The sequence below is a fragment of the Kushneria konosiri genome (assembly GCF_002155145.1).
Taxonomy (GTDB): Bacteria; Pseudomonadota; Gammaproteobacteria; order Pseudomonadales; family Halomonadaceae; genus Kushneria; species Kushneria konosiri.
In genome coordinates, this window is sequence record NZ_CP021323.1 from 3,163,520 (window position 1) to 3,278,035 (window position 114,516).

Genomic DNA, 114,516 nt, shown 5'->3' on the forward strand with positions numbered 1-114,516 from the left:
GGTGGGGGATGATATCGACTGGCATGGTATTCACTGGGTCGTGCAGGATGTCGAGGGCAATAACGTCACACGAGTCGGTTTGAGGCTGCACGGCTAATTCCTGCCGCCGGACATAAAAACGCCCGCTCAGTCGCGGGCGTTTTTATATTCAAGGCATATCTCAATTCATGACACGCCACTTGTTATTTTTCTGCGAAGTCGGGGGCAACGGCTCATCGTCGTGATCAAGCTGGATGCGCGTTGATTCGTCAAGCAGATCTCCCTGTGGGGTGCACTCCTGGAATTCACCAGCATGGCCCGGGCGATCACCGGCATCGTAAACCCCTGTGGGGTTATCCCCCTGATGCTCGCCTTCCCGCTCCATGTTGCCCTTGGTAAAACCGCGTCCACTATTGGCCATCAGAACTTCTCCGTGTCATTTGATCATCCTGAAATGAGCCTAGGCAAGGCTGCATCACTCTGCAACCGGAACGGCCCTGTCAGACGCTGCCGGTATCGCTCAGCCTCTGAAACGCCCGCACCGCGCTGTCCTCGATACCCTGCTGACGATAATGGGCTTCGAGATTGATGAAGACCTCCAGCATGTCCGGGTCGAGGAAGAGCTCATCCATTTTTTGGCCCTGCTGCCAGAGCTCCAGACACATCGCTCCGGAATCACGAAATTGTTGAATGACCTCACCTGGAAAGGGCTTGGAAGCAGCATTACAAGCTTGCTGTAGACTCACGGGTATCAAAGCCATTGCCTCGGTATGCATATTGATGAGGCAACAGTAAGTGCAGGTGTTCAGATTGTAAATTTTTGAAGGGTAAAAGTTGCTCGGTATGGTGTCTTGAAGAGGGGGGTGAGGCAAACCATGCCTGTAATTCAGATCATCAAGGCCAGTCAGGACAGAGCCAAAGGGAGAAAAGGCATCAAAAACGAAAAGGGCCTGCCAATCAATGATTGGCAGGCCCTTTGAATAGTGGCGGAGGGACAGGGATTCGAACCCTGGAAGGGCGTTAACCCTTGCCGGTTTTCAAGACCGGTGCATTCAACCGCTCTGCCATCCCTCCGGCTTACGGCGATGCATCTTAACAGCCTGCCAGCAAAGGTCAAGGAGCTTAATTCAATCAAAAGGGTCATCGCTTGCAGAGAAGGCGTTTGAAGCTCATTCTTGGTTAAAATTCCACCATAACCATGCACGATGCAGGGAGTGATCCATGGTCGATAGAACCTATGGGGTCTCGCAGAGCGGGGCCAGAAGTGTCGAAGCGCACAAGGTATTGCGCAATACCTACATGCTGCTGGCCATGACGCTGCTGTTCTCGGCTGTCACTGCCGGGGTTGCAATGTCGATGGGCATCCAGCGCATGAACATTTTTGTCTTTTTCATTGGCGCTTACGGGCTGATGTTTCTGGTCCACAAGACCGCCAACTCGGCCGCAGGGCTGCTGGCGACCTTCGCGTTTACGGGCTTTATGGGGTTCACCCTCGGCCCGATTCTCAGCGCCTATCTGACGCTGTCCAACGGACCGCAGCTGATCATGACCGCACTGGGCATGACAGCAGTGACCTTTGCCGGTCTGTCGGCCGTGGCGCTGATTACCCGAAAGGACTTCAGCTTTCTGAGCAATTTCATCATGGCCGGCGCCATCGTGCTGATTCTGGCCATGGTGGTAGCAATGATCTTCAATATCTCCGGTCTGGCCCTGGCCGTATCGGCGGGTTTTGTGCTTTTTGCCTCGGCCGTGATCCTTTATGAAACCAGTCAGGTGATCCATGGCGGACAGGACAACTACATTCTGGCCACCATCAGCCTGTATGTGGCCATCTACAATCTGTTTATCAGCCTGCTGTCGATTCTGGGCCTGAGTTCCAGCGACTGACCCCTCACGGCGTCATGATCTGTTAACATGAGACCCTGCCTTCCGGCAGGGTTCTTTTGTTTCAAGAAGCTTGTTTCTGGAGAAATATCTGGTGTCTCAAGGACTGACCTACGCCCTGATGGTCCAAGGCGCACCCTATAGCCAGCAGGCCTCTCATAGTGCGCTGCGTTTTGCTGAAGCCTTGCCGGCGCAGGGGCATCGTGTGGCCACGGTCTTTTTCTATCATGACGGCATCTACAATGCCGCCAGCATGATGACACCGCCGCGGGATGAGCCCCATCTTCTCGAGCGCTGGCGTGCGCTGCATCAGACCCAGCAATGCGAGCTTCTGGTCTGTGTGGCCTCGGCCGTTCGTCGTGGTCTGCTGGATGAGGGAGAGGCACGCCGTCATGGGCATTCACATCCCACTCTTGAGGCGCCGTTTGAGCTGACGGGACTGGGACAGCTCATGCAGGCCGCGCTTGAGCATGATCGACTGATCACCTTTGCCCCCTGAGGCGAGTATTACGGACAAGGCAACAACATCATGGAATCCAAAAGCATACTGGTGGTCGTGCGACATCCACCGCATGGCTCGAGCTGGGTTCGTGAAGGGCTCGAAACGGCATTGGTCGGCGCAGCGCTGGGCCAGCCGCCGAATCTGCTGTTTAGCGGCGACGGGATTCTGGCGCTGCTGGCTCATCAGCAACGGGGCGCACTGGGACAGAAGGGCAGTGCGGCCATGCTGGAAGGCCTGTCACTCTATGACATCGAGCCCCTCTGGTATGACCGGCACTCGCTTGAAGCGCGCGGGCTTGACGCCAGTCAGTTGATACCGGGGTGTCAGCAGGCCAGCACGGCGGACATGATCGCCCGACATGACGTGGTCATGAGTTTTTGATGCATCATTTCTTTCAACAGGGATCACCATGAACACGCTTCACCTGGTCAATCGCTCTCCCTTTGCTACTCGTATTCTGGATGAGCTTGCTGCCGCCGTCTGTGAAGGCGATCATGTTCTTCTGATCGAAGACGGCGTCTACGCAGCCTGTGGCACTGCGCTGAGCGACTTTCCGAAAGGCATCAAGCTCTGGGCACTGGAAGAGGACTGCGTATCGCGAGGCATCGTTCCCTCGGAATTCCCCAAAAGAGTGGACATGGCAGGTTTTGTCGACCTGACTGCCAGGGCACATCGCTGCGTCAGCTGGTTCTGATCGCCGATCAGGTATACGACCCCAAATTACATAACACCGGAACTCATGACATCGGATACCGACACTCTAACACTTGCTGATGGCACGACTGTCGCGCTTGATAGCGACGGCCACCTGCTGGATCCTGAATGCTGGTCGCCTGAAATAGCCGAGAAAATGGCCGAGCGCGAGGCTCGCGTACTGACCCCCGAGCACTGGGAAATCATCGAGCTGCAGCGTGACTTTTATACACGCTTTGAGATGGCCCCGGCCATGCGAGCACTGGTCAAGGCTACTCGACAGCAACTGGGTGAAGAAAAGGGCAGCTCGCTTTATCTGATGTCGCTTTTCCCCGAGAGTCCTGCGCGCGTGTCAGCACGTCTTGCAGGACTGCCACGCCCCACCAACTGCCTGTAGGTCAGCGCGTGAACTTTCTTGCTCATGCCCGACTGGCACGCCATGGCAACGATCTTTTCATGCTGGGCAATCTGGTGGCTGATGGCATCAAGGGGCCAGTGCCGACAACCGCTCCTTGCGAACTGGCCCGGGGCATACGGTTTCACCGCAGGATGGATGCCCTGATCGACCAGCACGATACGACTCTGGCGCTCAAGCGGCAGGCGCCGGCTCCACAACGGCGTGTCTGCGGCATCGCACTTGATATTGTGTGGGATCACTTTCTGGCCAGGTTGTACCACGACGAAGTGCTCAACCAGCGCGTCTATCACGTGCTTTCTTGCCATTCGGACATGGTGCCAGAGCGACAGGTGCGTCTTTTCGAACACCTTCGTCGTGATAACTGGCTCAAGGCCTACGCAAGCTTTGATTTCACCTGCCGGGCCATCGCAGGGGTGGGTACTCGCCTGTCAGGCCCCAACCGGCTGGCCGAACTAACGCCATGGCTTGAGCGAGAATATGCCTTGCTTGAAGAGAGTTTTCACGAGATCTGGCCATGGATGCAGCAGGCGGCATGCGAGCATGCCGCCGCATCAACTGGTCAGTAGAAGACACCTGACGCGCTCGCCCGGCATGATTTTCGAATTTGCCCTGATGACTGCCAGCGCATTGGCACTCACGCATGAACGCAAAATAGAGGAGTCCTGATCCTCAAACGCTTGCGCGCGATAGCCATCGCCGTCCCACTGAAGGGTCACGCGCATATAATGATCGCGCCCGGCAGTTTCGGTTTGGAACTCCGCTTGAGCTGTCACTTCCGGCAGGGCTCTCATGTCGTCGCATCCCTGCATGCCCCCCAAAAGCGGACGCAAAAAGAGCCACGCACCAACAAAGCTCGACACCGGATTTCCGGCAAGCCCAACGAAGCGGCAAGGACCGATATGCCCCAGCGCCAGCGGTTTGCCGGGGCGGATCGACAGGCGCCAGAGATCCAGCCTGCCCAGTGACTCCAGTGCACGACGGACATAATCAGCATCGCCGACCGAGACTCCGCCAGTCGTGACAATGACATCCACCAGATGCGAGGCGTGCTCAAGAGCCTGTGTCATGGCCTCGAGCGTATCCGGCACCTGTTCCACCAGCGTCAGCTCGGCACCAAAGCGCACCAGAAGGTCCATCAGCATGAACCGGTTGCCGTTATAAATCTGCCCGGGCGCCAGAGATTCGCCCGGCAGTTTCAGCTCATCGCCAGTGAACAAAAGAGCCACTCTGGGCTTTCGGTAAACCGGTACCTGATCAAACCCCTGGCCTGCCAGAAATCCCAGTGCAGCGCTATTGAGCCGAGTCCCCCGGGAGACCAGCACTTCACCGATTCTGATTTCACGTCCCTTCAGGCGAACGCTGTTACCCGTCTCAAGGCCGGCCGGAATGAACACGCCCTCATCACGGACGTCGACTTCCTCCTGCATGATGACGCTATCGGCGCCCTCGGGCAGGGGCGCACCGGTAAAGATGCGGGCACAGGTCCCTTCTTCCAGCGCAGTGCCACTCTGGCCGGCCATGATGCGCTGGCTGACAGGCAGTACCCTGCCACTGTCCCCAGCGCGCAGAGCATAGCCATCCATGGCGCTGTTATTGAAAGGAGGTGTGTCGTGTCGGGCGTACAGCGTTTGCGCCAGCACTCGATCTCCTGCCGTCTCGAGCCTTACCCACTCACAGGGCAGCGGTGCAAGATCGGCTGACAGCGCCTTGAGTGCCTCCTGCGGCGTATGCAATCGATCGTTACCCACCATGCTGGCCCCGCCCGGGAATCACCAGATTGGCAAAATTGCAGGGCTTGTGCCGACTATCCAGCTGTTCAAGAAGGATGCCTTCCCAGCCAGTACGGCAGGCACCGGTTGAGCCCGGCAGGCAGAATACGGCCGTATGGTTGGCAAAGCCTGCCAGCGCCCGACTCTGTATGGTCGAGCTGCCGACATCATCCTGTGAGAGTCGACGAAACATTTCGCCAAATCCTTCGATATGACTATCGAACAAGACGCCGACCGCTTCGGGTGTGGAGTCCCGACCGGTAAAGCCGGTACCGCCCGTCGTGATCACGATCTGTATCTTCGGATTGGCGATCAGGCAGGCGACTTCCGCGCGAATCTGATAGAGCTCGTCACGAATAATCTGACGAAAAGCGCAGCGATGACCGGCACGCTCAAGCGATTCGATCAGCAGGGCACCGGACCGGTCACTGCTTTCATCACGCGTGTCAGAGATGGTCAAAACGGCAATGTCGAGCGGTATGAAATCATCGTTCACGAAGAGGTATTCCCCTTTGCCTTTTGACGAGCCTCGAGCGCCTTGAGCTGTTCTTCGGTGGCCGGAGGCTGGTTCGCCTTCCATTCACTGTAGGGCATGCCATAGACATGCTCGCGAGCGCTTTCCAGGTCAAGCTCTACATGACGCTCTTCGGCTGCCGTCACCAGCCACTTGGAAAGACAGTTACGGCAGAAATCAGCCAGAATCATCAAATCAATGTTTTGCACATCGCGATTGTCATCGAGATGCTTGAGAAGGCGGCGAAAGGCAGCCGCCTCGAGCTCGGTTCGGGTCTGCTTGTCCAGTTGGTCCATGCTTGGCTCCTGTAAACGCCCTGAATCCAGAAAATCCGGTGATCAGGGGTAACCTCATTGTAGGTCGTCATTGTCTACCGCAATAGTGACAACGCTGGCCCATGATCAGGCACGCTCGCCCGGTGCGCATACCGATAGAACGAGAGCATCGGCGTCGCTGATGGATACCTTGGCGTGACCCATATCGCTGTCGAAATAAAGGCTGTCACCGGCTTCAAGCTGAAGAGGCTCATAAAACTCGCTGTACAGCAGAATAGAGCCCTCCAGTACCAGTAGAAACTCTTCGCCGCCATGACGTACCCAATCAGGAAACGCTTCAATGCTGCGCGCGCGAACGATCGTCTTGAAAGGGGTCATGAGCTTTTGCGCCATCTGCGCCGATAAAAGCTCATGTTCGTAGGTCGGCGTAGGGTGCAGCTCTCCCTCACCGCACCGTGTCAGATCGCGGCGTCCGGCATTCCGGGGGGCGCCATGCGGGCTTTTCAAAAGCTGTGGCATATCCAGCTTGAGCCCGATCATCAATTTCTGCACCACCAGAAAACTGGGCGATATCAGATCGTTTTCAATCTTTGAAAGCGTTGATCGCGCCACCCCGGTACGACGGCTGACTTCTTCAAGTGTCAATTTCTGAGCGCGGCGAATTTCACGCAGGCGCTCGCCGAGCCGCAGCGGCTCGACAAAGGGCTTTTGGCTGCGAGCAATCTTCATGCCTGCCGCTGCCTTTGTATCACGATCTGTCATTTTTCCAGGCGTGCCCCCGGGCCGTCGAGCACACGATGATCAGGGCGCCAGCCGGCTTTTCAGCCAGTGATTTTCGGCGGCCCGCCAGCGATAGCGGATTCGGTCATGCAGACGGCTCGGCTGGCCTTGCCAGAATTCGACCATGATCGGCACTACCCGGTAACCGCCCCAGTGTGGCGGACGATCAATCTCGTTGTCCTGATAGGCTCGCTCAAAGCGATGAGTACGCTCATCAAGCCATTGCCTGCCCGGAATCTCGACGCTTTGCTGGGAAATCCAGGCGCCCAGCTGGCTCGCTCTGGGCCGTGAATGGAAATAGGCATCCGAGGTTTCTTCCGGGACCTGCTCCACATGACCTTCAACGCGCACCTGACGCTGCAGGGTGGGCCACCAGAAGACCAGCGCTGCATGAGGACAGGTGCCCAGCTCGCTGCCCTTGTGGCTCTGGTAGCTGGTGTAAAATACCAGGCCGTTCTCATCAAACCCCTTCAACAACACGATGCGCGCGTGTGGAAGCCCTTCATTGTCGGCCGTGGCCAGCGTCATGACGTTGGCGTCATCACGCTCGCTTTCCATCGCCGCATTGAGCCACTCGGAAAAAAGAGGCCAGGGGGTTTCGGGTGTATTGTCGTGATCGAGGGCGTCCCCGGTATAGTCACGACGCAGGTCAGAAATGGTGCTCATGAACGGTTTCCTTCAAGCTTCGAGAGGCATCATCCAATCTGCCTCGCAGTATTGTTCGGGGTCTGGCGCACACTCTTGAAAGCGCTTCACTCGGTGCCCGGCGTCCTGTCATTGCGCTGCCAGCAATGGATGTACAACGCATAGCTGCCGGCACTCAACAGCAGGGTCAGGGCAGAAAGCACCTCAACCAGTCCCAGCCACCATAGTCCCGGCAACTGCAGCATGACGGCCCCCTGAATGATATAAAGCACGCTGACAAATGCCAGCCAGCCATAACCACGGCGGCGCTCGGTGCGAAGTACTACACCGAGAAGCAGCAGTGGGGCGAGACGTACCAGTACCGGCAGCAGCGATTCAGCCCCACCTTGCTGGGCCAGCATCAGCCCGGTCATCAGCGTCACCGCTACAAGAATAATCCAGCTGACCGTTACGACACGGCGTGCCTTTTGACGTGCGCCGATGGCCCCATATCGCTGTTCAAAGGTGCGAAACAGCACGGTTACTGTCCTCGCATGGTTTCAAGTGCCAGCGCCAGTTGTGCCAGACGCTTTCCCTGAGCCATTGCCAATGCACGCTCATGCTCATCGATGCTGCGGTCGCTGTCAGGCCCGGCGAAATGACTGGCGCCATAAGGCGTCCCGCCAGTTCGGGTGGTGAACATTTCATCGACGCTGTAAGGGATACCCGCAAGTACCATGCCATGGTGCAAAAGGGGATTCATCATCGTCAGCAGGGTACTTTCCTGTCCCCCGTGAATACTGGAGGTCGAGGTAAATACCGTCGCCGGCTTGTTGACCAGCGCCCCGTTGAGCCAGAGCGTGCTGGTCCCGTCCAGAAAGTATTTGAGCGGTGCGGCCATGTTGCCAAAACGAGTTGGACTGCCCATTGCAAGGCCCGCACAGTCACGCAGGTCATCATGACTGGCATAGACCGGGCCATCATCAGGGATATCACTGGCCACTGCCTCACATTCAGGAGAGACCGATGGCACCGTTCGAAGACGCGCATCGATACCACCCACGGATTCGACCCCGGCCGCAATATGGCGAGCAAGATCTCGTGTCGCGCCCTGTCGGGAATAGTAGAGCACCAGTACATAGGGTCGGGTCATGACGTATCCTTTTAGGAACAATAAAGACCAATTCTGGCAGGAGTGCGCCCATTGTGCCCATTGAGCCGAAGGATGTCAGGCCGGACCATCTTCAGATTCGATTGGTCAGAGCCTGCAGCGGTCGCTATGTTTCAGGAAGACAGTCAGCATTGATGGTCAGGAGCAGGACAAGGTGAGACGTTTTTCCATACCCCAACCCCTGTGGTGCCTGTTGGCGCCGTTCAGGGCAATCATCAAACTCGTCAAACGCTTCAATGCTCATGACGGCCTGCAGACAGCCGCGTCACTGACCTATACCACACTGTTTGCGGTAGTGCCCTTTACTACCGTGGTGTATGCCCTGTTTGCCGCCATCCCGGATTTTCAGGATGCCGGAGATCATATTCAGCAGTTCGTGTTTCAGCAGTTCGTCCCCGAGACCGGCCAGACCATACTGGATACGCTGCGCGGATTTACCCAGCAGGCACGCGGGCTGACCATGGTGGGTGGCGTCTTTTTGCTGGTCACCTCGATTCTGATGATGATGACCGTGGAGAATGCACTCAATCGGATCTGGGGCGTTCGCCATAATCGCCATGGCCTGATGGGCTTTCTTGTCTACTGGGCCGTATTGACGCTGGGCCCCATTCTGATCGGCAGCGGCTTTTTACTGTCGTCCTATCTGGCCTCCATCAGCGTTCTGAATTCTGCCGCCTCCTGGCTGGGAGGCAGTGATTTCATCCTTCACTTTCTGCCTCCGATCCTGAGCTTTCTGGCCTTCTGGTTTATCTATGTCACTGTGCCCAACGCTCGCGTGCGCATCAAGCATGCGGCTGCTGGGGCGCTATTGGTATCAATCTCGCTGGAGCTTGCCAAGTGGGGCTTTTCGATTTACGTCTCCAACTTTCCTTCCTATCAGATCCTTTATGGTGCCTTTGCTGCGGTGCCGCTTTTTCTGCTCTGGATCTTTCTAAGCTGGTTCATCATTTTGATGGGCGCAGAATTGGCGGCCTGGCTTGGGGAAACCCAGCATGCCGACTGGCGTCGCTGGCCACCTTTCTGGCAGGCCATGGGCATGCTGACGCTGTTGCATGAGAGACATGCCTGCGGCGAGGGAGCATTAAGGGCTTCCAATGTGAGGAAGCGATTGGGTGGGCACTATCACAAGCTCCTGAACGTGCTGTCAGAGCAGGGCTGGGTTGTCATCAGCGACGAAGATGAGTGGGTACTGGCCAGATCACTTGATACCCTGACGCTGAGTGAAGTCGTGGCTGGACTGCCCTGGCCCATGCCCGAACAATATCGCCCTCCGGAAGGCTATAGTAAAATGGCTGATATCATGCGTAATGCCCAGCAGCGCTATCATGAAGCGCTGAATGTTTCGCTGGCATCCGCCCTGAATCAGAAATCCAGTGATAAAACGCCCATCACCCCATGACGGCTCCGGCCGGGAGGTTCGGCACTTCATACTTATTCCCGACGCGACGCTCTGACATTGATGCCGCCGAATCTGCGGCCCCCCTGTTTGAACGACAAGCCTATTGGTGACCCGGCCAATACGCGAGGAGTAGCCCGATGAATGCCAATCAACGCGATGAGCAGCTTTTCTCCCATGAAATGGCTGACGTCATTCCGCTGAACAAGGGACGCAACCGCGCCGATGCCGGCAATGGCGGGGCACGCCCACCCAGCGAGGCGCAGCTGGCCAGGCGTGCCAGTGCCCAGGACGGTGAGCAGGAAAGCAATTTCCTTTCCGACGAATTTGTCGATCTATTGCCATTCACCGATCCGATCGAGTTCCGTCGTGACGGCATTCAGACCGGCGTGATCGAAAAATTGCGACACGGAGGGTATCAGGTCGACTCCCAATTGAACCTGTTGAAGCGTCCGGTAGCCGAGTGTCGTCGTGAGGTTTTCAGATTTATCCGTGAAGCGCACCAGCATGAACTGCGCTGTGTGGTGATCGTGCATGGTCGAGGCAAAAGCGACGAAAGCCACGCCAACGTGGTGCGTTCCTATGTGAGCAAATGGCTCGAGCAGTTTGACGAGGTACAGGCCTACGCCACGGCCCAGCCTCGCCACGGGGGGCTCGGCGCCACCTATGTCATGTTGAGAAAATCCCATCGCGCCCGCCAGCGCAACCGTGAACTGCATCAGCGACGTCGTGCGCCATAGAATGACTGTCAGTCAAAAGGGCCTCTCATCGAGAGGCCCTTTTTTATCACAGCGCATTTATCGCCATTGAAAGCTCAAAAGCCTGCCCTGGCAGGGCATTCGGCCTATTCGTCGGGATTGTAGGACAAAATCGGCGACAGCCAGCGCTCCATGGTGTCACGTGACATGTCCTTGCGCGTGGCAAGGGCATCAACCTGATCGCGACTGATACGCCCGGTCGAGAAGTAGCGCGACTCCGGGTGCGAGAAGTACCAGCCCGACACCGCGGCGGCCGGCCACATGGCAAAGCTTTCGGTCAGCGTCAGTCCCGTATTGTTGGTGGCATCAAGCATTTCGAAAAGGGTGGCCTTTTCCGTGTGATCCGGACAGGCCGGATAGCCGGGCGCCGGCCGAATGCCGCGATACTTTTCGTTGATCAGATCATCGTTGTCCAGCGCTTCATCCGGGACATAGCCCCAGTGTTCGCGACGCACCCGCTCGTGCATGTGCTCGGCCAGCGCCTCGGCCAGACGATCCGCCAGCGCCTTGACCATGATGGCGTTGTAGTCATCACCGTTTTGCTCGTAGTGTCTGGCCAGCTCATCGGCGCCGTGCCCGGTGGTGACCGCAAAGCCGCCAATCCAGTCGGCACGCTCGCTTTCCCTTGGCGCCACGAAGTCGGCCAGACTGTAGCAGAGGCCGTCGCGATTCTTGGTAGTCTGCTGGCGAATGTGATGAAGCTGATGAATGACATCACTGCGCGACTCATCCGAATAGACCTCGATCACATCATGATCGACCGTGTTGGCCGGCCAGAAACCGATGACGCCACGCGCCTGTAGATGGCGCTCGTCGATCAGCTTGTCGAGCATCGCGCGCGCATCCTTGTACAGGTTGCGCGCCGCGTCACCGACTACGTGATCTTCCAGAATTTTGGGGAATTTGCCCGCCAGCTGCCAGCTCATGAAAAAGGGCGTCCAGTCGATGTAGTCGACCAGCGACCTTAAATCGATGTCGTCGAAGACGCGAACCCCGGTAAAGGTCGGTTGCGGCGGGACATAGTCAGTCCAGCCGCCATCGAAGTGTCGCTCACAGGCCTGGGCGTAATTGAGATCGGCCGATTTGGGACGACGCTTGCTGTTCCGTTCGCGCACCTTTTCATACTCGGCGCGAATCTCCCCGACATAGGCTTCCTTGAGGCCGGGAGAGAGCAGACGACTGGCAACGCCCACGGCTCGAGAAGCATCCGTGACATACACCACCGGATGGCTATAGGCCGGCTCGATCTTGACCGCTGTATGGGCCTTGGAGGTCGTGGCACCACCAATCAGCAGGGGAATGTCAAAGCCCTGACGCTCCATCTCCTTTGCAACATGAACCATTTCATCCAGCGACGGCGTAATCAGTCCGGAAAGACCGATGATCTGGGCATTGTGTTCCCGCGCTGCGGCAAAGATCTTCTCGGCCGGCACCATCACGCCCAGATCGATCACCTCGTAGTTATTGCACTGCAGCACCACGCCCACGATATTCTTGCCGATATCGTGCACGTCGCCCTTGACCGTGGCCATGATGATGCGGCCCTTGCTGTGATCTTCGTCACTCTTCTCGGCCTCGATATGAGGAATGAGGTAGGCGACGGCCTGCTTCATGACGCGTGCTGACTTCACCACCTGAGGCAGAAACATCTTGCCGGCGCCGAACAGATCGCCCACTACGTTCATGCCATCCATGAGCGGGCCTTCGATCACCTCGATGGGACGCTCGGCCCGCTGACGTGCCAGCTCGGTGTCTTCCTCGATATAGCTGGTAATGCCCTTGACCAGCGCATGCTCGATGCGTTTTTCGACTTCCCAGCTGCGCCACTCCAGATCTTCCTTCTTCTGGGCGCCACTGCCGTCATCCTTGTAGCGCTCGGCAATGTCCAGCAGTCGTTCGGTGGCATCCTCGCGGCGGTTGAGCACCACGTCTTCCACGGCATTGCGCAGCTCTTCAGGCAGATCGTCATACACCGCCAGCTGACCGGCATTGACAATCCCCATGGTCAGGCCGGCATGAATGGCGTGGTAGAGAAAGACCGAATGAATGGCCTCGCGAACCGTGTTGTTGCCACGAAAGGAGAACGAGACGTTGGAGACGCCGCCGGAAATCATGGCATGCGGTAGATGCTGCTTGATCCAGCGCGTGGCTCCGATGAAATCGACGGCGTAATTGTTGTGCTCTTCGATACCGGTGGCGATGGCAAAGATGTTGGGATCGAAGATGATGTCTTCGGCCGGGAAATCGATCTCATCGACCAGAATGCGATAGGCACGCTCACAGATCTCGGTCTTGCGCGCCATGGTGTCGGCCTGACCCTGTTCGTCGAAAGCCATGACCACGATGGCCGCACCAAACCGGCGACACTGTCGAGCCTGATAACGAAAGCTGTCTTCGCCTTCCTTCATCGAGATAGAGTTGACGACCGCCTTGCCCTGAACGCATTTCAGCCCGGCCTCGATGATCTCCCATTTGGAGGAGTCGATCATGATGGGCACGCGCGAGATATCCGGCTCCGAGGCAACGAGCTTGAGAAAATGCTCCATTGCGCCCTTCGAGTCGAGCATCCCCTCGTCCATGTTGATATCAATGACCTGAGCGCCGTTTTCGACCTGTTCAAGCGCCACTTCAAGCGCAGTATTGAAATCTTCTTCCTTGATCAGGCGCTTGAAGCGGGCAGAGCCGGTTACATTGGTGCGCTCACCAACGTTGACGAACAGTGATCTTGCGTTGATGTTGAACGGCTCAAGCCCCGAGAGGCGACAGGCCGGCGCCACATCGGGCACCTTGCGTGGTGGTAGATCGGTCATGACCCGCTTGATGGCCGCAATATGCTCGGGCGTGGTCCCACAGCAGCCGCCCATGATGTTCACCAGCTGCTGCTCGCCAAAGGTACGTACGATCTCGGCCATCTCATCGGCTTCCTGATCGTATTCGCCAAACTCGTTGGGTAACCCGGCATTGGGATGCACCGACACATAGGTATTGGCGCGGCGTGAAAGCTCCTCGAGATACGGTCGTAGATCTTCAGCACCCAAAGCGCAGTTGAGTCCCACACTGATCGGGCGGGCATGACGGACCGAGTTCCAGAACGCTTCGGTCGTCTGGCCTGAAAGCGTTCGCCCGGAAGCATCCGTGATGGTGCCCGAAATCATGATGGGTACCTGATACCCAAGCTCTTCGAACAGGACATCGAGTGCGTAGATGGCCGCCTTGGCGTTGAGCGTATCGAAAATGGTTTCGATCAGAATCAGATCGCTGCCGCCCCCGATCAGCGCGCGCGCGGCTTCGACGTAGTTGTCGACCAGTTCATCAAAGGTAACGTTGCGCTTTGATGGATCATTCACATCCGGCGAAATTGATGCGGTTCGGCTGGTAGGGCCCAGTACACCAGCCACAAAGCGGGGCAGGCCGGTCTCTGAGGCTACTTCGTCGCAGACAGCGCGGGCCAGACGTGCGGCTTCGTAGTTGAGCTCCACAACCAGTTCTTCAGCGTGATAATCGGCCTGAGACAGCCGGGTGCTGTTGAACGTATTGGTTTCGATGATATCGGCACCGGCTTCCAGATACTCGCGGTGCAGACGGGTAATCACCTCTGGCTGGCTGAGCACCAGCAGGTCATTGTTGCCCTTGAGATCACTCTCCCAGTGCGTGAAACGGTCGCCGCGGAAGTCCTGTTCGGTCAACCGCTCATTCTGGATCATGGTTCCCATACCGCCATCAAGGATCAGTATGCGATCCGACATCAGACGGGTCAGCGTCTCCAGAACCGGCGCATTGGCAGCTTGGGTCATGAAAGGTGATCTCCGGGTAAACAGTGGGGCAGTCACAAAAGAGGGCGTATTCTAGCAAACCCCTGTGACGCAGACAGGTTTACAGCCTGAAAGACATTCACGACAGGCGTGAGTCAGGGTCATATTGAAGGTACAAGACCCGGATAGCCGCCATAAAAGCGCTGAGCTTATTTACCCGAGTAATGCACTCGGATTTGTCGCGAGCGGCTGGCTGGCATAAAATATCGACAGATTTCTTTATCGCGATTGCGTACGAGGCCGTCAATGAGTCAGAGCATCGAAATTACCGAAAGCGCACAGGATTATCTCGCCGATCTGCTTTCGCGTCAGGACGTCGAAGGCATCGGTGTGCGTGTCTTTATCACTCAGCCGGGTACGCCCTATGCGGAAACCTGTCTGGCCTATTGCAGGCCCGGTGAGGAAGAAGAGAGCGATGAGCGCATTCCGCTTGAAAAATTCAATCTCTTTCTTGAAAAGCATAGCGTGGCTTTCCTGGAAGACGCCGTCGTTGATTTCAACGCCGATCGCATGGGCGGTCAGCTGACGATCAAGGCCCCCAATGCCAAGATGCCGCAGGTCAGCGAGGATAGCCCGCTGGAAGACCGCGTCAATTATATCCTCTACAGTGAGATCAACCCGGGGCTGGCTGCCCACGGCGGTGAGATTCGCCTGATTCAGCTGACCGAAGACAATGTCGCCGTCCTCCAGTTTGGCGGCGGCTGTCAGGGGTGCGCTGCCGTGGACATTACGCTCAAGCAGGGCGTTGAAAAGACGCTGACCGAGCGTATTCCCGAACTGACAGCGATTCGCGATGTGACAGACCACACCGACACCACCAACGCCTACTATTGATCCAGCGTCAGGTTCGCCTGACAGACTTCAGTATCAAGCGTAAAAAAACCCCGGCTTGCCGGGGTTTTTTATGGTCGCCGGCCCTTTTAATACACGAAAGGCGGCATGGGTGCCCTGGAAAGGCGCTCCTGTAACACTCTGAGTTCGGTTCTCAAGCGCGCCAGCTCCTGATCCCGCTCTGCCAGCAAACCCGAAAGATGGTCCTCTCGCCCCCGGCTTTCCTGAAGCTGCTGCTCATGGTGACGAGCGTGCTGAGTCAGGTCGCGCATCTTGCGCTCTTCTTCCTGCAGGGTACGACGCTGCTGCTCCATCTGAGCCGTGATCTTTTCGATCCGCTCCTCAAGCTGCTCGTGTCGGCGACGCGCCTGTTTCTCAAGCTCCTGTTTTTCATGACGAGCGCTATCCAGCAACTGCATCAGGCGGTTTTCAGCACTTTCATGACGTGACTCTTCCTGTGCCAGACGCCGCTTGTGCGTCTGATCGAGCTGCTCGAGGCTTTCATGGTGCTCGCGCTCAAGGCGGTCACGCTCTTCGCTGAGCGTATTGATCTGGCGATCACGCATGGCCAGACGCTGATCGCGCTCTTCGACCTGACCACGCAGATGGGCGGCTTCACTTTCCAGTCGGGCAAGACTGGTCGCCTTTTCTTCCAGCCGCGCGGCCGTGCTGTCCAGACGCTCGCCAAGGGCAGACAGACGCTGCTCGGTGTCTTCGACACGTCGCTGGGCCTGTCGTGTTTCCTCGCGCGCCTGCTCGACCTGTTCATCGGACTGCTGACGATAAAAGGACAGAGCTTCGCCGGCTTCCTCCTGCGCCTGCTGCCAGAGCCCGGCCAGCGCATCGTGAAGACGTTCCGGAATGGCCTGCGGCAGGGGAACGTCGCGATTTTCCTCTCGTCTTGCCCGCCACTCCCGCAGGTGATCACTGATGGTGGTAAAGCTGCCGGTGCCCAATACCTCGCGTATGCGCTGAACGCTTGGGACATCACCGCGCTGGATGAGGGTTTCTATCGCCCTTTGTACATCTTCGAATTGCACGCCACTTCGTGCCATGACGGCCTCCTGAGTTCCCTGTAATGCCCATTGATTGGTGTTGTTAGAGACAGGCTGCGTTTTCACAACACTATAGCGTTTTATTGTGACAAAAACACTATTACGTAAATACGTATTACGTAATGATATTTATCAAATAATCCAGAAATTCATGATTACGCGTCTTATCATGATTTTATTGGCTATAGTCGCTACAATGACGCCTCAAGGTATCGATGAAAGCAGGGCAAGGATGTGATGAAAAAGCCATTGGGCGTAGAGCCTGCGGGCGATTCGATGCAGGAGGCGGCTCTGGTCGAGAGGGCGCCACCTGATGCTCGCAGTCAATTGGTTGAAGCTGGAAGCGATCGTGAAGTTGTGGCGGCCTGGCTCATGGAGTATCGCACCAGCCCTCAGACCTTCAGGCAGTACCGCAAGGAAGCCGAACGGCTGTTGTTATGGCTGGAAAGCAAGGGCAAACGCCTTTCACACATTGATCGCCGCGCCCTGGATGAATTCGAGGCATTCCTTGCCAGGCCCACGCCGGTCACTGAATGGGTTGGCCCCCCAAGACCCCGACAAAGCGACGAGTGGCGACCGTTTCGCAAGGGACTTTCGGCCGCCAGCCGTCGTCAGGCCCTGGTCATTTTGCAGACCCTGTTTGGCTGGCTGATCGAGGCGGGATGGTTACACCAGAACCCGTTCAGGTTGATGCGCGACAAGCGCCGACGGCTCGATAACACCTCAGACAGTATTGAGCGCTATCTGGAGCGACCGCTGTGGCGATGGTGCTGGCAGCAACTCAATATGGGGCCGCCTGCTGATGCCACTCCTCGAATACATTATGAGCTTGAGCGTCGGCGCTTTGTTTTCGCCTTTGCCTATCTATTGGCGCCTCGTGTGAGCGAAATGAGTCAGGCACGCATGAATGATTTTCGGATGCGCGAAGGTCAGTGGTGGTGGCAGGTCATCGGGAAGGGCGGCAAACGAGCCAGCATCCCCGTCCCGGATGCCATGATGACGGCGCTGATACAATGGCGCGGCATGCTTGGACTGCCGGCCATGCCATCACCGGAAGAGGAGACACCGGTAATACGCGCACTGGATGGCCGTCGAGGGGTCGGCGACAACCAGCTCTATCGCATGATCAAGGCCACCTTTGAGAGACTGGCACAGACAAGAGAGCACGAAGGCGAATCAACGTCACATGACGCACAGCGCCTGCGACAGGCCACTCCACACTGGCTGCGCCATACCGCCATTACGCATCAGGCCCAGCAGGGCGTTGAGCTACGATATCTCTCTCGAACGGCGCGTCATTCAAGGCTCGAAACCACCGCACGTTACCTCCACGCTGAAACGCAGGAGTGGCATGGACAGATCAATCGTCACACGCTTGATCTATCGGACGAACATCAGGATGACACGCTATAATGCGACACCTTTCCCTATACCAGCACATGGAGCCGGCATGAGTCCGCAAGAGGCCCAGCAGGAATTGATCGACGAATTCGACATGTTTGATAACTGGATGGACCGTTATCAATACATTATCGATCTGGGCAAGCTGCTGCCCGATTTTCCTGATGAATGGAAAAATGACGACACGCGCCTTGATGGTTGCCAGTCCAACGTTTGGGTGCATGGCGAACGCCAAGACGATACGCTGCATTTTTATGCCATATCCGATGCCGCCATCGTGTCAGGCCTGATCGCTATTTTGTTGCGCATCTACAACGACCGGACGCCGCAGGAAATTCTCGACACGCCGCCCGATTTTTTGACTGCACTGGATCTGGACAAGCATCTGTCACCCACGCGCAGCAACGGGTTGCATGCCATGCTTGAGCGCATCAAGACAACAGCGCATGCCCATGCCTGATAAAAATGCCGTCGTGGCCTCGGCCATTTCTGAAACAGTGGTGGGGCGGTGATGAAAACGTTCGAGATTTATCAGCACACCGACGGCCAACTTGAGGCCGTCAAGCAGGGCTGGAACTGGCCGGCCTTCTTTTTTGGTGCGTTCTGGGCGCTGAGCTGTCGACTATGGACCATCGCCATATTAACGTTCGTGGTGGTTTTTGCAGTGTCGATGGCAGGGGCATTTGATGACAGCGGGATGATCGACGTAATGGCCAACATTGCGTGTCTGGGCCTGTATGTCGCTTTTGGCCTTAATGGCAATCAGTGGAAGCGGCGTCACCTGATCGCCCGCAGATATCAGCTTGTGAGCACTGTTGAGTCCCGAGGCGTCAAACAGGCGATCACGGCGTACCGGGAAAAGCGACAGCCCCAAACCTCCAGTGTGCGCACGCACACCTTTCAGGCCTGATCCTTTTTCTGAACGATGGCTCGTCCAGAATCCGCGTGGCCTTCACAGCCCTTGCAGGGCGTCTCGGTGGGTGGCACCGGGTCTACGCCGCCGGCACAGAAGGGGTGGCAGCGCAGAAGCCGCTTGAGTGCCAGCCAGCTACCGCGAAGGGGGCCATGCAACTCGATGGCCTCGATCGCATAGTTGGAGCAGGTGGGCCAGAATCGACAGCGCGGTCCAATCAGGGGGCTGATGCCATATTGATACACCAGCACCAGCCCGATCAGTCCCTTTCGAAGCACTATCTGCAATATCCGCCCTAACTGACGCAACGCATCAGCTGCTGCCATACAATGCCTCAGTTGACATCAGAGGCGCGGCATCCACGCGCGCTCCGTTCGCATCCAGCGCCAGGTAAAAGCAGGTACGCCGTCCCGTATGACAGGCAGGACCGGTCTGATCCACCTTGAGCAGCAGGGTGTCTCCATCACAGTCCAGCCATGCCTGATGCAGCATCTGTACCTGGCCGGAGGATTCTCCCTTGCGCCACGGTCTTTGCCGCGAACGTGACCAGTAGCAGACACGCCCTGTCTGGAGCGTCTCTTCAAGCGTTTGTCGGTTCATCCAGGCCATCATCAGCACCTCACCACTGTCAAACTGCTGAGCAATGGCAGGGATCAGGCCGTCATCGTTCCAGCCGGCAGCGCTGAGAAGTGCTTCGAGCCCGGTCTCGTGACCGGGCGACGCCTGTTCGAGCGCCTTGTAGGTAGGGGAGGATGCACTCATGTTCCCAAAGACTCCTTGATTTAGCGACGGCGATAGGTCACGCGCTCACCAGCCGGTGCGCTGGCGAGGTTTTCGCCATCCCAGGCAATGACGCCATTCACGATGGTGGTCTCGACATGACCTCGCAGCGGTGTTTCTTCAAACGGGCTCCAGCCACACTTGTAAAGCAATGCATCACGCGTGACGGTAAAGCGTTTTTCAAGATCCACCAGCACAAGATCCGCCATGTAGCCTTCACGAATGAAGCCGCGATCTTCCAGTTCAAAACGCCGGGCCACGTTATGGCTGGTTTTCTCGACGATGGTGGTCAATTCGAAATGACCGGCATTGACCTGATCGAGCAAAGAGGAGAGAGCATGCTGTACCAGCGGCATGCCGGAAGGCGCGCTAAAATAGCTGTTGTTCTTTTCCTCCAGCGTATGCGGCGCATGATCGGTGGCCACAATATCAATCCGGCCGTCGTTGACGGCATCTCGTATGGCCTGGCGGTCGGCGGCAGTCTTGATGGCCGGGTTGCACTTGATCCAAGAACCCAGACGCTCATAGTCCTCGTCACAGAACCACAGGTGATGAACACAGGCCTCAGCCGTGATCAGCTTGCCATCCACCGGGCCGGGCTCAAAAAGCGCCATCTCTTCGGCCGTGGTCAGATGCAGCACGTGCAGGCGCGTACCGTGCTTGCGCGCCAGATCAATTGCCATGCTGGAACTCTTGTAGCAGGCCTCACGAGAGCGGATTTCGCCGTGCAGGGAGAAGGGCACCTGTTCCCCGAAACGCTCACGCGCCTGGCGCTCGCTTTCCTGAATCATGGGGGTGTCTTCACAGTGCGTGATGACCGGAATTTTCGCGCTGGCGAAAATATCTTCCAGCGTTTGCGGGGCATCGACCAGCATATTGCCGGTTGAAGCCCCCATGAAAATCTTGATGCCACAGGTGGTGGCCGGGTCGAGCGCCTTGATGGCTTCCAGATTATCGTTGCTGGCACCATGGTAAAAGGCATAGTTGGCATGCGACCGGCCGCGCGCCAGCGCGTACTTGTCTTCCAGTGCCTGACTGTCCAGCGTGGGCGGCTTGACGTTGGGCATTTCCATGTAAGTCGTAATGCCGCCGGCGACAGCCGCTGCGGACTCAGTGGCCATATCCGCCTTTTGTGTCAGACCCGGCTCACGAAAATGCACCTGATCATCAATCATGCCGGGAAGCAAATGGCGTCCACGGGCATCAATGACCTTTTTGGCATCACGAGACAGGGAAGGCGCAATGGCGTTGATGCGGCCATCAAGAATGCCGACATCCAGTTCTCGAATGGTACCTTCATTGACGACGCGGGCATTAACGATCAGCAGATCGAACATGGCATGGGACCTGTATGATTGAGTAAAACGAAAGTCACGATAAAAATCGGACCACCCTCGATCAGCGTGACGACTGACACTTTTGACAAACGCCAGAGAGTTCAATGGTCTGGCGCTCGATGAGAAACCCATGACCGGCAGCCGTCGCCTCCAGACGATGCATGGTGTCATGGTCATGCATTTCTTCGACAAGACCGCAGTGCCGGCAGATCATTAGCTGAAAGCCACGGGCATGATCAGGGCACGGACAGGCGACGTAGGCATTGAGCGATTCGATACGATGTACCAGCCCCTGTTCCAGAAGAAAGTCCAGTGCACGATATACGGTCGGTGGGCGCGCCGAGGCATGTTCGCTGGAAAGCAGATCAAGAAGTTCATAGGCCTTGAGGCCACTGGAGTGCGTGCTGATGATCTCAAAGACACGACGGCGAATGGGCGTGAACCGCACGTCGTTGTCATGACATCGCTCTTCGGCCATGCGCAGCAGGCTGGATACATCAGGCATTGAATGTTCTCATCATTGAAAGCGCAGGACAGCATGGGAAATATAGGTCTATGGTAACGTCATCGAGCAGGGCTCGCATCTTGCCAGCCAAAATTGGCTGATCGTGACTTCATGATCCGGCCTCCAGATCTCAAATCACCATATTTAACATAATATATATTATGCGAACTTATTGTGCACCGTCAGTGCATCCGGATATGGCCGGCGCCATAATGGGTTATATTCATGGCATCGAATAATGGTGCTTATCGTTTTCAGGAGATCCCGCATGAAGTACTCACGCCCGCTGGCAGGCTGTTCGACATTTGCCCTGACCCTGGCAACGCTCTGCCTGCCCACGCTTGCCTTTGGCGCCTGTCAGGATGTTCGCGATCAGATCGCTCAAAAAATCGAAGCCAACGGTGTCGAGCCAATGGGCTATTCGCTTCAGGTTATTCCAACCGCCGATGCCGATCAGGCCGAAGGACAGATTGTTGGGCATTGCGATAATAATCAATACCAGATTGTCTATCAGCGCCACTATCGCAGCAGCACTGCCGAAACCATGGAAGACACGTCTGCTGATGAAGATGAAATTGATGGCGCTTCGCAGACTGCACCTGTAACGAACAGCGACCTCCCTGAGACTTCAGAAACGCCGTCTGTATCTGAATCAACGGACACTACCGCAGCGCCTGCTTCAAACCAGCCTGACAACAGTGAGCCTTCATCAGGTCAACGGCGCGTCGAGACCTCCGATATGCCGGTCAGCCCCAAAAACTCGGACTCGGTCAACTAATTGGCGCTGAAAAGAATTTGCCTGGCGCCTTGTTCATCAGACCTGAAAAAAGCCTGCTCAGTTGAGCAGGCTTTTTACTTGCATTTGACGCATGCAGGACTTCAGTCCTCCGCTGGCGCGTAGGAGCCATCCTCGCGGTGTATTTCCCGGCCGGTCAGCGCAGGACTGAACACGCAGGCTACCGTCATGCCTTTTTCCTTGCCACGCAACCAGTGCTCGTCGTGCTGGTCCAACAGATACATGTCACCGGCCTTGATGGTGTGCTTTTTGCCATCGGCGATGGTTTCCACCTCGCCTTCGCCTTCATAGCAAAAGACGGCCTCAATGTGGTTTTTGTAATGAATATGGGTTTCCGTCCCCGGATAAATACGGGTGATATTAAAGGAAAAACCACAGTTATCATCGGCCAGCATCAGGCGCGTGCTGTCCCAGTTGCCATTTTCGGCTTCAACAAAACGGTCGGTCTTACGGCACTCTTCAAGGTTACGAACGATCATCTGTCTGGCTGCCTTCTATGGTCACAATGAAAAAATCATTATCGATGCGGGCGCACTTGGCGCCCGCCAGAGCCAATGCCCCAGAGTTACTCAATGAGGCTTCGGATGCTTCTTTCAAGGATGGTCAGACCCTGTTCGAGCTCATCATCCGTAATGGTCAGCGGACAAAGGCATTTGACGACCTCACCGGCCTGCCCGCTGGTTTCGATCACAAGCCCGCGCTGGAAAGCGCCATGAGTAATCTCGTCAGCCAGCTCACCGGTGCCGACATCGATACCGCGCATCATCCCGCGTCCACGCTCATGAGCTGGATGGCCGGCATCGCTGAGAAGTTTGGCCAGCATTTCAAAACGTTCGCGAATGACCTCACCCTTGCGCTGGACTTCCTTTTCAAAGGTGTCGTCCTTCCAGTAATGACGCAGCGTTTCAGTCGCCGTTACCATGGCCAGCGTATGACCGCGGAAAGTGCCGTTGTACTGCCCCGGCATCCATTTATCGAGGTCCCGGTGCATCATCAGCATGGCAAAGGGCAAGCCATAGCCGGAGAGTGACTTGGAATTGGTCACCATGTCGGGTTTGATACCCGCGTGTTCAAAGCTGAAAAATTTGCCCGTACGGCCACAGCCTGCCTGAATATCATCCACGATCAGTAAAATATCGCGCTGCTTGCAGATATCGGCCAATCGCTTGATCCATTCGATGGATGCCGCGTTAATACCACCCTCACCCTGCACCAGCTCGACGATAGCGGCCGCTGGACGGTCAAGGCCGCTGGACTTGTCATCCAGTGCCTTCTCGACGTAATCGAGCGTATCCACGCCCTCGCCCATATAGCCATCGTAAGGCATGAACTGTGCGCCGATGGCCGGCACACCCAACGCATCACGGAACTTGGCGTTGCCAGTGGTCGCAAGCGCTCCCATGGTGACACCATGAAAACCATTGGTGAACGTCAGGATGTTGGAACGGCCCGTAATACGACGCGCCAGGCGTATAGCCGCTTCAACCGCATTGGTACCGGTTGGCCCGGGAAGTTGAATCTTGTAGTCCAGACCACGGGGTTTGAGGATCAGCTCTTCAAGTGTCTGATAAAAATCCTGCTTGCCCTGGGTCCAGAAATCGAGCCCATGCACGATACCGTCGCGCTCGATGTAATCCATCAATGCCTTTTTAAGTACCGGGTTATTGTGCCCGTAATTCAGCGTCCCGGCACCGGCGAGAAAATCAATATATTGCGTGCCGTCAGTGCTCCAAAGATGAGCACCACGAGCGCGATCAAAGATGATCGGAAAAGAGCGGGAATAAGTGCGAACCTCGGATTCCATTTGTTCGAAATACTGCGTGTCCATTAATAACACTCCCCCGTAACAGTTGTGATTGGTTCAGGAATTCAGATGATCATGATTGGATCTGCTGCGGATCAAAGGGCCCTATCCGCACCAGGTTTTCCGGGTCGTGCTCTCCACCAAGTTGTTCTTCGGAAAAATATTCGCGACTGTTCAATGGCGCCTGCCAGCGCTGCGCCAGACGTCTGAAAAGACCCCACGACGCTTCATTGTCCGGCGTAATGGTGGTTTCAAGATGTCGCACATTGGCCTGATGCTCTCGTGCAAGGACGGTCTCTACCAGTTTGCGGGCAAGCCCTGTGCCTCTTGCCTTCTCACCTACTGCAACCTGCCACAGAAAGAAGGTATCCGGCGCATTGGTTTTGACGTATCCCGAAACAAAACCAACGATCTCACCATCCCCCAGAGTGGCGACCGCACAGCGGTCACGAAACTGCGTTGCAAGTAGCAGGTAGGCGTAAGCGGAATTGACGTCTAGCGGTGGGCAGGCCTTGATGAGCTCATATATGCCCCAGCCGTCATCCGTACCAGGTGGACGGATCAAAATGGGAGGATCCCCTTCAATGATCATTTCTGCCAGATCAGGGTGAGAAATGTCGCTTGCAGCCGTCGTCGTTTGATTGGTTGGTATCATGGATATTTCGCAATTGGCGAATTAGGCCCAAATAATAACAATAACTTATAAAATCATCAAATCGATTCATTATGAGATCAGGACAATTCCATAACCCGACTTTATGTGAGGGCTGGCTACTCCTGTGTCCCGGTATTGAGCCACGATGCTGATCGAGTTAACTATAGACAAGAAAAAGCCGCCTGCGGCGGCTTTCGTAGATACGCATGGTACTCGTCAATGCATTACGTTCTGGTGACACTGCGTAGCGTGACAAACTCCTCAGCACTGGTGGGATGCACGCCGATGGTGGCATCAAAGTCACGCTTCGTGAGTCTGGCCCTTACGGCAATGGCCAGCCCCTGAATCAGTTCACCGGCCTCTTCGCCCACCATATGAGCCCCCAGCACACGATCGGTGCTGTCATCGACCACCAGCTTCATCAGGCAACGCTCATCGCTGCCTGAAAGCGTGTGACGCATGGGTTTAAAGTCGGTGGTGTAAACGCGAATGCTGTCGTGCCTTTCTCTGGCCTGCTCTTCGGTCAGGCCCACCGTGCCCATATTGGGATGACAGAACACGGCCGTGGCCACGCTATCGTAATCGATAGGGTCAGCGCTGCCGCTGCCATAATGAAGCTCGACCAAGCGCATGGCTTCCTCGAGCGCCACGGGTGTCAGCTCCGGTCCTTCGATAATGTCACCAAGGGCCAGAATTGATGGAACGGAGGTCTGATAGCGGTCATCGATTTTTAGCTTGCCATCGAACTCGCGCTCAACATCAACATTTTCAAGCCCCAGTCCTTCAAAGCGCGGACGTCGCCCTGTTGCCCCCAGAATGGCGTCTACTTCCAGCGTTTCACCATTGCTGAGCTCCACGTCATAGACCTCATCGCGCTTTTCGACACGATTGATCGTGGATTCGAAATGCAGGTTCACACCCTTTTTCAGCATCTCGTCACGGATAAAGTCCCGCAACTCATTATCAAACCCGCGAAGAAACAGCGGACCTCGATAAGACAGATGAGTTTCCGCGCCCAATCCATTGAAAATGCTGGCAAATTCGACAGCGATATAACCACCGCCCATGACCAGAAATCGCTTCGGGAATGTGGGCAGGTCAAAAATCTGATCGGACGACAGTACATGCTCACGTCCTTCAAACTCCGGCATCCACGGCGTGCCACCGGTAGCGATCAGAATTTTTTCAGCACTGACACGACGACCGTTGATGGCCACCGTGTGCTCATCGACGATTTCAGCACGCCCCTGAATCAGCTCAACGCCTGAATTGGTCAGAAGCTTTTCGTAGATACCATTGAGACGCGATATTTCGGTCTTCTTGTTATCTCGAAGCCTTGACCATTCAAAGCGCGGTGCGCTGTCGAAATGCCAGCCAAACCCCTGACTGTCTTCAAAGGCATCATGGAAATGGGCCGCATAGGAGTAGAGCTTTTTGGGGACGCAGCCGACGTTGACACAGGTACCACCCAGATATCGATCCTCGGCGATGGCTACCCGGACGCCCTTGCCGGCTGCGGTGCGAGCAGCCCTGACGCCACCTGATCCTGCACCGATGACAAAAAGATCGACATCATATTGCGACACGTTGATTGCTCCAGCTGAAAAATATTTGAAACGAAGGCGCTTCCGTTGGAATCCTGCCCTGGGAATAATGGGTCATGATGCTATCACATGAGTGTGCGCCATGGCCGTTCTGGCGTGTTTACCATTCTCTATGCTGTTCATTGAAAAGGCTGTAAAAAACGATGTGTGATCACAAGAATTGTCAGGATATCTCGCAGCTTCTCGAGCAGAATCGGCTCTGGGCCGATCAAATGGTTGAAAACGACCCTGACTTTTTCAAGCGTCTCTCCGATCAGCAAAACCCTGATTTTCTGTGGATAGGCTGCTCCGACAGTCGGGTGCCTGCCAACCAGATCATCAATCTCCCGCCGGGAGAGGTATTCGTTCACCGTAATGTGGCCAACATACTGCATCACAACGACATGAACGCCCTTTCCGTTATCCAGTTTGCCGTTGATGTCCTAAAGGTGAAGCACATCATGATCGTGGGTCACTATGGGTGTGGCGGCGTCAAGGCTGCCGTCACGGGTGGCGACAACGGCATTGTGGATTACTGGCTTAATACCGTTCGCAACCTGTATCACCAGCATCAGGAAAGCCTGGCGGACCTGTCACTTGATGAGCAGGTCAATCGCATGTGCGAAATCAATGTCAGAGCCCAGGTATCCAACCTCTGCCAGACCAAGATTCTGCAGCGCGCCTGGGAGCGCAATCAGAACGTTTCGGTCCATGGCTGGTGCTACAGCCTTGAAAATGGTCTGGTCAAGGATCTCGAGTGCACAGTGACCACTTCGGATGAGGCAGAAGCTTTCCGGCTATCCTGCTGACGGGTCAGGCGTTTTCAGAATCTGCCTGACTGACGTCACATCAATAAACACAACAATGCTTGACCTGCCTTCCGCTCTCGGTGATAACAGACCTTCACCGCTTTGAAGGCAAAAAGAGTCGACATGTCGGGCATGACTCACAAGGCCGGCTTTCGCGCGCCGCGCGGGCTGGCCAATCCCCATATCCAGACCCTGCTGCCCCTGCTTTTGCCTCGCAGCAAACTGCATGTTGAAACAGAGCTACTGACGCTACCCGATAACGATGTTGTGGAACTCAGCTGGGCCCAGCCTTCCCATCCGGATGCCCGAGCGCCCATTATGGTGCTGTTTCATGGCCTGGAAGGGTCGATTGACTCTCCTTACGCCCGAACACTGATGCGCACGGCGACCGATATGGGATGGCGTGCCGTACTGATGCATTTTCGTGGCTGCGGGCGCGTGCCCAACCGGGGTCTGCGCAGCTATCACGCCGGAGAAACCGCCGATGCTTACTGGATGCTGTCACAGTTGACGCGACGTTATCCCAATGCACTCAAGGTTGCGGTCGGTGTATCGCTGGGCGCCAACGTCCTGCTCAAGCTGGCTGCAGAACAGGGTGGCGATGGACTGGATCTGGCCGGTGCCATTGCCATTAGCCCACCGCTGGATCTGGCAGCCTCGGCGGATGCCATCAATATCGGGTTCGCGCGTTACTATCAGCGCCACATTCTGAAGTCCATGAAGCACAAGATGATGCGTCATGTGGAAGATGGCCGCCTGAGCAGAATCAACCGACAACAGCTCAAGGCGCTTGATACCTTCTGGGCCTTTGACAACGAAATTACCGCACCACTGCACGGTTTTGGCTCCGCCACGGATTACTATCAGCGTGCCTCTTCAGGTCTCATGCTGCATCGTATCGAGCTGCCTACGCTGATACTGCATGCCGCCGACGATCCATTGATGCCCATAAACCTGCTGGATCGCCTGCCTGTGCCATCAAGAAGTGTGCGTATTGAAATGGCCGAACATGGAGGACATGTCGGTTTTATAGAGTATCGCCAGGGACTGCTGCGACCCTGGCTTGCCACACGTGTGGCACAGCAGCTTGAAAGCTGGCGCAATGTACCCGGTCGAAAGCCACAGACCCGGCTGCTGGGGCGCAACCAGCCACAGGATTGAAACGCCCCGAACGGTTTAACGGAAAGATTCAGATTGGGCAGCTGACACCAGTACCCTTGAGGCCGCAATAGCCCATGGGGTTCTTGCTCAGATACTGTTGGTGGTATTCCTCGGCATAGTAAAAGGCCTCGAGATCGTCGATCTCGGTAGTAATGTCACCCTTGCCGCCCTGCTGCAACGCCTGCTGATACTCTTCCAGACTCTTGCGCGCCACCTCACGCTGCTGTTCGTTGCTTACCAGAATCACGGAGCGATATTCATTGCCGATATCATTGCCCTGACGCATCCCCTGCGTGGGATCGTGCGCCTCCCAGAACACCTTGAGCAGTTCACTCAGAGAGATTTCTGATGGATTGAACACCACCCGAACAACTTCGGCGTGGCCGGTCCTGCCGGTGCAGACCTCGTCATATGTGGGGTTGGGAGTATACCCACCGGCATAACCGACCGCCGTCACCCACACCCCCGGCAGTTGCCAGAAAAGGCGCTCGGCACCCCAGAAACACCCGAGCCCCAGGACGATGTCCTCGAAACCTTCAGGCGGAACGGATGAGATATTGCGATCGTTAACGTGATGCACGCCGCTGATGTTCATGGGCGTGTCACGGCCTGCCAGTGCCTCTTCAGCACTGGGCATACGCATTCTGTCGTATCCGAACATGGTGCCTCCTCAACGGGTCTCGAAACAGATGCGTCTCGAGACAGGATAAACGTTAACAGGCTACAGGTTATCGGGGCTGTGGGGCCAAAACACAAGCCCCTCACCCTCTCGTGGTCAATACGGTCTTTCGGGCGTGCGCCCCAGGCTGAAGGTATAAATCAGATCAACGGCCTGATTGGCACCCGATACAGCCTGCAGATAGAGGTTCTGAATCAATCGATAACGCAGCGTCAGCTCTGCGATCGAAGAAAACAGGCCCATGCCATAACTGACCTGGAAGTCATCAAAGAGGTAGCCGCTGACCACCACCTGGCTATCATCGCCACTGCCGGCCGTGTCCAGTGACAGGTCTTCGATGCCAAAGCTCTCACCCAGCTGACCGATGGCCTTGCCACTTCTGGAAAGCGACAGCCCGATCAGCGCCGAAGTCAGCATGCCATCGCTGTCACCGCTGGCATCCGGAGCACGCCCACGCAGCAAATAGGACAGCGCACGCGACTCATTCATGGCAGGCTCCGAGAAGACCTTGAGCTCCGGCTGATCCGCCGGCCCGGTGACCTGCAGTCCGGCAATGACATTGTCGGCCGTGCTGTCTGGATTTCGAATGGCATCGATGTTGAGATAAGGCTGCCCGGGCGGTCCGCTGAAAAGCACCTGACCGCGACGGATGATCAGATCCTGGCCGAAGGCCTGGAAGCGACCATCCTTGAGTGCGACATCGCCGAACAACTGGAGCTGATTGGCGTTCTGGCGCACATTGAGACGACCCTGAACGTTAGCATTAAGCCCATAGGCTTCAAGCTGAACATCGTTGCCGACAATGATGTTAACGCCAACATTGACCTCCATGCCGGCCGCTTCAAGATCCTGGGTATTGGCCCAAGCCAGTTGCCGTTCTATATCGTTGCTCGCCTCGAGCTTCGCCTGCCTCTGCTGGCGGGCTTCATATTCCTCACGTGTGATGATGACTTCATCAGAAGAGGGTTTTACAGCCGATGGCGGGATCTGACCGACTTCAAGGCGTGCCCAGGGAATACGCACATCCCCGTTGATATTCAGACGTTGTGGATTGGCCGCCACTCTGATGTCGGGCGCCACTCGCAGGCGACCAAATTCAGGCATACGGATCTCGAGCGGCGAATTGGCACCATCCAGCGCCATATTGGCCTGCCAGTTTTCGGTGGTCGGCCAGTTGGCGTTGCCGCTGAGATTCCACCGGGCATCATCAACCTGCAGATAGCCATCCAGCGTACCGCGATCCCCCTGGAATGCCATCGCCATGCGCGCATCATCAAGACTGACCGGCAGTTGAGGGCCACTGGCACGAACATCACTGAGTACCATATTGCCGTCAAGACGCGGCTCGACCAGCGTCCCTGAAAGCGACACATCACCATTGAGCTGGCCGGCCAGCCTGTCAAGTGCCGCGACCAGCGGCGTATAGGGGGATAGCGTCACGCCATTGGTGACCAGACGGCCCGATAGTGTTCGACGGCCCAGCGGGTCGCCCACATCTGCATCAAGTCGAAGGCTGCCTGCATCGCGCAGATTCATGTTCAGCCGGGCCTGTGCCCTGTCAGGCGTGGCCTCGGCGTTCACGCGAATACCCAGATGCGGCAGTGTAAAGGGCTGGTTCTGAGCGTTCCGACCGCGCACATCGATCTCACTTTGCAGGTCGGTTGCCACATTCCATCGACGCCCCGCCTGTGACCACCTGGCATTAATGTCACCTTCCAGTCCACCGGCAAGACGCCACTGGGGCGGAAGATAGTCGTTGGCCAGTGACAGATCGATTTCCGATAGACGCAGGGCCGCATTTCCGCTGTCGGCACTCGCCTGGAGTGTGTCGACCGAGCACAGCCGTCCTCCCTGACGTCTGGAGAGACAAAACGGTGAAGCGGTCACGCTGGACTGTTTCAACAGCGCCGTAAACTTCAGCGGATTATCCAGGGCAATATCCCCACCCTGGGGCGCGCTGACTTCCAGCGGCGTGATGGTGCCAGCATAGCGCTGTGCAGCCTGATCAAGGCTGCCTTCAAGTGCCATGCGTACCCGACTGACGGGTAAACCGTCTCCGCCGACAACATCAAGCGTTAGCCGATGCTGTTTCAATGTGCCCTTCAAAGCGGTGGTGACCTGGCGAATATGCTGGTTGGCAGCACTGATATCGCGGGCATCAAGGTCAACATCAAAGCTTGGGTTATCAAGCCCCTGCGCCCTGGCCGTCAGCTGAAGCGAGCCGATGCGATTGTCCTGGTAGCGAAGTCCCTGGCCACGCAGATCAACGTTGCCATTCGGATTATCCAGCGTACCTCGAAGCCGAATCTGGCCGTTGGCACTACCACTCAGGTCTGGAAGAATTGTCCCAAGTGCCGGCGCCGAGATATCTGCATTGAGCGAGAGCTGATCATTGATATCCCCCGTAGCCGATACCCGGTTATTGCCCTGACGCAGATCCAGCTGATCAATGTGCCACTGCATATCACTATTGCCATTTAGCCTGCCCTGCAGGGAAAGCGCTCGCTGCTGAAGCGTGCCGTTGATATCAAGTTCGGGAACATCAACCTGCCATTGATCACCATGCTGCTTGAAGCCTGCCTGCAGCGTGCCGTTGAGGCGGCCGGTCACGGCATTGGTCAGATTCTCCAGCGCCAGGTTATTGACGTTCAGTGACGTCGCGACATCCAGTGACGGCGACCATGTTGCGGTTCCTCTGGCTTCCAGCTTCCCATCGCCGGTGGACACGGTCAGCGGTGCCCAGCTGAAATGGGTGATGTCACCGTCACCTTCCAGGCGAATATCCAGCGGCGCAATGTTCGGCCCTTCGACATGGCTGCCTATCGCCAACTGGTACTCCCTGAGCGAGCCTTCAGCATCAATACTCATATCACGGACAATCCAGGGCGTTATGCCGGGCGAGGCCTCAAGCGGCCAACGCACCTGCGGACTGGAGAGCCCGAGTTTGAAAGGCAATTCCGGCGCCAGAAGATCGGCGTGGGCATTCAGGGTCGCCAAAATGGGTCCGGAGGCATTGACGGCAAGCGTCAGGTCAGCCAGCGATCCATTTGCCTCAATCTCTACATGCTCGCCCTGAACCGGCGCCTGCAGTGCATCTGCATTCATCGACAGGGTCAGCGGATAGTCGCCGCTGAGCGTCGCCTTCGCCTTCATGGACAGGCGCGCCATGGAAGAGTCCAGCGTCAGTTGCCGGAGCTCAATGTCTGACTCCCCTGTTCTGACAGCCAGTGCAAGCTGGTTAACGACCAGCGGGGTTTCTCCCTCAAGTCTCAAGCGGTTGATGGCGACGTCTTCAGCGTCAATATCAAGTGGCAGCGTGATGTCAGGCATGACGATACGGCCCTGCTCATCCGTCTGACCGATCACACCGGCCAGCGGATTGGCCAGCGGTTGCTGTCCGAAGTCGGCAAGCATTTCCAGTACGGTGGGTGGCTCGGGGTTGGCCACTTTCAGAGCCCCCTCAACGGCATCGGCAGACAACGCAAAATTGGCGTTGTTGTCGACCAACACCGGCGGTACCGAGGCAACAATGGCCTCAGCAGCGGCGATGGCCGGTGCCGTAATCATGTCAGGATCAGCGACACGCCGGGCCGTGCGAACATCCACACTCGCATTGAGAAGGTCTGGCTGATCAAGCCCCGGAGAGGAAGCAGGCATCACACGAGTATCTTCCAGTCGCGTTTCGCCCAGTGTGAGATGGCTGCCTTCAAATATCGCGCTGCTGTGGAAGTGCCCCAGTTCAACACGGGCACCGTTGGCCAGACGTAGATCGATGTCATCCAGCCGCAGATCGCGCAGCTCCACCGGCACGGGCGTGCTGATACGGCTCATGGGCGAACCGTCATCCACGGCCTCGGGAGCAGGTGTGTCGCTACTGTTTAACACGGCATCCACGCCACTGATCTGCAGCTGATCGATGCAAAGGCGACCGCGCAGCAGGCAATCGCTGCTCCAGTGCAGTGCAAACTGGTCAACGTTGAGTCGAAGCGGGGGCAAATCCAGATGAAGCCCCTGAAGGGTGAAATCATCCAGTAGCGCGCCTTCCGCGTGTTGATAGGTCAGAAAACCACGCGACTGCGCCTGCTCAAGCAGTTTGGCAGTACCCCATGGTGACAGGGCAGTCCCCGCCACGATGAGTACCAGCGCAATGAGCGTTACGGCTACCCACAGGATAGCGCGGGGCAGTAACATCAAAATTCTGGGCCGATGCCGAAGTGCAGACGCCAAGAGTCCTCCTCACTATCAAAGGGATGGGCGATATCCATGCGAACCGGCCCAACGGGTGAAATCCATCGCACGCCCACGCCTGCGCTTGTCTTGATTTCATTCGGCCACCAGTCATTGAAGGCATTACCGGCATCCACAAAGGTGGCCCCCCACCAGTTTTTGGCCACCTGGCGCTGATATTCCAGAGAGCCGACCAGAAGGTGCTTGCCCCCCAGAAGATCGCCGTCGCTGTTTTCAGGGGCAATGGTTTCGTATTCGTAGCCTCGTACGCTGCTGTCGCCACCGGTAAAAAAGCGTAGCGAAGGCGGCACCTGACTGAAGTCATCCGTACTGGTGGCCCCAACCGTGGCACGTCCTACAAAGCGATTGTTCTCTCCAAGGCTACGTATCCACTGACTTTCGAGGCGCGTGCGTAGAAAATTCGCATCCGAACCCCAGATATCGCTTGAGCCTTCTACCAGAATGTCCTGTCGATCTCCCCACATGGGAAACCGGGTATCGTCCGTGCGCGTGCGTGACCAGCTCATGCCAGGGATGAACAACAGTACCTTGTCTTCTTCATCCCCCTGAGTGAAATCTTCATATGTGGTACGCAGGTAGGCATTTTGAATCCAGTCATTTTCAAAACGCCACTCTCGTCCCAGAGAGACCGAGCTTTCAAAACTGCGGGTATCACTTTCACTTCGATCGGTATTCTTGAAGCCGTAGCGCATGTAGTAATTATCACGCGACGGATTGGCCAGCGGCACGTTGTACTCGCCTGTCAGGGTTTGCTCCGGGCCTGACAGGATAAGGTCATTGTTGAGACTGTCGCCTCGATCGTTGAGCCAGGGCATCTCCCAGCCAAGGTTGACTCGTGGCCCCACGTCCGTGGAATAACCAATACCCGTTTCGAACTTGTGTCGGTCTTCCGGAGTGACATTGATCTCGATGGGTACGATCGCTTGCTGAGGCTTTTCCTGAGCCTCAATATCCTCCTGGAAGTTCTGACGCTTGCCTTCCGGGCTCTCTACTCTCGCATCCGGCGATGAGGTCACCATGGATGAAGCACCCTGGAGTGAACGCTCGTTGAGTCGCGGACGAACACTGACGCTTCGAAACCACCCTGAATCACCAAGGCGCTGGCTATAGCGGGCAACATCCGTGGCCAGATACCGATCATTGGGATCAAACGGCGCCATTCTGCGCAGGCGTTGTTCCCGGATCTGGCTACCGGTAACAAGGATGTCACCAAAGCGATAACGCTCCCCGCTTTCAAATATCAGTGATATATAGGCGGCATGCGCCCAGGGATGTACTTCGATGCGGCTTTGCCGATAGCGAGCATCAAAATAGCCCCGCTCAAGGGCGAGAGCCGTCAGACGGGACTTGAGCGTTTCATACGGGGTGTGAAGAAGACGCTTGCCTTCCATGCTTTCCAGCGAACTGGCCTTGAGCGCCTGCTGGAAGGGCTCGTCATCCTTTGCCTCACCTTCGACACGAACCACCACTGACCGAACACGCACGGGTTCACCGTGATCAACGTCGACCGTGACGTGCTCTCGGTCGCGAAAGCTCACCGATATCTCGGGCTCGTAATAGCCAAAGGGTCTCAGGGCATCACTGGTCTTTTGTATCACTTCGGCGCTGTAGCTTTGCGTCTCGGCATTTTCAGGAATACTGAGAGCCTGGAGATAATTGCGGATATTGGTCGCCAGTTCGCCCCGCACGCCCTGGACGTCGGCATCGATGGCAAGCGCAATCGATGACTGACAGATACCGGTCATCAGCAGCGTCGATAACAACAACCTGCGGGTCGATATGCCTGCAATCATGCGGTTACGAGGAAAGCGTCGCATAACGTTCAGAATCTTCCTTGATGATATGAATCACACCGTATGCCTACGGGGCTGGCGGCACCCTTCAAGGATTCAGAAGATCCTGAAGCGACTCCTGAGCGGCATGCAGACTGGTCTGATTTTGTTGAAGCCGCTCGGTCTGCGCTGACAGTTCATCGATACGCCCCCTGATCGAGGACAGCGCCCTTTCATGTTCTGTCACTCTATCAGCAAGCGCCTTCAACTGTTGACGATTGTCTTCCATTGTCTGCAATCGGTCCGACTGCCTGGCGTTAGTATTATCTACATCCTTGAATCGTGCATCATAAGTGCTTTTAAGACCTTCGATAACCGCATCAAGCGAACCCATCGACTGTTGTAACGACACCAGCGTTTGCTGTCGCACGGTATCGGCCTTTTCCAGCTGATCAAGCTGTTCCTTTTGCACATCATTGCTGGCCTGTTGCTCAAGACGCTGCTGCAGCGTCTCAAGCTGGGTACGCTGGGCTTGCTGTTCTCTTCGAACCCCATCGAGAATGTGATCAAGGTTTGTCGACATTTCCTGTCGGTTGGCAGCCACTTCATCTGCCTTGTCGGTCAACGCTGACACCCTGGCAGACCAGCGCTGGCGGTCCTGATAGTACTGTACTCCCATGGCGACAATGGCGGCGGCAAGCAACACCACGAGTATATACAGGGGCCATAGTGTCGGCCGGCGTGCACCGTGATGCGCACCGGAAGAACGTGGTTCTGTACGGGTCGAATACGCAGCGTTGCGATCAGCGCCTATGACGGGCTCTTCATGATCTTTTTGCGGCATGAAAGTCTCGAGAAATGTAGCAATCTGAAAAATAACCTGACCTTTTCAGCCAGGTCATGACACTGCATGCATGCTACGATGCATGGCCTGTTAAAAGCCAGTACAGGCGACTTGGCACACAGGTACGAACGGCAATACCAGGGGCTCCCTGGCCAGAATGGAACGTTGATCATGCCCCTTGAACTTCCCTCTCTGCCCTATGCAACAGATGCACTGGCACCCGTGATTTCGGAACACAATCTACGCATGCATCACGAAGGTGTTCATGCCGGCTATTTAAAACGTCTAAACACGTTGCTCGAGACAGATGAGCCAACGACACGTTCACTTGAAAATATCATGGGAACCGGACGCGGAGAGGCTCAGGCCTGCGCCTGTCAGGCATGGAACCATACCTTTTTCTGGCAATGCCTGACGCCCTGGTATCACCCGCCGGGCAGGGTTCTCAAGGAGGCGCTGGCAGCGCGCTGGGGAAGTCTTGAAGCCTTTCAGGAAGCGTTCATGGCCAGTGCCATGGCACACTTCATGGGCGGCTGGACATGGCTGGTATACACCCCTCAGGGCCGACTGGACATTCATAATGCCGCCGATGCAGGCTCCCCTCTGCTCAGAGGATTTACTCCCCTGCTGGCCGTCGATCTATGGGAACACGCGTGGTACGTCGATTACGGAAATGATCGACGCAAATATCTACAGAAACTCTGGGGCATTGTTAACTGGCCCTTCGTCGAGCAGTGCCTTGAAGATGCTCTGGCGACTGCCGAAGGCAGACGCAACCGGCTACACGCCTGAAAAGGCCTGACCATTAAATGGCATGAGAGAAACGGGCTGGCACGATCTGGCGAAATGCCTATCGCGACCAGCCCGTCCAGGAGCCTCAGCGATCGTCGTCTGTTGCTCTCTCCTGTGGATTGGCACTCCGCCCGATGCCGCGATAGCAGAAGCCATGCTGCGCCACGAAAGCAGGGTCGTAAATGTTACGACCATCCAGAATCAGCGGCGTTTTCATCAAAGTCGATAGACGACGCCAGTCCGGATTCCAGTACTCCTTCCACTCCGTGACCAGCAACAGAGCATCAACGTTTTCACAGGCCGACTGAGCAGTGCCTGCAAGCGTCAGAAGAGGATGCTGACCATAGTAGTGCTCGATGGCCGGCAAAGCCGCGGGGTCATGAAGCCTCACATGCACACCCTGCGCCCAGAGCGCATCCAGCAGGCGAAGAACCGGCGCATGCGCGATTCGAGCTGTGCCGGGCTTGAAGGCCGCCCCCCAGATTGCCACCGTACGGCCTTCCAGATCGCCGTCGTAATGCTGCCAGAGCTTGCGAAAGAGCTCTTCCTGCTTTTGCTCGTTGACCTGTACAACCTGCTCAATCAGTCCGTTGGGCTGACCCTCGCGCGCCCGAATACTCGACAGGCGATAAAGGTTACGAGCAAAGCTCGGGCCGCCAAAGCCGCATCCAGGATAGAGATATTCGCGACCGATACGGCGATCTGAGCCCATTGCCTGACGTACCAGCTCGATATCGACACCAAGGCTGTCTGCCAGACTGGCCAGTTCATTCATGTAGCTGACACGTGTGGCCAGCATGCCGATAACGGCAAGCTTGGTCAGTTCAGCAGCACGTCTTGGCATCAAACGGACGTTATTTTCGCGACGATTGAAGGCTCTTAAAAGCTCACCAATCTGGCGGGTCGCCCAGTCATCTTCACTGCCCAGGATCCAGCTGTCAGGACGCGTAAAGGTGGCCATGGCACGACCCTCTTCAAGCATGTCAGGCAGTGCGACCGCAACCTGACGCTCCTTGCGCAGCAGTGTCTCAAGCACTTCTGTATGGCCGATCGGAAATGTACTGTTGTTGACGAGTACGAAATCGTGCGGCTCGCGCCCCAGTGTCTGCTCGACCCACTGGTCAGCATCATTGCGCTGATCCGATGAAACGGCCAGCCAGTAGACACTGGCGCTCGGCAGCGACTTGGAGCTTTCACAGAGGGTTAGTGACCCATTGTTGATGCTCTGGGATAACTGGTGATAAAGCCCCGGCTCATTTCTGATCCAGTCCGTCCCGGATAGAACATTCCATGGCTGAGCAGGGTGCGGCCACCAGTATACCTGGTGGCCTACCATTGAAAGTGCAGCGGCTGCCGTTGCTGCACTCAGTTCGCTTCCATGCACTACCACCTGCATGATTATGCCTCGCTTTGATAGCGCTTCAGCAGCTCACGGAATCCTTCGCCGTACTTGGGATGACGGCGGGCAAACGACAGTGTCGCTTCCAGATAGCCGAGCTGATGACCGCAGTCGAAAGTTTCGCCTTCCATACGATAGGCAGCAACATCCTGCTTGCTGCGCAAGGTATCGATGGCGTCAGTCAGCTGAATTTCGTTACCTGCACCGGGGCGTGTTTCAGCCAGCACCGAAAAGATACTGCCGGGCAGCAGATAACGGCCGATAACAGCCAGTGTAGAAGGCTCGGTACCGGTTTCAGGCTTTTCTACCATGCCTGTGATCTTTTCGCTCTTGCCGGCTTCAGGTGTTTCACCTTCCAGTGCCACGATGCCGTACTTGTAGGCAACTTCAGCCGGTACATCCTGAACCATGATCTGAGCAGCACCCGTCTGATCATAGGCATCAATCATGCCACCCAGATCATTGCGCGTCATGCCTTCATCATCGACCAGAACGTCCGGCAGCAGCACTGCGAACGGAGCATCGTCACCGATGACCGGACGCGCGCAAAGAACGGCGTGACCAAGACCGAGAGCTTCCGGCTGACGAACGCTGATGATGGATACGTCGTCCGGGATGATGTTGCGCAGCTCATCAAGAAGCTCTTTCTTGCCCTTGGCTTCAAGCTGGGTTTCAAGCTCGAAATGCTTATCGAAATGGTTTTCGATGGCTGATTTCGAAGAATGAGTAACCAGAACAATTTCCTTGATGCCGGCCTTGACCGCTTCCTGGACGACGTACTGGATCACCGGCTTGTCGACAATGGTGATCATCTCCTTGGGGATAGCCTTTGAGGCGGGAAGACAACGAGTACCAAAGCCGGCGACAGGCAATACTGCTTTACGAATCATTCCTTTTCCCTTTCTATCGAATATCAAACATGTATGGACTTATGGCACAGTCGTGCTTGCCATGACCGTATCGTGATCCATAAGCCATTCAAAATCTTGCCTGAACAGGCGAAACGAATCACCACTATCGGGTAATCGGGTTATAACCGCATAAAATACCGAACCTTTACCTTTATATCCTTGGCAAAATGTTTCTTTTTGTACAGCTCTATTCCCAAAATCACTTGTCGTATTTAAAGATAACGGTATAAAAAGAAATTTATGTTCCGCAGGTTTTGGAAGGCAACACAATCATGGATGGCCTGCGTCACTCCAGCATGATGCACTATTTATCATGCCTATCTCAGAACCTTGATTTTATGGTTCATTCAACGAGCCGGCTGGCTTTCGTCAGCCATCCTGCGAACTCAATTTAATTGGCATTGATAAACCGTACTGGTTCATGAACCTCACAGACTCTATACAATACAGATCAATATCAGGGCGAGAAATGCCGCCCCTACCCCTGCAGGAGTTCATTGATGAGTGAAACACAGCGTTCCAATGTAGATCCGGGTGAAATTGCCAAATTCGATGATCTTGCCAGTCGCTGGTGGGATCGTGAAGGCGAATGCAAGCCGCTTCATGATATTAACCCCTTGCGCCTCGATTATATCGATCAGCGTGCCGGTCTTACCGGTCATCGCGTAATCGATGTCGGTTGCGGTGGAGGCATTCTCAGCGAAGCCATGGCACATCGCGGCGCAGAAGTGACCGGCATCGATCTGGGCGAAGCGCCGCTGTCTGTTGCCCGCCTTCACCAACAGGAAAGTGGTGTCGAAGTAGACTATCGCTGCATCAGTGCCGAAGAAATGGCTGACCAGCAGCCGGGCAGCTTTGATGTAGTGGTCTGTTTTGAGATGCTGGAACATGTTCCCGATCCGGGAAGTGTCATCAAGGCCTGCGCCCGTATGGCCAAACCTGGTGGACACGTCTTTTTTTCAACGATCAACCGAAACCCGAAGTCATGGGCAATGGCGATTGTTGGCGCCGAATACGTCCTGAATCTTTTGCCACGTGGCACACACAGCTTCCAGCGTTTTATTCGCCCTTCCGAGCTGGCACGCTGGGCGAGGCAGGCCAACCTTGAAGTGCGTGACATTACAGGCATGATCTACAACCCCTTCACCCGCCACTACCGTCTTTCCAACAAGGATCTTGACGTCAATTATTTCATGCATACCCGTGTAGCACAGCAATGACCTGTTCACATAGCATCCCAAAGGCTGTTCTGTTTGATTTGGATGGCACTCTGGTCGATACCGCTCCAGATCTGGCTCGGGCAACCAATGCGCTCAGGCGGGAACATGGGCTATCACCACTGTCCTATATCGACATTCGACGGGAAGTATCACATGGCGGAAGTGCACTGGTAACACTGGCGCTGGGATTGGAAAAACAGGAGACAGGGCATAACGAAGCAAGGGCGCTTTTGCTTGAGCACTACGGTAAAAATGTTGCCGAAAAGAGCCACCTTTTTGCAGGCTTTCGGGAGGTACTTGACCACTATCGCCAGACGCAGCGCCCATGGGGAATCGTGACCAATAAGCCCAGAGAGTACGCAGTCCCCCTGCTAGAAGCATTGGATATAAAACCTGATGTACTTTTATGCGCAGATGACCTTCCAGTGAAAAAACCGGACCCTGCCCCACTTCTTGAAGCCGCAAAACGTCTGAATGTTGAACCAGAACAGTGCTGGTACATTGGTGATCATCTACGCGACATCCAGGCGGCCAACAATGCCGGCATGACAGCCATTGCGGTCAAATATGGTTATCTGCGTCAGGAGGATGTCCCCGACGAGTGGCCCGCAAGTCAGCTTTTCGAAACGTCGGAAGCACTTTGCAAAGCGCTGCTACGGCACGATTCTCGTAAAGCAGGCAGCTTTTAAAGAGTAAGCAGGAAGTAGCGGGCATTTCGATTTTGGCGAAGTGCCCGCAAATTCGGATTGAAATATCAGCCACTGGTTTTTTGCATAAACTCGCGCGCAAGGCCTGCCGCATCACTGTCTGAATGCTCGCTAATGACCTTTTTCAGCATGTTCTGACTTTCAGAACTTTTCCCCTGACGCGCATAAACAAGGCCCAGTTTGTACATGGCATCGGGGACCTTGTTGCTTTGTGGATAGTCATTAATGACCTTGCCAAAGGCAGCCGAGGAATTATCCAGCTGTGATTTGGCAGAATAAAGCTCGCCCAGCCAATACCAGGCATTTCCGTTCAAACCGGATTGCGGATAGTCGCGATTAAAGGCTTCAAATGCGGAAATGGCTTGATCAAATTCGCGTTTTTGAACGTGCGAAAAAGCGGCCTGATAGGCACCCTGAGCATCACTGGAGGAAGCGGGCGAACGCGAGGATGACGAAGATTGACTGCCACCAGAAGCTGCCTGGGTAATAGGGTCGCCACCGCTGGAAGAACTGCCATCATTGTTGGATGAAGGGCTGCCATTATCCTGTGAACCACTCAAGCGCTCTTCAAGATCAAGGTAGCGCTGTTGCGACAGCTTTGTCTGCTGTTCCAGCTGATGGCGGAGTTCTTCAATCTGACCACGCAACTGATTGATATCCTGCTCCTGGCTTTGCAAACGGTTAAAGATTTGCAAAGTGCCAGTACCGGAACCCGTGGCGGCCTGATTATAAAAGGATTCTGTTTGTGCGGATGCCCAAACGGACAGCGGGAGCACCAGGGCTCCCGCGCCGCACAGTCGAACAAGACTGTATTTCATTACTTACTCCGGGATCAGTAGTCGATAACGACGCGGCGATCCTGAGCATAGGCCTGTTCAGAGTTGCCCGATGCTGCCGGACGCTCTTCGCCATAGCTGACAACTTCAATCTGCGAAGCAGGCACGCCCTGAATGGTCAGATACTGACGTACGGCGTTGGCACGACGCTCACCAAGACCCAGGTTGTACTCACGAGTACCACGCGGATCGGTGTGGCCTTCCAGTACGATATTGGTGCTGGAATTACGCTGCAGATACTGAGCATGCTGGTTCAGCATGGATTCGTATTGCGGACGAATGCTGTCGCTGTCGAAATCGAAGTAGACACGGTTTTCGCTGGGCATCTGTGCCTGCTGTCCGGAGTTCTGACCGGTAGCACCTGAGCTGCTGCTCATGCCCTGAGTAGAAGAACCGCTGTTCATGCCACTGTTTTGCTGGTCACCATCCTGGGTACCGCCGCCACTGGAACAGCCGGCAACAACCGCCAGAGAGAGTGCGGCCGCCAGAGTCTTGGCGTAGGAAGAAAACTGCATGATGATCTCCTTGCTCTTATAAAGAATGACAAAATTCATTCTAGTCGTTTAATTCAAAAACGGCGACCAGGAAGGTTCACGAACCTCACCATTGGGTGAAGGTATTACGAAAGAAGCCCTGCCATCTGCCGAAACAGCACCAAGCACACCACGTGCTCTCTGCTGAGTGGCATATACCACCATTGTGCCATTGGGCGCAACTGCCGGCGCTTCATCCTGATAAGTATTACTCAATACCGTGACACGTCCCGACGACAAATCCTGCTTGGCCACCTGAAAACCGCGGTCCGTTCGAGTGGTCATGAAAATGGTCTTTTTGTCAGGTCCGTATAGCCCACCTGCATTGTAATTACCGGTAAAGGTCATGCGCTTTGCATTACCGCCCGTGGCATCCATCTGATAAATCTGCGGCTGACCACTGCGATCGGAAGTAAACAGAATCGAGCGGCCATCCGGACTCCAGTCCGGTTCGGTATTGATGGAACCGGAGTTGGTCAACTGTGTCAGCGAACGAGACGCAATGTCCATGACATAAATTTCAGGGTTGCCATCCTTTGAAAGTGACATGGCAAGCTTGCGCCCATCCGGAGACCAGGCCGGTGCTCCATTGATTCCCTTGAATGATGTGAGCTGGACGCGTCGCCCGCTGGAAAGCTGCTGGACATAAATGGCAGGACGTCCTGATTCAAAGGAAACATACGCGAGCTTCTGACCATCCGGAGACCAGGCCGGCGAAAGGATGGGCTGATCGGAAGACAGAATCTGCTGCGGACGATGGCCATCCTGGTCGGCAACATAGAGCGCATAGCTGATGTTGGGATCAACACCATTGGCCGTCACATAGGCAATGCGTGTCTGAAAGGCGCCGCGAATACCGGTGATCTCTTCAAAGATCTGATCAGCAATATAGTGAGCACGAGAGCGCAGCTGATCTCCGCTGGAAGTCACCACTTCCCCAAGTTCGCGACGCTGGCCTGATACGTAATGAAGTTCATAGCTGATCTTGTAGCCATTCCCGGACGCCTCAACACGCCCTACGACCAGATAATTGGCCCTTACCCGACGCCAGTCGCCGTAATTGATACTATCGCCACTGGCAGGACGAGAGATCAGATCCTGTGGCGCCAGTGGCGCGAATTGACCACTGTGCTCAAGATCGTCGGCGATAATCTTGCCAATATCTTCAGAAGGACTGACGCCTTCGCCCCGGAAAGGCACCACTGCAATCGGTATGGCATTATCATTGCCACGTGTGATCTCGATGGTGAGATCACCAGCTGCCTGCGCCATCAGACTGGTCATCATGAGCATCATGAAACCAGCCAGTGCCATTAGTTTTTTCATCAGCACACACCCTCGGGTTTTAACGATCCTTGATCCCTGCTGCCTGCCATTGAAACAGGCGCAATATCGACCACGTCCTTACACCACATAGCAAACCTTTCTAACCCTAGCGCACATCCTCGGGATTGAAGCGCAGATTGAAACTTCTGAATTTCTGCCTCGCTTCGGCCGGCAGTTGACTCATTTCAGTAAACGGCGCGGCCCTTTCCACCGCTTGTACGGCCGAACGATCAAACCCTGGATCACCGCTGCTGCTGGAAACCGTGGCCGACAAAAGCTCACCGGTCGGTAAAAGCTGCACTCTAACCACTGTGACCAGTCCGGAAGCCGCACTGGGTGGACGCGACCAACTCTGCTCGACGGCACGACGCACCAGGTTCATGAAGCCATTGGAGGCCTCCTGAGCCTGACGTGCATTGGCAATGGATTGTGCCTCGTTGGTAATCTCATCGCCAAAGGCGTCCTGACTGGCCGCGGCAGCGGCTTCTGCAGCCCGCTTGCGATCAGCTTCCGCTTTTTTCTTGGCGGCAGCCTCTGCAGCGGCTTTCTTCTTCGCAGCGGCCTCGGCTTCTGCCTTTTTCTTGGCCTCGGCCTCTGCCTTTTTCTTGGCCTCGGCTTCTGCCTTCTTCTTGGCCTCGGCTTCTGCCTGCTTCTTGGCCTCGGCTTCTGCCTGCTTCTTGGCCTCGGCCTCTGCCTGCTTCTTGGCCTCGGCTTCTGCCTGCTTCTTGGCCTCGGCTTCTGCCTGCTTCTTGGCCTCGGCTTCTGCCTGCTTCTTGGCCTCGGCCTCTGCCTGCTTCTTGGCCTCGGCTTCTGCCTGCTTCTTGGCCTCGGCTTCTGCCTGCTTCTTGGCCTCGGCTTCTGCCTGCTTCTTGGCCTCGGCCTCTGCCTGCTTCTTGGCCTCGGCTTCTGCCTGCTTCTTGGCCTCGGCTTCTGCCTGCTTCTTGGACTCGGCTTCTGCCTGCTTCTTGGACTCGGCCTTCTGCTTGGCTTCTGCCTTCTGTTTAGCCTCGGCTTGTGCTTTTTGCTCAGCTTCGGCTTTTTCGCGGGCCTGCTGCTCCTGCTGCTGCAGAGCAGCAACTTCTTTGGCCTGTTCGGCTCGGCGCTGAGCGGCTGCCTGTGCTTCCTGAGCAGCCTGCTCAGCTGCCTCGGCCTGTTGGCGCGCCGTCTCCTCGGCAGCATTATCTTCCGTGGCTTCCGGCTCGGGCTGCTCACGCTCCGGCCCCTGCTGGGCACGTGGCTGCGCTTCAGTCGCCTGTTGCGCCTGATCTGTCGCCGTCTCCATTGAAATCAGTTCTGCCTGTACAACGGCATTGGAGGTTTCAACAGGATCACTTTGTGGCCAGCGAAAAGCCATCAACCCGATGACGCCCACGTGCAGTAAAACTGCAAGCACGGTGGGCAACGTATAGCCTACACGGCGATCGTGTCTGGCCATTATCTCTCCCTACTGCTGGTCGCCAGGCGGTGGATCAGAGATCAGTCCAACATTGGGAACACCTGCATTTTGCAGAGCTCCCATAAGCGTCACGACCTGACCATAGGAAACATTGCGATCGCCGCGCACCATCACAGGGGTACCCGGATTGCGATTAAGTACGGCCATAACCTGATCACTGATGTCATCAAGTGACTTGCTCTGCTGCTCATCGCCCAGGCTGATGTAATAGTCGCCGTCACGATTGACCGTGACGACCAGAGGCTCATTGTCACTTTGTACCGGCTCTGAGCTGATCTGTGGCAGATCAACGTCGATGCCCTGATTGATCGTGGGCGCCGCAATAATAAAAATCACCAGCAGCACCAGCATGACGTCGATGAACGGCACAACGTTCATCTCACTGGAAAGCTTTTTACGCCGGTTACGTCGGTAGGATCCCTGCATGAAGCGCTCCTTAGCTATTCTCGCCAGTGTTGCGGTTTTGCAGGTTTCGATGCAGGAAGGCATGAAACTCTTCGGCAAAGTTTTCCATGCGTACCATGAGCTTGTCCGCCTTGTGAGTCAGACGGTTATAGCCGATGTTGGCGGGAATGGCCGCGAAAAGCCCCATGGCCGTAGCGACGAGTGCTTCCGCGATTGCTGGTGCAATCGTACCCAACGATACCTGCTGGGCACCGCCGAGTGCCTGAAAGGTGCCCAGAATGCCCCAGACAGTACCAAAAAGACCGACATAGACAGCAGACGAGCTGATAATGGCCAGAATCGCCAGGTGCGAGGTCAGACGCTCTTCTTCACGAGAGACGGAGACCCTCATTGAGCGTTCAACGCCCTCAAGTACGGCATTGTGGCTGCGCGATTTAGGCAGCAGCCGATTGAACTCGCGAAATCCTGAACGAAAGATATGAGCGGCCCCCTGAGGATTATCAGCAGGGACTTCCCGGTAAAGCTCATTGAGATCAACACCTGACCAGAAGTGTGACTCGAAGTCATCCAGCTCTCGCGAGTCACGCTTTAGTGCAAAGGCTCGCTGAAAGATCAGCACCCAGGAAAGAACAGATGCTGCAAGCAGTATCATCATGATCAGCTGGACGACCAGGCCAGCGTGAAAAAACAGCGAAATGATCGACATTGAATCGTTCACGAAAAACCTCTTCAGGCGTTCTGGGAATCAAGCGTCATGGCCGAAAGCATATCTTCGGGCCAACGAGCTGGTTTGTAACGTGTTGCATCAATACAGGCAATATCGACCATGCCACGAAAAAGAAGTTTTCCGTCTCGCATGACCCGTTGCTCGAATGCCACGGTGCATTGGCGGGGCGCGCCTGCCACGGTCTCGATGCTTATAAGGTCGTCGAGCTGTGCCGGCAGGCGATACTGGCACTCCAGACGACGAACGACCAGCGCAATATTGCGTTTTAGCAGCGAGTGTTGATCAAAACCTTTCGCCCGTAGCCACTCGGTGCGGCCACGTTCAAGGTAGTTGAGATAGTTGGCGTGATAGACGATACCGCCGGCATCGGTATCCTCGATATAAACGCGTAAATCAAGAGAGGTCATGCCGTCCCGGGCTCCACTGTTGCCGTGCCATCACCGGCGTCCGGAATGTCATCCGTGGGTGAAAGGTCAAAGTGTAAATAGGCCAGGCGAGTTACCATACGGCCGCGAGCCGTACGCAGCATGAACCCCTGCTGAATCAGATAGGGCTCAAGCACATCCTCAATGGTGTCACGCTCTTCACTGATGGCAGCGGCCAGACTCTCTACCCCCACCGGCCCGCCATCAAATTTCTCAATCATGGTCAGAAGCAGTCGCCGATCCATGTGATCAAGTCCATGGCGATCCACATGCAGCATATTGAGCGCCTTGTCCGCCACATCAGCGGTCAGTCGACCGTTGCCACGCACCTGTGCAAAGTCACGCACGCGCCGCAGCAGACGATTGGCAATACGCGGCGTTCCTCGTGCGCGACGTGCGACCTCAATGGCGCCACCTTCATCGGCTTCGAAATCCATGAGCCGGGCACTGCGATTCACGATGTGGGTCAGCTCATCGATATTGTAGAACTCAAGACGCTGCACGATCCCGAAACGGTCTCTCAAGGGTGCGGTCAAAAGACCGGCCCTGGTCGTTGCCCCGACCAGCGTAAAGCGCGGGAGGTCGAGTTTGATGGAGCGTGCCGCCGGACCTTCGCCGATCATGATATCGAGCTGAAAGTCTTCCATCGCAGGATAGAGAACTTCCTCCACGGCAGAAGACAGCCTGTGAATCTCATCAATAAAAAGCACATCGCCCGGCTGCAGATTGGTCAGCATGGCGGCAAGGTCGCCAGCCTTTTCAAGCACCGGGCCCGAGGTGGATTTGATATCCACGCCCATCTCTTTGGCGATAATGTGCGCAAGCGTTGTCTTGCCAAGCCCGGGCGGCCCGAAGATCAGCGTATGATCGAGGCTGTCCTCACGCTGACGAGCGGCTGTAATGAAAATATCGAGCTGCTCACGCACTGGTGCCTGCCCAACGTAATCATCAAGCATGCGAGGACGAATGGCGTGATCCTTTCGCTCCTCATCAGGACGCTCGGCACCGGCAATAAGTCGATCGGTTTCAATCATGAGGCTCTACCCTTGCCGCTGCGCACTTCACTGCCGGCCAGACGGTCAGACAGCGCCGCCTTGATCAGGGCTTCAGTCGATTGAGTGGTATCGAGCCCCGACAGCATTCTGGCAGCTTCCGTCGGCTTGTAGCCAAGGGCAATCAGTGCTGCTTCGGCATCGGCGTGGTTGTCACTTTCAAGCGGAAGCTCGGCGTCTTCGACGCCCTGCTCCATTTGTTCGAACTCTGGCCAGTGCTTGAAACGGTCCCGCATTTCGATGATCAGTCGCTCGGCGGTTTTCTTGCCTACTCCTGGCAGGCGCGTCAGCGTTTTGGTGTCATCTTCCATGACACTTTTCATGAACTGCTGACGATCCATGCCGGACAGTATTGCCAGCGCCAGACGAGGACCAACGCCGGAGATACGGATCAATTCACGAAACAGACGACGCTCGGTTTCATCAATGAAGCCATACAAAAGATGAGCATCCTCGCGAACGCTTAGATGGGTGTAAAGCCGTACCGTTTCACCCGGCGCCGGCAATGCCAGCAGCGTATTCATGGACGCTTCAAGCTCATATCCGACACCATGAACATCGATCACGATCAGGGGCGGTTTCTTTTCAAGCAGTTGACCGTGCAGGCGACCTATCATGCGTTATGTATCCAGACAGAAACGGTAAAAATACAGGGTCTTTAAATGTCATCGATGCTGAAATATCGGCTCAGGGGCGATAGTGGCGCCAGCTGGACGACCGCTGTTTCGTCGAGCGAGTCGGCGCTGGCATGGCAACCGCGCCTCGACTGGTAAAAAAGTGCGTCAGCGCGATGGCCAGCGCGTCGGCGGCATCTTCCTGAGGCAGCCCTGACAACTTAAGCGTTGACTGTACCATATGCTGCACCTGCGTCTTGTCGGCCCCGCCATTGCCTGTCACCACCTGTTTGATACGTCTTGCGGCATACTCATGCACGTCCAGCCCATGGTTGGCTGCACAGACAATGGCCGTACCGCGAGCCTGACCCAGCTTGAGCGCGGAGTCAGCATTTTTGGACAGGAACACCTGTTCGATGGCCATCTCGCCTGGGGCATACTGGGCAATGATTTCGGCAACGCCGGCATATACCTGGGCCAGTTTCTGAGCCAGTGTCGAAGCGTCAATCCTGATGCAACCGCTGGTAACATAGCGCGGCGCTCGACTTGAGACATCGATCACACCAAAGCCGGTACGACGCGACCCCGGATCGATGCCCAGCAGGATCATTCTCCGCCTCCTGTCGAGCCGGTATCACTCATGATGCACCCTCGAGCGCCTCGAGCACACGAGGCTCAAAATCAACGTTGGAATACACGTTTTGTACGTCGTCCAGATCTTCAAGACGATCAAACAACATCACGATACGGCGCGCCGTATCGACATCATCAATACTTGAATAGCTGTCAGGGAACATGCCGACGTCGCTGTGCATTACCTCGATGTCAGCCTGATCAAGCGCATCTCTGACCGAGCCGAACTCGCTCGGGGTGGTGACCACCTCAAGCGTGCCATCATCTCGAGACTGCACGTCTTCGGCGCCCGCCTCCAGAGTCACCTCGATAACGCTTTCCTCGGTTGTTCCTGCAGGCAGCACAATACGACCCTGCTTTTGAAAGAGAAAGGCGACCGAACCACTGCTTCCCAGGTTACCGCCATGCTTGTTAAAGGCAGTGCGAACCTCCGAGACCGTCCGGTTGCGGTTGTCACTCATGCACTCAACCAGGATAGCCACGCCATCCGGCCCATAACCTTCATACACCAGCTCTTCCATGGCATCGCTGTCGCTATTGCCAGCGCCACGGGCAACGGCTCGATCAATCGTATCGCGTGTCATATTGCTGGACAGAGCCTTGTCGACCGCCGCACGAAGCCGCGGATTGTCCTCCACGGCGCTGCCTCCCTGACGCGCGGCGACCGTTAACTCACGAATCAGGCGCGTAAATATCTTGCCCTTTTTGGCATCCTGGGCCGCCTTTCGATGCTTGATATTGGCCCATTTGCTGTGTCCTGCCATGGGATGGCTCCTTCAACTGCTCGCCATCAATCATACAATGGCGTCATACAAAAATACGGGTGTGCAAGGCACACCCGTATTAACCCTAACACTCCCGAGAAACGGTCACAGAAACGTTTCGTTTCCGTTTGCCCGTCGATCAGGTGGTTGTGTTATCAGACGCTTTCTGGCGCAGGCGAATGTGCAACTCCTTGAGCTGCTCATTGCTGACCGTTCCGGGCGCTTCGGTCATCAGACACGCCGCGCTCTGCGTTTTGGGGAAAGCAATCACATCACGGATGGTACGACCACCGGTCATCAGCATGACCAGTCGATCGAGACCAAATGCCAGCCCACCGTGCGGCGGTGCACCGTGTGCCAGACCATCCAGCAGGAAGCCGAATTTCTCGCGGGCTTCTTCATCACTGATGCCCAGAGCTTCAAAGACCTGCCGTTGCATGCCCTGATCATGAATACGAATTGACCCGCCACCCAGCTCGGTACCGTTGAGGACCATATCGTAGGCGCGGGACAGCGCGTTTTCCGGATTCTGCTTGAGCGTTTCCGGATCGCAGGCCGGTGCCGTGAACGGATGGTGCAGTGCGGCAAGGCGACCACTGTCATCACGTTCGAACATCGGGAAGTCGACCACCCACAGCGGCGCCCAGGGACGAGTATAGAGATCAAGATCGCCGCCCAGCTTCACACGCAGTGCACCCAGCGCTTCGTTAACGACTTTTGCACGGTCGGCCCCGAAGAAAAGGATATCGCCATCTTCGGCTCCGGCACGGTCCAGCAGCGTCTCGATCACGTTTTCCATGAACTTGACGATAGGCGACTGTAGTCCTTCGATGCCCTTCGAGCGGTCGTTGACCTTGATCCAGGCCAGACCGCGAGCGCCATAGATACCGACAAATCTGGTGTACTCGTCGATCTCCTTGCGAGAAAGCTTCGCCCCACCGGGCACCCTGAGTACGGCAACACGGCCGTCTTCAGCATTGGCCGGACCAGAGAACACCTTGAAGTCGACATCCTTCATCAGATCATCAACGTCGACGAATTCCAGCGGAATGCGCAAATCCGGCTTGTCAGAACCATAACGACGCATGGCGTCATGCCAGGTCATCCGCGGGAACTGCGGCAGCGACACGTCGAGCACTTCCACGAAAAGACGACGAATCATCTCTTCGGTCATCCCCATGATGTCGTCTTCCTCGACAAAGGAGGCTTCGATATCGATCTGGGTGAATTCCGGCTGACGATCGGCACGAAGATCTTCATCACGGAAGCACTTGGCAATCTGATAATAGCGGTCAAAACCGGCTACCATCAGCAGCTGCTTGAAGAGCTGCGGAGACTGCGGCAGTGCAAAGAACTCACCGGCATGGGTGCGGCTGGGCACGAGATAGTCACGTGCACCTTCAGGCGTGGCACGAGTCAGAATGGGCGTTTCGATATCGAGAAAACCGTTGTCTTCAAGATAGGCGCGAACGCTGTGAGTGATACGCGAACGAAGCCGCAGGCGATCGATCATTTCGGGGCGACGCAGATCGATGTAGCGATACTTGAGGCGAACGTCTTCACCGACCTTGCCATGTTCATCGAGCTGGAACGGCGGGGTTACGGCCGTATTGAGCACCTCAACCTGCGTGGCAAGCACCTCGATCAGACCCGTCGGCATGTTGGCGTTCTGGGTACCTTCCGGACGCATGCGAATACGACCGGTAATACGCAGTACATACTCGCTGCGGGCTCGATCTGCATTGGCAAAGGCATCCGGCGTGTCCGGATCAACCACAACCTGTGCAATGCCATCACGATCACGCATGTCGAGGAAAATCACCCCACCATGATCGCGGCGGCGGTGGACCCAACCGCAGAGTGTGACTTCCTGGTCGACAAGGCTTTCGTTTAGCTGGCCGCAATAATGACTGCGCATCTTTAATCCTGTGTTGTAACGCTTGATGTAATGCCTGAGTTGTTTGAATGCCGAAGGCAGTTGACTGCCTTCGGCATGGGGCAATTCCCGCAACAACGTCAGCTGTCGGACGTACCGCCCTTGTCGGACTTGCTGTCACCGGCAAGGTTACGACGACCCGAACTCTTGAAATCGGTCTCGTACCACCCACCCCCTGAAAGCCGGAACCCCGCAGCTGAAATCAGACGCTCAAGAGCGCCCTCATGACAGGATGGGCATTCCACCAGAGGAGCAGCATCAATCTTTTGAATCTTTTCAAGGCGCGTACCGCAGGCGCGGCACTCATATTCATAAATCGGCATGGTCTTTCATACCCGATATTTGATGTTACTGCAGGTGCGCTCAAGCAACCTGCCCCTGCCGGGAAACAATATCCATCGGATGGCAGACATTATTCCCGATGTCTGATTGACGCATCGGTCTACTGACACGACGATACAACCTCGCACAAGGCACGCATTATAGCGCGGCAGACATCATGATGGGCAAGGAGTGCACCCCCATGAAGGCAGTAATTCTCGACAGCGATACCCTGGGCAGCGACATTGATCTTTCACCTCTTTCCAGCATGGTCGATGAGTTCGATCATTGGGGCGCCACACACCCGGAGGACGTTGTCAAACGTCTTGAAGGTGCCACTATTGCCATCACCAACAAGGTCGTCATTGATGATGACATCATGGCTGCATTGCCTGATCTAAAGATGATCGCCGTAACCGCCACCGGTACCAACAATATCGACATGCAAGGCGCCCGGGAACGCAACATTACCGTGGCCAATGTCACAGGATACGGCACACAAAGCGTGGCGCAGCACACACTGATGATCATGCTGGCTCTGGCCACACGACTGCCCTGCTACCAGCATGATGTTGCCACCCATCAATGGGAGCAGGCTTCCTCCTTTTGCCTTCAGCATTACCCGACCATGCAACTTGCCGGCAAGCATCTGGCGCTGGCCGGCAGTGGCGAACTCGGTCAGGCGGTAGCGCAACTGGGCCGGGCTTTCGGAATGAAGGTCAGCTTTTGTGCACGTCCCAATGCCGAGCACGATGACCGCCCGTCACTTGAAGCACTTCTCCCGGAAGCTGATGTGGTCTCTCTGCATTGCCCTCTGACGCCTGAAACACATCACCTGATCAACCAGGCGCGCCTGAAGCTGATGAAACCAGACGCCCTGCTGATCAACTGCGGGCGCGGAGGATTGATCGATGAACAGGCCTCACTTGAGGCACTAAAGAATCGGCGCCTTGGTGGTCTGGGTGTTGATGTCCTGCCAAAGGAGCCTCCCCGCGAGGGCCATGAACTAATCGAAGCGATGTCGCAGGGATCTCTCAATCTTGTCGTCACGCCTCATAACGCATGGATAGCCCCGGAAGCTCGACAGAATATTGTTTCCATGACGGCTGATAACATCCGCAAATTTCTATCAACCGAATGACTTAAGTATTCAGATCTCTGGCCAAAACATAATATAACGGTATAAGCGTTACTGATTGATTACGCGATTACCCTGAAAAAAAATATTGGGCCGATGCTGCCATTGTCATAATCCTTTGGTCGAAGACCATGTCGCATGGCAGACACTTCCCAAACCTCTTTTTCAGGTATGAAACAGCAGCATGGAAGCTTTTAATCAGCATCTTTTTCTTGCTCTCAACGCGCAACCACAAAGCCAACCACTGGTGATCTGGTTTGCCATTATCATGGCCAAATATGCCATCCTTTGTGTTCCTTTGATCATGATCATGGGATGGTTTGGCAAGAGCGAGGCGCATCACAAGATAATGTTGACAGCGCTTCTGGCAACGGTGGGTGCCCTGCTGATCAATAATCTGATCGGTTCGGTAATCTGGTATCACCCTCGCCCCTTCGTGATGCCACTAGGACATACGCTGATTTCGCATGCACCTACGCCCTCTTTTCCAAGCAACCACATGACGATCGTTTCAACGGTTGCCTTCAGCTTTATTCTACGCCCGGCGCTACGCAAAACGGGTGTTGCACTTGCCGTACTGGCTCTGCCCATTGCCTGGTCACGTATTTATCTGGGCGTGCATTTCCCGCTGGACATGCTGGGCGCTGTCATCGTTGCTGGTGTGGCTTCCCTGATGATGCTCTGGCTGCAGCCCCTGTATCTCGAAACGCTTTATGGTGTAACCCGTGGCGTTTATCGCATCGTTTTTTCACCCTTGATCGCTCGTGGCCTTTTACATCGATAACATCAATTTCAGAATCAAAAGCCCGCTGTCAGGCGGGCTTTTTTATGTCACCACCCTTCTTTGGGGGATCAGCTACGCACGGACACTGAACTTATGTCAGACTTGCATCACAATATTTTCAGCGACTTAAAGAAATGCCGTTGCGGCTGCAGCAGTGATTTCAATGTCGATACAGACGTGGAGGCCTTGTATGACACATACCATTATTTTCGATACTGACCCGGGCGTTGACGATGCACAGGCCATTGCGCTGATCATGGCGCACCCGGATATCGAAGTCCTGGGACTGACCACTACCTTTGGCAATGTTCGTGTCGAAACCGCCACCCGTAATGCCCTGCTACTGACCGAGCTGGCCGGCCAGAGCATCCCTGTCGCTCAGGGCGCAGATTATCCGCTGGTGAAAACGCCCTATCCGGTGCCGGCCCATATTCATGGCGCTGATGGACTGGGCAATCAGACACTTGATGAACCTGCCGGTCAGATCGAAGCCATTAGTGCAGCGCAATTCATCGTGGACAAGACCCGCGAACGCCCGGGGGAAATCACGCTGGTGGCCGTGGGCCCTCTGGGCAATCTGGCCATGGCCATCGCCCTTGATCCGGACGTCGTCAATCGTGTCAAGCAGGTCGTGATCATGGGCGGCTCGGCAGCGCGAGGCGGCAACGTCACCCCGCTGGCCGAAGCCAATATCTTCTCCGACCCGCACGCTGCCAAACGTGTCCTGACAGCGGACTGGCCACTGGTAATGGTAGGCCTTGATGTCACACTGGATACGGTCATCACCCCGGATCGCATGGCGCGCATTGCCAAGGGCCAGGGGGCGCTGGGCGACGTGCTGTCACACAGCTATGACTTTTATGCAGACTTCTACCGCAGTGCCATCGGCCTTGATGGCTGCTGTCCCCACGATAGCTGCGCGGTCGCATGGCTGATCCATCCGGAATTTTTCGAAACCGTCCCCGGGCATCTGGATGTGGTGACAGAAGGTGCTGCGGAAGGCCAGACCATCTTTGCACCGGCAGAGCGCCAGTACGTCAGCGATCGCTGGTCAAAGACACCAACCGTACAGGTCTGTATGAAAGTGGATGGTGACGCGGTTGCGAACTGGATCGAGCAGACACTGACCACATCGCACAACGTATAACAACCGTCACGCCATGACAGGGAGGTAATGGTGAATACGATACCCCGCAAGGATGCTCCCGACCTGCCTGAGAGCGGCCAGGCATGGGCCCTTTTTCTGGATCTCGATGGCACACTGGTCGATCTGGTAGACCACCCTGACAACATTGCCGTTGATGGGGCTCTCCGAGAACGCCTTGAGACCCTCACCGACCTGCTGGATGGGGCGGTAGCGGTCATCAGCGGTCGCGCCATCGATGATCTGGACAGGCACCTGAAACTGTCTTCGCTTGCCATGTCAGGCCAGCACGGTGCTGAATGGCGTAATAGCCAGGGGGATCGTCAGATTGCACGAGAGCATCAAAAGGCGCTGGATGCCGTGCGAGAAAAGGTCAGAAAACAGGTAGAGCGCGATGATGCGCTCTACCTGGAGGACAAGGGGGCCAGTCTTGCCCTGCATTATCGAAACCGGCCCGATGCAGGCGATATGCTCAAGCAGGAGCTGGACTCAATGATCGAGCATTACCCGGATCTTCTGGAACTTCATCAGGGTAAATTCGTGTTCGAGATCAAGGGCCAGGGCTATGACAAGGGCGTGGCACTCGAGCGCTTTCTGGCCGTTGCCCCCTTTGCAGACCGATGCCCGATATTTATCGGCGACGACCGTACTGACGAAGACGGGTTTCGTGTTGTTAATGCCCGTCAGGGCCTGGCCATCAAGGTAGGGACAGGCGAGAGTGTTGCCACCTGTCGTCTGACGGATCCCGCGGCCGTCCATGCCTGGCTGGATGAGTGGATCACACGGCTACAACGCTCATGAAGCCATCAAAGAGTTCACGGAGGAAACCTTGAAGCAACTGATCGTAGTCTCCAATCGTGTCCCCTCGCCTGACAAGGACAGCGGTAGTCAGGGCGGGTTGGCCGTCGGTGTCATGAATGCCCTGAGTCGCACACAGGGGCTATGGATGGGCTGGAACGGCCAGCTGGTCGAGGACGCCGAGCAGCATGCGCCTCAAAGCTATGAAAACGAGGGCGTGCAGTTCGCAACCTTCCCGCTGACAGAGCAGGAACACGAGCTTTTCTACGTTGGCTATTCCAACGAGGTACTCTGGCCCCTTTTCCACTATCGCTCGGACATGGTCGAGTACTCGCGCGAAAAGGATGCAGGCTATCAGCACGTCAACGAGCGCTTTGCTCGTCAGGTGGCCGGTCAGATCACGAAAGACAGCGACGCATCGATCTGGGTCCACGATTATCAGCTGCTTTCCACGGGCCACTATCTACGCCTTATGGACGTCGAATGCCCCATCGGCTTTTTTCTCCATATCCCGGTGCCGCCCTGGGAAGTGTTCCGCATTCTCCCCCATCATGCGCGCATGATTGAGCATTTGTGCGCCTATGACACCATCGGGTTTCAGACCGCCACTGACCTCAGACACTTCCTTGAAAATGTCGAGCGCAGCGGCGTTGCCACTGTTGAAGGCAACACGGTGATTTATGACCGTCGACGCATCAACACCGGCGTTTTTCCCATTTCGATCGATGTGGATACCGCTCGCGAGATGGCAGAAAAGGGCGAACAATCCTCACGCAGCCATCGACTTAAGGAATCCCTCCAGGGCGGCCCTTTGATCATCGGCGTGGACCGCCTTGATTACAGCAAGGGGCTCTACAAACGCTTTCAGGCCTTCGAACAGCTGCTGGAAAATACCCATACCCGCTACGGCAATGTGACCTACCTGCAGATTGCCCCGCTGTCCAGAACCGGTGTGGAGCGTTATGCCAGCCTGCGCCGCGAGCTTGAACGTATTGCGGGTCACGTCAATGGTCGCTTCTCGACCTATGACTGGATGCCCCTGCGCTATCTCAACACGGGCTATGACCGTGAAACCCTGATGGGCTTCATGCGACAGAGTCGCGTCGGGCTGGTAACGCCCCTGCGTGACGGCATGAACCTAGTAGCCAAGGAGTATGTCGCCGCCCAGGACCCGGAAGACCCGGGTGTTCTTTTGCTGTCCAACCTGGCAGGTGCCGCCGAGGAGCTCGATGGCGCCATGCTGTGCAATCCCTTCGACGTTGAAGAGATGGCCGATATGCTCGATGCAGCCCTTTCCATGTCGCTGGAAGAGCGCAAGGAGCGCTGGCAACGTCTTCACAAGGTCATCAGCACCTACGATATCCATCGCTGGGGAGAAAGCTTTGTAACGGCGCTGGATCAGTCCGCGGCCGCAAGGCATGCTGACGAGTAGTCATTGCCTCGCCCTGACAAGGGTTTAAAAACCGTTCACCAAAAAGCGAAATGCCATGTCAAAAGACATGGCATTTTTTATGGATCCAGCCTGTCACGATCAGGCAGTCTGAAAACCGCTCCAGGACTGCGGCGCAATCCGCTCCCCTGTTACCTGATCTACCCGAGCCGCTGGCGGGCCGGTCTGCAGCCAGTCGATCATCGCCGCCACATCATCATGGCTACCCGCCATGCCTACCTCGACACTGCCGTCGTCACAGTTTCTGGCGTAACCCGATATTCCCAGCTGGCGAGCGCGCTGTGCCGTGGCGTAACGAAAGCCGACACCCTGAACATCGCCGGTGACTCGTGCCTTCATATATCGCATGACGTCCTCCATCGATGAATGATGCTTCAAAGCCTGGCACAGTCACGACCAGTCAATGCAGACAACTTTCAGGGATTGCCCATATTCTGCCATCGCCTACATTTTCAGGAAATCTCGCGGGAGTTTTTGCAGCTGGTGCCATAGTCTCTCAACGTCTGGCTTGTGTACCAGCGAACAACGATAGAGTCGAATATCGAGCGGAATGTTCCATTTTTCATCGCCTGCGCGCACCAGACGGTTGGACGCCAGCTCCTCATGAATGCAGAAGTCGGGAATCCAGGCCATGCCTACGCCCTGCAATGCCATACCCTTGAGCCCTTCGGCCATGGCGGTTTCATAGATGGTGCGAAGCCGCAGCCGCAGGGGATCGTTTTTTAACAGCATATGCACGCTTCGCCCCAGAAAGGCGCCCTGGGTATAGGCCAGGTGCGGGATACTGTCGCCGCTTTCGAGATTGAAAAGAGGGTTGCCCTGAGCATCCGGTACACATACCGGCAACATGCAGACCTGACCGATGGAAAAGGAGGGAAATATTTCACTGTCGAGCTGCATGGTTGCATAAGGATCATGATAGGCCAGCATCAGATCACAGTTCCCGTCACGCAGCACATGGATGGCGTCTCCGACATTCATGGCCATCAAGCGGGTAGGCAGCTCTCCTACCCCTTTTTGCAGCCGGGAAATCCAGCGTGGAAAAAAGGCCAGCGCCAGTGAGTGCGCGGCAGCAATATCAAGTGCCTCATTGGCAATGTTGAGCCCACGCAGATGGCTAATACTTTCGTTGAGCTGCTCTACCAGACTGCGAGCGGTCACCAGAAAAAGCTGACCTTCCGGGGTAAGACTGACAGGCGTCGTGGAACGGTCCACCAGCATGACCCCGGTGGCCTGCTCAAGCGCTCGAATGCGGCGGCTAAAGGCAGGCTGAGTGACGTGTCGACGGCGTGCGGCAGCAGAAAAGCTGCGCGTGGCATTGAGGGCCACGAAATCTTCAAGCCATTTGGTTTCCAGATTCAACGCGTAGTACCTGCTTTTTTGTCAGCCTGCCCCCAGGGGCGCGAGGCGGCGATTCTAACCGGCACGAGCCTACAAGTGATAGGCTGGCAACGTCAGACATGACACATTCAACGACGGCACAAAAGAGATAACTTCATGTCCCAACGCACTTTCTCCCTTTCCAGCATCCCCCTGTGGCAGAAAATCATGGCGGGGCTGGTGCTGGGTATCCTTGTCGGCTGGCTGCTGGGAGATCATGCCCAGTGGCTTTCCCCCATTGGCACGCTTTTCATCAATGCCATCAAGATGCTGATCGTGCCGCTGGTCTTTACGTCATTGATCAGCGGCATTGTCTCCATGGGCGACCCGGCCAAGATGGGCAGAATCGGCGGCAAGGCGGTCGCACTCTATCTGGTAACGACCGCCTTCGCCATCGCGTTGGGCTTGCTGGCAGCCTCTATCCTGCAGCCGGGCGTTGGCGTTGACATGCAGATGGACAATAGCGTCACCCCCGGGGAAGCACCCACCCTGACCGAGATTCTGGTCGGTCTGGTACCGACCAATCCGATCAATGCCATGGTGGAAGGCAATATCCTGCAGATCATCGTCTTTGCCATTGCTCTGGGCATTTCACTGGTATTGATTGGTGAGCGCGGCCAGCCGGCCATTAAAGTGATCAACTCTGTGGCCGAGGCGCTTTACAAGCTGACCTCACTGATCATGGCCTGTGCCCCTGTCGGTGTATTTGCCCTGATTGCGGTCGTTGCAGGACAGTACGGCCTGGCCGTTCTGCTCCCCCTGCTCAAGGTCATCGGCGTGGTGTATCTCGCCTGCATCCTTCACGTACTGCTGATTTACAGCGGCATGCTTGCCCTGCTGGCACGACTCAATCCGCGGCGCTATCTCACCGGTAGTCTGGATGCCATTGTCGTGGCCTTCTCTTCGGCCTCAAGCGCAGGCACCCTGCCTGTCTCCATTCGCTGCGCGCGAGAAAAACTAGGAATCTCGCAGGGGGTCTCGGGGTTTGTGCTACCGGTAGGTGCCACCATCAACATGGACGGCACGGCGCTTTACATGGGCGTGGTGGCGCTTTTCGTGGCGCAGCTGACCGGTACCGACCTGACCACGACCGACTACATCATGATCGTTCTGACGGGTACGCTGGCCTCGATTGGTACAGCGGGCGTCCCGGGTGCCGGACTGATCATGCTCTCGATCGTATTTGCTCAGACCAACCTGCCACTGGAAGCACTGGGCCTGATTGCCGGCATTGATCGTATTCTGGACATGGCGAGAACCGCCGTGAATGTCTCGGGTGATCTGATGGTCACCACGCTGGTGGGCAAAAGCGAACGTGAGATCGACCTGGACATTTATAACGACAAGTCTGCCGGACAAGCCTCCTGAGAGCCTGACAGGTAGAGATATCACCCGCCCTTACTGGCATCATCGATCACTGGATCGGTGATGCCAGATAAGCCGCTCGCGCCGCCAGCTTGTGCCACAGGGGGCGCTTGTTAATCTCCTCGAGCGTTACCTGTCGGCAGCTGGCAAAGTCCTCTTCAAGCATCTGGGCGACTTCTGCGGCAAACCCTTCATCTGCCACGTAGGCAGTCACCTCAAAATTGAGCCGGAAAGATCGGTTGTCCAGATTAACCGTGCCGACAGCACTGGCGTGATGGTCGATTAAAAAGGTTTTCTGGTGCAAAAACCCCGGTTGATAACGGTATATTTTGACGCCAGCGCGAATCATGTCGCCCAGAAATGAAAATGCCGACAAAAATACCAGCAGATGATCGGGGCGCTCCGGCATCATCACCCGAACATCCACGCCTCTGAGCGCCGCCAGCTTGAGAGAGTCCTGAACGCCCTGATCCGGCACAAAATAAGGGCTGGTGACCCAGAAGCGTTCATTGGCCTGATTGATGGCATGCTGAATCAAAAGACTTGCAGTCTCCAGCGGATCGGAAGGTCCAGAAGGCACGATGACCACATGCTGCCCTGCATCGCCCGGCGCCTTGCGGGGATGCCATGCCAGCGACAGAATATCGCCAGTGGCCCAATGCCAGTCCTCCCAGAAGGACTCCTGTAATCCCAGCACGGCAGGCCCGATCAGCTTCAGATGAGTATCACGCCAGTGGCCATGTTTTTTACTTTCGCCGCGGTACTCCACACCAACATTCAGGCCACCCACCCATCCTTGACGACCATCGACAACCAGGATCTTGCGATGGTTGCGAAAGTTGACCTGAAAACGATGCCGCCAGCCCTTCGAGGATCCAAAGGGATGCACGGCCACCCCCGCCGAACGCAGCTCATTAAAATAGCGATCCGGCATGCCGTGCGAACCAATCTCGTCATAGAGAAAAAACACATGCACACCGCGCTCGGCGCATTCGATCAATCGCTGTTTAAGCGCCTGCCCCAGAGCATCATCACGCACGATGAAAAACTGGATAAGCACGTAATCTTCGGCCTGCTCGATGCCCCGAAAAAGACTTTCAAAGGTGGCATGGCCATTGATCAAAAGCTGACAGTGGTTGTCACCGGTCATCGGCAGCATGGCGAGCCGTTCTACTGCACGAAGACGAGCATCTTCGGGGCGTGCAAAGGCAGGTTCCACCAGGGTTCGAAACTGGTCCAGCACGCGACGCAGAGAGGTATCACGCTGCTCACGCGCGGATACATAGCCATAAAAACGAGGGCGACCCAAAAACCAGTAGGCCGGGATGGCCAGATAGGGAAAGGTGATCAGGCAGATGATCCAGGCGATGGCGCCCTGAGAGGTACGACTCGACATCAAGGCCATGAGCCCCGAAAGCGCTCCCAGCAAATGCAGGCAAATAATGAGCAGACCGCCCAGCAAGGCTGTCATGTCGAGGTACCACCCTTATCATCAGCAATTTGGGCGGAGCATACCCCACTATGGCACATGGGTCATTGCCGCCTTGAAACGAAAGCTCAGGCAGGCGTCTTATCCTGCTGACAGCACGGACAGTAATAGAGCCGGCGCGAAGTCACCGTGATTCTTTCAATGGGCGTCCCGCAGGCATGACAGGGCAACGCGGCGCGATTGAATACCGCATGTCGCCAGCGCGCTCTGGGCTCACCGGCCTCGATCATGGGCTCGCGCCAGACTTCGAGGTTGGTCACGCCGGCATGACGCCAGGCACGCGCCGTTACTTCCAGTATTTTTTCAGCCAGACGCTGGCATTGGGTCGCATCAAGGTCCATGGGTCGATAACGCTCATGCAGTCCCGCAAAAAAAAGAATCTCCGAACGCAAATAGTTGCCGATCCCGGCGTAGAAATGCTGATCCAGCAGCAGGGAGCCCAGCCGACGACGCCTGAAACGTGAGCCCTGCAGGCGGTTGACGATATCGTCAACCGTGACGTCATGCGTCAGCAGGTCAGGGCCAAGCCTTGATAAAAATGGATGCTCAGCGAGTTCTTCACGGTGCCAGAGCGAAATATCGGAGGCACTCATCAACCACGCTGAATGGGTCGCGGTGCTCAATCTCAGCCTCGGCGAACGCCTGCCGCCAGGTTCATTGCCACGACGCATGATGCGCCAGACCCCATAGAGCTGATTGTGCGAGTAGATGACATGGCCATCTTCGAAACCGGTCAGGAGCGCCTTGCCCCAGCTGTCGACGCTTGTCACCCGCTGTCCCACAAGGCGGGTCTCAAACGGCTTGAGGTGATCAAAGGCGAACCAGATATCTTCAATGGTATGCCCCGCCAGCACCTTGCCCAACCGGTCAGCGATGCGTCTGATTTCGGGTCCTTCCGGCATGCATGACATCCATTGTCAAAACGAGTGGTAAACAAGTAAACGCCTGCCCCATATCACGAGACAGGCGCCACCTGCCTTGGTCAGCCCTGTGCCTGGCGAGACTACTTGAGTTCGATCAGGCGGGCGTTAAGGGTCTGCATCTGATCACGCAGCGAAGCGGCCGTTTCAAACTCGAGGTTCTGCGCCGCTTCATGCATACGATCCTCAAGCTTTTTGATCTCACGGTTAACCTCATCAAGACTCATCTGACCGATGGCCTCCGGTGTGTACTGGCCGTCGGTCTCGGCCACCTGACGATCGCCCTTGCGCTTGCTGCGTCGGGTACCGGGCGCCTGAGCCGCTTCCATGATATCTGCCACGTTCTTGGTGATGGTACGCGGCGTGATGCCATGCTCTTCGTTAAAGGCAATCTGTTTGTCGCGGCGACGCTGTGTTTCATCCATGGCCCGCTGCATCGACCCCGTAATGCGATCACCGTAGAGGATCGCCTTGCCATGAGCGTTACGGGCCGCACGCCCGATGGTCTGGATCAGCGAGCGCTCGGCACGCAGGAAACCCTCCTTGTCGGCGTCCAGAATGGCCACCAGTGAGACCTCGGGAATATCCAGCCCTTCACGCAGCAGGTTGATGCCCACCAGCACATCAAACTTGCCCAGACGCAGATCGCGAATGATTTCGACCCGCTCGACGGTATCGATATCCGAATGCAGGTAGCGCACCCGAATGTCATGTTCGCCGAGATAGTCGGTCAGGTCCTCGGCCATTCGCTTGGTCAGGGTCGTCACCAGTACCCGCTCTCCTACCTCGACCCGGGCGCGAACTTCGGAGAGCAGATCATCGACCTGAGTACTGGCCGGCCGCACCTCGATTTCCGGATCGACAAGGCCTGTCGGACGCACCACCTGCTCAACCACCTGACCGGCATGTTCCTCCTCATACGGCCCGGGCGTTGCGGACACAAAGATGGTCTGCGGCAAAATGAGCTCCCACTCCTCGAACTTCATGGGGCGGTTGTCCAGCGCCGAAGGCAATCGGAAACCATACTCGACCAGCGTCTCCTTTCGCGAACGGTCGCCCTTGTACATACCGCCCACCTGCGGAACGCTGACGTGCGACTCGTCAATAAACACCAGCGCATCGTCAGGCAGGTAGTCAAAGAAGGTCGGAGGTGCCTGACCCGGATCCCGCCCGGAGAGGTAACGGGAGTAGTTTTCAATGCCGTTGCAGTAGCCAAGCTCCAGCATCATTTCAATGTCGTAAAGCGTGCGCTGCTCCAGACGCTGCGCCTCGACCAGGCGATCATGATCACGCAGGTACTTGAGCCGCTCGGCAAGCTCTTCCTTGATCGACTCGATGGCACCAAGAATCGTGTCGCGCGGGGTGACGTAGTGCGTCTTGGGATAGATGGTCATGCGCGGCACCTTGCCGCGCACCTCTCCTGTCAGCGGATCGAACAGGCTGATGGTATCGATTTCATCATCAAAGAGTTCGATACGCACTGCCTCATCCTCGGCATCAGCAGGAAAGACATCGATGACGTCTCCTCGCACCCGATAGGTGCCGCGGCGAAAATCGGTATCGTTGCGGGTGTACTGCAGTTCCGCCAGCCGGCGCAGGAAATCGCGCTGATTGATCAACTCCCCACGGGTGAAGTGAAGACGCATCTTCAAATACTGATCCGGGTCGCCCAGACCATAGATGGCCGACACCGACACCACGATCAGGGCATCACGCCGCTCGAGCAGTGCCTTGGTCGCCGATAGGCGCATCTGCTCGATATGGTCATTGATCGAGGCATCCTTCTCGATAAAGGTATCCGAGGAAGGCACATAGGCCTCGGGCTGATAATAGTCGTAATAGGAAACGAAGTACTCGACGGCATTGTCGGGAAAGAACGACTTGAACTCGCCGTACAGCTGTGCCGCCAGCGTCTTGTTGGGTGCCATGACGATGGTCGGACGCTGTAGACGCTCGACCACATTAGCCATGGTGAAGGTCTTGCCCGAACCGGTCACCCCCAGCAGGGTCTGATGCGCCAGACCGGACTCCAGACCCTTGATCAGCCCGTCGATGGCCGCCGGCTGATCACCTGCGGGCTTGTAGTCGGAGGCAATGCGAAACTCACGATTCATGCGCACTCCGTGCAGGTAGCGAAAAGATTGAGATATTCCGGAACCACCACACGCACGCTGGCCGATGGACGGGGTTCTCGCCGATAAGCGTAGTCGATGGTCAGGATGGCGAGGCAGCGGAAAGTGTCACGGTGGACAGGTCTAATCTAGATGAAGGCAGGCAGGCAGGATTGCAAGCCACACCGCCCGGAGACGGCGGCATGGCCATGAAGGCGAGTCAGAAGCTCTCCAGGGCGGAGAATTCAGGCACCGCCAAGATGTGCGTGCGTCTCTATTTCGATGTGACCGGAGGTCATCAGTTTCTGGATCGGACACTGCTCGGAAGCCTCAAGAAGACGATCACGTGCCTGGGCACTCAAATCGCCGATCAGACCGATATCCACCTGTAGTCGATACTGACCGTCACGCTCGTTGCTGCTGTCACGAGTGACCCGAACGCTGACACCATCAAGCGGCATCTCCTTTTTACGGGCATACATCAAAACAGTCATTGCCTTGCAGGTCGCCAGCGAAATATCGAAATAATCATGCGGGTCCGGCGCACTTTCCTCACCGCCGGCACTGGCCGGTGCATCGGCGTAAAGCGCCTCGTGATCGTTGAACACGATACGCTGTCGCAGTGTTCCTTCACGCTCTGTCTCGATCAAAATACTCATTGTCGATTGCCCCCGGATCACGATGCACGGCAGGTTCCACCCCTCCACCGTGACCATTCAAACACTTCAGCGTTTTGACGAATATCCCAGCCTTTCGATGACTTCGACCACTCGGCCAGGCTGAACACGTCCTTCCACTTCCAGCCATTCCCGTGCCACCTGAACGGTATCCACGCCATCAAGCTCCATCAAAGCCGTGGTCAGTCGATTAACGTCATCGGAATCCTTAAGGCCACTAAGGGTAAATGTTAACGCCATGGCGTTTTTGTCTCCTGGTAGTCATGCAATGATTGCGTCTGCTTGTAAAGTCTTGCCCTCGCCCAGATATGCTCTCTCATGGAGAAACGGGGATCAGGCAGATCAACCCTGCGTCATTGCCACCGTTTGCGCAAATTTTTCTGGAGTCACCATGAGTCATCCGCACTGGAAGACATTGCTGCAGCATCCGTCAGACGAACTCTCATCGAAAGGCACCGGTTTTAACGGACAACACGACACCGTGATTGTCCCTTTGGAAGATCGCGTCGTGCTGGAGGTTCGCGGACCGGACAGCGAGAAATTTCTGCAGGGTCAGGCCAGCGCTTCCACGGCCCACGCCACCGCCACCATCGCACCGCCAGCAGTCTTTTGTACGCCCAAGGGACGTGCCATCGCCAATGTGCAAATGATCAAGGCCGCGCCGCAATGCTACTGGCTACTGCTTGAGCGCAGCATTGCCGATGCCCTCCATAAGCATCTGGCCAAATATGCAGCATTTTACAAGGCTGAACTGACCCTGCGTGATGATATCGCCATTGCAGGCCTGGCCGGACACCAGCTTGATGAAGTGCTGGGTGCGACCATGACGCTGCCCCATGCCGACTGGGGCGTGCGTGTCAGCACCGATGAAGAACTGGCCGTTACTCGCCATCCACATGACATGATGCGTCTGGTACTGATCGCCCCGAATGACAAACTGGCTGAACTATGTCGATCGATGGCTACCGAACTGACGCTGGCCGCAAACGACCTCTGGCAACGGCTGGATATCGAAGCCGGTCTTTTGTGGCTTGATGAGCCGCAACGCGAGAAATGGCTGCCCCAGATGTTCAACTGGGAGGCGCTGGCAGGCATCAGCTTCAAAAAGGGCTGCTACACCGGCCAGGAGGTCGTGGCCAGGGCGCACTATCGCGGCCAGGTCAAAAAACGTCTGATGCGGCTCTCCGTGGCCACAGCCGAGCCCATCGAGACGGGAGCGGACATCAAGGATGCCACGAGCGACAAGACGCTGGGGGAAGTGGTTCGCAGCGCGGCAGCAGACGAGGGACATATTGAAGTACTGGCCGTCGTCACAACCAGGGATGATATGCCGTCACTGACCATCAACGACCAGCCGGCACATCTCAAACCGCTGCCTTACGTGCTGGAGCGGCGTGACCCGGAAGCCCTGTCGGACTGAAAGGCCGATAGAGTCAACGGCTTCTGGAACAAAAGGGGCCTCCATGTGGAGGCCCCTTTTGTTTGATGTTCCTGTCCGTTTTACGAAAACCAGGCCAGGCGTTACACCGTTGGCGCGGCGTCTTTTGGCGAGTCCAATACAGAGGTGCAACTCGGGCACCGCGTGGCGTCGACCGAAATCGGCGTGATGCAATAGGGGCAATTGCGAACGGTGGGAGCAGCAGCGGGCGCCTCGGACGGCTCATCCTTGCGTGCGCCCAGCTCGCGCAGACGATGGATGTTGCGAATCAGAATAAAGCACACCATCGCCACCAGCGTGAACGAGATCATGGCATTGAGAAAAATGCCGTAATTGATGGTGACCGCACCAGCAGCCTGCGCATCCGCCAGCGTCGTATAGGGCCCTGCGGTCTGCGCCCCTTCCTTGAGCACAAAAAACAGATTGGTGAAATTGATCCCACCGGTAATCAGCCCCAGTACCGGCGTAAAGATATCCTTGACCAGACTGTTGACGATGGCGGTAAAGGCCGAGCCAATAATGATCCCGACGGCCAGATCAACAACATTGCCCTTGACGGCAAAATCGCGAAACTCCGTTAAAAATCTTGGCATACCAGACTCTCTCCCCGAACTCGAATCTATCGGGTGGCCGGCGCCCGGCCACCACAGTGCTGTTATCAGAATTACTATAGCGAAGGAATCAAAAGGCGCGTCGCACGATGCCTGCGCGTCTTAATGCTCGCGGGTGGCATCGAAGGAGAGATCAGGCCAGCGCTCTTCCATCAGCTGCAGGTTGACTCGGGTCGGGGCCAGATAGGTCAGATGCCCACCGCCATCGATGGCGAGGTTGGTGCTGACCTTGTTGCGCAGCTCATCCAGCTTGCGCTCGTCGCCATGAATCCAGCGAGCCGTCTGAACGTTGACCGGCTCATAGATGCAGTCAACCTTGTACTCATCCTTGAGACGGTGTGCCACCACGTCGAACTGGAGCAAACCGACCGCACCCACGATCATGTCGTTATTATCCAGTGGCATGAAGACCTGAGTGGCGCCCTCCTCGGAAAGCTGCTGAAGCCCCTTCTGAAGCTGCTTGGTCTTGAGCGGGTCTCTCAGACGCACGCGACGAAACAGTTCGGGCGCAAAGTGCGGAATGCCGGTAAAGCGCATCTGCTCGCCACTGGAGAAGGTATCACCGATCTGAATGGTGCCATGGTTGTGCAATCCGATGATGTCCCCAGGCCAGGCTTCCTCGACATGTGCCCGGTCGGCGGCCATGAAGGTCAGGGCATCGGCAATCTTGACGTCCTTTTTGATGCGCACATGGTGAATCTTCATATTGCGCTCATACTTGCCCGAGCAGACGCGCAGAAAGGCGATACGGTCACGGTGGCGTGGGTCCATATTGGCTTGGATCTTGAAAACGAATCCGGTGAAGCTGCCATCCTCGGCGGTCACTTCACGGGCATTGGTTTCTCGAGGCTGCGGCGAAGGCGCATATTCGACGAAACCGTCGAGCATTTCACGCACACCAAAATTGCCCATGGCCGTGCCGAAAAATACCGGCGTCAGCTCGCCGCGGCGGTAGGCATCCAGATCAAATTCATGCGAGGCGCCCTGTACCAGCTCGATCTCCTCGCGCAACTCGGCCGCCTGAGACGCTCCCAGCACGTCATCAACCTCGGGACTGTTCAGGCCCTCGATTCGAACGTCTTCCGGAATCCGGTTGCCCTGTCCCTGCTTGTAGAGATGCACCGTATCATTGACCAGATGATAAACGCCGCGGAAATGACGCCCCATGCCGATCGGCCAAGTCACCGGCGCACACGCAATGTTGAGCACGGTTTCGATCTCGTCCATGACCTCGATGGGATCCCGAGTGTCGCGATCCATCTTGTTGATGAAGGTCAGAATCGGTGTGGTCCGCAGGCGACAGACTTCCATCAGCTTGATGGTTCGATCCTCGACACCCTTGGAACCATCTACAACCATCAGGGCAGAGTCGACCGCCGTCAGCGTGCGGTAGGTGTCTTCGGAGAAGTCCTCGTGTCCGGGCGTATCCAGCAGATTGACGATGCGCCCCTTGTAGGGAAACTGCATGACAGAGGTGGTCACGGAGATACCACGCTCCTGCTCCATCTTCATCCAGTCAGAAGTGGTACTGCGCTCCTGACGCTTGCTCTTGACCGCTCCGGCTACCTGAATGGCGTTGCCAAACAACAGCAGCTTTTCGGTGATGGTGGTCTTGCCCGCGTCGGGGTGAGAAATGATCGCAAAGGTTCTGCGAAGGCTGGCTTCCTGGGCGATCCGGGTATCGGTCATGGGTGCTTCAGTAGTCATTATGTACACAGTCTGTACGTGAACGGATTTAGAGCCATTCTACAGGCAGTGTTTGGTGCGGGGATAGAAGGCCCTGGCATTGGTCATGATGATCACTTTCGGCCACATCAACATGACCATCAAAAAAGCCAACCCCTTCAAGGGTCGGCTTTTCAGGATGTCAGGACTGATAAGGCGGCGTCTGCTCCGGTGGCACCTCGGGGGGTGGCTCAGAGGGCGGCGGGTCCTGCAGGGGTGGCTCCTCCAACGGTGGTTCCTCTACCGGCGGCTCTTCGATCGGTGGCTCCTGCGGCTGTGGTGGTTGCTCGGGCGGAGAATGCGGCTCCGGGTCCGGGGGCTGAACCGGTGGTTCGCTCATGGCCATGCAGGGTACGCAGCCGGCATCAATACGCGATGACGTTATCATGCTCATCTCCTCCTTCGAGGCACAGGGCGGATGGGCCTATCGGGAACAGCTTCATTCCCACCCGTCTTTCATCACGGTAGGCACAAAGGCGTCGTAGCGCCAGCCCTTGCCTTGCAACAACACTCTTTCCTCTACGCCCTTGTCACGATTGCGATATCATGGACACACAACGCTACATTCTCTGCTCTGGATGCTCATGACGCAGGCGCTACTGCTGACCACCCCGGCTCGCAATCTGGTGCGGCTGACCATCGCGCGCGGTATTACCTGGACCTGTTTTCTGGCCGTGATCCTCTTTGGTATCGAGGTCATGGACTTCAAGCTTCGGGTTGTGCCGATCATTGCCATTATCGTGGCCATGGGACTTTTCAACGTGGCCACCTGGTGGCGGCTGGGACAGAACCGCCAGGTCACCGACGTCGAATATCTGATTCATCTGCTCATCGATGTGACGGGCCTTACCCTGATCTTTTATTACACCGGCGGCGCCACCAATCCGGCCATTACCTACTATCTGATTCCGGTCGCCATGGCCGCGGCCACCCAACCATGGCGACATGCCTGCATTACGGCGGCTTCAGCCTTTGTGGCCTATTCAATGCTCATGGTCTTTTTCGAGCCGGTACCGGAGCTTCGCCACATGATCGGAGACAGCCTTTTAACCCTCAATGTCCTGGGCATGTGGCTCAATTTCGCCCTGTGCGCCGGGCTGATCACCTTCGTGATCTTTCGTATGGCCGATACCCTGCGCCAGCGCGACCGAACGCTTTCACGCACCCGTGAAGCGGCCCTTCGCAACGAGCAGATTCTGGCCGTGGCCAGTCAGGCCGCAGGAACAGCGCATGAACTGGGTACGCCATTGTCGACCATGCTCATGCTGATCGACGAGATGAAATCTGACCCGATCACTGACATGCAGCGCGCAGACCTTGATCTGCTGCGCAGTCAGGTCGATACCTGCAAGCGCCACCTGCGCGAACTGGTGGCCAGCGCCGAGCGTCGCCACAGCGACCCCCCGGTACGCGTCAAGGCTGCCGAATGGCTGGAAGCGCTGATCCAGCGCTGGCTGGTCATGCGGCCGGATGTCACCTATCAGCTGCATGTCGATGATCCTGCACTGCCCCTTCTCGCCGACCCGACGCTGGATCAGGCTATCATGAACCTGCTCAACAACGCAGCCGATGCCAACCCGCAGGACATCGCCATCACGCTGAGCGAAAGCGCGCTCAAGGAAAACCGTCGCGAGGTCGTGATTTCCATTGTCGATCACGGCCCGGGCATCTCGATAGAGATTGCCAGCCACATGGGCGAGAGCTTTATCTCGGGGCGCTCCAGAGGGCTGGGCATCGGACTTTTTCTGACCCATTCGACACTGGATCGCTTCGGTGGCAGCGTCAGTCTCTACAATCAGACCCAGGGGGGCACGCTCACCGAAGTCAGGCTACCGCACCCGGATACCGACCCGAGCGCCCTCTCCTCACTTTCACAGGAATGACACGTCATGCACGAAAAGGCTTCCTTTCTGGTCGTTGATGACGACCCTGTATTCCGCCAGATCATGGAGCGCGCCCTGACGCGCCATGAGTTTGATGTCATGGTGGCCGCCACCATCGAAGAAGCACGACAATTGGCGCAGCGCCGCCCACCGGAGTATGCAACGCTTGATCTGAAACTCGAGGAAAGCTCCGGTTTGCAGTTTCTGCCCACCCTGCTCTCGATCAGCCCGGCCTGCCGGGTCGTGATACTGACCGGTTATTCGAGCATCACAACCGCCGTCGAGGCGATCAAGCTGGGGGCAGTGAACTACCTCTGTAAACCGGTCGAGGTCAGTGAAGTGCTGCAGGCTCTCGATACCCAGGAGGGCAACCCGGATGCCGAGATCGCCGAGAATCCGCCCTCCGTCAACCGACTGACCTGGGAGCACATCCAGCGTGTGCTGCAGGACAACGATGGCAATATTTCGGCCACGGCCCGAAGCCTGGGCATGCACCGGCGCACTCTGCAGCGCAAACTGCAAAAACGCCCGGTCAAGCGCTGAATATCCATCAGCAAGCACCCCATTCCTCACGACGATCCCCGACAGGAGTTTGCATGACTCTCGAAGAGCGCCTTGAACAGGCTACCCGCATCGCCCATGAAGCCGGACGTCGCATCAGGGCAGCACGCGAGGGAGGCAGCCTTCAACGCAACATCAAACATGGCAATGAACTGGTGACCGATACCGACGTGGCCGTTGATCGCTACATCAGCGAGCAGCTGGAGTCGCTGTTTCCCGGCGAGGCCCGCCTGAGTGAAGAGCTGTCACCGGACCGACATGATGTCAGTCACGAAAAGCCGCTATGGGTAGTGGATCCCATCGATGGCACCGTCAACTTTGCCCATGGTCATCATCACGTGGCGGTCTCGATTGCCTGGCTCGACAGGGGCCGCGTTCAGGTGGGCGTCGTTCACGCCCCCTTTCTGGAGGAAACCTTCACCGGTATTCGCGGCAGCGGTGCCTGGTGCAACAACGAGCCGATTTCAGTCAGTGATTCGCGCGAACTTGATACATCACTGATTGGCACCGGTTTTCCCTACGACCGCGATGCTCGCTTCCCGCTGCTCAGGCGTCTACATGCGGTACTGGAAAACTGTCGTGACATTCGTCGCAACGGCGCCGCGGCGCTGGATCTGTGCGCGGTGGCCTGCGGCCGTCTGGATGGCTATTACGAGAGCTGCTCGCCATGGGACTTCGCTGCAGGACTTTTGATCGCACGCGAGGCCGGTGCGCGTACCGGCCATGTTTATGACTGCCCGGAAGGCATTGCCACCGAACTTTATGGCGAAAACCTTCTGGTCTGCACGCCAGAAATCTACTCTCCCCTGAAGGCGTTGATCAAAAAGGCGGATAGCGGCCAGTATCGCTGACGCAAGGAAATCAGGAAGCTGACAATCCGGGCGGCGGTCTGACACCACCGCTCGGCTTACGGCAACGGACTGCACTGCTCGGAAGACACTGCCATGCACTTTCTGCTGGAAGCGACTGTCATGCTGGGAGCCGCCGTCGTGGCCGTTCCCCTTTTTGCACGTTTTGGCCTGGGCTCAATACTGGGTTATCTGTGTGCCGGCCTGATTCTGGGGCCCTCGATCAGCGGCTTTATTGCCGACCCTGAATCGGTGCTTCACGTCTCCGAGATCGGTGTGGTCATGCTGCTGTTCGTGATCGGCCTGGAGCTGGAACCCGCCCGGCTCTGGCGGCTGCGCGGCCGGCTTTTTGGTCTGGGCAGCCTGCAGCTTTTACTGACCGGTCTTTTGTTAACGCCTCTGGGGTTCATGCTGGGTCTGGGCCAGGCCGCCTCGGTTCTGCTCGGACTGACGCTGGCGTTATCATCCACGGCCTTTGCGCTGCAGCTTTTGACCGAGCATCAGCATCTTGCCAGCCCTCATGGCCAGACAGCCTTTGCCATCCTGCTGTTTCAGGATCTGGCCGTCATTCCGCTGCTGGCAGTCATTCCAATCCTTGCCGGCAACGCCGACGCCGAGAATGCCAATCTGTGGGTAACGGTTGCCACAACCACCGCCATCGTGGTGGCCACGCTACTGGTAGGTCGCTTCGTCTTTCCGCGCGTGCTCAGACTCGTGGCACGCAGCGAAGTCCATGAAGTCTTTACTGCCGCGGCGCTTTTGATGGTACTCGGCACGGCCTGGGTCATGGAGGAAGCCGGCCTCTCCATGGCGCTGGGCGCCTTTCTGGCGGGCGTACTGCTGGCGGATACGCCCTATCGTCACGAGCTTGAAGCCAACATCGAACCCTTCAAGGGCATTCTGCTCGGTCTTTTCTTCCTTTCAGTCGGCATGTCGGTCGACCTTTTGCTGGTCATGCATAACCTGCTGACCGTACTGGGCATCACGCTGGCCATACTGGCGGTCAAAATACTGGTTTTATGTGTGGTCGGTGTCATCGCTCGCCTGCCGCGTCAAAACATTCCGCGTTTGGCCGCCGTTATTGCCCAGGGCGGCGAGTTTGATTTCGTGCTGCTGACCACCGCCGTGGCTGCCGGCGTTTTTGAGCAGCGAATCGCTAGTCTTTGCATCGCGGCCGTGACGATCTCAATGGCCTGCACGCCCTTTCTTTATACGCTGGGCAGCCGTATAGGCAACCGCTTCAAGCCCTCGACGAGCTGGGACAATCAGTTCCCTGATGATGATCCACCGGTGATCATCGCCGGTCTGGGACGTTTCGGGCAGATGGTGGCCCGGGTGCTCAAGATGCAAAACGTACGCTTTACCGCACTGGACCCCAACATCCGCCAGGTCGAGTTTATCCGCCAGTTTGGCTCGCGGATCTATTACGCTGACGCGACCCGGCTGGAGCTGCTGCGCTCGGCAGGTCTCGACCGGGCTCGCATGCTGATCATCTGTGTGGACGATGAGCAGGCCGCTCTCACCATTGCCCGACTGGCTCGGGAAAACTATCCCGACCTGAGCATTCATGCCCGTGCCCGCAACCGCCATCACGCCTGGCGCCTGCAGGAACTGGGGGTGGATGTCGTCGTGCGCGAAACCTTCTCGGCAAGTCTCGAACTGTCTCAGGAAGTGCTGGTCGGTCTGGGCTATCCCAGTGCCAGCGCCAGCCAGGCCGTCAGAACCTTCCGTGACTTCGATGTGCGCCTTTTTGAGGAGTCCTATCAGTATCGCAACGACAACGCCCAGCTGCTTGAAAGCGATCGCGCCGCCATTGAGGAGTTCTACAAGCTCTTTCAAAGCGAAGACCGAGAGGACAGACATCACCGGGATACGCGGCAAAGAGAAGCTGATGATGGCCGGAGTCAAGACTGATCGCAGACCGCGCCGAGTGCTCGTTTTGAGCGCTGCTACGCTGACAGAACATTTTCTTGTCAATACGGGAGCAGCGCGTCATGACCTCATCCACACCACAGGAAACGCTTGAAACGCTTGGCATTCCTGCCACTGGCGCTCCTGAAGCACTCGGCGGCGGCGATATCGGGCAGGTCTGGCGGGTCGCAACGTCACAGGGCGATGTACTGGTCAAACATGCTGACGAAAAGGGACTCGAGGCGGAAGCGGACGGGCTCAGGGCGCTGCAGGCAGCAAATACGGATTTGATTATTCCGGATATTGTGGGCGAGCTGCCCGGCGCACTGGTCATGACCTATCTAGCGCCGAGCAGACCTGACCGCCAGGCCCAGGAAGCCTTCGGACACGGGCTTCGCGCTTTGCATGCCCACACTCATCCTGAGCATGGCTGGCATTGCGACAACTTCGCCGGCACGACGGCGCAGATTAATACGCGCCATGATGACGGACGCGTTTTTCAGCGCGAGTGCCGTCTACTGCCGCTGGCCTCGCTGTGTCTTCAGACAGGGCGCATGGACCGTAAGCTGTTCGATCAGCTTTCAAGCGTCGCCAATGCACTGGAAAGCTGGTTGCCCAATGCGCCCGCCAGCCTGATCCACGGTGATCTATGGTCGGGCAACGTGCATTTCAGCACCCGGGGGCCGGCACTGATCGACCCTGCCATATATCGCCATTACCCGGATGCAGATATCGCCCTGCTGGAACTCTTCGGCAACCCTTCCAAGGCATTTTATGACGCTTACTGGGACGGTCACGCTCCGGAGGACTGGCCACGTCGACGCACCCTTTTCCAGCTTTATCCGCTGTTGAATCATCTTTACATGTTTGGTGGCAGTTACGCCCAGGGCGTACGCACTGCCATCGCACAGCTACCCGGAAGCTGAAAAGCAGCGGCGAGCGTCTCAATGATGGGCGTTATCAGAGGCAAAAAGCTCGAACTGATGGGGCTCGTAGCGCGGGTCCAGCTCTACATAGTGCGAGGTCTCCATCGGTGCTGTAGGTAACCAAGGCTCCTGGGCCACTTCAGGTGCCCAGCTGCGGCGCCCGCGCAGACGAGTCAGGATAAATCCCGCCAGCGCCAGCGAGACGCTGCCCAAAAACATCCAGAGACCATCGGGCCCCAGAATCTGCATGGCCAGCGATGCACTAAATGGCCCTACCACCGAGCCGATGCCGTACCAGATCAACAGCTTGGCGTTGGCCTGGATGGTCTCTTCAGGTTCCAGCCAGTCATTGGTATGGGCAAGGCTCAAGGAATAGAGGGTATGCAGCATGGCCGTGTGCAAACAGGCGATCAGTAGCAGGAACAGATAGTCGGTCCGCGCCACTGTGGAGATCACCCCACCGGATACGGCCATGACCACCGCCATGAACAGAATCACCTTGCGCCGATCAAGCCGGTCGGATACCCGCCCCAGCGTCCACTGGGCGACCAGTGCTACCAGCGTGGTAATGGACATGAACTGGGCGGTCTGCCCGGTGGAAAGCCCGATTTCCTGACCGTAATAGGGCGTCATCGCGAAAAATGCCTGCACCATCATGCCGGCAGCGAATGCGCCGACCAGCCCGACCGGTGCACGCTTGTACAATACCTTGAGCGGCAGCTTGAGCGCCGTTTCGTGGCCGGAACGTTTCGGCCCATGAATACGATAGATAGATAACGGTATAAGGGAGAGTGCAAACAGGATACCGGTGACGCTGAACAGCACCATTGATGCCGGGTCCGCGACATTAAGCAGCCACTGCCCACCCGCCAGCGATGTCGTCGAAATGACCAGATAGATCGCCAGCACTCGACCACGATTGTCATTGCTGGACTCGCCCGACACCCACGACTCCATGACCATCAAAAGCCCGGCCGTCGCGGCGCCGCCAAACAGACGCCAGAACAGCCAGGCCCACTGATTGACCCAGAGACCATGCAGCATGGCCGTCACCGCCAGTACCGCTGCGCAGGCAGCAAATACGCGAATATGACCTACCGAGCGAATGCGTTTCTCAAGCAGATAGCTGCCGGCCACAAAACCCAGCGAAAAACTCGACATCAAAAGGCCTGCCATCTGCGATGGAAATCCTTCCAGCGACATTCTCACGCCAAGCAGGGTCATGATCAGTCCATGGCCCAGCAGAAAGAAGATTTCACAGACAAACAGTACTGGTAGTGTCGACGGCAGATTCCGCACTCGATGCTCCCTGAGGTTTTGAAATGATCCTGCATGTTCGGCGGATCAGCATTGTAGTGGCCCCGGCAGTACGGCGTCATCCTTGTGCTGGGCCCGACGCGGCCAATCCATTAGGATACGGACACTGCAACAAGGATCCAGACACCATGGCATGGCTCAAGGGCATCATCAGTATCGTGCTGCTGACCGGCAATACGCTGTTCTGGGGGATACCGCTGGTGGTATTGAGTCTTCTCAAGCTGGTACTTCCCTTTAAATCCGTACAAGTGCCACTGCTCAAGTGCCTCAATCGCATCGCTGGCTTCTGGATCACCACCAATAACCTGTGGATCCGCCACTGGCTCAAGCCGCAGTGGCATATTGACCTGCCCGACTCGCTGTCCAGAGAGCGTCACTGGTTGGTCATTGCCAATCATCGCAGCTGGACGGACGTTTTCATCATGCTCTACGCCCTGCATGACCGTCTGCCCATACCACGCTTTTTCATCAAGCGTGAATTGATCTGGATACCCATCATGGGCCTGGCCTGGTGGGCGCTTGAATTCCCCATGATGCGCCGCTACACCCCCAGCCAGTTAAAACGTCGGCCTCATCTGGCCAGACGCGATCTGCAAGCGACCCGAAAACTGCTGACCCATATCGACCGTACGCCTGTTACCATCTACAACTTTGCCGAAGGCACACGCTTTACCCGGGCCAGGCATGAGCAGCAGGAGAGTCCCTATCAGTACCTTCTCAAGCCTCGTGCCGGCGGCTGTGCTCAGGTCATGACGATGATGGGGCACAAACTCTCCGGTATCATTGATGTCACCCTCGACTATCGTCAGGGACGGCCACGATTTCGGGACCTGCTGTGTGGAAAGAGCGGACGAATCATCCTGAAGGCACGACGGCTGGACATCCCGGAGTGGATGCCCAACGGGGACTACCTCAATAACACGCATTACAGGGAACGCTTTCAGGCATGGATCAACGCGCTATGGCAGGAAAAGGATCAGCAACTCTCATGCTCTATCGTTTCCTGATCCTTTTGGTGCTTTTTTTGCTGGCAGGTTGTGCCGGGCGCGGCATGGGCGGTGGCGGTGAGGCCGGCTATGTGACTGTTCAGCGTGGAGATACCATGAGCGCCATCGCGCGCCAGGCAGGTATCCCCCTGCTGCGCCTGCAACGATTCAATCCGGGCATCAGAGCCAACGACATGCGCATCGGCCAGCAGCTCATGCTGCCCGGCCGAAATGAACGTGCGCCCGGTAACGGTCAGTATCGTTATTCGGTGAGAAGCGGCGATACGCTCAACCGCATTGCCAGTCATTTCGGCACGTCAAGCAGCCGCATCAGCGCTGCCAACCGCGGCATTGACCCCAATCGTCTGCGCATCGGCCAGCTGTTGACCGTTCCGATTGGCGGAGCCTCGAGTTCACGCTCGACCGGTACTGCCGGCGCCCGAACCACCCCGGCGCCTGTCAGAGCTCTGCCCAGCGGCGTGGGGCCGTGGTCATGGCCCCTGCGTGGTGCACAGGTGCAGCGCGAGTTCGGCATGGATAGCCGCAACGCCCTGCAGCCCATGCTGATCTCGGCCGGGAGCGATCACACCGCACGTGCAGCGGCACCGGGCACCGTCCGTTTTGCAGGAACCATGCGCCAGCTGGGCGGCGTCGTCATTGTGCATCACGACAAGAACCTGCAGAGCGTTTATGCCCAGTGCGACAGCGTCAACGTCACCAATGGCCAGCATGTCAGCACGGGCACTCCGGTATGCGAAGTACGCCGGGATTCCGGTACCGGGCGCCATGACCTCCTGTTCGATACGCGCAATGCTGGACGCCCCTTCAACCCCAGGCAGATTATGCGATGACACGCGACACCATAACGTCACATGATCGCCCCGCGACCGTCATGAATGACCACGAGAATGATCCACAAGGCAGCAGTAGCCGACCGCCCATGAAGGTCGCTTTCGTGAGCGAAACCTGGGCGCCTGAAATCAATGGTGTTACACACACGCTTGGTCACCTGTCACGCCATCTGAGCTCACAGGGAGTGTTGTTACAGCTGATTCGCCCCAGACCTCGAACCGAGCATCACGACGAGCTCATGGGTGAAGAGCTGCAGGTCGGTGCCATTCCCATTCCGGATTATGACGGTGTCAGCATGGGCTTTCCGGCACCCGGCAAGATTGGCCGGCTCTGGCGTGACCATCGACCCGACGTGGTCTACATCGCCACGGAAGGGCCTCTGGGGCTTTCTGCCCTCAATCAGGCACGCAAGATGGGCATTCCTGTCATCAGCGGCTTTCATACCAATTTTGATCAGTACAGTCGCCACTACATCATGCTGAAGGTACTCAGTCCGCTGGTCAGGCCCTTTCTGCGACGCTTTCATAATCGCTCGACCATGACACTGGTACCTACCAGGGCACAGGCGGACAATCTCGCCCAATATGGCTATGACAATGTTAATGTGCTCAGCAGAGGGCTGGATTGTGAGCGCTTTTCACCTCAACAGCGCGACACGTCGCTGCGTAAACAGTGGGGTGCCGATGAAGACACCCCTGTGGCACTGCATGTCGGGCGTCTGGCCGCCGAGAAAAATGTTTTGCTGCTGATCGATACACTTGAGGCCATGCGCCAGCGCCAGCCTGACCTCAAGGCCGTGCTGGTAGGTGATGGGCCACAACGTGCCCTGTTGGAGAAACGCCTTCCCTGGGCCCACTTCGCCGGTTTTCAGCGCGATCAGGCCCTGGCCAGGCACTATGCCAGTGCCGACATTTTCCTGTTTCCGTCCCTGTCGGAAACCTTTGGCAACGTCGTGATCGAAGCCATGGCCAGCGGACTGGCGGTGGCTGCCTTCGATTATGCCGCCGCCGGCGAGCTGATTTGCGAAGATATACAGGGTAAGCTTGCCGACCCTGAAAAACCGGCACAGTTTATCGAAGCAGCCGTAGCGCTCTGTAATGACATGGCTTCTGCCCGAAACATGGGGCGTGCTGCCTGTGAGCGGGTACATACACTGGGCTGGCCAAAGATTGGCGATGCCTTTATTGATTATCTGCGTCAGGCACAGGAGGTGAACGATGGCAGGTGAACGATTGATTCCAGTATTCAAGAGGCTCGACACCCTCGAGTGGAAAGCATGCAACAAGCTGGCGCGCCTTGGTGCCTATCGTCCGCTTCTTTTCATTCTGCGCTGGGCAAGCAGGCTTGGAGATGCACCAGCGTGGATCGTCATGTGCCTGAGCATTCCGCTACTGACGCAGTGGTGGTACGGATGGTTTCTGGGGGTCTGCTTCGGCCTTTCGGCCGCGGTTGGCGGCATTTTATATCGCCTGCTCAAGAATCGTCTGTGTCGTGAACGCCCCTACATTTCCTTTGAAATCCCCTGCACCATGCCGCCACTGGACCGTTACAGCTTTCCCAGCGGTCATACCCTGCATGCCGTGATGTTTACCACGCTGGCGGCATTGTTCGTTCCACAACTTTTGATTGTGGTTGCCCCCTTTGCCGTGCTGGTCATGCTGTCCCGCGTGATTCTGGGGCTTCACTACATCACTGATGTTGCGGCCGGCGCCCTGATCGGATTTGTACTGGCTCACGGTATGGCACTGATCATTATCGCCCTTCGCGGCATGCTGTTCGGCATGTAATCAGCATCGTCGCAGCATTATGCCTTAAAGGTCGGCCGCCGTTCTGCGTCGGCCTTTTTAGTTTATTACTGTTGTATCAGCTCTCCCCGGCACAGGCACCCACGCAAACAACGCGCGGGCTGCTCCATCTCTACCTCTTCTTCGCATACCTTTCTATCTCCCACTGTTCTGTCCCGCCAGCCGCTCTGGCTTTAACTTTGGTAACCCTTCGGACTAACGTCTTACAGCCAGATACGTCGTATTACTGAATGCTGTGTCAGACATAGTCAATAAATCGACTGGAACCTGATGACGTTTCACACGGGTAAGCATTGAAAAATGCGGTGCCTGAGTAGAAGCAACTGTTTGTTCATTGTTGGATCAAGTTAACGGAGCGTGCCCATGGATATTCGGTTTTCACTGAAGACGGGGGCCTTTCTTGTACTCGGCGCCCTATCGTTAAACGCTTATAGCGCCGAGTATGAGTGGAAATTTCAAGCCTCGGAGACCTCTGGCGAGCCCAGCTTCAAGATTAAACAGGAGTGGGCGGACAAGATCGAAACCATGACCGATGGTCGCGTGGCCATCGAAGTGATGCCCATCAATGCCGTGGTAGGTCCAACCGAGACCCTTCAGGCCGTCAGCGCCGGGATCCTGCAAGGACATATGACAGATCCCAGCTATTTTTCGGGCCAGAATCCGGCCTTTGGCATGCTGGGTAATCTGGTTGGCGCCTGGCAAAACCCCTATGACTTTCTCGAATACATGAAATATGCCGGCGGCGAATCACTCTACAACGAGCTGGTTGAGCCCTACGGTGTGCATCTGATTTCGGCGGCCACCTTCCCACTGGAGTCCGTCCCCTCAACGGTAGAGATCAAGACCATCGAGGATTTCAAGGGCCTCAAGATCCGTGCTCCGCAAGGGATGGTCTACAACATTTTTGAGCGGATCGGGGCGACACCGGTCAACCTGCCGGGCTCTGAAGTCTATACCGGTCTGGAAAAGGGCGTGATCGACGCGGCGGACTCCACCGTGCTTTCCAATAACGATGCCCAGGGACTTCACCAATTCGCACCCTACCCGCTCTACCCCGGCTTTCATTCCATGCCCATGATCGCCGTATCGATCAACAAGCAAATCTGGGACAGCCTGCCTCAGGACCTGCAGGTCACGCTCAAAACGGCCTTTGACCGCATGGGCTATGACCTGATTGCAAGACTCAAGGCACAGGATCTGGAAACGCTGGCCAAACTTGAACAGGACCCTGATGTACACCCTTATGATCTGCCGCCGGAAGAGCGCAAAAAGTTTCGCCAGGCGGCCGAGAAAGAGTGGCAGGAATGGGCCGGTCGCAATGAAATGACACAGAAGATCTACGACTCGGCCACCAGTTTTTTGCGCTCTCGCGACCTCCTTTAATGGCGGCGTGGCGCAATGGATAACACATCAATAACAACGGTAAAGGGAACTCATCATGGCAATTCGTTTTCCATTAAAAGCCTGCATTCTACTGGCACTGGGCAGTGCCGCGTTTAACGCCCATGCTGCCGAATATGAATGGACCTTCCAGACTTCGGAGACTTCCGGAGAACCTCAGTTCGAAATGAAAAAGGCATGGGCCGACAACGTGTCGAAAATGTCGGGCGGCCGTATCGCCATCGAGATATTGCCGGTTGGCGCTGTGGTACAGGCCAATCAGACCCTGCAGGCAGTGCGTTCCGGCATCCTGCAGGGACACCTGACCGATCCCAGTTACTTCACCGGTCAGAACCCTGCCTTCGGGATGATGGGCAATCTGGTGGGAGCATGGAGTGATCCTTACGATTTCCTCGATTACATGAACAATGCCGGTGGCGAGGCGCTCTATAACAAGCTGGTCGAGCCGTATGGACTTCATCTGATCGGTGCTGCAGCGACCGGCCTTGAGTCGCTGCCCTCCAGCAAGCCGATACATTCCATTGCCGATATGAAGGGACTCAAGCTGAGGGCACCGGAAGGCATGGTCTACAACATCTTTGAAAAGGCCGGCGCCACACCGGTCAACCTGCCGGGCTCGGAGGTCTATACGGGGCTTGAAAAAGGCGTCATCGATGCTGCCGATTACACCGTTTTTGCCACCAACCAGGCTCAGGGCCTGCATGACTTTGCACCCTACCCGCTCTATCCCGGCTTCCACTCCCTGCCCATGGTCGCAGTCTCGATCAACAATGAAATCTGGCAGGGCCTGCCGGCCGACCTGCAGGCCATACTGACCACCTCCGTGGATGCCCTGGCCTACGAAATGGTCGCCGAACTTAAAACACGTGATCTGGAAGCCGTGCGTGAGGCCCGCCAGGATCCGGACATCGAGATCATCGATCTGTCTCAGGAAGAGCGTGCGAAATTCAGGGATATTGCCCGCAAGGAGTGGGCCGAGTGGGCTGAACGCAACGACATTACCCGTGAGTACTATGAATCGGTTGTGGCCTATCTCAGGGCACACAATCTGCTGCCCGCCAAAGACGGCAATGAAGCAACAGACACGTCATCCTGATTGAACAGTCCTTGCGCAGACACGGCCAGACGTACGCTCTGGCCGTGTCATTACACGATCGATTTTCTCTGATGCAGAGGCTGTCTCATGTCTACAGACCCTCAACGACAGCATGGCGTGGTCGAGGCTGGCGAGGAAGAACTCGCTCGCTCAAACCCCGACCATATTGATCATGCTCCGGACCCGGTGCGCAGCCTTCTCGATCGCGGGGTCGTCTGGTGTGCCCGCGGTGCGGCCTGGCTGGTCTTTGCAGCCATGGCCATCAGCGTTCATGAAGTGCTCATGCGCTATGGTTTCAACTCCCCGACCTCCTGGGTGCATGAGAGCGTAGTGATGCTGGTGGCCGTCAGCTTTGCCCTTGGTGGCCCGGCGGCACTGGCCAGCAACCGTCACATTCGAGTACGCGTTCTCTATGACAGTGCCGGGCCACGTCTGCGCCTGTGGCTGGATCGTTTCAATGATCTGGTCACCTTCGGCTTTTGTCTGGCCATGAGCTACGCCGCCTTCACCATGTTCTGGGATGCCTCACATAATCCCTTGGGCGACTGGCAGCTGGAGCGCTCAGGCACTTCATGGAACCCGCCATTCCCGGCCCTGGTAAAAGGCATCATCATGGTCGCGCTGATGGTCATGTGCGTACAGTCGCTGGTCCATTTCATTCAGTCCTTGCGAGGCAAATCTGCCGAGGCCCGACACAATGATGGGGAGGGCGCGTCATGACCATTGCCGACGGGACAATTTTAATGGTCGGGGCGATCTTCGCTCTTTTGATTACCGGCCTGCCGCTGGCCTTCATTACCGGCCTGGTCGCACTGGCCTTTACCTTTGGCTGGTTCGGGCCGATGGCCATGCCGCTGGTTACCAGCCGCATCTATGGGTTTGTGACCGAATATTCCCTGGTGGCAGTGCCAATGTTCGTGCTCATGGCCTCGCTGCTGGACCGCTCCGGTATCGCAAAGGATTTATTTAACGCCATGCGCGTCTTTGCGGGGCGCCTGCCCGGCGGTGTGGCCGTGCAGACCGTGGTCGTGGCGTTCTTTCTGGCGGCGCTATCGGGCATTATCGGTGGGGAAATTGTCCTGCTGGGCATTCTTGCCCTGCCACAGATGCTGCGACTGGGTTATGACAAGCACCTGTCCATCGGCGTTGTCTGTGCCGGCGGGTCGCTGGGCACCATGATGCCGCCCTCGATCGTGCTGATCATCTATGGCCTCATTGCCAGCGTTTCCATCGCGGATCTGTTCACTGCCGCCATTACACCGGCTGTGATCCTGATGCTTTCCTACATAGGTTATGTGCTGGTGCGCTGTTTGAAAAACCCAAGCCTTGGCCCACCGTTGACCGAAGAAGACCGCCGCGAAACCTTTGCCACCAAGGGCAAGGCACTGCAGGCCATTATCGTGCCGGCACTGATCGCGGTACTGGTGCTTGGCTCGATCTATGGCGGTGTTGCCTCGGTCACGGAAGCCGCGGCCATGGGCGTCTTCGGCGTATTGCTGGCTATCGTGCTGCGTGGTGAATTCTCGTTTAAAACCATGCACGAAAGCCTTGGCCAGACGCTCATGACCTGCGGGATGATTATCTGGATCGGCATCGGCGCGGCAGCACTGGTCGGGGTTTATAACCTGATGGGCGGCAACCGCTTCATATCAGGCATGATCATGGGCCTCGACGTTGCCCCGATCGTCATCATTCTGGTGATGATGGGTATTCTGCTGATTCTGGGCATGTTTCTGGACTGGATCGGTGTAGCGATGCTGACCCTGCCAATCTTTGTGCCCATCATTACGCAGCTGGGTTATAGCCCGATATGGTTCGGCATCCTGTTTGCCGTCAATATGCAGGTGTCGTTTCTCTCTCCACCATTCGGGCCCGCCGCGTTCTATCTCAAGGGAGTTGCACCGCCGGAAATCAGCCTCAAGGACATTTTTGTATCGCTGCTGCCCTTTATCGCCCTGCAGTTGCTGGTGCTCTTTGCCCTGCTGTTCTGGCCGGATCTTGCCATGTGGCTGGTATAGGGCTCTCGCGTCTCACTTCCCGTCCAAAAAAGGCCCTGCATTGCAGGGCCTTTTCAGGCGTTGACTAGCCACGGTAGTAATGGGTGGTGACGAAGGGCATCGATGTGACCGTCATATCCAGCCGACGGCCTCGCACCTCTGCCTGAAGCTTCTGCCCCGGTGTACAACACTCTCGCTTGATATAGCCCATGGCCACGGGTGCACCGACCGAGGGACCAAAGGTACCTGATGTCACCTCACCAATGGGGTCGCCTTCCATGTTGAAGAGTTTGGTGCCCTCGCGCACCGGCGCTTTCCTATCTGCCTTCAGCCCGGTTCGCAGGCGTTCTGTATCCTGATTGGCCTGTTGGGTCAGAATCACATCCGCGCCGGGGAAACCGCCTTCACGCTCGCCGCCCTGGCGTCGAGCCTTGCCGATCGCCCATCCCAGCGAGGCCTCAATGGGCGTGGTTTCCTTGTCCATGTCATGACCATAGAGGCAAAGTCCAGCTTCAAGGCGCAACGAGTCGCGCGCGCCCAGCCCGATGGGCTCAACCCCATCCTGGTCCAGCAGCCACTCGGCAATTCCTTGCGCGCCCTCGGCGGGAATGGAAAGTTCAAAGCCATCTTCCCCGGTATATCCCGAGCAGCTGACCCAGACCTCGTGCCCCATGATCTCGAACCGGGCGTGTTGCATGAAGGTGAGCTCTGTCGCCGACGGACACAGATTACCCATGACGTCACGCGCCATGGGCCCCTGAAGCGCCAGTAGCGCACGATCCTCGACCACCTCGAGGTCCCCACCTTCACCCAGCCCGCTTCTTAGCAAGGCCGCATCCGCCGCACGACAGGCAGCATTGACGACCAGATAGAGATGGTCGCCGGCATTGACCGCCATGAAATCATCATGGATTCCGCCCACACTGCTGGTAAACAGACCATAGCGCTGACGACCCGGGGCCATGCCCACGGCATCAATGGGCGATACCCGCTCCAGCGCCGTTGCCGGTTGGCTGCCATGAATCAGCATCTGCCCCATATGGGAGACATCAAACAACCCGCATTTCTGACGCGTGTGCTCATGCTCACGCTTGATTCCCATCTCGAACTGGACAGGCATTTCATAGCCGGCGAAGGGAACAAATCTGGCCCCGCGCTGTTGCCAGAGCGTATAAAGCGGCGTGCGATGCAGGGTTGACATAAATCCTCCAAACCCGGGTCATGAATGAGTGCATTGAATGTGCACGGCTCATTGCCCGGTCGAGCCATGCACATAAAGCCTTTAGGTGCTGTTTTAGCGACGGCTGGTCGGCTGAACGGTACTGGCAAAATGCTCACGGGTCAGCTTGAAAACCACCGGAGACAGCAGTGCCAGAGCAATAAGGTTGGGAATCGCCATCAAGGCATTGAAGGTGTCCGCCAGCAACCAGATAAAATCAAGATGCGCCATGGCGCCTACCGGAATGGCCAGTACGAATGCAATTCGATAGAAACGCGCAGCACGGCTGCCAAACAGATACTGGAAGCACCGCTCACCGTAGTAGGACCAGCCCAGGATGGTGGTAAAGGCAAAAATGGCCAGCGCAACGGCAACGATGTAATCGCCGGGTCCCGGCAATGCCATACGAAACGCCATGGACGTCAAGGAAGCGCCGGACTCTCCCTCGAGCCATTGTCCGGAAGTGACGATGGCCAGCGCCGTGATGGAGCAGACCACGATGGTATCAATGAAGGTGCCCAGCATGGCCACCATGCCCTGCCTGACCGGGCTATTGGTCTGAGCGGCTGCATGAGCAATGGGAGCACTGCCAAGACCTGCCTCGTTGGAAAAGACCCCTCGCGCCACACCAAAGCGAATGGCGGCGGCGACGGCAGCACCGGCAAAGCCACCTGCCGCTGAAATGGGCGTAAAGGCATGGCGAACAATCAGCCACAGTGCCTCGGGAATGGCCGCATAATTGATCGCCAGTACAACCAGCCCGGCCAGCAGATAAGCGACAGCCATGAACGGAACCAGACGCCCGGCAACACTTGAAATGCGCTGAATGCCGCCCAGAATGACAGCGCCCGCCAGTACCATGATGACAAGGCCGGTCACCCATGAAGGAATGCTGAACGAGGTGGACAGGGCATCGGCCACTGAATTGGCCTGTACCGTGTTACCGATACCAAAGGAGGCCAGCGTACCAAACAACGCAAACAGTACGCCCAGCCAGGCGTAGCGCTTGCCGAGGCCATTTTTGATGTAATACATCGGCCCGCCAACGAAATTGCCCTGATCGTCACGCTCGCGATAGCGCACGGCGCAGACCGCTTCGGCATACTTGGTGGCCATGCCCACCAGTGCAGTCATCCACATCCAGAACACGGCGCCCGGACCACCCAGCGCAATAGCGGTGGCCACTCCGGCAATATTACCGGTGCCGATGGTGGCAGAAAGCGACGTCATGAGCGCATTGAAGGACGAAATTTCACCGCTGTCCTTTTCACCCGGCGTGCGTCCCTGCCAGAGCAGGCCAAAGGCGCGACCAATGTTGCGTATCGGCATGCCCTTGAGGCCGATCTGCAGATAAAGTCCTACGCCCAGCAGCAACACCAGCATCAGTGGGCCCCAGACCACCCCATTAATGCCTGTTACCAGTCCCTGTAATGTTTCCATGACCGACCTTCCCAGAGTTGTTATTGAAGTCACTGTTTATCAAACGATATAAGAATGACAGTGCAACATGAAAATCTACAGGCTACCCCAGCCAATGTCATGACAAGCATGCGTGGGACCAACGTTTTTCATGCCAGGCCCTTTTAGTCCTCGATTGGCAACGTTACGATAAGGAAAAAGTTTCCTATCGGAAACACGCGGGCACAACAAAATCGCCGATCCGCAATCAGCAGTGGACGAGCAAGCCGCCTGAAGCCACCCTATAGGCAGGTCAGCCTCGTTATTCCCGGGATGTTTCGCCATCCGTCATCTTGGCATTGAACAGGACATACAAAATGAGCCAGATCCCCACTAATCTTCGCTACTCGGACAGTCACGAATGGGTCCAGGACAATGGCGATGGTACCGTCACCATCGGCATTACCGATCATGCCCAGCAGGCGCTGGGAGATGTGGTTTTTGTGGAGCTTCCCGAGGTCGGCAGCACCCTCACGACCGGTGAAGAGTTCGGTGTGGTCGAGTCGGTCAAGGCCGCCTCCGATCTTTATGCCCCTCTGGGTGGAGCAGTCCTCGGCGTCAATACCCTGCTTGAAGATGCCCCTGAAAGTCTCAACGAAAGCCCCTACGACGATGCCTGGCTGATCAAGATTCGTCTGGCGGAGCCTGATGAACTCGAATCCCTGATGGATGCCGAGAGCTATACCGAGCTCGTCGCCAACGAATCAAACGACTGATCGCGTTTACTATCGACACCCGAGGCTGACCTCCTCTCTGCTGTCGGAAGATGGCCTGCTCACCACGGGCCTTATGCTCATCACCCTCTGTAGCGCCTTCTTCCGGCACTCTATCTTACGGATATCCCATGGCCGCTGACTCTCGCTCGCTGGATGAACTCTTTGTGCATGATGCGTTTATTGAACGTCATATTGGCGTCGATGCCACTGCACGTCGTCATATGCTGGAGACACTTGGTGCCGACACGATGGCAGATCTGCTCGCGCACACCATTCCCGGAGACATACGCCTTGACGGTGAGCTGAATCTGGCCGAACCGGTGTCAGAGCTTGAAGCGCTCACGCGCCTTCGCCGCGTCATGGGTACCAACCAGGTCATGAGAAATCACATCGGGGTCGGTTACTACGGCACCATCATGCCGGCTGTCATTGCCCGCAATGTGCTGGAAAACCCGGGCTGGTATACGGCCTACACGCCCTATCAGCCCGAGATCGCCCAGGGGCGCCTTGAGGGGCTTCTCAATTTTCAGCAGGTGGTCATGGACATGACCGGTATGGCGCTGGCCAATGCATCCCTGCTGGATGAGGCCACCGCTGCGGCCGAAGCCATGGCGCTTTGCAAGCGAGCCAACCGAAAAAACAAAAGCTCGGCCTTTTTTATGGCCGATCATGTCTTCCCGCAGACCCTGGATGTGGTACGCACTCGCGCTCGATGGCTTGGCCTTGACGTGATCGTGGATCGCGCCGAGCAGCTCGATCAGTACGACGTTTTCGGCGCCCTGCTGCAATATCCGGCCGAAGATGGCAGCGTGGTTGAACTCGACACGCTTATCGAGCGCGCTCACAAGCGCAATGTCATGGTCGCCGTGGCCACGGATCTGCTGGCGCTGGCGCTGTTGAAGCCGCCGGGAGAGATGGGCGCTGACATTGCGCTTGGATCGGCCCAGCGCTTTGGTGTTCCCATGGGCTTTGGTGGCCCGCATGCAGCCTTTTTTGCCGTCAATGATGACCTCAAGCGCTCCATGCCCGGACGCGTTATCGGTGTTTCCCGCGACCGCCACGGCAAGCCGGCCCTTCGCATGGCCATGCAAACGCGCGAGCAGCACATCCGTCGTGAAAAGGCGACGTCCAATATTTGTACCGCTCAGGCACTGCTGGCCAATATCGCCGGGTTTTATGCGGTCTATCATGGCCCCGACGGCATTCGCACCATCGCCAACCGCGTACACCGCATGACCTGCATTCTGGCCAGTGCGCTGAATGAAAGCGCTGTAAGCGTCGATAACGAGCATTTCTTCGACACGCTGACCCTGCGTGTTGACGATATCAGTGCACTGCGTCAGCGGGCAGAAGCCGCCGGTCACAACCTGCGCTATCGCGAGGATGGCCGCGTCGGCATCAGTCTGGATGAGACCACCACACCGCAGGATCTCAAAACGCTTCTCACCCTGCTGCTGGGCGAGCAGCACGGTCATGATGTGGCGGTCCTCGATAGCGCGTTACAGGGTACTCCAGCCCGATTGCCGACGGCCTATCAGCGTCAGTCGGAATTTCTGACGCATCCGACCTTTTCGCGTTATCACAGCGAAACAGAGATGCTGCGCTATCTGAAACGGCTTGAAAATCGTGACCTGTCGCTGACGCATGCCATGATTCCATTGGGTTCGTGCACCATGAAGCTCAACGCCACCACAGAGATGGTGCCGTTGTCCTGGACCGAATGCGCCGATATTCACCCCTTCGCTCCCGAGTCTCAGGTGCCGGGCTATCTCAAAATGATCGAAGAGCTGGGTGACTATCTCGTCGAAATCACCGGCTATGACGCCATTTCCATGCAGCCCAATTCCGGGGCACAGGGCGAATATGCCGGTCTTCTGGCCATTCGACGCTATCAGCAGTCCATCGATCAGGGCCATCGACATATCTGTCTGATTCCAGCATCGGCACACGGCACCAATCCGGCCTCGGCAGCCATGACCAGCATGAAGGTCGTGGTGGTTGAATGTGATGCCAATGGCAATATTGATCTGGAAGATTTGCAGACCAAGGCCGAAAAGCATAGCGACGATTTGTCAGCCATCATGCTGACTTACCCGTCCACCCATGGTGTATTCGAGGAAGGTATTCGCAAGGCATGTGAAATCGTGCATCAGCATGGGGGGCAGGTATATATCGATGGGGCCAACATGAATGCGCAGGTTGGCCTGTGTCGACCGGGTGACTACGGTGGCGACGTCTCGCATCTCAACCTGCACAAGACATTCTGCATTCCCCACGGCGGGGGCGGCCCCGGTATGGGCCCCATCGGCGTCAAGGCACACCTGGCCGAATATTTACCGGGCCATGTCCATCGCAGTGGCCATACGACGCTTGAGCCCGGTACAGCCGTTTCTTCCGCGGCCTTCGGCAGCGCCCTGATTCTGCCCATTTCATGGGCCTACATTGTCATGATGGGTGCTCGCGGACTGCGTGAAGCCAGTGAAACCGCCATTTTGAACGCCAACTACATGGCACGTCGTCTAAGCGATCATTACAGCGTGCTCTACCGTGGCAACAAGGGTTATGTGGCCCACGAATGCATCATCGATATTCGCCCGCTCAAGGCGACCAGCGGGATCGATGAAGAAGATATCGCCAAACGCCTGATGGATTACGGCTTCCATGCCCCGACCATGTCGTTCCCGGTGGCCGGGACGCTCATGATCGAGCCCACCGAATCCGAATCGCGTCAGGAACTGGATCGTTTTTGTGAAGCCATGATTGCCATACGTGAGGAGATTCGTGCCGTCGAGCAGGGAGATGTCGCTCGCGATAACAATGTGCTGGTCAATGCACCTCATACCCAGCATGACCTGTATCGCGATGACTGGCCCTACCCCTATTCCCGCGAACAGGCCGCCTTCCCCACTCCGGCCACAAAAGCTGCCAAGTTCTGGCCCAGCGTCAACCGGGTCGACAACGTCTACGGCGATCGCAATCTGATCTGCAGCTGCCCGAGCATTGATGACTACCGCGATTAAACATCACTGATGAAAGAGGCCGACACAATGAATGGCGTTGTGTCGGCCTCTTTATTGGCGTGCAGCGTTGAAGAGCGTGCTCAAGCGTTGCTGCTCTCGGTGACCATCTCGGCCGGTGCTTCATAGCCATACAGCGCATTTCGGCGTTGCTCGCGAAACTCATCGAGCAGCTGACGGTATCGACGCGGTAGCTCTGCGCCCCTGCGCGTCAGGATATACAAGGACTCATAGACCGGCACTGAAAGTGGTACTTCCTGAACCTGGCGCTGCCATGGCGAGGTTTCAAGTATCGGACGTGAGACAACCGTAAACCCCAGACCCCGCGCGACCGCATCCAGAACGACAGCCACATCGTTGGTATAACCTCTCTGCGGGAAATAGCTGATGGAGCGAAACTCGTCAGGATAGTTTTCACGCAACACCTGGCTTGCGTTATTGACGCCATCGAAATAATTCAAAAACCCCAGTGACAACAGCTCGTTAATGCTGTTCCCCCTGAAATCGGCGGGAACGACCAGACATAGAGGCTCGTGATGCCAGAGCTCATATTCAAGGTCGGGGTGGCGTGTAATATCGGTCACGATGCCGAGATCATGGCGGCCAGCCAGCACGTCCTGCACAATCTCGGCATTGAAGGCAAAGTTATAGTTGATGGTCAGCCCGGTATTGACCTGCTGATACCCCAGCGCGAAAGGATAAAACATCAAACCGATACTTGAAGGACTGGCAATGCGGCATTCGCCGCTGCTCAGGGACTCATCATCCAGACCATGGCAGAACTGTTCATGCTCGGCAAAAAGGCGAATGGCGTAGTCGTAGGCCCGCCTTCCTGCCTCCGTGAGCGTAAAGCGACGGCCGTGGCGACGCAGCAGGGTCTTGTCGAGATAGTCCTCAAGCTTTCGAATATGCTGGCTGACGCCGGGCTGGGTCATTTCCAGCTTGTGGGCCGTATGTGTGAAGCTGCCTGTTTCCACCAGCGTGATAAAGGTTTTGAAATACTGGGCATTAAACATGGGGCGTTACCAGCTCACTGACGGCCCTGGGCGAGAGACGACCGGGCGAACAAAAAATCTTCATTTCTGATCAGGTAGATACGGCGTGACTGGCTACTTTATCAGAAAAGCTTGTTGCCCGCATGAGCTCCTGCTGCTCTCGTGTTAGCATCCCGGACAGGATATTTGACACTGTCTGTTACTGGAACATCCGCCATGCCTGATCCCTTTTTAAAACGCGCCGAAGCCATCAAGAAGACACTTCTTGCCATGGAGTCTGAAGCGCCCGATGAAGATCTTTTCGCTCTGGGATACATGATCCCGCAGATAGAGCTGGTACAGGAAATGGCACAATATGAGCCTTCTGAAGTGACCGCCGAGGATTTCGACGCCACCTATCGTCAGTGGCTTGAAACCACCTTCATGGAAGATGGCATGGAAAGCGATGACCGCCAGCGCATCGAGGAACTCTGGCAAGTTGCCATGGGCCGGACAAGCTGAAACGTGTTGCCAGGATGCGCCTCTGGCATTTGTTGACTGCAGGAAAAGGATATCGAAGAGGATGACGGAAGCTACACGGATTTCAACCACCATTTCTCCGGAAGGCAGTCTGGAAGTACTCTCGCAACAGGAAGTCAATCGTCTGCGGGACACTTCATCCAACGGCATGCATGATGTGCTTCGCCGCTGCGCGCTGGCCATTTTAAATTACGGCACCATGGCTGATGACAGCTGCAGCGTGCTGGAGACCTATCATGATTTTGATATCGAGGTCATCCAGCAGGATCGCGGTATACGCCTGAAGCTCACCAATGCACCCGCCCACGCGTTCGTGGACGGCAGCATGATTCGGGGTATTCGTGAACTGCTCTCTTCTGTATTGCGTGACGTGGTCTACGTCTCCAACGAAATCGAAAAGCATGGTCGCTTCGATCTCGAGTCTGCAGAAGGCATCACCAACGCTGTATTCCACATACTGCGCAACGCCGGTGTCATGAAGCCCTCTCGTGACCCCAATCTTGTGGTCTGCTGGGGCGGACACTCCATCACACGTGAAGAGTATGACTACAGCAAATCGGTAGGCTATCACCTGGGGCTCCGTGACCTGGACATCTGCACCGGCTGCGGGCCGGGTGCCATGAAAGGCCCCATGAAGGGTGCCAACGTGGCGCATGCCAAGCAGCGTCGCCGCAATAGCCGCTATCTGGGTATTTCAGAGCCGGGCATCATTGCTGCCGAATCGCCCAATCCGATCGTCAATGAACTGGTCATCATGCCGGACATCGAAAAGCGTCTTGAGGCCTTTATTCGAGTCGGGCACGGCATCATCATCTTTCCCGGTGGCGTCGGGACCGCCGAAGAAATTTTGTATCTGCTGGGCGTTTTGCTGCACCCGAACAATGCAGACATCCCCTTCCCGATCATTTTTACCGGTCCGGCCGGCAGCGCCGACTATTTCCGGCGTATCGACAATTTCATCGCCTTTACACTCGGCGCCGAGGCGCAAAAATATTATCGCATCATGATCGATGATCCCGTCGGCGTGGCTCGCGCCATGAGAGAAGGCATCGAGGAAGTGACCGCCTTTCGACGTCAACATCAGGATGCCTTCTACTTCAACTGGCGTCTGGACATTCCGCGAGACTTTCAGCAGCCCTTTACTCCGAACCATGATTCCATGGCCGGACTGGCGCTCCATCGTCGCCAGAACGTCCATGATCTGGCAGCCAACCTTCGCCGCGCCTTCTCGGGCATCGTAGCCGGCAATGTCAAGGAACAGGGGGTGCGTGCCATCGAGCGACATGGCCCCTTCCGCCTGAATGCTGAAAGTGAGCTCATGCAGCCACTCGATGAACTGCTGACCTCGTTTGTGGCCCAGGGGCGCATGAAGCTCCCGGGCAGCGAATACGTCCCCTGCTATACGCTGAATACCTAGAGCAACATCAGGTGGCGCTACTGCTCGGCAGGGCGCCACCAGCCATAAAGCGCGTGCAGCAAAAGCCCTATGGTCATGCCTTTGGGCAACCACTGGTACCAGTATGCTGACGGCCCCGCAACCAGCTGCCAGATCGCCGTCGCGGCTACGCCTGCAATCAACCACAGCAACAGCCGCTTCAATGCTGTCAATGTCCCCTTTCTGACGCTGCTCGCGGCACGCTGCCACAGCAGGGCAGACACCACAACAAGTGCTGCGACACCACCGGCCACCAGCATCAGACGTTCGTTATCGCGAACGATATAGTAGCCGGGTGCCGCCATCAGCATGGTCAGGGCAAGCCCCAGCAGGATGGAAATGCGCTCGCCGCTGGCCAATAATCCCTGACGCATCATGAATGCGCCGCCAGCCACTGCTCAGCCCAGGGCAGCGCCGCATCATCGGCCATGGGTGTCTCGGATGCATCCACTTCCAGTCGCTCTCCAACGCGCGAGCCACCCAGCGTGGTCAGAAGCTCATCCAGCCTGCGACCGGCGCCACAAAAACTATCTTCATAGCTGCTGTCACCCATGGCGATCAGTGCATAGCGTAGCCCTTCAAGCGACGGGCGTTGCTGCTCAAGAGCGTTGCTCAGAGCGGTGAAGTTACCAGGATAATCTCCCCGACCCGTGGTCGAGATACAAAAAAGCGCCAGGTTCGGTTGCGGATCGACCAGTTTTTCCAGGGTGGGCGTTTCATGAATTTCGACACCGTAACCTGCCGCTTCAAAGAGAGGGGCTATCTGCTCGGCGACATCCAGTGCGCCACCGTAAACAGTCGCCACATAAATTCCGACATCAGGCATGATTTTCGATCACCAGAATTGAATTTGAGCAATGGTAACATAGTGCTCCCGACGCTTTCCCGGCACTCGACATATGAAAAAAGCCCCGCCATAAGCGGGGCTTTTAATATCATGACAGCTACCTTGTCATGGCACTGAATGCGTCAACATCAGGCCTTGTCGCGTTCTTCCACCAGCGCCTTGAGCTTCTGGCCCGGGCGAAAGGTGACTACCCGACGCGCCGAAATGGGGATCTCTTCTCCCGTCTTGGGATTACGGCCAGGCCGTTCACGCTTGTCGCGCAAATCAAAGTTGCCAAATCCTGACAGCTTGACCTGTTCATTTTCCCTGAGACAACCGCGGATTTCGTCAAAAAACTGCTCGACAAGCATCTTGGCTTCACGCTTTGAAAAGCCAAGCGACGTGTGCAGATGCTCTGCCAGTTCAGCCTTGGTCAACGCACTCATTATCCGACATCCTGTAGGAGACAATCTTTAGGAGACAGTATCCCGCCGCCGCATTCAGTTGCGCAGCAACGCGCCAAAACGTTCCGAGGAAACCGCTACAATATTGTCAATTGTCTGATTAATTTCAATATCTGTCAGCGTGCGCGAAGGATGCTGCCAGGTCAAGCCCAGCGCCAGGCTCTTGCGTCCGTCCTCCACGCCAGCGCCCTGGTAGACGTCAAAAAGGCGCAGGTCCGTCAACGCATCACCTGCCTGCTCACGAATCACATCCAGCAGTGACTGTACCGGCAGGCTCTCATCAACAAGTATCGCCAGATCACGTCGAACTTCCGGGTGACGAGACAGCGGACTGAACGCTGCCAGCCTGCCCTTCTGCAGAACCGCCAGCTCAAGCTCGAACACATAGACCTCGGGCTTGATACCGAGCCGCTCCCTGACGACAGGATGAAGTGCCCCAACCCAACCGACATGACGCTCGCCTCGCAGGATACGGGCACACTGCCCGGGATGAAGCGCTTCATGCTCGCCGGGTTCGAAACGCCACTCTTCTTCGACACCACCAAGTGCCAGCAGACGTTCCACGTCACCCTTGATGTCAAAGAAATCAACGCTCTCCTTGCGCCCCGTCCACCCCTCGGGGTCTCGTGTCCCGCAGATCATGCCACCCAGCATGGGCGTTTGCGTTAGCGCATCGATCTCACCGTTGAACACCAGTCCCGTCTCGAACAGACGAACACGCTGCTGCTGACGATTGAGATTGTGCAACAGCGCCCGACTGAGCCCGGACCAAAGGCTTGAGCGCATCACCGACATGTCACTGGAGATAGGGTTGGCAAGTGTCGGTGTGACGGTATCGGGGTTGATGGCCTGCTGAAGTTCAGTGGACACAAAGCTGTAGGTAATGGCTTCCTGATAACCACCGGCCACCAGATGCTGACGAATGACGTCGAGCGGGACTCTGGTGCCGTCTTCACGGCGAGGCGCCAGGTTGGTCTGGGGATAGCGGACCGGCAAGCGGTTATAACCGTGAATGCGCGCCAGCTCCTCGATGAGGTCTTCCTCCAGGCGCACATCAAAGCGCCAGGCCGGCACACTGACCTCCCAGCAGCCCGATTCACGAGCCTTCAGGGTCATGCCGAGACGTGTCAGGATATCGCTGATCTCGTCAGCTTCAAGCGTCATGCCCAGTATTCGACTGACCCGCTCGGTACTCAGGCCGACCTGACAGGTACCAGGCAGTGACTGCTGATCAACCCTTTCAATGACGGGACCCGGGCGGCCACCGGCCAGCTCGATAAGCAACCCCGTGGCGCGCTCAAGAGCACGCACCTGCAGGGTCGGATCCACGCCCCGCTCAAAGCGATGCGAAGCATCCGTATGCAATCCGTACTGACGGGCCCTGCCGGCTACCGCCAGTGGCGCAAAGAAGGCGGACTCCAGCAGTACATGGCGTGTCTCACGATTGACTCCCGAGCGTTCGCCACCCATAACACCCGCGATGGCCAATGGGCCACCGGCATCGGCAATCAGCAGGGTATTGTCTTCAAGCTGTACGTTCTGACCGTCGAGCAGCGTCAGCGTCTCGTTGTCCCGGGCATTGCGCACTTCAATATGGCCCTGCAGGCGCTCCAGATCGAAGGCATGCATCGGCTGGCCCAGCTCAAGCATCACGTAGTTGGTAATGTCCACCACGATGTCGATGGAACGCAGGCCGCAGCGACGCAGGTACTCGGTCAGCCATAAGGGAGAAGGCGTACCGACATCGATATCGCGAACAACCCGCGCGCTGTAGCGCGGGCAGGCCTCGGCATTATCCAGACGAACGTCAAATCGCTCATCGATCTGTGCCGCCACGGGCGCGATTTCTGGGGTTTTGACCTCAACACGGTTAAGCACGCCAATTTCACGCGCAAGGCCCATGACGCTCAGGCAGTCGCCGCGATTGGGTGTCAGATCCACATCTATACTGTGATCATCAAGACCGAGCCACTGCCTCAGATCCTCACCTATCGGGGCACTGTCCGGCAACACCCAGATGCCTGGCGATTTTTCTTCAACCAGACCGAGCTCGGATTCGGCACAGATCATGCCATGAGAAGCCACGCCCCTGAGTTTGGCTTCCTTGATGGCAAAATCACCGGGCAGTACAGCCCCTGGTTGAGCCAGAGCGACTTTCTGACCGACAGCCACATTGGGCGCACCACAAACCACCTGCTGAAGCTGACCGCTGCCATCATCAAGCTGGCAGACACGCAAACGATCAGCATCAGGGTGCTGGACAGCCTCTTTGACCTGCGCCACAACAACGCCCGAAAAGGGAGCAGATACCGGCTCGACCGCGTCGACTTCCAGCCCCGCCATGGTGATCTGATCGGCAATTGCCTGCACATCCTGCGCTACATCAACCCATTGACGCAGCCACTGTTCGGAAACTTTCATCTTGCCTCGCTATACCGAAACGAATTACTGGAACTGGCGGAGAAAGCGCAGATCGTTGTCGAAAAAAAGGCGCAGATCGTTGACGCCATAACGCAACATCGCCAGGCGCTCCCCCCCCATGCCAAAGGCAAAACCGCTATAGCGCTTTGAATCTATACCAACGTGGTCGAACACATTGGGATGCACCATGCCGCAACCCATGACCTCAAGCCAGCCGGTATGAGAGCAGACCCGGCACCCCTTGCCACTGCAGTTGACACACTGAATGTCGACTTCAGCAGAAGGTTCGGTAAACGGGAAATAGGAAGGACGAAAGCGAACATCGAGCCTGTCGCGCTCAAAGAAGGCCTTCAAAAAGGCTTCGATGGTGCCCTTGAGATCGGCAAAGCTGACGTTTTCATCGACAAACAGCCCCTCTACCTGGTGGAACATGGGGCTGTGTGTGAGATCGGAATCGTTACGATAAACACGCCCCGAGCACACCAGACGTACCGGCGGCTCCTGATGCTCCATTGTGCGAATCTGCACCGGAGAGGTGTGCGTGCGCAGTACATGGCGCGCATCAAAATAAAAGGTGTCATGCATGGCGCGAGCAGGATGGTGCGCCGGGATATTCAGTGCTTCAAAGTTATGATAATCATCTTCAATCTCGGGGCCTTCAGCGATGTCATAACCAATATTGGCAAAACATTGCTCGATACGACGCAGCGTCTGGGTGATCGGATGCAAACCGCCCGATGATTCACGTCGCCCGGGTAGGGTTACATCCACCTTTTGCGCCGCAAGCCTTGCCGCCATGGCACTGGCTTCAAGCGTTGCCTTTTTGGCTTCAAGAGCGCTTTCAATCTGCTGTCGAGCCTGATTGATTACTTCACCTGCTGCGGGCCGCTCCTCGGGAGGCAGTTTACCCAGCCCTTTCAACAGAGCCGTCACCTCGCCTTTCTTGCCCAGATAGCGGACACGAATTTCTTCCAGTGCCCTGATATCTTCGGCAGCGCCAATGGCTTCGACTGCCGTCGCTACTACTGTGGAGAGATGCTCCATCCGTCTTGCTCCATGAAAAACGGCAGATTGCAGATACCAGGAAAGCTCTGCACGTTGATCCTGTTATCAGGGATCTGACGATAAATTGTTGCCACACAAAAAAACAAGGGAAGAGCGACGGCTCTTCCCTTGTAGCACTTCGGCAGGTGATATCAGATCACCCAAACCGTCAGGCAGCCTTGGCTTGCTCGACGATGGAACCGAAAGCCTGCTTTTCGTGAACGGCCAGATCAGCAAGGATCTTGCGGTCGATCTCGATACCAGCCTTTTTCAGGCCGTTAATGAAGCGGCTATAGGACATGCCGTGAGTGCGAGCTGCAGCGTTGATACGTGCAATCCACAGTGCGCGGAATTGACGCTTGCGCTGACGGCGGTCGCGGTAGGCGTATTGGCCTGCCTTGATGACCGCCTGCTTGGCAACACGGAAAGTACGTGAACGAGCACCGTAGTACCCTTTCGCCTGCTTCAGAATCTTCTTGTGACGACGACGAGCGACGACACCGCGCTTTACACGAGCCATGAAAACCTCCTGACTTCAGTTATTTGAATCGACTTAGATATAAGGGAGCATGCGCTCGATCAAACGACGATCGGCATCATGGATCTGCTTCATACCGCGCAGCTGACGCTTACGCTTGGTCGATTTCTTGGTCAGGATATGGCTGCGAAAGGACTGCTTGTGCTTAAAGCCCTTGGCAGTGCGCTTGAAGCGCTTGGCCGCACCGCTGTTGCTCTTGATTTTCGGCATGAGAATAACTCCACACGCTATTTTTTAGAAAACCCGAGGCCAACGCTCGGAGTCAGGGCAGATTATCTGCCACGGCTCCGACACGCTCGTTAAACTGCCCGCGGATCACTTTTTCCTGGGGGCCAGCATCATGATCATTTGCCGACCTTCCATCTTCGGACGCGATTCTACAACAGCAAGGTCTTCCAAGTCATGTTCTACGCGCTCCATGAGCTTGCGACCGATGTCCTGGTGCGCCATTTCGCGACCACGAAATCGCAGCGTGACCTTGCCCTTATCGCCTTCCTCAAGGAATCGGGTCAGGTTTTTAAGCTTGACCTGATAATCACCCTCATCGGTTGCAGGGCGGAATTTGACTTCCTTGATCTGGATCTGCTTCTGCTTTTTCTTCTGAGCAGACTTTTGCTTTTTCAGTTCGAACTGATGCTTGCCGTAATCCATGATCTTGCAAACGATCGGATCGGCGTTGGATATCTGCACGAGATCAAGCCCAGCTTCTTCAGCCTTGGCAAGCGCCTCATTCATGGGCACAACACCCAGCTGCTCGCCCTCGCTATCGATAAGCCGAACTTCATCCGCACGAATGCGGTCATTTATGGGTGCGCGCTTTTCCTGAGGGCGCCCACGTTGGTTATTTCGCTTGATCGTCAAGTCTCCATTGATTAAAAGAAATGCTGCTATCTACGCTCTTTATCCATCCTGGCAAGAAACTCGGACACTGTCATTGTTCCAAGGTCCTCGCCTGTGCGCGTTCTGACAGCAACTCTATCTGACTCCACTTCCTTATCACCGACTACCAGCAGATAAGGTACTTTCTGAAGTGTATGCTCACGAATTTTAAAACCGATCTTCTCATTCCTCAAGTCTGACTTGACACGAAGGCCGGCTTGTTGCAATTGATCGGTCAACGCCGTGGCATAAGTGGCCTGAGCATCGGTAATATTAAGAACAACTGCCTGCTCCGGAGCAAGCCACAAAGGAAGTGCGCCGGCATGATGCTCAAGCAGAATGCCAATAAAGCGCTCGAAGGACCCGATAATGGCGCGGTGAAGCATTACTGGCGTGTGGCGATTGCCGTCCTCGCCCACATACTGCGCGCCAAGGCGTCCGGGCATCATGAAGTCAACCTGCATGGTGCCAACCTGCCATTCGCGGCCCAGACAGTCCCGCATATGATACTCGATCTTGGGGCCATAGAAGGCACCCTCACCCGGCAGTTCCTGCCACTGCACATTGCACGCTTCAAGCGCTGCTCGCAGAGCCCCTTCGGCCTTGTCCCAATCCTCATCACTACCAATGCGCTTATCGGGACGCAAAGCAATCTTGACGTCAATATCATCAAAGCCGAAGTCTTCATAGACCTTGAGGGCCTGCCGGTGAAAATCGGTGACTTCCGGCTCGATCTGACGCTCTGTACAAAAGACGTGACCATCGTCCTGAGTAAAGGCACGAACTCGCATGATGCCGTGCAGGGCACCCGATGGCTCATTACGATGGCAACCACCAAATTCGCCGTAGCGAATGGGCATTTCGCGATAGCTGTGAAGACCTGAATTGAAGACCTGGACATGTCCCGGACAATTCATCGGCTTGAGCGCGTACTCACGCTTTTCCGACTCGGTAAAGAACATGTTTTCCGAATAGTTGTCCCAGTGACCGGACTTTTTCCAGAGGCTGACGTCCATCACCTGCGGACAACGAATTTCCTGATACCCGCTATCGCGATAGACACGACGCATGTACTGCTCGACCGCCTGCCAGATGGCCCAGCCTCTTGGATGCCAGAATACCATGCCTGGTGACTCTTCCTGCTGATGGAAGAGATTGAGCTGGCGAGCGAGCTTGCGATGATCGCGCTTTTCCGCCTCTTCAAGTCGCTTGAGATAGGCATTTAACTGTTTCTTGTCCGCCCACGCCGTGCCATAGATGCGCGTCAGCATGGTATTGGAGGCATCACCACGCCAATAGGCGCCAGCGAGCTTCAAAAGCTTGAAGGACTTGAGGTGTCGGGTATTGGGAACGTGAGGTCCCCGGCACATGTCCGTGTATTCCTTGTGATGGTAAAGACGGATGGTCTCACCTTCTGGAATACGTGACACGATGTCCTGCTTGTAAGGTTCGTCTCTTGAGACAAAGGCTTCCATGGCCTGATCGCGGTCAACGTACTCCCTTGAGACGTTATATCCTTCATCGATCAGCTCGCGCATGCGTTTTTCGATCTTTTCGAGATCATCGCTCGAAATGGACTGGCCAAAATCAATGTCGTAATAAAAGCCATCATCAATGACAGGACCGATAGCCATTTTAGCTTCGGGATACAACTGTTTGACGGCATGACCGATAAGATGGGCGCAAGAGTGACGTATGATCTCGAGCCCTTCCTGATCCTTTGCAGTCACAATGGCGACCGCCGCGTCATGCTCGACAACATCGGCGGTGTCCACCAAATGCCCATCGATTTTACCGGCAACGGCGGCTTTGGCCAGTCCCGCACCGATGGATTCGGCAATTGCCATGATGGAAACAGAAGATTCAAATTGACGCTGGCTACCGTCAGGAAGCGTGACGACGGGCATAGGAGTTCCTTCCTTGTTTCAGTGGTGACCGCTACCAGGAGTCACTTGAGGTATTACATTGTCAGCGGACGCAGGGAGTGCGCCATGGAACTGGCAGGCGTGGGCAAGTAACAAGCCGGAGTGCAAACTAGCAAATAGTAAGGAATGGCGTCCAGTTAATACCCGGAAATTGCAGTAACTGTCGGCGGACATCACAAAAAATTCATAAAAAAGAGGGCGCCGAAGCGCCCTCTTTTATCTAGTGCAGATCAGTAAGATTTACTGATTGTTGCTACCGTTCTGACCGGTACGATCCCTGACCTGGCCATCATCGCCCAGCGGATGTACTTCAGTACGACGGTTTTCTGCGCGACCTTCAGCAGTCTCGTTGGTGGCTACAGGATTCTGTTCACCGAAACCGAGAGCTTCCATACGCTCAGCAGATACGCCCTGAGAAATCAGGTACTGACGTACTGATTCTGCACGACGCTGAGACAGATCCTTGTTGTAGGCGGCGCTACCGATGGAATCGGTATAGCCTTCCAGACGAACACGAACCTGCTCGTTGCTGTTCAGCTTCTCGGCAACATCATTCAGAGTCTGCTCGGCATTGGAAGTCAGCTTGGCAGAATCGAATTCAAAGTTGACATCGCGCAGTACCAGTGCAGCCGGGCAACCAAGGGCATTGACCTGGGTGCCAGCCGGGGTATCCGGGCACTGGTCCTGATAATCCGGTACGCCATCACCGTCTGAATCCAGCGGGCAACCACGAGAGTCAACCTCTACACCGGCCGGAGTACCCGGGCACTGATCGAGGTAGTCCGGAACGCCGTCGCCATCGGTATCGATCGGGCAACCCTTGGCATCAACGGCAACACCAGCCGGTGTACCCGGGCACTCGTCGCGAGAGTCCGGGACGCCATCGTTGTCCGAGTCCATTTCACGATTGTCGCCGCCCGAGCAAAGCAGAGCGCCTGCTGTTGCGCCGGCAGTGGCACCAACGGCAGCACCGGTTTCTTCATCGTCATTGCTGCTGACACCGTAACCGATGCCACCACCGATCAGGCCGCCAGCCAGACCGCAGACGAAAGGAGAAGAATACCAGGAATCGCCGCTGGAAGAAGCACCAGAGGATTGAGTACCTGAGCTGGCGCAACCAGCGAGACCCATTACAAGAGCAGATCCCAGCAGCAAGCCAGTTGTTGATTTATTCATGCAAGACTCCTTCTTTTTTGCAACGCTAGGGCAACGATGTTGTTACTAAGCGGTTCCGAGTATAGGCAATGGCAATAGCTCAAGAAAGTTTTTCTTCTACCGCCAAGAAAAGCATACCGGAGACATTGAAACCAGCCCATGACCACCCTGCTTTGGTCAATCGGAACAACTACTCGATGCCATGATGAAAAACGCGTCACAGGCAATCCATTGTGACGTATTCGAACACTGTTTTCGCACTGAAAGCGATGAAAGTCAAACGCTGTTTATTGCAATGATTAAATTTCAGGTTAATCGCTTTGAACTTCAAAAAAATGGATATAGTTGAAAATATTTCTTATCAACGTGCGATAACGCTATCGGTTAGACTTACCAATTGACGTGCTGCCTGAAGAATAGCGGTTTCGTTTTCACTGACGACCTGCATTCGTTGCCGGTCTTCCTGCATTCTCTCGCGGGCAGTAAGAGCAGAACGCGCCTGATGAGTATTCAAATGTGATGTGCTGTCACTGACCTGTGCAATTACTGTCAGCTTATCGTCTTTCCACCAGCCCGCATCGAGAATGTCAATGATGACCCGAGCGCGCAGGCACCCCTCCACCAGATCCATCTGACCTTCCTGCATGGCGCGCCCTATAACATTGAGATTCGAAAGGCATTGATACTCTGCCTGGGCCTTTTCCTGGGCCTGGCGTGCTCGACGGCGGCGCAGCTCACGGGACATACGCCAAATGATCGATAGCAGGACACCAACGATCAAAAATGCCATACACAGAAGAATGACCGCCCATGTTTGGGACACGATAAACGTTACTCCTTTCGTATTTGCCTTCGGGGTGTTCCGTGAATCCCATATCGGCTTCACAGAGCTTTAAAAAGCTGCAGCCCGAGAAGAAGACAATGTCAGTTGCACATCAGCTTATTCAGTACTGGCTTTACGCAATGACTTGAACTCGTCCATCAATTTTTTCTGCTGTTGATCATGGGAATAGTGACTTGCGAGTATTGAAAGCTCATTACCCAGCATGACGCGTCTGTCATGATCGTCAAGAAGCTGAAGAGCACGGCGCGCCCACTCTCGACTATCCATGGCGTCCAGTACCAGCTCGGGATAACGGCCCTCCAAAAGTTCGGCACACCCTACTCCGGATGACAGCATGACGGGCGTACCGCACGCCATGGCTTCAAGCGCAACTCTTCCGAACTCTTCGATGTGGGCAGGCAGCATGAAAATATCCAGCGCGCCGTAAAGTCCTTCAACTTTATTAATAGTGGAGCGCCAGACAAAACGCTCGGCAATTCCAAGCTTTTGAGCCAGCTGTTGAAAAGAAGAGGCATCATCCTTGCCGACAACAAGAAAGCGGCAGCGCCCCGGCAGCGCCTTGTCAAGCTCAGCGGCAAGTTTTACAAAACCTTCCACATTGCGCTTTTTGAAATTACCGGAGGTTACTACTCCTATCAGAAAATCGTCAGATGCAGCGCCCAGCGATTGACGGACCCCATCTCGTCCAATACGCGCGTTTTGCGGATTGAACTGCTCGGGATCATAACCGGGATAGCTGATATCGATCCTGTCGGGAGCGATGTCATAGCGGGTTATTAAATCGTTACCCATCATTCTGGAGTTGACGGCAATTCGGCGAAAGCGCTGGCGCTGCAATATGTGGTCATGAATGGCGGCCACTTCATGATTGCCTGGCAATTTGCATCCATTAATGGCCTTGCTCGCCAGATGCACGCAGTTATGAAGATATACCACATCAGGCGTTTCTACATCACCATGGCTCACCAGCAGAGCTGGCGCATGACGCTTTGACCATGCCTGCACACGATGGTTGAACCAGAAACGTCGACGCGCGCCCTTGAAAGGCCAGCGCCAGGTTTTGACCAATCGAGCCCCAGAGCGCTCTACCAGAGCAGAGTTCCCCCGCTCGGCGATAATGACGACCTGATATCCCAAAGCGATCAGCGCTACCGTTTGCTCAAGTGCGTTTCGACTGGCACCGGTACTTTTTTCTACCTGACGGATGGCAATAGCGGCCAGAGGTCTTTTATTTCCTGTCATTTAAAACACTCAAACAGCGGTATCAGCGAATGTGGTATCGCTGGCAACAACATCCCCCTGTCCCACTGAATGCTGAACCAGTAAGTTGATGCCAGATGCCCGGGATGTTTGGATAAACCGCCCGGAACCGATAGAGCATCATATCATCATCAGGTTTTTTCCGGACCAATCCAGCCCCGGGCTCTGGCTACCCAGGACTGAAGCGCGCTGACTAAAACAGAATCATGAAGATGTCGAGTCAGCGTAACCGTTGGGATTGTTTTCCTGCCACCGCCAGGTATCTGCCATCATTTTTTCGATACCGAACTCAGCAGTCCATCCCAGTACCTCTTTGGCGTATTCAGGGTCAGCATAGCAGCGGGCAATATCCCCGGCCCGACGCGGCCTGAACTCATAAGCCACCTTGCGACCACTCGCTTTTTCAAAGGCCTGCACCACCTCGAGTACACTATAACCCTTGCCAGTACCCAGATTGAAGGTATGCACACCATCATGATGCAGCAGGTAATCAAGTGCCTTCAGATGACCATTCGCCAGATCGGTGACATGAATGTAATCGCGAACGCCCGTACCATCTTCGGTATCATAATCATTGCCAAATACAGACAGCACCTCACGACGCCCGATCGCCACCTGGCTGACAAAAGGCACCAGGTTATTGGGAATTCCGTTAGGATCTTCACCGATCATGCCACTATCGTGTGCGCCAACCGGATTGAAATAGCGCAGTACGGAAATACGCCATTGCGGATCCGATACTGCAAGGTCTTGCAGGACTTCTTCTACCATCAGTTTCGAGCGACCGTAAGGATTGGTAGCCGAAGTGGGAAAGTCCTCGCGAATGGGAACGGATTGTGGATCGCCGTAGACGGTCGCCGAAGAACTGAAAACAATCTTCTTTACACCGGCACGGGACATTGCGCTACAAAGTACGAGGGTGCCATTGACGTTATTATCAAAGTAGGCAAGGGGCTTTTGTACGCTTTCACCGACGGCCTTGAGCCCGGCAAAGTGAATGACTGACTCGATATCATGCTGGCTGAAAATATCATCGAGCAGGGCAGCGTCCCGAATATCGCCCTCGACCCACTGAACTTCCCTGCCAGTTAGCGTGCCAACTCTTTCAAGAGATTGCTTATTGGCATTGCAGAAATTATCCAGTACCAGTACGTCCTGACCCGCTTCCAGCAGTGCCAGAACCGTATGTGAACCAATATACCCGGCACCTCCGGTTACAAGAATCATTTATCTCTCCCTGAACTCTTAATGAAAAAACAACTCAAGATGCTGCTCCAGATGGCTTATGCGCTTCTTTAATCGACGAAAGGGGCAAATACAATCGTCTTATACTCCATTATAAACATGAATAAAGACGAGAGTTTATGCCGATTTATCGGTAATTCTTGTGCTTTCTGCCTTTCTATTGTGATATTGAGAATGAACCATGCCTGATACGACAACGGATACCAATCAACCCTCTTCAGGCAAGGCACCCGTCATTGGCCTATGGCTGGGTGTATTGTGGATTTTAATGGTACTAATTGTTCCCTCGCCGCAGGGAATGTCCGAGAGCGCTTGGCACTGCATCGGACTGGCACTTCTGATGGCAACATGGTGGTCCACCGAGGCCATTCCGATACCGGCAACCTCGCTGCTTCCCATTATTTTAGCGCCCGCCATGGGGATAGGGAGCCTTAAAGAGGTAACTTCTGCCTATGCAGATCCCATCATTTATCTCTTTTTAGGTGGCTTTTTGCTGGGCCTTGCCATGCAGCGCTGGAACCTGCACCGTCGCATCGCATTGCGCATTCTGATTGTCGTAGGGTCTGATCCCAAAAAACAGATTGGCGGCTTCATGCTGGCAACGGGATTTATCAGCATGTGGGTATCCAATACGGCAACGGCCATCATGATGCTCCCCATTGGCACATCGGTCATTGCCCTGCTCTCCACCAGCAATGAAAGTGAAGTCCGACGCTATGCCACAACGCTGCTGCTGGCCATTGCCTATTCAGCCAGTATTGGTGGTGTGGCTACCCTGATAGGGACTCCTCCCAATGCTTTGCTCGCAGGATATCTATCCAATAATCAAGAGATTGATATCGGTTTTGCACAGTGGATGATCGTTGGACTGCCGGTATCAATTGCAATGATGGCCATCGCCTGGTGGTGGCTGACACGACAAGGCTTTGATCTTGGACAGGACAAGGCTGGCAACGATCTCTTGAAAGAAGAGCTCGACAAGCTTGGCAATATGAGCAGCGCTGAAAAGCGAGTCGGTATTGCGTTTCTAATAGCAGCTGCCGCCTGGATTCTGCGCCCTGTTCTAAACAATCTCGGCCTCGACTGGCTTAGCGATACCACCATTGCGATGGCAGTTGGCATTGGGCTTTTCCTGATCCCTTCAGGCAACAGCGACAAAGAAAAACTCATGGATTGGGAAAGTTCGGCTTCACTGCCCTGGGGGGTGTTGCTGCTGTTTGGTGGTGGGCTGGCGCTGGCAGGCATCATTCAAAGCTCTGGCCTTGCCGCCTGGATCGCCGAACAGCTTTCGCTCTTCTCCATTTTCCCTTTGATCGGTCTGATCGCCATCGTCGTGCTGGTCGTCATTTTCCTGACCGAGGTCACCTCCAACACTGCCACCGCTGCTGCCTTTTTACCCCTTTTAGGCGCGCTGGCCATCTCACTGGGGCTTTCGCCACTACTTATCACTGTACCCGCAGCCATTGCTGCAAGCTGTGCCTTCATGATGCCTGTCGCCACGCCACCCAACGCCATTGTATTTGCGACCGGTCAGATGAAAATTCAGTCCATGATTCGTGCCGGGCTGTTTCTCAATCTTGCCGGCACGGTCGTCATCACTCTGCTGGTCTACTTGCTGGTGTCTCTGCTCTGGTAAGCATTTATACCTGCAATCAAAAGGCCGTCTGCCAATGGCAGGCGGCCTTTTTTATGCTCATATCACTCAACTCATCACAGGGCACGTGAGCATTCGAATGTCGATGTCATGATGTTTGAATCCCCCAACGCCACACACTGATACGTTACCCCTCGCGTCACACAATCCTGCTGAATTTGTTCCGGACAGGAGTCGCTATTTTCGATGCGCCGTATCTGGTAGCGAATACAGGCAAACGCTGGGTATAGGGGCATTTATCGGGCGCACAAGTGAATGGCTGCCGGGCCGGTCGCCCGGCATCAATCTCAAGTGAAAAAAAGAAAGCCCTTGATGATGAGTGCATTGGCGATATCAATCAAAAAACCACCCACTACAGGCACAATAATGAATGCCAGCCGGGAGGGCCCGAACCGCTCGGTAACGGCCTGCATATTGGCGATGGCAGTAGGTGTCGCCCCCATGGCAAAACCACAATTACCCGCCACCAGTACAGCGGCATCATAACCGCCGCCCATGACTCTGAAGGTCACCTGCGTTGTATAGAAAAAGACCAGAGCGACCTGCACCATCAAAATGACCAGCATTGGGAGCGCAAGATTGGCAAGATCCCATAATTTCAGGTTCATCAACGCAAGCGCCAGAAATACGGAGAGCGCAACATTACCTACCGTATTATTGGCATCGTCGTTGACGTAATAAAGGTGACTGATGCGCAGGACATTGCCGATAATCACACACGAAAAAAGCACCCAGACAAATGTCGGCAGACTGAAAGGCGTATCTTCAAGCAGGCCGTGAAAAAATGTCCCGGCAACAACGCCTGCAAAGAGACAGCACAATACCCGAATCACGCTGCCAACATCGGTTCGCTCATTCCTGCCGGCAAGATCAGCAACATCGCTTTGCTCATCGCTTTGAATGCTCATACCCTTTTTTTGAGCACGCCGAATTAGGAACGATGCGGTCGGCCCACCAATCAGAGAGCCAAAGACCAGTCCAAACGTTGCCGCAGCCATGGCCAGCGCCATGGCACTGTCCACGCCATAGTTGTTGGTGAAGGTTTCAGCCCATGCCGCACCGGTGCCATGTCCGCCGGACATGGTAATTGACCCTCCCAGAAGCCCCATGACGGGCGACAACCCAAACAGGGTGGCAATCCCTACACCGACAATGTTTTGCAGTACGAGCAGCCCTACCACCAGTGCAAAAAAGATCAGTAGCCTTGATCCCCCTGCACGAATCAGACCAAAGTTGGCAGAGAGACCCACCGAGGCGAAAAAGACCAGCATGAAGGGTTCCTGAAGCCCACCGAAAAAAGTAATTTCGATCCCAAAGGCACGTAGTGCCGTGATGCAGAACGTGGCAAGAAGCCCGCCAACCACTGGCACCGGTATATTGAACTCACGCAGAAAGCGGATGTGCTTGACACACTGCTGGCCGAGCACCAGCACTACGATGGCGATAAAGAGCGTCGTTATGGGACCAGGCGTCATAACGGTTCCTGTAAGTTATTGATGTCATAGACTGTAACGCCCTAAAGGCAGCCCGGAGTATAAGTCATCCCCCCTTCCCGAACCCAATTTCATAAGCGCATTCTGCTGTTTCTCAACTTTTCCACCTGTTGAAACAGGTCTTTCATACGGCCGTTTTTTCAAAAAAGAGTCGATGACTCTTTCCCATCAGTCTCTTGTATTGTCGATAAAAAAAGGATCGCCGCATAAGCGGCGATCCTTTTTCAGGGTCTATCAGTTGTTGACGGTTTTAGAACGTTTCCCATTCATCGGTATCGCTGGTGGTGGCAGGCGCCTTGTAGCTCTGGCTTTTTACCGGCGCTGTCGGCCTGTTCGAGGCTCTGGGCGCCGTTGAAGGCACTTCACCCGCCCCGGCTGATTCATGACGCTTCGGCTTTTCCATCAAGCGGCTGGCCACCGGCGCCGAGGCGTATTGCCTTGCACCGCCATCCGCCACCCTGAAAAAGGCCACCTGCTCACGCAATACCCGAGCGCTCTGTTCCATGGAGCGGCTGGCTGCCGCGGCCTCTTCCACCAGCGCGGCGTTTTGCTGAGTCACGCTGTCCATCTGCGAGATGGCCTGATTGACCTGCTCGATACCCGTGGACTGCTCACGGCTGGCCGCGGCAATCTCGGCCACGATGTCGGTCATCTTGTTGATGCTTTCAACAATCCCGCCCAGCGTCTGACCCGAGCGACCCACCAGCTCGGCACCATTGGCCACCTTGGCCACGCTGTCATCGACCAGCGACTTGATCTCGCGAGCCGCCTCGGCACTGCGACTTGAAAGGGTACGTACTTCGCTGGCCACCACCGCAAAGCCACGGCCCTGCTCCCCGGCACGCGCCGCTTCAACCGCCGCATTGAGTGCCAGCAGGTTGGTCTGGAAGGCGATCGAATCGATCAGACCCACAATCTCGGCAATCTTCTGGCTCGAGGTGCTGATTTCATTCATGGCACGGGTGGTCTGATCCACCACGTCACTGCCTTCACGGGCCTGCTGACGCACATTCAATGCCAGCTGATTGGCCTGCGCGGCATTATCGGCGTTCTGCTTGACGGTCGAGGTCATCTCTTCCATCGATGCGGCCGTTTCCTCAAGGCTGGCCGCCTGCTCCTGGGTGCGACGCGACAGATCATCATTGCCCGAGGCAATCTGACTGGAGGCAGAACCGACAGACTCGGCGTTGACCCGGACATCGTTGACCACATGGGCCAGCTGTTTCTGCATGGCAGCGAGACTGTTCAACAGGCTGGCGAATTCGTCTCGGCCCTTCACTTCGATATGATTATTCAGATCGCCCTGGGCGATGGACTCGGACACTTCACTGGCCCGCTTGAGCGGTCCCATGATGCCGCGGATCAAAAGCCAGGCAATGCCACCCATGACCAGAAAAGCAACTCCCATGACCGTTAGGATGGCAAAAAGAGATACTTCCGAGCTTTTACTACTGGTGGCATAGGCGCCTTCTGCCTCTTTTACATTGATACTCAAAGCACTACTTACACCGTTGGCTGCCGTTTGGAACGTATCGCGAAATTGGGTCATATCCTCTGCAGAGGGAAAAGCACCACTCGCCATATTGCGCAGGAATCGATCATAATTTTGCCAGTAAGCTGCCAATGCTGGCGTTGTATTGGCCTCAAGGGCCTGCTCTTCCGAAGAGTCAAGGAACCTGGACGTATAGCTTTGCCAAAGCTGGTTGACCTTGTCGCGATGTTCATTGCCATAGCTTGATAGCAACTGCCGGGCCGTTTCGGGATTCTCATCAATCTGCACACGCATGAAATCGACGCGCGAGTCGTAAAGCGCCCCCCTCACATCAACCAGTACCTGCATGGGTACAACGTTTGTGCCATAAACCGACTCAAGATTCCGGTCCGATGACTGCATTCCAAGGATGCCGGCAACGCCAATGACCAGCATGATGAATGCTGTCATAACAACGTTGCCGATCAATTTGTATCTGACGCTACGATTCAGGCCCAGCATGATAGGATTCTCCAGAGAAGTGAAAAGGTGCGTTAGGTTCTGTCGTTCCTATCGACCTTATTCATCGCCCTCTTGATAAGCTTCCTTAATATTAAAATTAATTCAAACGATGGACCTGATAGTTTTATCCCTATCAAGGCAGGGGAATCGATGCTGTCGTTGTCGATGACTCAATGTGTCATGCCATGCTCTCGGGCCTGCATGGCTGGGCAACGCCACCATCATGCCTTCTTCATCCACGACAAAAAGATGGACACCATGAAATGAGCAGTCTTAACGCACTAAGGGGCATGACCCTGCATTTTAATGATGATCCAGGGACGAGCGATGAGCCTCGAGAAGGCAGTGTGGAATTTCATCAGGATGGGCTAATCCTGATTCAGGAAGGACGCATACTGCAAAGCGGCCCAGCGCAGGTGCTACTGGAAAATCTGCCGGAAGGCACCCCCATCGAACACTGGCCGGATCAACTGATCATGCCGGGCTTTATCGATCCGCATCTTCACTACAGTCAGCTCGATATCATAGCTTCCTACGGTCGTCAGCTGCTCGACTGGCTCAACACCTACACCTTTCCGGAAGAATGTCGTTTCGTTGATCGGGCCTATGCTGACGAGATTGCCAACGCCTTTCTTGAGCAGCTGCTGGCCAATGGTGTCACCACTGCGCTGGCCTTTTGCACCAGCCACCCCGCCTCTGTCGATGCCCTTTTCAGCGCCGCTTTCGAGCGAAACATGCGCATGCTGGGCGGTAAGGTGATGATGGACCGCAACGCCCCGGCGGCGCTGTGTGATACGCCCGAGACCGGCATCCGTGATAGCCGCCAGCTAATTGAGCAATGGCACAACCGTGGCCGGCTCGAGTACGCGATCACCCCTCGTTTTGCACCCACATCAACGCCGCAACAGCTGGCCGCCACCGGTGAGCTTTTGAGTGACTATCCCGGCATGGTGATGCAGACCCACCTGTCCGAAAACCGGCAGGAAGTTGAATGGGTCAAATCTCTTTTCTCGGAAGCACGCGACTACCTGGACGTCTATTCACGCTATCAGCTGGTGCGTCCAAGGGCGATTTTCGCCCACGGCATTTATATAGATGATGATGTTCGACAACGGCTCGCCGATGATGGAGGGGCCATCGCCTTTTGCCCGAGTTCGAACCTGTTTCTGGGCAGTGGGCTTTTCGATTGGCGCCAAGCACGTGAGCAGGAAGTGCGCGTTGGCATTGCCAGTGATATTGGCGCCGGCACCAGCTTCAGCCCCTTTCAGACCCTTCAGGATGCCTACAAGGTCGGTCAGCTATCAGGCCAACCCCTGACACCATGGCAGGCCTTTTATGCCCATACGCTGGGTAACGCCCGTGTGCTCGACATCGATCACCACATCGGTAGTCTGACTGCCGGCATGGAAGCGGACATCACCGTCATCAACCCACGCGCGACACCCATGCTGACCCGCAAGGATCGACACGACCCCACCCTTATGGAAAAGCTTTTCAACCTGATGATCCTTGGTGATGAACGCTGCATCAGTGCCACCTACGTCATGGGCAAAAAGCTTTATGATGCCGCCTCCCACTGACCCCTGGCGGTCGCAATGGTCGCCCTCTCTTTCATCACCAGCGCTTGAGCGCCATGAATGATCCCGCGGAACACATTGAATGCATGACAATGAGTTGATATTTCGACACGGTGATCGGCCACCGTTCCATACGTCGTTTCTGGTCGCCTTTCAGCATGTACTGGCCTGTTTTGTCGCCATTATTGCGCCCACCATCATCGTTACCGGTGCACTGGGCCTACAAAGTGAAGCGCCCTATCTGATCAGTCTGGCACTGCTGGTCTCCGGCATCAGTACACTGATTCAGACTCAGCGTCTTGGGCCTCTGGGATCAGGCCTTCTGTGCGTACAGGGCACCAGCTTTTCCTTTGTGGCACCCCTCATTTCAGCCGGCCTGATTGCCCGTGAGCACGGCGCCTCCGATCATGAAGTGCTGGGCGTACTGTTTGGCATCTGCATGGCCGGTAGTCTGATCGAGATGGCACTGGGCAGCGTGCTGCATCATTTAAAGCGCATCATTACCCCTACAGTCACCGGTGTGGTGGTCACCCTGATCGGCCTGAGTCTGGTCAGCGTTGGCGTCACCGACATCGCCGGCGGGCATGGCGCCGAAAATCCAGGTGACCCTCTCAATCTGCTGTTGGCAGTGATCGTGATAGGCGTAGTACTGACCTGTCAGCTCAGCCGCCACCCCATGCTGCGGGTAGGGTCCGTCTTTGTTGGCCTTTTGGCCGGCTGTATTGCGGCAGCACTGATGGGTCGTCTGGATCTGAGCGGCGTGGCACAGGCACCACTGTTCCAGTTTCCGCAGCCCCTGCGCTACGGGTTGGGCTTTGATGTAGCAGCCTTTATTCCGGTCGCCTTCATCTTTGCCATCACGGCCATCGAAACCGTGGGGGATCTGACCGGCTCGTCACGTGCTTCGCACTTACCCACCAGCGGCCCGGAATATCAAAAGCGTATCCGCGGAGGCGTTCTGGGTGACAGTTTCAACTCCCTGCTCGCCGGCATCCTTAACACCTTCCCCAATACCACCTTCAGCCAGAATACGGGCATCATTCATCTGACCGGAGTCGCCAGCCGTCATATCGGCCTGTTTGTCGGCGGTATTTTGATTGTTCTGGGGTTAATACCCGCCATGGGCGCCATGCTACAGTCCATTCCACAGCCCGTTCTGGGTGCGGCGACGACATTAATGTTCGGCTTGATTGCCGTTTCCGGTATCCGAATGCTTGCCGAGCAGCGCATGACCCGCAAACGGGTCATGATCATTGCGCTGTCTCTTGGAGCCGGGCTGGGCGTCGAACTGGTGCCGCAGGTGCTTTCAGGACTGCCGGAACTGGTGCAAAGTGTTCTCTCTTCCTCGATTACGACAGGCGGGCTGCTGGCCATCCTCATGCATCTGATTCTGCCCGAGCATCAGGTGACGGAAGAGAACG

The 114,516-nt window shown here is 56.2% G+C and carries 113 protein-coding genes and 1 tRNA gene (2 of these 114 only partly in view); 46 read left to right on the plus strand and 68 right to left on the minus strand.

Annotated features, from left to right (window positions below; all coding sequences use genetic code 11):
- Window positions 1-97 carry the final stretch of a potassium/proton antiporter gene (locus tag B9G99_RS14605; RefSeq protein ID WP_086622816.1) on the plus strand. It extends 1,613 nt beyond the left edge of the window, so 97 of the gene's 1,710 nt are visible here — the last part of the coding sequence; its start codon lies beyond the left edge, outside the window; the stop codon is at window positions 95-97.
- Window positions 98-160: 63 nt separating this feature from the next.
- On the opposite strand, the gene B9G99_RS14610 is transcribed toward B9G99_RS14605, so the two are convergent.
- The 3 genes from B9G99_RS14610 to B9G99_RS14615 all read right to left on the minus strand — a co-directional run bounded on the left by B9G99_RS14610 (window position 161) and on the right by B9G99_RS14615 (window position 1,053).
- Complete coding sequence (locus B9G99_RS14610) at window positions 161-400, minus strand: hypothetical protein (protein ID WP_086622817.1); 240 nt, start codon at window positions 398-400, stop codon at window positions 161-163.
- A gap of 79 nt (window positions 401-479) precedes the next feature.
- Complete coding sequence (locus B9G99_RS16790) at window positions 480-725, minus strand: hypothetical protein (protein ID WP_148663965.1); 246 nt, start codon at window positions 723-725, stop codon at window positions 480-482.
- Window positions 726-963: 238 nt separating this feature from the next.
- Window positions 964-1,053: transfer RNA gene (locus tag B9G99_RS14615), tRNA-Ser, on the minus strand.
- Window positions 1,054-1,200: 147 nt separating this feature from the next.
- Here B9G99_RS14615 and B9G99_RS14620 point away from each other — a divergent pair.
- The 6 genes from B9G99_RS14620 (at window position 1,201) to B9G99_RS14645 (ending at window position 4,042) form a co-directional block, all read left to right on the plus strand.
- On the plus strand, window positions 1,201-1,866 hold the full coding sequence (locus tag B9G99_RS14620) for a Bax inhibitor-1/YccA family protein (protein ID WP_086622818.1): 666 nt from the start codon (window positions 1,201-1,203) through the stop codon (window positions 1,864-1,866).
- Between the two features lie 103 nt (window positions 1,867-1,969).
- A complete protein-coding gene (tusD, locus tag B9G99_RS14625) occupies window positions 1,970-2,362 on the plus strand; it encodes a sulfurtransferase complex subunit TusD (protein WP_086623507.1) in 393 nt (130 codons plus the stop codon).
- Window positions 2,363-2,392: 30 nt separating this feature from the next.
- Window positions 2,393-2,746, plus strand: coding sequence for a sulfurtransferase complex subunit TusC (tusC, locus tag B9G99_RS14630; RefSeq protein WP_086622819.1), 354 nt, complete (start codon window positions 2,393-2,395; stop codon window positions 2,744-2,746).
- 28 nt (window positions 2,747-2,774) lie between these two features.
- Complete coding sequence (tusB, locus tag B9G99_RS14635; RefSeq protein WP_086622820.1) at window positions 2,775-3,059, plus strand: sulfurtransferase complex subunit TusB; 285 nt, start codon at window positions 2,775-2,777, stop codon at window positions 3,057-3,059.
- A 45-nt stretch (window positions 3,060-3,104) separates the two neighbouring features.
- Window positions 3,105-3,455 (plus strand): TusE/DsrC/DsvC family sulfur relay protein, encoded by a 351-nt coding sequence (locus tag B9G99_RS14640; RefSeq protein WP_086622821.1) that lies wholly within the window; start codon window positions 3,105-3,107, stop codon window positions 3,453-3,455.
- A gap of 8 nt (window positions 3,456-3,463) precedes the next feature.
- Window positions 3,464-4,042 (plus strand): acyl carrier protein phosphodiesterase, encoded by a 579-nt coding sequence (locus tag B9G99_RS14645; RefSeq protein WP_086622822.1) that lies wholly within the window; start codon window positions 3,464-3,466, stop codon window positions 4,040-4,042.
- Here B9G99_RS14645 and B9G99_RS14650 read toward each other — a convergent pair.
- From B9G99_RS14650 to wrbA, 7 genes are all read right to left on the minus strand, one after another.
- Window positions 4,028-5,227, minus strand: coding sequence for a molybdopterin molybdotransferase MoeA (locus B9G99_RS14650; protein ID WP_086622823.1), 1,200 nt, complete (start codon window positions 5,225-5,227; stop codon window positions 4,028-4,030). The genes B9G99_RS14645 and B9G99_RS14650 overlap by 15 nt on opposite strands.
- Complete coding sequence (moaB, locus tag B9G99_RS14655) at window positions 5,217-5,741, minus strand: molybdenum cofactor biosynthesis protein B (protein WP_086622824.1); 525 nt, start codon at window positions 5,739-5,741, stop codon at window positions 5,217-5,219. The genes B9G99_RS14650 and moaB overlap by 11 nt, the downstream gene beginning before the upstream one ends.
- Entirely contained in the window at window positions 5,738-6,055 is a 318-nt protein-coding gene (locus B9G99_RS14660; protein WP_086622825.1) for a DUF1244 domain-containing protein, read from the minus strand. Before B9G99_RS14660 ends, moaB begins: the two co-directional genes overlap by 4 nt.
- 105 nt (window positions 6,056-6,160) lie before the next feature.
- Entirely contained in the window at window positions 6,161-6,763 is a 603-nt protein-coding gene (locus tag B9G99_RS14665; protein ID WP_227875841.1) for a helix-turn-helix domain-containing protein, read from the minus strand.
- A gap of 72 nt (window positions 6,764-6,835) precedes the next feature.
- Complete coding sequence (pdxH, locus tag B9G99_RS14670) at window positions 6,836-7,480, minus strand: pyridoxamine 5'-phosphate oxidase (protein ID WP_086622827.1); 645 nt, start codon at window positions 7,478-7,480, stop codon at window positions 6,836-6,838.
- 86 nt (window positions 7,481-7,566) lie between these two features.
- On the minus strand, window positions 7,567-7,977 hold the full coding sequence (locus tag B9G99_RS14675; protein WP_086622828.1) for a DUF2069 domain-containing protein: 411 nt from the start codon (window positions 7,975-7,977) through the stop codon (window positions 7,567-7,569).
- Between the two features lie 2 nt (window positions 7,978-7,979).
- Window positions 7,980-8,591: an NAD(P)H:quinone oxidoreductase gene (gene wrbA / locus B9G99_RS14680; RefSeq protein WP_086622829.1), complete on the minus strand. Its 612-nt coding sequence runs from the start codon at window positions 8,589-8,591 to the stop codon at window positions 7,980-7,982.
- Window positions 8,592-8,763: 172 nt separating this feature from the next.
- Between wrbA and B9G99_RS14685 the strand changes: the two genes are divergently transcribed.
- Both B9G99_RS14685 and smrA read left to right on the plus strand, forming a co-directional pair.
- Window positions 8,764-10,008 (plus strand): YihY family inner membrane protein, encoded by a 1,245-nt coding sequence (locus tag B9G99_RS14685; protein WP_158521518.1) that lies wholly within the window; start codon window positions 8,764-8,766, stop codon window positions 10,006-10,008.
- Window positions 10,009-10,145: 137 nt separating this feature from the next.
- Window positions 10,146-10,745, plus strand: a complete 600-nt coding sequence (smrA, locus tag B9G99_RS14690) for a DNA endonuclease SmrA (protein WP_086622831.1) — start codon at window positions 10,146-10,148, stop codon at window positions 10,743-10,745.
- Window positions 10,746-10,849: 104 nt separating this feature from the next.
- Here the strand turns inward: smrA and metH are convergent, their stop codons facing one another.
- The gene (gene metH, locus B9G99_RS14695) at window positions 10,850-14,557 is read right to left on the minus strand and encodes a methionine synthase (protein ID WP_086622832.1); all 3,708 of its coding nucleotides are present in this window, start codon (window positions 14,555-14,557) and stop codon (window positions 10,850-10,852) included.
- A gap of 264 nt (window positions 14,558-14,821) precedes the next feature.
- Here metH and nfuA point away from each other — a divergent pair, with 264 nt between their 5' ends.
- Window positions 14,822-15,409 (plus strand): Fe-S biogenesis protein NfuA, encoded by a 588-nt coding sequence (gene nfuA, locus B9G99_RS14700; RefSeq protein WP_086622833.1) that lies wholly within the window; start codon window positions 14,822-14,824, stop codon window positions 15,407-15,409.
- An 86-nt stretch (window positions 15,410-15,495) separates the two neighbouring features.
- Here nfuA and B9G99_RS14705 read toward each other — a convergent pair whose 3' ends face one another.
- Window positions 15,496-16,461: a DNA-binding protein gene (locus tag B9G99_RS14705; protein WP_086622834.1), complete on the minus strand. Its 966-nt coding sequence runs from the start codon at window positions 16,459-16,461 to the stop codon at window positions 15,496-15,498.
- 237 nt (window positions 16,462-16,698) lie between these two features.
- Between B9G99_RS14705 and B9G99_RS14710 the strand changes: the two genes are divergently transcribed.
- From B9G99_RS14710 to B9G99_RS14720, 3 genes are read left to right on the plus strand one after another with little or no spacing between them, the layout of a single operon-like run.
- Window positions 16,699-17,874, plus strand: coding sequence for a tyrosine-type recombinase/integrase (locus B9G99_RS14710; protein WP_335617612.1), 1,176 nt, complete (start codon window positions 16,699-16,701; stop codon window positions 17,872-17,874).
- 37 nt (window positions 17,875-17,911) lie between these two features.
- Window positions 17,912-18,322 carry a SufE family protein gene (locus tag B9G99_RS14715; protein WP_086622835.1) on the plus strand — a complete coding sequence of 137 codons (411 nt, stop codon included), beginning with the start codon at window positions 17,912-17,914 and terminating at the stop codon, window positions 18,320-18,322.
- Window positions 18,323-18,373: 51 nt separating this feature from the next.
- Window positions 18,374-18,772 carry a DUF2628 domain-containing protein gene (locus tag B9G99_RS14720; protein WP_086622836.1) on the plus strand — a complete coding sequence of 133 codons (399 nt, stop codon included), beginning with the start codon at window positions 18,374-18,376 and terminating at the stop codon, window positions 18,770-18,772.
- Here B9G99_RS14720 and yidD read toward each other — a convergent pair.
- The 4 genes from yidD to B9G99_RS14740 all read right to left on the minus strand — a co-directional run bounded on the left by yidD (window position 18,763) and on the right by B9G99_RS14740 (window position 21,397).
- Window positions 18,763-19,053, minus strand: a complete 291-nt coding sequence (gene yidD / locus B9G99_RS14725; RefSeq protein WP_418268919.1) for a membrane protein insertion efficiency factor YidD — start codon at window positions 19,051-19,053, stop codon at window positions 18,763-18,765. The genes B9G99_RS14720 and yidD overlap by 10 nt on opposite strands.
- Before the next feature lie 34 nt (window positions 19,054-19,087).
- Window positions 19,088-19,537 carry a phosphoribosyl-AMP cyclohydrolase gene (gene hisI, locus B9G99_RS14730; protein ID WP_086622838.1) on the minus strand — a complete coding sequence of 150 codons (450 nt, stop codon included), beginning with the start codon at window positions 19,535-19,537 and terminating at the stop codon, window positions 19,088-19,090.
- Window positions 19,538-19,557: 20 nt separating this feature from the next.
- Window positions 19,558-20,892, minus strand: coding sequence for a dihydroorotase (locus B9G99_RS14735; RefSeq protein ID WP_086622839.1), 1,335 nt, complete (start codon window positions 20,890-20,892; stop codon window positions 19,558-19,560).
- 61 nt (window positions 20,893-20,953) lie between these two features.
- The gene (locus B9G99_RS14740) at window positions 20,954-21,397 is read right to left on the minus strand and encodes a Fur family transcriptional regulator (RefSeq protein ID WP_086622840.1); all 444 of its coding nucleotides are present in this window, start codon (window positions 21,395-21,397) and stop codon (window positions 20,954-20,956) included.
- Between the two features lie 268 nt (window positions 21,398-21,665).
- On the opposite strand from B9G99_RS14740, the gene B9G99_RS14745 reads away from it, so the two are divergent.
- A complete protein-coding gene (locus B9G99_RS14745; RefSeq protein WP_086622841.1) occupies window positions 21,666-22,175 on the plus strand; it encodes a DUF1161 domain-containing protein in 510 nt (169 codons plus the stop codon).
- A 101-nt stretch (window positions 22,176-22,276) separates the two neighbouring features.
- Here B9G99_RS14745 and B9G99_RS14750 read toward each other — a convergent pair whose 3' ends face one another.
- From B9G99_RS14750 to gorA, 4 genes are all read right to left on the minus strand, one after another.
- The gene (locus B9G99_RS14750) at window positions 22,277-22,672 is read right to left on the minus strand and encodes an ectoine synthase (RefSeq protein WP_086622842.1); all 396 of its coding nucleotides are present in this window, start codon (window positions 22,670-22,672) and stop codon (window positions 22,277-22,279) included.
- Between the two features lie 86 nt (window positions 22,673-22,758).
- Window positions 22,759-24,021, minus strand: coding sequence for a diaminobutyrate--2-oxoglutarate transaminase (gene ectB, locus B9G99_RS14755; RefSeq protein ID WP_086622843.1), 1,263 nt, complete (start codon window positions 24,019-24,021; stop codon window positions 22,759-22,761).
- A gap of 49 nt (window positions 24,022-24,070) precedes the next feature.
- Window positions 24,071-24,589 (minus strand): diaminobutyrate acetyltransferase, encoded by a 519-nt coding sequence (ectA, locus tag B9G99_RS14760; protein WP_418268920.1) that lies wholly within the window; start codon window positions 24,587-24,589, stop codon window positions 24,071-24,073.
- Between the two features lie 287 nt (window positions 24,590-24,876).
- A complete protein-coding gene (gene gorA, locus B9G99_RS14765) occupies window positions 24,877-26,238 on the minus strand; it encodes a glutathione-disulfide reductase (protein ID WP_086622845.1) in 1,362 nt (453 codons plus the stop codon).
- Between the two features lie 161 nt (window positions 26,239-26,399).
- Between gorA and can the strand changes: the two genes are divergently transcribed.
- Both can and B9G99_RS14775 read left to right on the plus strand, forming a co-directional pair.
- Complete coding sequence (gene can / locus B9G99_RS14770; protein ID WP_086622846.1) at window positions 26,400-27,044, plus strand: carbonate dehydratase; 645 nt, start codon at window positions 26,400-26,402, stop codon at window positions 27,042-27,044.
- A gap of 123 nt (window positions 27,045-27,167) precedes the next feature.
- Complete coding sequence (locus B9G99_RS14775; RefSeq protein WP_086622847.1) at window positions 27,168-28,205, plus strand: hydrolase; 1,038 nt, start codon at window positions 27,168-27,170, stop codon at window positions 28,203-28,205.
- A gap of 28 nt (window positions 28,206-28,233) precedes the next feature.
- Here the strand turns inward: B9G99_RS14775 and msrA are convergent, their stop codons facing one another.
- The 4 genes from msrA to B9G99_RS14795 form a co-directional block, all read right to left on the minus strand.
- Entirely contained in the window at window positions 28,234-28,866 is a 633-nt protein-coding gene (gene msrA, locus B9G99_RS14780) for a peptide-methionine (S)-S-oxide reductase MsrA (protein WP_086622848.1), read from the minus strand.
- A gap of 114 nt (window positions 28,867-28,980) precedes the next feature.
- Window positions 28,981-33,075 carry an autotransporter assembly complex protein TamB gene (gene tamB, locus B9G99_RS14785; RefSeq protein ID WP_086622849.1) on the minus strand — a complete coding sequence of 1,365 codons (4,095 nt, stop codon included), beginning with the start codon at window positions 33,073-33,075 and terminating at the stop codon, window positions 28,981-28,983.
- Window positions 33,075-34,949, minus strand: coding sequence for an autotransporter assembly complex protein TamA (gene tamA, locus B9G99_RS14790; protein WP_086622850.1), 1,875 nt, complete (start codon window positions 34,947-34,949; stop codon window positions 33,075-33,077). Before tamA ends, tamB begins: the two co-directional genes overlap by 1 nt.
- Window positions 34,950-35,013: 64 nt before the next feature.
- Window positions 35,014-35,748 carry a hypothetical protein gene (locus B9G99_RS14795; protein WP_086622851.1) on the minus strand — a complete coding sequence of 245 codons (735 nt, stop codon included), beginning with the start codon at window positions 35,746-35,748 and terminating at the stop codon, window positions 35,014-35,016.
- A gap of 171 nt (window positions 35,749-35,919) precedes the next feature.
- Here B9G99_RS14795 and B9G99_RS14800 point away from each other — a divergent pair, with 171 nt between their 5' ends.
- Complete coding sequence (locus B9G99_RS14800) at window positions 35,920-36,540, plus strand: superoxide dismutase (protein ID WP_158521519.1); 621 nt, start codon at window positions 35,920-35,922, stop codon at window positions 36,538-36,540.
- Between the two features lie 85 nt (window positions 36,541-36,625).
- Here the strand turns inward: B9G99_RS14800 and B9G99_RS14805 are convergent, their stop codons facing one another.
- On the minus strand, window positions 36,626-37,936 hold the full coding sequence (locus B9G99_RS14805; protein ID WP_086622853.1) for a nucleotide sugar dehydrogenase: 1,311 nt from the start codon (window positions 37,934-37,936) through the stop codon (window positions 36,626-36,628).
- A 2-nt stretch (window positions 37,937-37,938) separates the two neighbouring features.
- Entirely contained in the window at window positions 37,939-38,829 is an 891-nt protein-coding gene (galU, locus tag B9G99_RS14810) for a UTP--glucose-1-phosphate uridylyltransferase GalU (RefSeq protein ID WP_086622854.1), read from the minus strand.
- 521 nt (window positions 38,830-39,350) lie between these two features.
- On the opposite strand from galU, the gene ubiG reads away from it, so the two are divergent.
- Complete coding sequence (ubiG, locus tag B9G99_RS14815) at window positions 39,351-40,070, plus strand: bifunctional 2-polyprenyl-6-hydroxyphenol methylase/3-demethylubiquinol 3-O-methyltransferase UbiG (protein ID WP_086622855.1); 720 nt, start codon at window positions 39,351-39,353, stop codon at window positions 40,068-40,070.
- Window positions 40,067-40,759: an HAD-IA family hydrolase gene (locus B9G99_RS14820; protein ID WP_086622856.1), complete on the plus strand. Its 693-nt coding sequence runs from the start codon at window positions 40,067-40,069 to the stop codon at window positions 40,757-40,759. The genes ubiG and B9G99_RS14820 overlap by 4 nt, the downstream gene beginning before the upstream one ends.
- A 65-nt stretch (window positions 40,760-40,824) precedes the next feature.
- On the opposite strand, the gene ybgF is transcribed toward B9G99_RS14820, so the two are convergent.
- The 13 genes from ybgF to B9G99_RS14885 all read right to left on the minus strand — a co-directional run bounded on the left by ybgF (window position 40,825) and on the right by B9G99_RS14885 (window position 51,807).
- Window positions 40,825-41,595, minus strand: a complete 771-nt coding sequence (gene ybgF / locus B9G99_RS14825) for a tol-pal system protein YbgF (RefSeq protein WP_086622857.1) — start codon at window positions 41,593-41,595, stop codon at window positions 40,825-40,827.
- 14 nt (window positions 41,596-41,609) lie between these two features.
- A complete protein-coding gene (pal, locus tag B9G99_RS14830) occupies window positions 41,610-42,128 on the minus strand; it encodes a peptidoglycan-associated lipoprotein Pal (protein WP_086623509.1) in 519 nt (172 codons plus the stop codon).
- Between the two features lie 48 nt (window positions 42,129-42,176).
- Window positions 42,177-43,472, minus strand: a complete 1,296-nt coding sequence (gene tolB, locus B9G99_RS14835) for a Tol-Pal system beta propeller repeat protein TolB (RefSeq protein ID WP_086622858.1) — start codon at window positions 43,470-43,472, stop codon at window positions 42,177-42,179.
- A gap of 106 nt (window positions 43,473-43,578) precedes the next feature.
- Window positions 43,579-44,907 (minus strand): cell envelope integrity protein TolA, encoded by a 1,329-nt coding sequence (gene tolA, locus B9G99_RS14840; protein ID WP_086622859.1) that lies wholly within the window; start codon window positions 44,905-44,907, stop codon window positions 43,579-43,581.
- 9 nt (window positions 44,908-44,916) lie between these two features.
- Window positions 44,917-45,354: a protein TolR gene (gene tolR / locus B9G99_RS14845; RefSeq protein ID WP_086622860.1), complete on the minus strand. Its 438-nt coding sequence runs from the start codon at window positions 45,352-45,354 to the stop codon at window positions 44,917-44,919.
- A 10-nt stretch (window positions 45,355-45,364) separates the two neighbouring features.
- Window positions 45,365-46,051 (minus strand): protein TolQ, encoded by a 687-nt coding sequence (gene tolQ / locus B9G99_RS14850; protein ID WP_086622861.1) that lies wholly within the window; start codon window positions 46,049-46,051, stop codon window positions 45,365-45,367.
- Window positions 46,052-46,062: 11 nt separating this feature from the next.
- Window positions 46,063-46,467 carry a tol-pal system-associated acyl-CoA thioesterase gene (gene ybgC, locus B9G99_RS14855; protein WP_086622862.1) on the minus strand — a complete coding sequence of 135 codons (405 nt, stop codon included), beginning with the start codon at window positions 46,465-46,467 and terminating at the stop codon, window positions 46,063-46,065.
- Complete coding sequence (gene ruvB / locus B9G99_RS14860) at window positions 46,464-47,519, minus strand: Holliday junction branch migration DNA helicase RuvB (RefSeq protein ID WP_086622863.1); 1,056 nt, start codon at window positions 47,517-47,519, stop codon at window positions 46,464-46,466. Before ruvB ends, ybgC begins: the two co-directional genes overlap by 4 nt.
- Window positions 47,516-48,154: a Holliday junction branch migration protein RuvA gene (ruvA, locus tag B9G99_RS14865; RefSeq protein ID WP_086622864.1), complete on the minus strand. Its 639-nt coding sequence runs from the start codon at window positions 48,152-48,154 to the stop codon at window positions 47,516-47,518. Before ruvA ends, ruvB begins: the two co-directional genes overlap by 4 nt.
- 70 nt (window positions 48,155-48,224) lie before the next feature.
- A complete protein-coding gene (ruvC, locus tag B9G99_RS14870; RefSeq protein WP_086622865.1) occupies window positions 48,225-48,761 on the minus strand; it encodes a crossover junction endodeoxyribonuclease RuvC in 537 nt (178 codons plus the stop codon).
- Between the two features lie 28 nt (window positions 48,762-48,789).
- Window positions 48,790-49,548, minus strand: a complete 759-nt coding sequence (locus B9G99_RS14875; RefSeq protein WP_086622866.1) for a YebC/PmpR family DNA-binding transcriptional regulator — start codon at window positions 49,546-49,548, stop codon at window positions 48,790-48,792.
- Between the two features lie 139 nt (window positions 49,549-49,687).
- The gene (gene aspS / locus B9G99_RS14880) at window positions 49,688-51,466 is read right to left on the minus strand and encodes an aspartate--tRNA ligase (RefSeq protein ID WP_086622867.1); all 1,779 of its coding nucleotides are present in this window, start codon (window positions 51,464-51,466) and stop codon (window positions 49,688-49,690) included.
- Window positions 51,467-51,564: 98 nt separating this feature from the next.
- Complete coding sequence (locus B9G99_RS14885) at window positions 51,565-51,807, minus strand: FmdB family zinc ribbon protein (RefSeq protein WP_086622868.1); 243 nt, start codon at window positions 51,805-51,807, stop codon at window positions 51,565-51,567.
- Window positions 51,808-52,007: 200 nt separating this feature from the next.
- Here B9G99_RS14885 and B9G99_RS14890 point away from each other — a divergent pair, with 200 nt between their 5' ends.
- From B9G99_RS14890 to B9G99_RS14910, 5 genes are all read left to right on the plus strand, one after another.
- On the plus strand, window positions 52,008-52,946 hold the full coding sequence (locus B9G99_RS14890) for a D-2-hydroxyacid dehydrogenase (protein ID WP_086622869.1): 939 nt from the start codon (window positions 52,008-52,010) through the stop codon (window positions 52,944-52,946).
- Window positions 52,947-53,127: 181 nt separating this feature from the next.
- The gene (locus tag B9G99_RS14895; RefSeq protein WP_086622870.1) at window positions 53,128-53,727 is read left to right on the plus strand and encodes an undecaprenyl-diphosphatase; all 600 of its coding nucleotides are present in this window, start codon (window positions 53,128-53,130) and stop codon (window positions 53,725-53,727) included.
- Between the two features lie 190 nt (window positions 53,728-53,917).
- Window positions 53,918-54,874 (plus strand): nucleoside hydrolase, encoded by a 957-nt coding sequence (locus tag B9G99_RS14900; protein WP_086622871.1) that lies wholly within the window; start codon window positions 53,918-53,920, stop codon window positions 54,872-54,874.
- 30 nt (window positions 54,875-54,904) lie between these two features.
- Entirely contained in the window at window positions 54,905-55,672 is a 768-nt protein-coding gene (otsB, locus tag B9G99_RS14905) for a trehalose-phosphatase (protein WP_158521520.1), read from the plus strand.
- 28 nt (window positions 55,673-55,700) lie between these two features.
- Window positions 55,701-57,101 carry an alpha,alpha-trehalose-phosphate synthase (UDP-forming) gene (locus tag B9G99_RS14910; protein ID WP_086623510.1) on the plus strand — a complete coding sequence of 467 codons (1,401 nt, stop codon included), beginning with the start codon at window positions 55,701-55,703 and terminating at the stop codon, window positions 57,099-57,101.
- A gap of 99 nt (window positions 57,102-57,200) precedes the next feature.
- Here the strand turns inward: B9G99_RS14910 and yccX are convergent, their stop codons facing one another.
- Window positions 57,201-57,467, minus strand: a complete 267-nt coding sequence (gene yccX / locus B9G99_RS14915; protein ID WP_227875842.1) for an acylphosphatase — start codon at window positions 57,465-57,467, stop codon at window positions 57,201-57,203.
- Window positions 57,468-57,563: 96 nt separating this feature from the next.
- Window positions 57,564-58,481 (minus strand): LysR substrate-binding domain-containing protein, encoded by a 918-nt coding sequence (locus B9G99_RS14920; RefSeq protein ID WP_086622874.1) that lies wholly within the window; start codon window positions 58,479-58,481, stop codon window positions 57,564-57,566.
- Between the two features lie 135 nt (window positions 58,482-58,616).
- Here B9G99_RS14920 and B9G99_RS14925 point away from each other — a divergent pair, with 135 nt between their 5' ends.
- Complete coding sequence (locus tag B9G99_RS14925) at window positions 58,617-59,867, plus strand: dicarboxylate/amino acid:cation symporter (RefSeq protein WP_086622875.1); 1,251 nt, start codon at window positions 58,617-58,619, stop codon at window positions 59,865-59,867.
- Between the two features lie 46 nt (window positions 59,868-59,913).
- On the opposite strand, the gene cls is transcribed toward B9G99_RS14925, so the two are convergent.
- The 5 genes from cls to B9G99_RS14950 form a co-directional block, all read right to left on the minus strand.
- Complete coding sequence (cls, locus tag B9G99_RS14930; protein WP_086622876.1) at window positions 59,914-61,335, minus strand: cardiolipin synthase; 1,422 nt, start codon at window positions 61,333-61,335, stop codon at window positions 59,914-59,916.
- Window positions 61,336-61,421: 86 nt separating this feature from the next.
- Entirely contained in the window at window positions 61,422-62,255 is an 834-nt protein-coding gene (gene nei / locus B9G99_RS14935; RefSeq protein WP_086622877.1) for an endonuclease VIII, read from the minus strand.
- Between the two features lie 101 nt (window positions 62,256-62,356).
- The gene (uvrB, locus tag B9G99_RS14940) at window positions 62,357-64,387 is read right to left on the minus strand and encodes an excinuclease ABC subunit UvrB (protein ID WP_086622878.1); all 2,031 of its coding nucleotides are present in this window, start codon (window positions 64,385-64,387) and stop codon (window positions 62,357-62,359) included.
- 242 nt (window positions 64,388-64,629) lie between these two features.
- Window positions 64,630-65,043, minus strand: coding sequence for an OsmC family protein (locus B9G99_RS14945; protein ID WP_086622879.1), 414 nt, complete (start codon window positions 65,041-65,043; stop codon window positions 64,630-64,632).
- A gap of 66 nt (window positions 65,044-65,109) precedes the next feature.
- Entirely contained in the window at window positions 65,110-65,301 is a 192-nt protein-coding gene (locus tag B9G99_RS14950; protein ID WP_086622880.1) for a heavy-metal-associated domain-containing protein, read from the minus strand.
- Between the two features lie 151 nt (window positions 65,302-65,452).
- Between B9G99_RS14950 and ygfZ the strand changes: the two genes are divergently transcribed.
- Window positions 65,453-66,481 carry a CAF17-like 4Fe-4S cluster assembly/insertion protein YgfZ gene (gene ygfZ / locus B9G99_RS14955; protein ID WP_158521521.1) on the plus strand — a complete coding sequence of 343 codons (1,029 nt, stop codon included), beginning with the start codon at window positions 65,453-65,455 and terminating at the stop codon, window positions 66,479-66,481.
- 101 nt (window positions 66,482-66,582) lie between these two features.
- Here the strand turns inward: ygfZ and mscL are convergent, their stop codons facing one another.
- From mscL to B9G99_RS16795, 3 genes are all read right to left on the minus strand, one after another.
- Complete coding sequence (mscL, locus tag B9G99_RS14960; protein WP_086622882.1) at window positions 66,583-67,092, minus strand: large conductance mechanosensitive channel protein MscL; 510 nt, start codon at window positions 67,090-67,092, stop codon at window positions 66,583-66,585.
- Between the two features lie 120 nt (window positions 67,093-67,212).
- Window positions 67,213-68,799: a peptide chain release factor 3 gene (locus tag B9G99_RS14965; protein WP_086622883.1), complete on the minus strand. Its 1,587-nt coding sequence runs from the start codon at window positions 68,797-68,799 to the stop codon at window positions 67,213-67,215.
- A gap of 178 nt (window positions 68,800-68,977) precedes the next feature.
- On the minus strand, window positions 68,978-69,223 hold the full coding sequence (locus tag B9G99_RS16795) for a hypothetical protein (protein WP_148663966.1): 246 nt from the start codon (window positions 69,221-69,223) through the stop codon (window positions 68,978-68,980).
- 196 nt (window positions 69,224-69,419) lie between these two features.
- On the opposite strand from B9G99_RS16795, the gene B9G99_RS14975 reads away from it, so the two are divergent.
- The 5 genes from B9G99_RS14975 to B9G99_RS14995 all read left to right on the plus strand — a co-directional run bounded on the left by B9G99_RS14975 (window position 69,420) and on the right by B9G99_RS14995 (window position 74,964).
- Entirely contained in the window at window positions 69,420-70,718 is a 1,299-nt protein-coding gene (locus tag B9G99_RS14975) for an ATP-binding protein (RefSeq protein ID WP_086622885.1), read from the plus strand.
- Between the two features lie 6 nt (window positions 70,719-70,724).
- Window positions 70,725-71,261, plus strand: coding sequence for a response regulator transcription factor (locus tag B9G99_RS14980; protein ID WP_086622886.1), 537 nt, complete (start codon window positions 70,725-70,727; stop codon window positions 71,259-71,261).
- 53 nt (window positions 71,262-71,314) lie between these two features.
- Window positions 71,315-72,130 carry an inositol monophosphatase family protein gene (locus tag B9G99_RS14985; RefSeq protein ID WP_086622887.1) on the plus strand — a complete coding sequence of 272 codons (816 nt, stop codon included), beginning with the start codon at window positions 71,315-71,317 and terminating at the stop codon, window positions 72,128-72,130.
- Window positions 72,131-72,223: 93 nt separating this feature from the next.
- Window positions 72,224-74,041, plus strand: a complete 1,818-nt coding sequence (locus B9G99_RS14990; RefSeq protein ID WP_086622888.1) for a monovalent cation:proton antiporter-2 (CPA2) family protein — start codon at window positions 72,224-72,226, stop codon at window positions 74,039-74,041.
- Window positions 74,042-74,121: 80 nt separating this feature from the next.
- Window positions 74,122-74,964: a fructosamine kinase family protein gene (locus tag B9G99_RS14995; protein ID WP_086622889.1), complete on the plus strand. Its 843-nt coding sequence runs from the start codon at window positions 74,122-74,124 to the stop codon at window positions 74,962-74,964.
- Between the two features lie 18 nt (window positions 74,965-74,982).
- On the opposite strand, the gene B9G99_RS15000 is transcribed toward B9G99_RS14995, so the two are convergent.
- Window positions 74,983-76,263 (minus strand): MFS transporter, encoded by a 1,281-nt coding sequence (locus B9G99_RS15000; protein ID WP_086622890.1) that lies wholly within the window; start codon window positions 76,261-76,263, stop codon window positions 74,983-74,985.
- Between the two features lie 146 nt (window positions 76,264-76,409).
- Here B9G99_RS15000 and B9G99_RS15005 point away from each other — a divergent pair, with 146 nt between their 5' ends.
- The 8 genes from B9G99_RS15005 to B9G99_RS15040 all read left to right on the plus strand — a co-directional run bounded on the left by B9G99_RS15005 (window position 76,410) and on the right by B9G99_RS15040 (window position 84,439).
- Window positions 76,410-77,288, plus strand: coding sequence for an acyltransferase (locus tag B9G99_RS15005; protein WP_086622891.1), 879 nt, complete (start codon window positions 76,410-76,412; stop codon window positions 77,286-77,288).
- A complete protein-coding gene (locus tag B9G99_RS15010; RefSeq protein WP_169712228.1) occupies window positions 77,270-78,118 on the plus strand; it encodes a LysM peptidoglycan-binding domain-containing protein in 849 nt (282 codons plus the stop codon). Before B9G99_RS15005 ends, B9G99_RS15010 begins: the two co-directional genes overlap by 19 nt.
- Before the next feature lie 104 nt (window positions 78,119-78,222).
- Window positions 78,223-79,347 (plus strand): glycosyltransferase family 4 protein, encoded by a 1,125-nt coding sequence (locus tag B9G99_RS15015; protein WP_335617613.1) that lies wholly within the window; start codon window positions 78,223-78,225, stop codon window positions 79,345-79,347.
- Entirely contained in the window at window positions 79,337-79,906 is a 570-nt protein-coding gene (locus tag B9G99_RS15020; RefSeq protein WP_086622892.1) for a phosphatase PAP2 family protein, read from the plus strand. Before B9G99_RS15015 ends, B9G99_RS15020 begins: the two co-directional genes overlap by 11 nt.
- 381 nt (window positions 79,907-80,287) lie before the next feature.
- Window positions 80,288-81,307, plus strand: coding sequence for a TRAP transporter substrate-binding protein (locus B9G99_RS15025; RefSeq protein WP_086622893.1), 1,020 nt, complete (start codon window positions 80,288-80,290; stop codon window positions 81,305-81,307).
- A gap of 55 nt (window positions 81,308-81,362) precedes the next feature.
- Entirely contained in the window at window positions 81,363-82,421 is a 1,059-nt protein-coding gene (locus B9G99_RS15030; RefSeq protein WP_086622894.1) for a TRAP transporter substrate-binding protein, read from the plus strand.
- A gap of 87 nt (window positions 82,422-82,508) precedes the next feature.
- Window positions 82,509-83,141 carry a TRAP transporter small permease subunit gene (locus tag B9G99_RS15035; protein WP_086622895.1) on the plus strand — a complete coding sequence of 211 codons (633 nt, stop codon included), beginning with the start codon at window positions 82,509-82,511 and terminating at the stop codon, window positions 83,139-83,141.
- Complete coding sequence (locus tag B9G99_RS15040; protein WP_086622896.1) at window positions 83,138-84,439, plus strand: TRAP transporter large permease; 1,302 nt, start codon at window positions 83,138-83,140, stop codon at window positions 84,437-84,439. Before B9G99_RS15035 ends, B9G99_RS15040 begins: the two co-directional genes overlap by 4 nt.
- Window positions 84,440-84,503: 64 nt before the next feature.
- On the opposite strand, the gene gcvT is transcribed toward B9G99_RS15040, so the two are convergent.
- The gene (gene gcvT / locus B9G99_RS15045; protein ID WP_086622897.1) at window positions 84,504-85,619 is read right to left on the minus strand and encodes a glycine cleavage system aminomethyltransferase GcvT; all 1,116 of its coding nucleotides are present in this window, start codon (window positions 85,617-85,619) and stop codon (window positions 84,504-84,506) included.
- A 93-nt stretch (window positions 85,620-85,712) separates the two neighbouring features.
- Window positions 85,713-87,077, minus strand: a complete 1,365-nt coding sequence (locus B9G99_RS15050) for an alanine/glycine:cation symporter family protein (protein ID WP_086622898.1) — start codon at window positions 87,075-87,077, stop codon at window positions 85,713-85,715.
- A gap of 335 nt (window positions 87,078-87,412) precedes the next feature.
- On the opposite strand from B9G99_RS15050, the gene gcvH reads away from it, so the two are divergent.
- Complete coding sequence (gene gcvH / locus B9G99_RS15055) at window positions 87,413-87,811, plus strand: glycine cleavage system protein GcvH (RefSeq protein ID WP_086622899.1); 399 nt, start codon at window positions 87,413-87,415, stop codon at window positions 87,809-87,811.
- A 128-nt stretch (window positions 87,812-87,939) separates the two neighbouring features.
- Window positions 87,940-90,831 carry an aminomethyl-transferring glycine dehydrogenase gene (gcvP, locus tag B9G99_RS15060; RefSeq protein ID WP_086622900.1) on the plus strand — a complete coding sequence of 964 codons (2,892 nt, stop codon included), beginning with the start codon at window positions 87,940-87,942 and terminating at the stop codon, window positions 90,829-90,831.
- An 80-nt stretch (window positions 90,832-90,911) separates the two neighbouring features.
- Here gcvP and B9G99_RS15065 read toward each other — a convergent pair whose 3' ends face one another.
- Window positions 90,912-91,844 carry a LysR family transcriptional regulator gene (locus B9G99_RS15065; protein WP_086622901.1) on the minus strand — a complete coding sequence of 311 codons (933 nt, stop codon included), beginning with the start codon at window positions 91,842-91,844 and terminating at the stop codon, window positions 90,912-90,914.
- Window positions 91,845-92,039: 195 nt separating this feature from the next.
- Here B9G99_RS15065 and B9G99_RS15070 point away from each other — a divergent pair, with 195 nt between their 5' ends.
- Both B9G99_RS15070 and ppnN read left to right on the plus strand, forming a co-directional pair.
- A complete protein-coding gene (locus B9G99_RS15070) occupies window positions 92,040-92,324 on the plus strand; it encodes a YfcL family protein (RefSeq protein WP_086622902.1) in 285 nt (94 codons plus the stop codon).
- Between the two features lie 61 nt (window positions 92,325-92,385).
- A complete protein-coding gene (ppnN, locus tag B9G99_RS15075; RefSeq protein WP_086622903.1) occupies window positions 92,386-93,759 on the plus strand; it encodes a nucleotide 5'-monophosphate nucleosidase PpnN in 1,374 nt (457 codons plus the stop codon).
- Window positions 93,760-93,776: 17 nt separating this feature from the next.
- Here the strand turns inward: ppnN and B9G99_RS15080 are convergent, their stop codons facing one another.
- The 13 genes from B9G99_RS15080 to galE form a co-directional block, all read right to left on the minus strand.
- Window positions 93,777-94,154: a hypothetical protein gene (locus B9G99_RS15080; RefSeq protein ID WP_086622904.1), complete on the minus strand. Its 378-nt coding sequence runs from the start codon at window positions 94,152-94,154 to the stop codon at window positions 93,777-93,779.
- Entirely contained in the window at window positions 94,151-94,603 is a 453-nt protein-coding gene (locus B9G99_RS15085; protein ID WP_086622905.1) for a flavodoxin domain-containing protein, read from the minus strand. The genes B9G99_RS15080 and B9G99_RS15085 overlap by 4 nt, the downstream gene beginning before the upstream one ends.
- A 149-nt stretch (window positions 94,604-94,752) precedes the next feature.
- Entirely contained in the window at window positions 94,753-95,049 is a 297-nt protein-coding gene (locus tag B9G99_RS15090) for an integration host factor subunit alpha (RefSeq protein WP_086622906.1), read from the minus strand.
- A gap of 54 nt (window positions 95,050-95,103) precedes the next feature.
- Window positions 95,104-97,488, minus strand: coding sequence for a phenylalanine--tRNA ligase subunit beta (gene pheT, locus B9G99_RS15095; protein ID WP_086622907.1), 2,385 nt, complete (start codon window positions 97,486-97,488; stop codon window positions 95,104-95,106).
- 24 nt (window positions 97,489-97,512) lie between these two features.
- Complete coding sequence (gene pheS / locus B9G99_RS15100) at window positions 97,513-98,532, minus strand: phenylalanine--tRNA ligase subunit alpha (RefSeq protein WP_086622908.1); 1,020 nt, start codon at window positions 98,530-98,532, stop codon at window positions 97,513-97,515.
- 169 nt (window positions 98,533-98,701) lie between these two features.
- On the minus strand, window positions 98,702-99,052 hold the full coding sequence (gene rplT / locus B9G99_RS15105) for a 50S ribosomal protein L20 (protein WP_086622909.1): 351 nt from the start codon (window positions 99,050-99,052) through the stop codon (window positions 98,702-98,704).
- Between the two features lie 33 nt (window positions 99,053-99,085).
- Entirely contained in the window at window positions 99,086-99,280 is a 195-nt protein-coding gene (gene rpmI / locus B9G99_RS15110; protein WP_086622910.1) for a 50S ribosomal protein L35, read from the minus strand.
- 105 nt (window positions 99,281-99,385) lie between these two features.
- Window positions 99,386-99,931, minus strand: coding sequence for a translation initiation factor IF-3 (infC, locus tag B9G99_RS15115; protein WP_086622911.1), 546 nt, complete (start codon window positions 99,929-99,931; stop codon window positions 99,386-99,388).
- 26 nt (window positions 99,932-99,957) lie between these two features.
- Window positions 99,958-101,856, minus strand: coding sequence for a threonine--tRNA ligase (gene thrS, locus B9G99_RS15120; protein ID WP_086622912.1), 1,899 nt, complete (start codon window positions 101,854-101,856; stop codon window positions 99,958-99,960).
- A 258-nt stretch (window positions 101,857-102,114) separates the two neighbouring features.
- Window positions 102,115-103,050 (minus strand): OmpA family protein, encoded by a 936-nt coding sequence (locus B9G99_RS15125; RefSeq protein ID WP_086622913.1) that lies wholly within the window; start codon window positions 103,048-103,050, stop codon window positions 102,115-102,117.
- A 340-nt stretch (window positions 103,051-103,390) separates the two neighbouring features.
- Window positions 103,391-103,852: a DUF2489 domain-containing protein gene (locus tag B9G99_RS15130; RefSeq protein ID WP_086622914.1), complete on the minus strand. Its 462-nt coding sequence runs from the start codon at window positions 103,850-103,852 to the stop codon at window positions 103,391-103,393.
- 117 nt (window positions 103,853-103,969) lie between these two features.
- Complete coding sequence (locus B9G99_RS15135; RefSeq protein WP_086622915.1) at window positions 103,970-105,115, minus strand: glycosyltransferase family 4 protein; 1,146 nt, start codon at window positions 105,113-105,115, stop codon at window positions 103,970-103,972.
- A gap of 222 nt (window positions 105,116-105,337) precedes the next feature.
- Window positions 105,338-106,360: a UDP-glucose 4-epimerase GalE gene (gene galE, locus B9G99_RS15140; protein WP_086622916.1), complete on the minus strand. Its 1,023-nt coding sequence runs from the start codon at window positions 106,358-106,360 to the stop codon at window positions 105,338-105,340.
- 199 nt (window positions 106,361-106,559) lie between these two features.
- On the opposite strand from galE, the gene B9G99_RS15145 reads away from it, so the two are divergent.
- A complete protein-coding gene (locus B9G99_RS15145) occupies window positions 106,560-108,014 on the plus strand; it encodes an SLC13 family permease (protein WP_086622917.1) in 1,455 nt (484 codons plus the stop codon).
- 305 nt (window positions 108,015-108,319) lie between these two features.
- Here B9G99_RS15145 and gltS read toward each other — a convergent pair whose 3' ends face one another.
- Both gltS and B9G99_RS17225 read right to left on the minus strand, forming a co-directional pair.
- The gene (gene gltS, locus B9G99_RS15150) at window positions 108,320-109,507 is read right to left on the minus strand and encodes a sodium/glutamate symporter (RefSeq protein WP_086622918.1); all 1,188 of its coding nucleotides are present in this window, start codon (window positions 109,505-109,507) and stop codon (window positions 108,320-108,322) included.
- Window positions 109,508-109,775: 268 nt separating this feature from the next.
- Window positions 109,776-111,518 carry a methyl-accepting chemotaxis protein gene (locus B9G99_RS17225; RefSeq protein ID WP_086622919.1) on the minus strand — a complete coding sequence of 581 codons (1,743 nt, stop codon included), beginning with the start codon at window positions 111,516-111,518 and terminating at the stop codon, window positions 109,776-109,778.
- Between the two features lie 263 nt (window positions 111,519-111,781).
- Between B9G99_RS17225 and guaD the strand changes: the two genes are divergently transcribed.
- Both guaD and B9G99_RS15165 read left to right on the plus strand, forming a co-directional pair.
- Window positions 111,782-113,098 carry a guanine deaminase gene (guaD, locus tag B9G99_RS15160; protein ID WP_086622920.1) on the plus strand — a complete coding sequence of 439 codons (1,317 nt, stop codon included), beginning with the start codon at window positions 111,782-111,784 and terminating at the stop codon, window positions 113,096-113,098.
- Between the two features lie 79 nt (window positions 113,099-113,177).
- A protein-coding gene (locus B9G99_RS15165) for a uracil-xanthine permease family protein (RefSeq protein ID WP_086622921.1) crosses the window boundary here: on the plus strand, window positions 113,178-114,516 show its 5' portion. The gene runs 41 nt beyond the window's last position; 1,339 of the gene's 1,380 nt are visible here — the first part of the coding sequence; it begins with the start codon at window positions 113,178-113,180; its stop codon lies off the right edge, out of view.

What these genes read in the sequence shown, in the direction of transcription:
- tamA (WP_086622850.1), bottom strand. Translation starts at nt 34,949, where the DNA reads ATGCGACGCTTTCCTCGTAACCGCATGATTGCAGGCATATCGACCCGC.
- tolR (WP_086622860.1), bottom strand. Translation starts at nt 45,354, where the DNA reads ATGCAGGGATCCTACCGACGTAACCGGCGTAAAAAGCTTTCCAGTGAG.
- B9G99_RS15050 (WP_086622898.1), bottom strand. Translation starts at nt 87,077, where the DNA reads ATGGAAACATTACAGGGACTGGTAACAGGCATTAATGGGGTGGTCTGG.
- gcvT (WP_086622897.1), bottom strand. Translation starts at nt 85,619, where the DNA reads ATGTCAACCCTGCATCGCACGCCGCTTTATACGCTCTGGCAACAGCGC.
- B9G99_RS14900 (WP_086622871.1), top strand. Translation starts at nt 53,918, where the DNA reads ATGACACATACCATTATTTTCGATACTGACCCGGGCGTTGACGATGCA.
- ubiG (WP_086622855.1), top strand. Translation starts at nt 39,351, where the DNA reads ATGAGTGAAACACAGCGTTCCAATGTAGATCCGGGTGAAATTGCCAAA.
- B9G99_RS15065 (WP_086622901.1), bottom strand. Translation starts at nt 91,844, where the DNA reads ATGTTTAATGCCCAGTATTTCAAAACCTTTATCACGCTGGTGGAAACA.
- ruvB (WP_086622863.1), bottom strand. Translation starts at nt 47,519, where the DNA reads ATGATTGAAACCGATCGACTTATTGCCGGTGCCGAGCGTCCTGATGAG.
- B9G99_RS15085 (WP_086622905.1), bottom strand. Translation starts at nt 94,603, where the DNA reads ATGCCTGATGTCGGAATTTATGTGGCGACTGTTTACGGTGGCGCACTG.
- rpmI (WP_086622910.1), bottom strand. Translation starts at nt 99,280, where the DNA reads ATGCCGAAAATCAAGAGCAACAGCGGTGCGGCCAAGCGCTTCAAGCGC.
- B9G99_RS14895 (WP_086622870.1), top strand. Translation starts at nt 53,128, where the DNA reads ATGGAAGCTTTTAATCAGCATCTTTTTCTTGCTCTCAACGCGCAACCA.
- thrS (WP_086622912.1), bottom strand. Translation starts at nt 101,856, where the DNA reads ATGCCCGTCGTCACGCTTCCTGACGGTAGCCAGCGTCAATTTGAATCT.
- B9G99_RS14750 (WP_086622842.1), bottom strand. Translation starts at nt 22,672, where the DNA reads ATGATCGTTCGTAACCTTGAAGAGTGCCGTAAGACCGACCGTTTTGTT.
- B9G99_RS14640 (WP_086622821.1), top strand. Translation starts at nt 3,105, where the DNA reads ATGACATCGGATACCGACACTCTAACACTTGCTGATGGCACGACTGTC.
- B9G99_RS14705 (WP_086622834.1), bottom strand. Translation starts at nt 16,461, where the DNA reads ATGGCACGAAGTGGCGTGCAATTCGAAGATGTACAAAGGGCGATAGAA.
- B9G99_RS14660 (WP_086622825.1), bottom strand. Translation starts at nt 6,055, where the DNA reads ATGGACCAACTGGACAAGCAGACCCGAACCGAGCTCGAGGCGGCTGCC.
- tolA (WP_086622859.1), bottom strand. Translation starts at nt 44,907, where the DNA reads ATGGCCAGACACGATCGCCGTGTAGGCTATACGTTGCCCACCGTGCTT.
- B9G99_RS14740 (WP_086622840.1), bottom strand. Translation starts at nt 21,397, where the DNA reads ATGCCTGATGTATCCAGCCTGCTGCGCATGGCCGAAGAGCGATGTCAT.
- B9G99_RS14995 (WP_086622889.1), top strand. Translation starts at nt 74,122, where the DNA reads ATGACCTCATCCACACCACAGGAAACGCTTGAAACGCTTGGCATTCCT.
- B9G99_RS14715 (WP_086622835.1), top strand. Translation starts at nt 17,912, where the DNA reads ATGAGTCCGCAAGAGGCCCAGCAGGAATTGATCGACGAATTCGACATG.
- B9G99_RS14800 (WP_158521519.1), top strand. Translation starts at nt 35,920, where the DNA reads ATGCCCCTTGAACTTCCCTCTCTGCCCTATGCAACAGATGCACTGGCA.
- gcvP (WP_086622900.1), top strand. Translation starts at nt 87,940, where the DNA reads ATGGCCGCTGACTCTCGCTCGCTGGATGAACTCTTTGTGCATGATGCG.
- hisI (WP_086622838.1), bottom strand. Translation starts at nt 19,537, where the DNA reads ATGAGTGCATCCTCCCCTACCTACAAGGCGCTCGAACAGGCGTCGCCC.
- B9G99_RS14775 (WP_086622847.1), top strand. Translation starts at nt 27,168, where the DNA reads ATGTCGGGCATGACTCACAAGGCCGGCTTTCGCGCGCCGCGCGGGCTG.
- can (WP_086622846.1), top strand. Translation starts at nt 26,400, where the DNA reads ATGTGTGATCACAAGAATTGTCAGGATATCTCGCAGCTTCTCGAGCAG.
- gcvH (WP_086622899.1), top strand. Translation starts at nt 87,413, where the DNA reads ATGAGCCAGATCCCCACTAATCTTCGCTACTCGGACAGTCACGAATGG.
- tusB (WP_086622820.1), top strand. Translation starts at nt 2,775, where the DNA reads ATGAACACGCTTCACCTGGTCAATCGCTCTCCCTTTGCTACTCGTATT.
- B9G99_RS14985 (WP_086622887.1), top strand. Translation starts at nt 71,315, where the DNA reads ATGACTCTCGAAGAGCGCCTTGAACAGGCTACCCGCATCGCCCATGAA.
- metH (WP_086622832.1), bottom strand. Translation starts at nt 14,557, where the DNA reads ATGACCCAAGCTGCCAATGCGCCGGTTCTGGAGACGCTGACCCGTCTG.
- B9G99_RS14805 (WP_086622853.1), bottom strand. Translation starts at nt 37,936, where the DNA reads ATGCAGGTGGTAGTGCATGGAAGCGAACTGAGTGCAGCAACGGCAGCC.
- galE (WP_086622916.1), bottom strand. Translation starts at nt 106,360, where the DNA reads ATGATTCTTGTAACCGGAGGTGCCGGGTATATTGGTTCACATACGGTT.
- smrA (WP_086622831.1), top strand. Translation starts at nt 10,146, where the DNA reads ATGAATGCCAATCAACGCGATGAGCAGCTTTTCTCCCATGAAATGGCT.
- B9G99_RS15090 (WP_086622906.1), bottom strand. Translation starts at nt 95,049, where the DNA reads ATGAGTGCGTTGACCAAGGCTGAACTGGCAGAGCATCTGCACACGTCG.
- ruvC (WP_086622865.1), bottom strand. Translation starts at nt 48,761, where the DNA reads ATGATCCTGCTGGGCATCGATCCGGGGTCGCGTCGTACCGGCTTTGGT.
- B9G99_RS14950 (WP_086622880.1), bottom strand. Translation starts at nt 65,301, where the DNA reads ATGGCGTTAACATTTACCCTTAGTGGCCTTAAGGATTCCGATGACGTT.
- B9G99_RS17225 (WP_086622919.1), bottom strand. Translation starts at nt 111,518, where the DNA reads ATGCTGGGCCTGAATCGTAGCGTCAGATACAAATTGATCGGCAACGTT.
- B9G99_RS15145 (WP_086622917.1), top strand. Translation starts at nt 106,560, where the DNA reads ATGCCTGATACGACAACGGATACCAATCAACCCTCTTCAGGCAAGGCA.
- pheS (WP_086622908.1), bottom strand. Translation starts at nt 98,532, where the DNA reads ATGGAGCATCTCTCCACAGTAGTAGCGACGGCAGTCGAAGCCATTGGC.
- B9G99_RS14890 (WP_086622869.1), top strand. Translation starts at nt 52,008, where the DNA reads ATGAAGGCAGTAATTCTCGACAGCGATACCCTGGGCAGCGACATTGAT.
- B9G99_RS16795 (WP_148663966.1), bottom strand. Translation starts at nt 69,223, where the DNA reads ATGATAACGTCATCGCGTATTGATGCCGGCTGCGTACCCTGCATGGCC.
- pdxH (WP_086622827.1), bottom strand. Translation starts at nt 7,480, where the DNA reads ATGAGCACCATTTCTGACCTGCGTCGTGACTATACCGGGGACGCCCTC.
- guaD (WP_086622920.1), top strand. Translation starts at nt 111,782, where the DNA reads ATGAGCAGTCTTAACGCACTAAGGGGCATGACCCTGCATTTTAATGAT.
- B9G99_RS14945 (WP_086622879.1), bottom strand. Translation starts at nt 65,043, where the DNA reads ATGAGTATTTTGATCGAGACAGAGCGTGAAGGAACACTGCGACAGCGT.
- mscL (WP_086622882.1), bottom strand. Translation starts at nt 67,092, where the DNA reads ATGCCAAGATTTTTAACGGAGTTTCGCGATTTTGCCGTCAAGGGCAAT.
- B9G99_RS15005 (WP_086622891.1), top strand. Translation starts at nt 76,410, where the DNA reads ATGGCATGGCTCAAGGGCATCATCAGTATCGTGCTGCTGACCGGCAAT.
- uvrB (WP_086622878.1), bottom strand. Translation starts at nt 64,387, where the DNA reads ATGAATCGTGAGTTTCGCATTGCCTCCGACTACAAGCCCGCAGGTGAT.
- B9G99_RS14735 (WP_086622839.1), bottom strand. Translation starts at nt 20,892, where the DNA reads ATGTTCGATCTGCTGATCGTTAATGCCCGCGTCGTCAATGAAGGTACC.
- ygfZ (WP_158521521.1), top strand. Translation starts at nt 65,453, where the DNA reads ATGAGTCATCCGCACTGGAAGACATTGCTGCAGCATCCGTCAGACGAA.
- B9G99_RS14650 (WP_086622823.1), bottom strand. Translation starts at nt 5,227, where the DNA reads ATGGTGGGTAACGATCGATTGCATACGCCGCAGGAGGCACTCAAGGCG.
- B9G99_RS14720 (WP_086622836.1), top strand. Translation starts at nt 18,374, where the DNA reads ATGAAAACGTTCGAGATTTATCAGCACACCGACGGCCAACTTGAGGCC.
- B9G99_RS14620 (WP_086622818.1), top strand. Translation starts at nt 1,201, where the DNA reads ATGGTCGATAGAACCTATGGGGTCTCGCAGAGCGGGGCCAGAAGTGTC.
- tusC (WP_086622819.1), top strand. Translation starts at nt 2,393, where the DNA reads ATGGAATCCAAAAGCATACTGGTGGTCGTGCGACATCCACCGCATGGC.
- B9G99_RS14610 (WP_086622817.1), bottom strand. Translation starts at nt 400, where the DNA reads ATGGCCAATAGTGGACGCGGTTTTACCAAGGGCAACATGGAGCGGGAA.
- B9G99_RS15020 (WP_086622892.1), top strand. Translation starts at nt 79,337, where the DNA reads ATGGCAGGTGAACGATTGATTCCAGTATTCAAGAGGCTCGACACCCTC.
- ybgC (WP_086622862.1), bottom strand. Translation starts at nt 46,467, where the DNA reads ATGACCTCTCTTGATTTACGCGTTTATATCGAGGATACCGATGCCGGC.
- pheT (WP_086622907.1), bottom strand. Translation starts at nt 97,488, where the DNA reads ATGAAAGTTTCCGAACAGTGGCTGCGTCAATGGGTTGATGTAGCGCAG.
- yccX (WP_227875842.1), bottom strand. Translation starts at nt 57,467, where the DNA reads ATGCGATATATGAAGGCACGAGTCACCGGCGATGTTCAGGGTGTCGGC.
- B9G99_RS15030 (WP_086622894.1), top strand. Translation starts at nt 81,363, where the DNA reads ATGGCAATTCGTTTTCCATTAAAAGCCTGCATTCTACTGGCACTGGGC.
- B9G99_RS14820 (WP_086622856.1), top strand. Translation starts at nt 40,067, where the DNA reads ATGACCTGTTCACATAGCATCCCAAAGGCTGTTCTGTTTGATTTGGAT.
- pal (WP_086623509.1), bottom strand. Translation starts at nt 42,128, where the DNA reads ATGCAGTTTTCTTCCTACGCCAAGACTCTGGCGGCCGCACTCTCTCTG.
- B9G99_RS14975 (WP_086622885.1), top strand. Translation starts at nt 69,420, where the DNA reads ATGACGCAGGCGCTACTGCTGACCACCCCGGCTCGCAATCTGGTGCGG.
- aspS (WP_086622867.1), bottom strand. Translation starts at nt 51,466, where the DNA reads ATGCGCAGTCATTATTGCGGCCAGCTAAACGAAAGCCTTGTCGACCAG.
- rplT (WP_086622909.1), bottom strand. Translation starts at nt 99,052, where the DNA reads ATGGCTCGTGTAAAGCGCGGTGTCGTCGCTCGTCGTCGTCACAAGAAG.
- B9G99_RS14980 (WP_086622886.1), top strand. Translation starts at nt 70,725, where the DNA reads ATGCACGAAAAGGCTTCCTTTCTGGTCGTTGATGACGACCCTGTATTC.
- B9G99_RS15135 (WP_086622915.1), bottom strand. Translation starts at nt 105,115, where the DNA reads ATGACAGGAAATAAAAGACCTCTGGCCGCTATTGCCATCCGTCAGGTA.
- ppnN (WP_086622903.1), top strand. Translation starts at nt 92,386, where the DNA reads ATGACGGAAGCTACACGGATTTCAACCACCATTTCTCCGGAAGGCAGT.
- B9G99_RS15125 (WP_086622913.1), bottom strand. Translation starts at nt 103,050, where the DNA reads ATGAATAAATCAACAACTGGCTTGCTGCTGGGATCTGCTCTTGTAATG.
- nfuA (WP_086622833.1), top strand. Translation starts at nt 14,822, where the DNA reads ATGAGTCAGAGCATCGAAATTACCGAAAGCGCACAGGATTATCTCGCC.
- B9G99_RS15010 (WP_169712228.1), top strand. Translation starts at nt 77,270, where the DNA reads ATGCTCTATCGTTTCCTGATCCTTTTGGTGCTTTTTTTGCTGGCAGGT.
- ectA (WP_418268920.1), bottom strand. Translation starts at nt 24,589, where the DNA reads ATGATCATTGAAGGGGATCCTCCCATTTTGATCCGTCCACCTGGTACG.
- msrA (WP_086622848.1), bottom strand. Translation starts at nt 28,866, where the DNA reads ATGTTCGGATACGACAGAATGCGTATGCCCAGTGCTGAAGAGGCACTG.
- B9G99_RS15025 (WP_086622893.1), top strand. Translation starts at nt 80,288, where the DNA reads ATGGATATTCGGTTTTCACTGAAGACGGGGGCCTTTCTTGTACTCGGC.
- gltS (WP_086622918.1), bottom strand. Translation starts at nt 109,507, where the DNA reads ATGACGCCTGGTCCCATAACGACGCTCTTTATCGCCATCGTAGTGCTG.
- B9G99_RS14710 (WP_335617612.1), top strand. Translation starts at nt 16,699, where the DNA reads ATGAAAAAGCCATTGGGCGTAGAGCCTGCGGGCGATTCGATGCAGGAG.
- B9G99_RS14875 (WP_086622866.1), bottom strand. Translation starts at nt 49,548, where the DNA reads ATGGCAGGACACAGCAAATGGGCCAATATCAAGCATCGAAAGGCGGCC.
- tolB (WP_086622858.1), bottom strand. Translation starts at nt 43,472, where the DNA reads ATGAAAAAACTAATGGCACTGGCTGGTTTCATGATGCTCATGATGACC.
- B9G99_RS15035 (WP_086622895.1), top strand. Translation starts at nt 82,509, where the DNA reads ATGTCTACAGACCCTCAACGACAGCATGGCGTGGTCGAGGCTGGCGAG.
- nei (WP_086622877.1), bottom strand. Translation starts at nt 62,255, where the DNA reads ATGCCGGAAGGACCCGAAATCAGACGCATCGCTGACCGGTTGGGCAAG.
- B9G99_RS15040 (WP_086622896.1), top strand. Translation starts at nt 83,138, where the DNA reads ATGACCATTGCCGACGGGACAATTTTAATGGTCGGGGCGATCTTCGCT.
- ruvA (WP_086622864.1), bottom strand. Translation starts at nt 48,154, where the DNA reads ATGATAGGTCGCCTGCACGGTCAACTGCTTGAAAAGAAACCGCCCCTG.
- B9G99_RS14885 (WP_086622868.1), bottom strand. Translation starts at nt 51,807, where the DNA reads ATGCCGATTTATGAATATGAGTGCCGCGCCTGCGGTACGCGCCTTGAA.
- B9G99_RS14745 (WP_086622841.1), top strand. Translation starts at nt 21,666, where the DNA reads ATGAAGTACTCACGCCCGCTGGCAGGCTGTTCGACATTTGCCCTGACC.
- ectB (WP_086622843.1), bottom strand. Translation starts at nt 24,021, where the DNA reads ATGGACACGCAGTATTTCGAACAAATGGAATCCGAGGTTCGCACTTAT.
- ybgF (WP_086622857.1), bottom strand. Translation starts at nt 41,595, where the DNA reads ATGAAATACAGTCTTGTTCGACTGTGCGGCGCGGGAGCCCTGGTGCTC.
- B9G99_RS14965 (WP_086622883.1), bottom strand. Translation starts at nt 68,799, where the DNA reads ATGACCGATACCCGGATCGCCCAGGAAGCCAGCCTTCGCAGAACCTTT.
- B9G99_RS15070 (WP_086622902.1), top strand. Translation starts at nt 92,040, where the DNA reads ATGCCTGATCCCTTTTTAAAACGCGCCGAAGCCATCAAGAAGACACTT.
- B9G99_RS15080 (WP_086622904.1), bottom strand. Translation starts at nt 94,154, where the DNA reads ATGATGCGTCAGGGATTATTGGCCAGCGGCGAGCGCATTTCCATCCTG.
- B9G99_RS14665 (WP_227875841.1), bottom strand. Translation starts at nt 6,763, where the DNA reads ATGAAGATTGCTCGCAGCCAAAAGCCCTTTGTCGAGCCGCTGCGGCTC.
- tamB (WP_086622849.1), bottom strand. Translation starts at nt 33,075, where the DNA reads ATGTTACTGCCCCGCGCTATCCTGTGGGTAGCCGTAACGCTCATTGCG.
- B9G99_RS14795 (WP_086622851.1), bottom strand. Translation starts at nt 35,748, where the DNA reads ATGCCGCAAAAAGATCATGAAGAGCCCGTCATAGGCGCTGATCGCAAC.
- B9G99_RS14925 (WP_086622875.1), top strand. Translation starts at nt 58,617, where the DNA reads ATGTCCCAACGCACTTTCTCCCTTTCCAGCATCCCCCTGTGGCAGAAA.
- cls (WP_086622876.1), bottom strand. Translation starts at nt 61,335, where the DNA reads ATGACAGCCTTGCTGGGCGGTCTGCTCATTATTTGCCTGCATTTGCTG.
- galU (WP_086622854.1), bottom strand. Translation starts at nt 38,829, where the DNA reads ATGATTCGTAAAGCAGTATTGCCTGTCGCCGGCTTTGGTACTCGTTGT.
- wrbA (WP_086622829.1), bottom strand. Translation starts at nt 8,591, where the DNA reads ATGACCCGACCCTATGTACTGGTGCTCTACTATTCCCGACAGGGCGCG.
- B9G99_RS14990 (WP_086622888.1), top strand. Translation starts at nt 72,224, where the DNA reads ATGCACTTTCTGCTGGAAGCGACTGTCATGCTGGGAGCCGCCGTCGTG.